Origin of the sequence: Pseudomonas sp. CP4, from assembly GCF_047758505.1 — a bacterium.
GTDB classification, from domain to species: Bacteria; Pseudomonadota; Gammaproteobacteria; order Pseudomonadales; family Pseudomonadaceae; genus Aquipseudomonas; species Aquipseudomonas fluorescens_AO.
In genome coordinates, this window is the sequence record NZ_CP180489.1 from 3459166 (window position 1) to 3571048 (window position 111883).

Genomic DNA, 111883 nt, shown 5'->3' on the forward strand with positions numbered 1-111883 from the left:
GTCGCTTCGGAATGATTTGGCTGCAGCGCTTGCTATTCGTGGTGGGAGCGTTCGCCTGCATGCTCTATTTTTCTGCGCACGCGCTTTCCAACGCTTTGATGTTGCTGATGGACCGCGAAAATTTTATCCCTGCGCAGTCGTCCATCTGGACATTCGAACCTTACGAAATCAATCAAGGTTCTTCGTCTTACTGGCTCTACGGTGAGGACAGGGACAACTATTACTTTTTTGCGTACGTCCCTGAACATTCATATCGCGTGATCGCAAAAGACAATGGGTGCGCAGGCTTCGACAAGCGCGATGTCCGCACATGGTGCATGGATCACGCTGTGGAGGTTCGCAGATGACCGACTCATCAAGCGAGATGCTTATGCTCAGTCGCGCGCAACTCAGCTTCTTCATGGCTGCGTTGTGGCTGCCACTGCTGGCGGTGTTGGCGATTACTTCCTATGACCTGTGGAATGGCGAGTATTTAACATCCGAGTCATCCGGAATTTATTGGCAGTACCTGTTGTGGTGGGGCGTTCCCGGGCTTCTGGGTTTCTCGCTGTGGATGTCCCGATCGGCGCAGCGCCGGAACGAGCAACAGGCATTGCGGATGGTTTGGTGGGCGCCAGTGAAGTTCATCCCGTTCTATGCCGTGCCCTGGATGCTGTATGGCTTGTTCAGTCTGATCGTCCGTCCGCTGAGTGATGCTTACATGGCGTACGGCTGGATCTCGGTTGTGCCGTTCCTGCTGATTGGCGGCTATGTCTGTGCCGGCGTGACCGTCGCGCTCTACAGGATATTTTTTTGATGAGTTCCACTACCAGGCAGGTAACCCGTGTCCTTTAACCACTACTACCAAAGCGAACTCACCGCACTGCGCCAGCTCGGTCGCCGTTTCGCCGAGCGTAGTCCGGCGTTGGCGCCGTATCTGGGCCAGGCCGGGCGGGATCCGGATGTGGAGCGGTTGCTCGAAGGCTTTGCGTTTCTGACCGGGCGCCTGCGGCAGAAGCTTGATGACGAGCTGCCGGAGCTCAGCCATTCGCTGATGCAACTGTTGTGGCCGAACTACATGCGCCCGCTGCCGGCGTTCAGCATTTTGCAGTTCGATCCGCTCAAGCGCTCCGGTCCGGCGCTGCTGGTTGAGCGCGATACGCCGATCGAGAGCAAGCCGATCGAAGACGTGCGCTGCCGTTTCCGCACCTGCTACCCGACCGAGGTGTTGCCGCTGGATCTGGCCGCGCTGAATTACTCGGTGAAGGGCGATGGCTCGCTGCTCAGCCTGCGCCTGGAAATGAGCGCTGACGGCCACCTCGGCGAACTGGAGCTGAGCAAATTGCGCCTGCACTTTGCCGGCGAGCGCTACATCAGCCAGATGCTGTATCTGAGCCTGCTGCGCAATCTTGATGGCATCGAACTGATCCCGCTCGACGGCGCCGGCAAGCCGATCGATGGCGTCAGCGGCAAGCCGATGGCGTTCAAGATTCCCGGCGACCGGGTGAAACCGGTGGGCTTTGCCGAAGAAGAGGCGCTGATCCCCTATCCGCTGAACACCTTCCGTGGCTATCGCTATTTGCAGGAATACTTCGCCTTCCAGGACAAATTCCTCTTCGTCGACGTCAACGGTCTGGACATTCTCAAGGCGCTGCCGGAAGACACCCTCAAGCAGATGCGCGGCCTCGAATTGCGTTTTGACATTCGCAAGAGCGGCATCATGCGCATGCGCCCGACGCTCGATAACGTGAAGCTGTTCTGCACGCCGATCGTCAATCTGTTCGAGCACGACGCGCTGCCGATTCGTCTCGATGGCAAGCAGGATGAGTACCTCCTGCTGCCGGCGGAATACGACCTGGAAAACTGCGGTGTGTTCTCGGTGGAAACCGTGACCGGCTGGAAACCCGGCGGCCTCGGTTATCAGGAGTACGTGCCGTTCGAGTCCTTCGAGCACGACCCGAGTTTCGATGTGCCCAACAGCCGTCCGCATTACAGCATCCGCCAGCGTTCGTCGCTGTTGCATGACGGCCTCGACACTTACCTGAGCTTCGGCATTCGCCACACCGAAGCCCACGAAACCCTGTCGATCGAGCTGATGTGCACCAACCAGAACCTGCCGAAAAAGCTCAAGCTCGGCGACATCTGCATGGCCAGCGAGCAGACCCCGGAATTCCTCAGTTTCCGCAACATCACCCCGGCCACGTCGAGCTTCGCGCCGCCGCTGAACCGTGACTTCCTGTGGAAGCTGATCAGCAACATGTCGCTTAACTATCTGTCGCTGGCCGACGTCAATGCGTTGAAGGTGATTCTGGAAACCTACGACTTGCCTCGCTACTACGACCAGCACGCGGAAAAGGTCAGCAAACGCCTGCTCGGCGGCCTGAAGCACATCAAGCATCACCACGTCGACCGCCTGCATCGCGGTCTGCCGGTACGCGGTCTGCGCACCGAACTGACCATCGACCCGGAAGGCTATATCGGCGAAGGCGACCTGTTCGTCTTCGCTTCGGTTCTCAACGAGTTTTTCGCGCTTTACGCCAGTCTCAATTCATTCCATGAGCTGCGGGTAAAAAGCACACAGGGAGAGGTGTACCAATGGACACCACGTATGGGCCTGCAGCCTCTGCTTTAAGCGGGCTGACCAAGGTAATACGCGAGTACTCGCTGTTTCAGGCCGTGCTGCTGGTGATCGACCGGCTGCGCGAGGCACACCCGCATCTGAGCGAAGACGATCTGTACGATCAGGTCGAGTTTCAGGCCAACCCGAGCCTGGGCTTTCCGCGCAGCGACGTCGATCGCGTGGAGTTTTTCGAAGAGCACGGCAAGATGCGCGCGCGCATGCGTTTCAACCTGATCGGTCTGGTCGGCTCCGGTTCGCCGCTGCCAGCGTTTTACGGCGAACAGGCTCTGGGCGACAGCGAAGACGGCAACCCGACACGCAATTTCCTCGACCTGTTCCACCATCGCCTGCAACGGCTGATGCTGCCGATCTGGCGCAAGTACCGTTACCGCGCGAGCTTCCAGAGCGGCGCGATCGACCCGTTCTCGGCGCAGCTGTTTGCGTTGATCGGCCTGGGCGGCGACGAGATCCGCAAGGCCAAGGAACTCAACTGGAAACGCCTGCTGCCGTACCTCGGCCTGCTCAGTTTGCGAGCGCACTCGGCGGCGTTGATCGAAGCCGTGCTGCGTTACTACTTCAAGCACGAAGACCTGGTCATCGAGCAGTGCATCGAGCGCCGCGTGGAAATTCTCGACGAGCAGCGCAATCGTTTGGGCCGCGCCAACAGCGTACTCGGCGAAGACCTGGTGCTGGGCGAACACGTGCGCGATCGCAGCGGCAAATTCCGCATTCACATCACCGAACTCGACTGGCAGCGATTCCATGAATTCCTGCCGATCGGTTTCGGCTACCAGCCGCTCTGCGCGCTGGTGCGGTTCACCTTGCGTGACCCGCTCGATTACGACATTCGCCTGGTCCTGCGCCAGGAAGAAATCCGCGAGCTGCGCATCGGTGAGCAGAACGCCTGTCGCCTCGGTTGGACCAGTTGGCTGGGCCGCGAAAAAGCGGACGGCGTGGTGACCCTGGGCAGCAAAATTCATTAAGGACGTGAGCCATGATCAACGTAGACCTGCAACAACTCATCCAGGCGCTGGACGCCGAAACCCGTCGTGATCTGGAGCGTTCGGCGGAGCGTTGCGTCGCCCGTGGCGGCAGCAAGATTCTGGTCGAAGACTTGCTGCTGGGCTTGCTCGAACGCCCGAACGGCTTGCTGTCGCGCGCGTTGCAAGATGCTGACGTCGACGCCGGTGAACTGACCGCTGCATTGCAATCGCGGGTCGAGCACAGCGCTTCGCGCAACCCGGTGTTCGCCCCGGAACTGGTGCAGTGGCTGCAAGACGCACTGCTGGTGGCCAACCTCGAACTGGGCCAGACCCAGGTTGAAGATGCGGCGCTGATCCTTGCGCTGCTGCGCAATCCGATGCGTTATGCCGGCAGCCGTTATCAGCCGCTGCTCGCCAAGCTGAACATCGATCGCCTGAAAGAATTTGCCCTGTCGCAACAAGAGCAACCGGCGGCTAACGGCAAACCGGCGGCGCAAGGCGAGTCGCTGTTGCAGCGCTTCACCCACAACCTGACCCAACAGGCCCGCGACGGCAAACTCGACCCGGTACTTTGCCGTGACGGCGCGATTCGGCAGATGGTCGACATCCTCGCCCGTCGCCGCAAGAACAACCCGATTGTCGTCGGTGAGGCCGGTGTCGGTAAGACCGCCATCGTCGAAGGTCTGGCTTCGCGCATCGCTGCCGGTGAAGTGCCGCAGGTGCTCAAAGGCGTTGAATTGCTGTCGCTGGACATGGGCCTGTTGCAGGCCGGCGCCAGCGTCAAAGGTGAATTCGAGCGTCGTTTGAAAGGCGTGATCGACGAGGTCAAAGCCTCGCCGAAACCGATCATCCTGTTTATCGACGAAGCCCACACGCTGATCGGCGCGGGCGGCAATGCCGGCGGTTCCGACGCGGCCAACCTGCTGAAACCGGCGCTGGCCCGTGGCGAACTGCGCACCATCGCCGCGACCACCTGGGCCGAGTACAAGAAATACTTCGAGAAAGACCCGGCGCTGGCCCGTCGCTTCCAGCCCGTGCAACTGCACGAACCGACTGTCAGCGAAGCGGTGACCATTCTGCGTGGTCTGGCTCAGGTCTACGAGAAGAGCCACGGCATCTACCTGCGCGATGACGCGGTGGTGTCCGCTGCTGAATTGTCCGCGCGTTACCTGGCCGGTCGGCAATTGCCGGACAAGGCTGTCGACGTCCTCGACACTGCGTGCGCCCGCGTGCGCATCAGCCTCGCTGCGGCCCCGGAAAGTCTCGAGCGCCTGCGTGGCGAACTGGCGGAAGGTGGCCGTCAGCGTCAGGCGCTGCGCCGCGATGCCGAAGCTGGCCTGCTGATCGACCACGAAGCGCTGGAAGCACTGGAAGCGCGTCTGGACGAAGCCGAAAGCGAGATGGTTGCGCTCGAGACCTTGTGGAATGAGCAAAAAGCACTGGCCGAGCGCCTGCTGGAACTGCGTCAGCAACTGGCCAAGGCCCGCGAAGCCGCAGCCGTCGAGCCGACCGTCAGCGTGGAAGAAGACGCCGAAGGCACCGTGATTGAAACCGTGGTCGCCGAAGTCGAAGAAGGCCAGAGCGTCGAAGCGCTGGAAGCTCAGCTGCATGAAACCCACGCCGCGTTGACCGCTGCGCAAGTCAAAGAACGTCTGGTCAGCTTCGAAGTCTGCCCGCGTCTGGTTGCCGAAGTGATCAGCGCCTGGACCGGCGTGCCGTTGGCGCAGCTGGCCCGCGAGCACAACGCCAAGGTCGCCAGTTTTGCCACCGATTTGCGCACACGCATCCGTGGTCAGGAGCAAGCCGTGCACGCGCTGGATCGCTCGATGCGCGCCACCGCTGCCGGTCTGAACAAGCCTGACGCACCGGTCGGTGTGTTCCTGCTGGTCGGCCCGAGCGGCGTCGGCAAAACCGAAACCGCGCTGGCACTGGCGGACCTGCTGTATGGCGGCGATCGCTTCATCACCACGATCAACATGTCCGAATTCCAGGAGAAGCACACCGTCTCGCGCCTGATCGGTGCGCCACCGGGCTACGTCGGTTACGGCGAGGGCGGCATGCTCACCGAAGCCGTGCGTCAAAAGCCGTATTCGGTGGTGTTGCTCGATGAAGTCGAGAAGGCTGATCCGGACGTGCTCAACCTGTTCTACCAAATCTTCGACAAAGGCGTGGCCAACGATGGCGAAGGTCGCGAGATCGACTTCCGCAATACGTTGATCCTGATGACCTCCAACCTTGGCAGCGACAAGATCAGCGAACTCTGCGAAGACGGCGCGCGGCCGACCGCCGAAGTGCTCGAAGAAACCATTCGCCCGGTGCTCAGCAAACACTTCAAACCGGCGCTGCTGGCGCGGATGGAAGTGGTGCCGTACTACCCGGTGGGCGGCCCGGTGCTGCGCGAGCTGATCGAGATCAAACTCGGCCGTCTCGGCGAGCGCCTGAACCGTCGTCAGCTGGAGTTCAGCTGGTGCCAGAACCTCGTCGATCACCTGTCCGAGCGCTGCACGCAAAGCGAAAGCGGCGCGCGCCTGATCGATCATCTGCTCGATCAACACGTACTGCCGCTGGTGGCCGACCGTCTGCTCGACGCGATGGCGACCGGCGAAAGCCTCAAGCGTGTGCATGCCACGCTCGACGGCAACTCCAGCGTGACGTGCGAGTTCGTCTGAGGTGGGCGTGATGTTCACTCAGGTGCCGCAGCCACTGGTCTACGCCGAAGCGTTGCTGGCGCAGTTCGCCAGTCTGTCGCGCGCGGCGGACAGTGCTGCGCTGCTGGGTGAATTCGTCCGTGGGTTGGCCGAGCTGAGCGGCTGCGAACTGACGCAGCTGTACCTGCTCGACGCCACCCACACCTGCCTGGGGATGAACGCCGAGTGCCTCGACGGCGCGCTGCAACCGCGTCAGGCGGCGAGCCTGCCAGCCGATTACAACGGTGAACAACTGCTGCAATTCGCCCTGTGCCAGAACCGCGTGGTGTGCCTCGACGACCTGACCGGCAGCCTGCACGAAACCAGTTTTCTGCCGGCGGCGAGCACGCCGTGGCAGTCGCTGTTGTGCGTGCCGCTGGTCAATCAGCACAAGTCGGTCGAGGGCTTGCTGCTCTGCGCCAGCCGCCGGCGTACTAACCTGCAAGGTTTCGCCGATTCCCTCGGCCAACTCGGCTCGTTCGTGCTCGGCCAACTGCATCTGCTGCAACGCCTGCGTCAGCCAACCGCCGAATTGATCACGGCTACACGCAGCGTGCCGAGCATCAGCGGCTACGGCCTGATCGGCAAAAGCGCGGCGATGCGCCAGACCTACTCGCTGATCAGCAAGATCCTCCACAGCCCGTACACCGTGCTGTTGCGTGGCGAGACCGGCACCGGCAAGGAAGTGGTGGCGCGGGCGATTCACGATTGCGGCCCGCGTCGCTCCCAGGCGTTCATCGTGCAGAACTGCGCAGCGTTCCCGGAAAACCTGCTGGAAAGCGAGCTGTTCGGCTACCGCAAAGGCGCCTTCACCGGTGCCGATCGCGACCGTGCCGGGCTGTTCGATGCGGCCAATGGCGGCACGTTGCTGCTCGACGAAATCGGTGACATGCCGTTGTCGCTGCAAGCGAAGATTCTGCGTGTGTTGCAGGAAGGCGAGATTCGTCCGCTGGGTTCCAACGACACCCACAAGATCGACGTGCGCATCATCGCCGCGACGCACCGTGATCTGGCGGCGCTGGTCAGCGAAGGCAAGTTCCGCGAGGACTTGTATTACCGCCTCAAGCAATTCCCGATCGAACTGCCGGCCCTGCGTCAGCGCGAAGGCGACATCCTCGACCTGGCCCGGCATTTCGCCGAGAAGACCTGCACGTTTCTGCAGCGTGATCCGGTGCGCTGGTCGGACTCGGCGCTGGAGCATCTATGCGGTTACACCTTTCCCGGCAACGTTCGCGAACTCAAGGCACTGGTCGAGCGTGCGGTGTTGCTCTGCGAGGGCGGCGAATTGCTCGCCGAGCATTTTTCCCTTCGCCTGGAAGCGATGCCGGAAGACAACAGCGGCCTGAATCTGCGCGAACGGCTGGAGCAGGTCGAGCGCACCTTGCTGCTCGATTGCCTGCGCAAGAACGATGGCAACCAGACCCTCGCGGCCCGCGAACTGGGCCTGCCACGGCGCACGCTGCTGTACCGCCTCGGGCGCCTGAATATCAATTTGGGTGACTTTGATGGTTGAGCTACAGCACTTCTTCGAACCCAACACATACCCTGTGGCGAGGGGATTTATCCCCGTCCGGCTGCGCAGCAGTCGCAGTCCGGTACATACGGTTTCACTGAGAAATCGCGCTGGCAGGTTTTGGGGGCGCTGCGCACCCCAACGGGGACAAGTCCCCTCGCCACGGGAGGTCGCCGTACCTCCAGGCTATGGCTCAAGGCCCCGATCTAGAGGCTTCGAGCCCACCTCAAAAACTTATTTCAGCGCCGCCCGCAAGGGTCGGCGCTTTGTGCTTTGTCTACACCTGGAGACCCTCTGATGTCTGTTCGTCACTGGCACGCTGTCCTGCTGACCCTCGTCGTTCTATGCGGCCTTGGCGGCTGTAGCGGCAATTACAAATTCAACGACAACGACTATCGCCCGTTGGGTGATCCGCAAGCGGTCAATCGCGGCAAGTGACCGCAAGGAGCATCAAACATGGAATTGGTTTTCGAAATGCTGAACACCAAGCAGTTCGTGCCCACCGAGCTGTGCCAGCGGACCTTCAAGCAGGCCGGTGGCGTGATCGGGCGCGGCGAGGACTGCGACTGGATCATCCCTGACCGCAAGCGTCACCTGTCCAATCACCACGCGATTGTCAGCTACCGCGAGGGCTCGTTCTTCCTTACCGACACCAGCAGCAACGGTGTCCAGGACGGCAGCAGCGGCGCGCGCCTGCACAAGGGCGAGCCGGTGCGCATCGAGCACGGCAGCACCTACATTCTCGGCGACTTCGAGATCCGCGCGCGGCTGGTTCGTGACCCGGCGACCTTCGACGGCGAAGTCGGCCGCCCGCGCGCGGCTGGCAGCATCATTCCGGACGACGCGTTCCTCGATCTCGACCCGCTCAATGCCCTCGAACAGCAAGAGCGCGTGTACTCGGAAATCGACGAACTACTGTCGCCTACCGCTAAGCCGGAAGACTCCCGTCAGCGTGCCGACTACGCGCGCATCGACATGGAAAGCCTGATGGTCCCGGAGCTGATTGCTGCCCCGGTCGAGCCCGAGCCGGCGCCTGCGCCGAAAGCCGTTGAGCGTCAGAGCGAAGGTTTCTGGGAGCACTTCGGCGCGGCGCTGGGCGTCGACGTCAAAGGCCTCAGCCACGACGAGCGCGAAGCGCTGGCGCTGAACGCTGCGCGCTTGCTGCGCCAGAGCATCGGCGGTTTGCAGCAGAGCCTGCGGACCCGCTCCGAACTGAAAAACGAATTGCGTCTGGCCCAGACCACTGTGCAAGGCACCAACAAGAACCCGCTGAAATTTGCCGTCGATCCGAGCGAAGCACTGCAGATTCTGTTGCAGCCAAGCAAGCCCGGACACCTGCCGGCCGAGCAGGCGATCTCCCGCGCATTCCGTGATCTGCAGGCGCACCAAGTGGCTTTGCTCACCGCCAGTCGCGCCGCCGTGCGTGGCACGCTGGAGCACTTCTCGCCAGAACAATTGACCCTGCGGTTCGAGCGTGACAACAAGCCATTGATCGCCACTTCGGGCGGGCGCTGGAGAGCATTCGGCCGCTACCACCAGGCACTGCGTCAGGACGATGACTGGAGCGAGCGTCTGCTGGCCCGCGACTTTGCCCAGGCTTACGAAGAACAGATCCGCCTGATCTCCACCCTCCACACCGACCACCAAGGATGATGCGCATGTCTCGCCGCTCGACCGCTTTTTTCAAGACGCTGACTGCGCTCACCGTGCTGGTGCTGCTTGCCGGTTGCTCGTCGCTGTCGCCGTACTCGAAAGTGACCAAGATCAACCTCAAACTGACCGGCAGCGACCAGCTCAACCCGGACCTCAACGGGCGGCCGTCGCCGATCGTCGTGCGCCTGTTCGAACTCAAGCACCCGGTGACCTTCGAGAACGCTGATTTCTTCAGCCTCTACGAGCGCGCCAAGGAATCCCTCAACCCGGACCTGGTGGCCAGCGAAGAACTCGAACTGCGCCCCGGTGAAACCGTGGAACTGAAACTCAGCGTGGAGGAGGGCAGCCGTTACGTGGGCATCCTCGCTGCCTATCGCGACCTGCCGGATACGCAATGGCGCCACACCGTGCAGATCACTCCGCTGGAACTCACCGAGGCTGATCTGACCCTCGATCAGGCCGGTATCCGCAATACCCAACAAGTGCTCGCCAAGGCGGATGACTGATCATGAACACCCATAAAGTCATTTGGCAGGAAGGCATGCTGCTGCGACCGCAGCACTTCCAGCACAACGATCGTTACTACGATCACCAGATGAAAACCCGCACGCAATTGCTCGGTGGCTACACCTGGGGTTTTCTCAATCTGGAAATCGACTTGCAGTTCCTCAACATGGGCAAACTGGTGATCAGTGAAGCCTCGGGGATTCTGCCGGACGGCAGCCTGTTCGAACTCGGTGGCAACACCGAGCCGCTGGCGCTGGACGTGCCGCCGAACACCGGCAACACGCCGATCTATCTGGCGCTGCCGCTGGTCACCGGCAACCACATCGAGGCCCGGCGCCCGGAGCAATCCGACGTGCTCGCGCGCTACACCGCGTATGACGCCGAAGTCGCCGATTCCAACGCCGGCGACGATTCTGCCAGCCAGGTCAGCTGCGGTCGTCCGGACTTCAAACTGTTGCTCGGCGAGCAGCAGAGCGATCAGGCCTACGTGAAGCTGAAAATCTGCGACGTGCTCGACACCACGCCCGACGGCGTGATCAGCCTCGACCCGGATTTCGTCCCGACCTACATTCAGGCCCACGCCTCCAGCTACCTGCTGTCGTGCCTGAAAGAAGTCATCAGCATGCTCAGCCACCGTGGCGACACCATCGCCGAGCGAATTCGCTCCAATGGCAAGGTCGGCGGCGCTGAAGTCGGCGACTTCATGATGCTGCAACTGATTAACCGTACCGAACTGCTGCTGCGCCATTACCTCGGTCTGGAACAAGTGCATCCGGAAGAGTTGTATCGCACGCTGCTGACCATGCTCGGCGATCTGGCGACCTTCTCCGGCGAGAGCAAACGCCCGCGTCTGGACAGCCGCTATTCCCACGCCGATCAGGGCGCGAGCTTCCGCAAACTGATGGAAGCGATCCGTCAGGTGCTGTCGATGGTGCTCGAACAGCACGCCATCGAACTGATCCTGCAGGCGCGTCAGTACGGCATCATCGTCTCGCCGTTGCACGACCACAAACTGCTCGGCTCGGCCTCGTTCGTGCTGGCAGCCAGTGCCAACTGCGACTCCGAAGAACTGCGTCAGCGCTTGCCGCAGCACCTCAAGGTCGGCCCGGTGGAACGCATCCGCCAACTGGTCAACCTGCACTTGCCGGGGATCAAGGTCAAACCGTTGCCGGTGGCCCCACGGCAGATCGCGTTCCACTCGAACAAAACCTATTTCATCCTCGAACTCAGTTCCGAAGACCTGGCACAACTCGAGCGCTCCGGCGGTTTCGCGTTCCACGTGTCCGGCGAATTCGCCGAGCTTGAACTGAAATTCTGGGCCATCAGGAACTGACCGACATGATCAAGGAAACGGATTACAACCAGGACGACAAAACCGTCCTGCTCGACCGTCAGGGCCACGGACCGGCATCGAGTCCGCTGACCGACTTCGCCGCGCCGCCGCGTTTCGAGCAACTGGAAGAACGCATGATCTACGCCGCGCGCCTGCGTCCGGCGGAGGCGTTCAACATCAGCCTCAACTCGCTGGTCGCGGCCTCGTCCGACCTGCTTTCGGAAGTGGTGCGTCTCAAGCACAGCGAAACACGCGAAGACCTGTATGCGCTGAATGAGCGGCTGACCGCCGGGCTGAAATTGTTTGAAGTACGCGCCCTGCACAACGGCGCCGAAAGCAGCCAGGTGATGGCCGCGCGTTACGTGCTCTGCACCGTGGTCGACGAAGCCGTCGTGACCACACCGTGGGGCAACGAAAGCGAGTGGTCGCAGATGAGCCTGCTGAGCAGCTTCCACAACGAAACCTTCGGCGGCGAGAAGTTTTTCCAGCTGCTCGATCGGCTGTCGAAAAACCCGGTCAAGCACCTGCCGATGCTCGAACTGATGTACCTGTGCCTGTCCCTCGGTTTCGAGGGCAAGTACCGCGTTCAGGCGCGCGGCATGCTCGAACTCGAAGGCATCCGCGACGCCTTGTACCGGCAGATCCGTCAGTTGCGCGGCGACGTGCCGCGCGAGTTGTCGCCGCACTGGGAAGGCCTCAACGACCAGCGCCGCAATCTGGTGCGCATCGTGCCGGCGTGGATGGTGGTGCTCTTTACTCTGGTCTGCCTGGTGGTGATGTATTCGGGCTTCGCTTGGGTCCTGAGCGAACAACGCGACACCGTTCTGCATCCTTATCAGCCGCTTGATCCAGCCGCGGTGCAACCGCAGGCGCAGCCGTAAAACAGGGACGTGTGATGAAAAAGTTTTTCAAGAAAGTCGGCGCCTTCCTGCGCCAGACCTGGGTCTGGACTCTGCTGCTGGTGCTGTTTGTGGCGCTGCTGGTGTGGTTCGTCGGCCCGTTGTTGGCGGTCGATGATTACAAGTTCTGGGAAAGCGCGACCTCGCGCCTGCTGACCATCAGCGTGCTGTTCCTGATCTGGGGCCTGACCATGGTCTTCGTCAGCTGGCGCGCGGGTATCCGCAAGAAAGCCGAGGAAGAAAGCGAGGACGGCCAGGACCGCATTCGTCGCGAAGAGCTGATCGACGAGGAACAGAAAGAGTTGAAGGCGCGTTTTAAAGACGCGCTGAAAACCCTGAAGACCTCGAGCCTGTATCGCGGTCGCAGCGAGCGCTGGCGCAGTGACTTGCCGTGGTACCTGCTGATCGGTCCGCAGGCCTCGGGCAAGACCAGCCTGCTGGACTTCTCCGGTCTGGAATTTCCGATCAACAAGATCGACCGCAAGCTGACCCGCGATACCCTCGGCACCCGTCATTGCGACTGGTATTTCGCCGATCACGGTGTACTGATCGACACCGCCGGGCGCTACACCACTCAACCGGACGCGGAAGTCGACGGCAACGCCTGGACCACCCTGCTGGAGCTGCTGCGCAAGCGTCGTCGCGGCCGTCCGTTGAACGGCGTGCTGGTGACCATTCCGGTGGAAACCCTCACCGGTGGCAGCGAGCAGGACATCGACACCCTCGCGCGCCAAGTGCGCAGCCGTCTGCAGGACGTGCACCAGAAACTGCACGTCGACGTGCCGGTGTATCTGGTCCTGAGCAAGGCTGACAAGCTGCTCGGCTTCGACGAGTTCTTCGATCAACTGACCCGCGAAGAAAGCGATCAAGTGCTCGGCACCAGTTTCCGCAAGGATCAGGTCGGCACCGACGTCGCGGTCCTGCGCAACGAGTTCGAAGAGCTGCTGCGCCGCCTGAACAGCCAAGTGATCATGCGCATGCACTCCGAGCGCGACACTCAGCGCCGAGGCCGCATCCTCGACTTCCCGCATCAGTTGGGGCAGATCGGCGAGCGCCTATGCCTGTTCGTCGACATGGCGTTCACCGGCAACCGCTATCAGCGCGCCACGCAACTGCGCGGTTTCTATCTGACCAGCGCACCGCACCTGACCCAGGAAATGGATTCGACCACCGCCGGCATCGGCGCCAGCCTGGGCATGAACGCCGGCGTGCTGCCGACTCTGCGCAGCGGTCGTTCGCGGTTCATCCACCACTTGCTCAGCCAGGTGATTTTCCCCGAGGCCGATCTGGCCGGTCTGGACAAGCGCGAGCGCAGCCGCATTCATTGGGGCCAGCGTGCGCTGTACGTCGGTGCACTGGCGGCACTGGCACTGTTCGGCATGCTCTGGGCCGGTGGTTTCTCGGCCAACTACGAGCGCTTGGAAAACCTGCGCACGCTGGCGCAGAACTGGACCCAGCAACGCTCGGCCGTGACGCCGCGCGATGACGCCATGGGCGTGCTGAAAGTTCTCGACACCAGCTACGCTGCGACCCAGGTGTTCCCGAGCAAGGGCGACGTCTCGTACCACGAGCGTGGCGGCCTGTATCAGGGCGAAGAGATCAACCCGGTGGTGAAAACCGCCTACGAGCGTGAGCTGGAAGCGCAGTTGCTGCCACGGGTCGCGACCATGCTCGAAGGGCAGATCCGCGCCAACATGAAGGACCGCGATCGCCTGCTCAACAGTCTGCGTGCGTACCTGATGCTGAACATGAAGGATCGTCGCGACGCGGCGTGGCTCAAGGACTGGGTCGCCACTGACTGGTCGCAGCGCTACACCGGCAACACCGCGGTGCAGAATGGTCTGAACACGCACCTTGAGCGTTTGCTCAAGCAGCCGTTCATCTATCCGCTGAACGATCAACTGGTGACCCAAGCGCGTCAGGTTCTGCGCAGCGAATCGCTGGCCAACGTGGTTTACCGCATGCTCCGCGAGCAGGCGCGCAACCTGCCGGATTACCGCTTCAGCCAACACCTCGGCCCGCAAGGCTCGTTGTTCATCGGCACGGAATACGTGATCCCGGGTTTCTACACCCAACAGGGTTATCAGCAGTATTTCTCGGTGCAGGGCGCGGCGCTGGTCACCGATATCCTGCGTGACAACTGGGTGCTGGGCGAAGGCGCGGGCATCAGCGACATGGACTTGCGTCGCCTGATGGTCGAGCTCGAGCAGCTGTACTTCCGCGACTACGCCAACTACTGGAGCGAAGCCGTTGGCCAGGTCGCATTGCCACCGATCAGCGACGCCGGCGAAGGCGCCGAGCAACTGGCGGGCCTGACGTCGGCCAACTCGCCGGTTCTCGCATTGCTCACCGAAGTACGTGAAAACACCCGCTTCGAAGCCGCTGCTGATCCGGTCGATGAAGCCGGTGAAGCCGCCGATGCGCTGGCCGGGCAGAAGGGCAAGCTGGGCAAGGTCGGCAAACTCGCCGCGGCTGCCGCCGACAAGGCTTCGGCGCTGAACGTGGCGAAGAACCTGCCGGATACCGCGAAGAAATCCCTGCAACGGCGCTTCGAACCGCTGCATCGTCTGCTTGATGACAACAACGGCCCGGGCGCTGACCTCACGCCAGCGTTCAGCGCGCTCAACGACCTGCAACTGCAACTGGCCGGTCTGGCCCGTTCCAGCACGCCGGAGCAAGCCGCGTTCGAGATGGCCAAGACGCGCATGAGCGGCCAGCGTGATGCGCTGACCAACCTGCGCAATGCCTCCGGTCGTCTGCCGCGCCCGCTGAGCGTGTGGTTCAACGTGCTGGCCGAAGACTCGTGGCGCCTGGTGCTCAACGATGCCTATCAATACCTGAACGGTCGTTATCAGAACGAGCTGTACAGCGTGTATGGCAAAACCATCAGCAAGCGTTACCCGTTCAGCGCCAGCAGCACCAGCGATGTGGCGATCAGCGACTTCCGCGAGTTCTTCCGTGCTCAAGGTACCGTCGACCGCTTCTTCGACAGCTACATGCGTCCGTTCGTCAGCGGCGATCCGGGCAACTACCGCATGCGCAGCGTCGACGGTCACAGCCTGCCGGTATCGAAGGTCTACCTCGATCAGATGGCGGCGGCGCAGACCATTCGCCAGAGCTTCTTCTCGATCAACCCGGCCGAGCCGACCGTGCAGTTCAAACTGGAGCCGTACACCCTCGATCCGGCGGTCAGCCGTTCCGAATTCAAATTCGGCGACAAGACCATGGAATACCGTCACGGCCCGATCCTGCCTATGACCTTCAAGTGGCCGACCGATGCTGAAGACGGGCGCACCAGCCTGGTCATGGACAAGATGGCCGGGCGCCCGATCGGGATCGAGAAGAACTCCGGCCCATGGTCGCTGTTCCGTCTCTTCGACCTGATGCAGACCGAGTACCTGAACGGTCGCGACGTGCTGGTACTGAAAGCCGACGTGGGCGGCCTGCGCGCCAACTACCTGCTGACCAGCCAGCGCACGCCGAACCCGTTTGACATGGGCGTACTGCGTACCTTCCGTATGCCGGTGCAGCTCTGATGCTGGTGGCCAGTCCCTGGCGCAGCGCGGCGCGTACCGACCCGGGCAAGGTGCGGGCGCGCAACGAAGATGCCTTCCTCGACTCGCCGCAGCATGGGCTGTGGGTGGTCGCGGACGGCATGGGCGGTCATCAGGGTGGCGACATCGCCAGCCAGTTGATCGTCGCCAGCCTGGCTGAGTTGCCGCAACACGAGGACTTCGACGAACGCCTCAAAGCCATCCGCCAGTGCCTGCACTGGCTGAACCGGCGTTTGGGGCAGGAGTTGACCGTCACCGCCGGGCGTCACGACAGCATCATGGGCAGCACCGTCGTCGCGCTGTTGGTGGAAGGCAATCGCGCGGCCTGTATCTGGGCCGGCGACAGCCGTTGCTACCTGTGGCGCGGGCAGCGTTTGTATCAGCTGTCCAAGGACCATTCGCTGCAACAGCAACTGATCGACGAGCAGCAAATGAGCGTCGAACAGGCGGCAGCACACCCGGCGGCTCAGGCACTCACCCGAGCCGTCGGTGCCGCTGACACACTGACCCTGGATGTGCTTGAACTCGAGGTCTATCCGGGCGATGTGTTTTTGCTTTGCAGCGATGGTTTGTATCAGGGCCTGAGCAGCGACGCCCTCGGCAACGCCCTCAGCCTCAGCGCGCCGCATGTCGCGCTGGAACGTTTGTTCGACGGCGCTCTGCGTGGCGCCGCGCGCGACAACCTGACTGCCGTGGTGATCCGCCAATGAGTGAACTCGAATCGCCCATCGATGACCTGCTGATCAGCGAAGAACAGGCCAGCAACCTGACCTACTTCGCCTTCGCCAAGGGCAACAAGGCCGAACCGCTGCTGACGCCGACCAAGGCCAGCATCGGTGCGCTGCCGGATGTACTCGCCGGTCGCTACCACCTCGAGCGTCTGCTCGGGGCGGGTGGCATGGGCGCCGTTTACCGGGCGCGGGATCTGCTGCATGAGCAGTTCGGCGATCCCGACCCCTACATTGCGCTGAAAATCCTCAGCGAAGAATTTGCCGAATCGCCGGATGCCAGTGCCTTGCTCTACAGCGAGTTCGCCCTGACCCGACGCCTGCGCCACGACAACGTTGTGCGTGCACACACCTTTGAAGTCGACACCGATTGCCAGCGGGCCTTCATCACCATGGAATACATGCGTGGCCTGACCCTGGACAAATTGCTCTGCGAGCGGCCCCTCGGCCTGCCGTGGCAAGAATTGCGCGACATCGTCCTGCCGCTGCTCGACACGCTGGCCTATGCCCACCGTCGCGGCGTGCTGCACGGTGACCTGAAACCGAGCAACGTCATGCTCAGCGAAGACGGCCTGCGCCTGTTCGACTTTGGTCTGGGGCAGGCAGAAGAGGGCACCTTGCCCGGCCTGCCGCACCTGAGCCGCGAGCGCTTCAACGCCTGGACCCCGGGCTACGCCGCCCCCGAACTGCTTGAGGGCCAACCGTTGTCGGCCAGCGCGGACGTGTACGGCGTGGCCTGCGTGATCTATGAACTGGCGGGCGGCAAACACCCGTTCCGCCGCTTGCCCTCGACCCAGGCCCGCGACGAGCACCTGGAGCGCGAGCTGCGCGCCCCAGCGAATCTACCCCAACAAGGCTGGCAAGCGCTGCGAACCGCACTGAGCTTCAACCCGGCAGAACGCACCATCACTGCCCAACAACTGCGTGACGCCTTGGGCGCCACTTCGTCCTGGCTGCAACGTCTGCGACTTCGGGCGTAACGGATGACATTCGAACAGGGAGCACACGATGTTCAACTCAGCTAACGAAACCCACTTCAGCCTCAAGGTCGAAGACTACGTCGGCGACCTGCAAGTGCTGTCGTTCACCGGCACCGAAGGCATCAGCCAGCCGTATCGCTTCGACCTCGAACTGGTCAGCGAAAACCCGGATCTGGACCTTGAGCAACTGCTGCACAAGCAGGCGTTTCTCGCCTTCGATCCACAGGGCTCGGGCATCCACGGGCAGATCTACCGCGTAGCCCAGGGCGATGCCGGCAAGCGCCTGACCCGCTACAAAGTCTCGATCGTGCCGCAACTGCAATACCTGCATCACCGCACCAACCAGCGCATCTACCAGCAGATGTCGGCGCCGAAAATCATCGCGCTGATCCTCGAAGAGCACGGCATCAAGAGCAACGCCTACAGCTTCCAGCTCAGCCAGCCGTGCCCGGATCGCGACTACTGCGTGCAGTACGACGAAACCGACCTGCACTTTGTCCAGCGCCTGTGCGAAGAGGAAGGCATTCACTACCACTTCCAGCACAGCGAAAAAGCGCACCTGCTGGTGTTCGGTGACGACCAGACCGTGTTCCCCGACCTCGGCCAGCCGACTGCGTACGTACAGGGCAGCGGCATGGTTGCCGACGAGCCGGTGATCAAAGCCTTCAAGCTGCGCCTGGAAACCCGCACCACCCGCACCACGCGCCGTGATTACGATTTCGAAAAACCGCGCCTGCAAATGGAAGCTGCGTTTAAACCAGAGAGCAGACCAGACAGCGACAGCACCGAACCGGATCTGGAAGACTACGACTACCCGGGCCGCTTCATCGACCGTGCGCGCGGCAAGTTCCTCAGCCAGCGCGCCCTCGAACGCCACCGCGCCGACTACCGTCAGGCCGAAGGTCGCGGCGACCAGACCAAACTGGTCAGCGGCCACTTCATGGCCCTGTCCGACCACCCGCGCAGCGAGTGGAACGACCTCTGGCTGCTCACCGAAATCTTCCACGAGGGCAAACAACCGCAAGTCCTCGAAGAAGGCGTGACCAGCGACACCACCGACAACAAAGACGACTTCCACCAGGGCTACCGCAACACCTTCCTCGCCACCCCGTGGGAAGTGTTCTACCGCCCGGCCCTCGAACACCCGAAACCCCGCGTGCTCGGCAGCCAGACCGCCATGGTCACCGGCCCCAAAGGCGAAGAAATCCACTGCGACCAATACGGCCGCATCAAAGTCCAGTTCCACTGGGACCGCGAAGGCCTCGCCGACGACAAAACCAGCTGCTGGCTGCGCGTCTCCAGCTCCTGGGCCGGCGACCGCTACGGCGCCATCAGCATTCCGCGCATCGGCATGGAAGTCCTCGTCACCTTCCTCGAAGGCGACCCCGACCAACCGCTGGTGACCGGTTGCCTGTACCACAAGGAAAACCCAGTGCCATACGCACTGCCGGCGAACAAAACCCGCAGCGTGTTCAAAACACTCAGCTCACCGGGTGGTGGCGGCTACAACGAACTGCGTATTGAAGACAAGAAAGGTGCAGAGCAGATCTACATTCATGCCCAGCGCGATTGGGATGAAAACGTTGAGCACGATCAGAAGATTCGCGTTGGCAATGAACGCCATGACACGGTGGTGAAGAACACTTACACCGAGTTGAAGGCTGAGGAACACCGCACCACGATCGCCGACCGCAAGGTTGAAGCGAAGCTGGATGATCACCTGACGGTGGGGCAGAACCAACACGTCAAACTCGGCACGGCGCAGCTGACCAGTGTGGGCAAAGAGATCCACCTCAAGGCTGGGGACAAGACTGTTATTGAGGCCGGGACAGAGCTGACCATTCTTGGGGGTGGGAGCTTTATCAAGCTCGATGGCGGTGGTGTGACGGTGGTTGGGCCGGTGATCAAGATCAATGCGGGTGGTTCTGCGGGCTCGGGGACTGGCATCGGGATTAAACCGCCGGTGCTGCCGGGGGCGGCGGATAAGGATAAGGCGGGGAGTTTGATGGATCAGGCGTTGTTGAATGCACCGCCTGAGAAGGTTAAGCCGAAGGTTTTTTTTGTGTTTTCTGAGTGATGAGTGTCGTGATGACAACAAACAGGTACGTAAGGCAGATGAAGTGGTTTTCGATTGTTTTGTTGAGCTGGGGGATGACTTCGGGGGCCTTTGCCTCTTCGTCCAGCACCGCCCAATGCCCAAGCGGCAATTTTGCTGATTTCGTAAAAGTTTTTGCATCTGAGCCAGAGACACAGAAAGCGTTTATTGCGTCTCCTCTGAAGCATATTCACGTGATAGCTGATGGGAAAATACCGAAGGTTGTCGAACTGAGCTTGGGCTCGATTTCCGCCGATGAGTTGAAGGTGCTGCTTCCGGAAAATGCTGCCAAATCAGGTCTCACTATTGAAACCCAGGAGCCTGACAGGGTGGTCGTCCGTGATGAGGCGGGCCATTTTTTGAAGATTTTCGTTTTTAAACATAGTGATTGCTGGGCTCTGACTCGAGTGGAGGACTGGGCAATCGATGCGGTGATGGAAGAGATCACTCAGTCTGAGAAACTAACGCCCGGTGAGGTAGAACTCAAAAAAGGCGTCATATTTGACAGGCTGGTCAATAAAGCGTCTCCCGAATCAGGAATCTATTTATACGCCGGGGCATTGGATAGCTATTTAGAGGGTGCCCGGAAGGGTTCGGCGCAAGCAGCATTTGCTGCTGCGGGAATCAGCCTTTCTGGGCAAGCGCCACGCTTGGAGAATTCCAGAATCCTGGCGTTGTTGATTCAAGCTTCAGAACAAGTGCCGGATGCCGGCTTGACTCTCGCAGATTTTTATTGCGATGAAGGTGAATACGACGAAAGTCACGGTTGTATTAATCCCAGAGAATCAATAGCGACATTGGAGCGTGCCGCCCGCCTAGGTTCGACTAACGCACTGATTCGATTAGGTGAAGTGTACGAAGCGGGAGCCCTCGTAGCGGCTGACTTGCCACGCGCGATGGCGTGTTACCGCAATATTCAGAAAACCGATCCTAAGACGGCTGTCGCTTTGGTTGAGCGCTTGGCAGCCCGAGGCGTCGTCAGCGATAACTCTATTCAATGTTTTGAAGCAGGAAGCTTTTGATGAGCACAGGACTACTTGAACAAAGGCAGCAATATCGCACTGGTTACGAGTACGGCCCTTTCAAGGGCGAGACTGACCATGATAACGATGGCAAGAAGGAAATCGACTGCTCCGGGCTTCTGTATCGAATGCTGAAGGATGCGGGGTATACGATCCCTTACCTCACAACATCAGGGTTGAATACCGACACTACTTATTTTGATGTGATCCCGCTTGCGGAAGTACAGCCTGGCGATATTGCGCTGTGGATTAACTTTCATGGACACACGGGGGTCATCGAAGACATCTCCGGGTCGCCTGTTCGAGATAGGGGAAATTTCTTCGGTTCACAGTCTTCAAACGGACCGAAATCTGCCAAATATGGGGCGGGTAGTGGTTACTGGCCAATGCCTGAAAAGTTTTTACGCCCGAAGCCCCAATTCAGAGGTGCTCAACCAGCCCCCGCACCTACTCCTGCGCCGACCCCCGCGCCGGCAGGCCCAGCTCCGCTGATGAGCTTCCAATATCCATTCAGAAAAGCTGACGGTAAGCAGTTTTCTGACGCGGATGAGATTTATAAGGCTCTCGAAAACGAGAGTGCCGGGCATTATTTGCTGGGCAGCAACAAGTTCTGGCACGGTGGCATTCACATCAGCAATGCCAGCGCTCCCCAATGCATTTTGAATGAACCGATTCGCTGCATGGCCGATGGCGAGGTGGTGGCCTACCGCCTCAATGAGGATTATCTAAAGTCGACGTTTGGTACAGGAGAAACGGCGAAAAACCTGGATTATTCTAGTTCCTTCTGTTTGGTGCGACATGAATACAAATCGGCGCTAAACCCAGAAGATGGACCTAATAAAGGAAAGCAGAACGGTCTGATTTTTTATAGCCTATATATGCATCTTTTGCCTTATAAGCACTACCCGTTAGCGGAGAATGAAAAGCCGAACCCGATAGTGACGATGACTGTAAAAGATTTCAAGGCGTATGATGACTTTCCTGCGTCGAATAACTTTCCATATCCAGGAAAATTGGCGAAGCACACCAAGCTTGAAATTCTGGAAAAAAGATCAGTTGAGGATGTTACTTATGCTAAGGGGAAAATCCTTTCCGGTAGCGTAAAACATGGATCAACTAAAGTCCGCGACGTAGGGCAAGAAGTTTGGTTTGCATATTTAAAGAATGATGAACCATATCAAAACTCCAGCCACAAGGCTATTTGGGTTGCAGATGCGATACCCGAGCGTGCTAGGCCAAAATATTGGCAAGGCAAGGTAAAAGCTAAAACTACCCAGCGTTTAGCTATGTACGGCGCGCCAACGAACCTTGCTAACGGACAACCTGCAGGTGCACGCATCGAAAACAATCGAGAGATTACAGTAGGTAGTGTCATTGAGTTCGATAGCAAAGATGTAGTGAATTTGGTGGTTGGTAACAAGCTGCGGCGTATGGCGCCTTGCGTTCCAGTAGTTGCCAGCATCTGGAACGATAATGGAACTGTCCCAAGTAATTTTTGGGCGATTGTCGAAAGTGAGAAAGATAGTCAGTACACGCAATGGGAATCGCTCACTCCTACAATTTTTGATGTTGTGACGACCAGTGTCGGAATCAAGGCTGGTGACCCTATTGGCTATTTGGGTAAAACTGAAAATCTAGTAAATGAAAACGGCCTTACCGATAGTAAATTTCAAGTTCATATCGAGATATTTACAACTCAGGCTGAGGTGAAAGATTTTCTAGATAATGTAGCTGCATTAAAAGTCGGACGTCAGTATTTGCATCTGCCGAAAGGTGCTCAACTTAAGAAAAAAATGCCTGCTACTGGAACAAGTGAACCTTTAAAAGAAGAACACGCTATTGACCTAGGTAAGGTGCCGGTTGTCAAGGAAGGCAATGAGGATTGGTATGAGATATCCGTAAATGATGAAGATCAGCCGGTCTCTGGATTGGTCAAAAAATCTGATGCAAAAGTTATCACTCCACACGATTGGACGAAAATGGGTTTTCAGCTTGTAGAGGAAAGCAACTCAGCCTCCGACGGTTTCCTCGATCCTGATGATATGCCCCAGTTTTTTAAAGACCTCTTGAAGAAAATAGACAAAAACCATGACGGAAAGGTTGAACCATCTGAACTCGCTGACGCATTGAAAAGTACGGAGACAAGGCAGCACTGGTCAAAATTAGTGGCACACCATCCTACGGAGTGGAAGGATGATACAAAATCCGAGAAATGGAAGAGATTAGACACTCTTCTAGAAGGTTCTGAAAAATTACTAAAACATGAAAAAGAAAGAATAGATTCATACGTTTTTTGGGATAAGTTGGCTGATAAGACCCCAGCAGGAACGGGGTTGATTTATCATTTTCACCCTATAGGTTTCGTTTCAAACTTCCTCGCGATGGAGGATGATAATGATCTGAAGTGGCTAAAGGTTGAGAAGGGACAACTTACTTTTGATGTGGAAGGAAATGACATAGAGGATTCGTCGAATTCTTTACACATGTATTTTAGTAGAAAAGCACATTGGCCAGGCGGAGCATCCGGAATTACGATTGGGAGAGGATATGACCTTGGTCAAAAATCGGATCCAATGAGCGATCTCACTGCCGTAGGTGTTCCAGAACCATTATTGAGTTGGTTGGTTGGAGCAAAAGGTCTAAGCGGTAATGCCGCAAGAGATTATCTTAATAATGCTAGCCCTGAAATTCGGAAGGCATTCATTACGCGAAAGCAACAATATAAGCTGTTTGTTTCTGTCTATGAAATAATGAAAAATAAAGTTGTGACGATTTCTCAACAGCCTTTCAATGTCGGTCACTATGGCACGCTGAATTGGGATGCTGTTGATGTTAAGATCCAAGACATGATTGTTGACTTGATTTATCGTGGCGATTATAAGCCGACGACAAGAGAGATTGTTCAGCGGCCGTTTGTTGAGAATAATAAAGCAGAGTTGAAGACTGTTATGTCTCTCGAAAGCAATTGGCCAGGAGTGCCTGCTGCCCGATTCGCTGCACGTAAAAACTATTTATGAGGTGGAAATTGAAAAACATTTTTCTATTGATGGCTTTGGCTTTCTCCTGCTGTGTATTTGCTACAGATGAGAAAAAAACAGCTGTAGATGTATACAAGGCAGATACAGCTATGGTCGCAGGCAAGTTGGTTCGTTACTATCAAACTTTATCTAGCCCATGCATTATGGTACAGATTCTCGTTCCGGGTGGAGGAGGTGCTGCAAGTAATTCAAAAAAATTCTGTAATGTCTCAGGAAAAAGTTTTAGTGATGACTTTTCTGAAGTTATTTTGGACCGTGGGGAATTTTCAAATGAAGGTCTTTCGCTCACTTTGAAGCTTATGCCTCTGACTGAAGGTCCAGATGTCGTTGAAGTATGCAGCTTTAAGATTGAAGGTGAGGCGCTAAGTGGCCCGAAGTGTAGTGTTAAGTAGCGAAAAATTAAAGACCGCGGATTAAAGCGGAAATGGGGGCCAGACCACGATTTTCGGAAAAACGTGGTCTGTCCCCTTTTTTTCGTTTCTGAGGCCAGCCGGATGATTCGATTAATTATATTGCTTTTGTTTGTTTATAGTGGCGCCGCTTATTCTGGCTCAGCTGAGCATAGTCTAGTATGCAAAGAACCTGGTCAGAGTTCTGATTCGGCTAGATTGACTCTTTCTTTTGAAGAGGAAATCTTTTTTGTTAACAGTACTGATCGCGGATGTCGGTCAGATTATGTCGTTAGACAAGCGCAAGGAACGGAAAATGAATCGATCATATTTTCTTATCCGACGAGTGACGATATGGGCTTAAATGCTCAAATAATGGTTTTTGCTGCTCCAGCTAATGGCGGAGAAGCCCACTATATCGGAGATATTCCAGCTGGTGCTTCAGAAATAAAGGATGGAAATTATCAAGATATTCAGCAGGCTGGTGATTCAATCTACGAGAATATCTACCGTGTTGATGGTTCTAAAGTTATTACTTTGATGCCAGGGAAGGAGTTAATCATTTCCGGCGAACAGTGTGTTTATAAGAAAGCAGGTGACGCTGTTTGTCAGAAAATGCGAGGTGGCTTTGAAAAACCTGTGTGTGTCCTTAATGATGGTACGCGTAAAGTCCTCGCCGTTGCGAGTGACTGCACAAAGCTGAAAGAAAACCTTTAAGTACTCAAGAATAATATTGGGAGGACCACTCCTCAGTAACGGACGAGAAGTGGTCTGCCGCAATTTTCCACTACAGTTTTTTGCTTAAAACCGGAAATGAAAAAACAGTTAAACCGAACGTAAGTGGAAGTAGGACCGTACATGCCAGTCAAAACTCTAGCGGTATCACTGCTCGCTCTGATGTGGACCTTCCCTGTGTTAGCCGAAACCACCACATTCAGTCCCACCGACGGGTCATCCGCGCCATTGAGATGGGTTCAACGGACGCTATGGTTTATCTGGCTTCTACGTTCGAGGCTGGAGAGTTGGGAACAAAAGATCTGTCACGCGCACTGGCTTGTTATCAGATGGCGGCGGATAAAGATGAGCCCCGCGCGATTGAGCAGTTAAAGCGTCTGGACTTGCATGGCCCGGAGCCAATCAAGGCTAGTCACTGTATTTGAAACCGGATCATGCTTGATGCTTTTTCGCACGCATAGAGCCTGAATGGGACAGGGTAAAACGTTTAATTTTCGAGCATCAGACACATCCGGTTTTCATTTAAACTCCCCACCCCCAAGGAACGCGCTCAGGACACGGAATGCCAGCCCCTACTTCCTCGCTTCGCCCAGCGTTGGTGCTTTGGCTATATGCCGCTGCGATCACGCACATCCTCGCCGGTCTTACCCTGACCTGGGCCGGTGACTCCGGCTTGCTCGTTGGCTACCTGCAAGTCCTCGAACTGTCGTTCTGGGGCGCCGATGCGGTGCCCGCGGCCGGACACGATCAACAGGTCTGGTGGCTCGCGCTGTTCGGCGCGACGTTGCAAAGTTATTCGCTGTACATGCTCGCGCTGGTGCATCTGGGCCATCGCTTGAAAGTCCCGGCAGTCTGGGGCTGGTTGATCGCTGGCATCCTGTTATGGGCCCCGCAGGACATGTGGCTCTCGGCGCAACAGCAGGTCTGGTCGCACGTGTGGCTTGATGGTTTTGCGTTGTTGGTGTTGTTGCCGCCGCTGTTTTGGCTGTACAGACATGACCGTCAAAGGAAGGAGTGACAGCGTGAAAGGATTTTCGATTCTTTTCGGCTGCTTGATCTCTGCTGCTTCCTCCGCGTTGTTTGCTGGAGAAACGTGCAACCCAGACAGCTTTTCCAATCCGGACTTGATCATTTGCGGCCAGCAAACCTTCAAGAAAGTCGATGGTGTCTTGAACGAGCAATACAAAAAAGCGCTGTCGACTTTGGCTCCAGCGGAACAAAGCCGTCTGAGAGATGTGCAAAAGAACTGGGTGCGCTTCAAAGAGTCGTTTTGCGAAGAGCTTTATCAAGCCGCGTTGCCGGGCGCTGAGGCGCCAATCGAGAGGCTTGGGTGTCTGGTGCAGACGACCAATGCTCGGCTGGGAGAGTTGATTGCTCTACAGACGGGTTTACCGCTGGATGGTTTTTACAAAGCGGCATCCGCGATTGCCGGGAAGGATCGTGAGAGAGATGTAACGAACTCAATTGAGCTGCTGGGAGGGGAAGAGCTCGATGATTCGCTTTGGAGGCAATACGCGGAGGGGCACTGCAAAATGAGCGAGCGTTTGTTTCGTGAGGATTTTGCGAATTGCAGGGTGCGGATGCGCTTTCAGTTGCCTATGAATCGTTGAATGAATTTCCGATTTGAAGTTTTCGCGTGCGTTTATCTCTGCTCTGCTGCTATTACCACTGACTGCCCATAGTGAAGTTTCTACACAGCTAAAGCGGTTGCCATGTTTGGTACTTCAGCGTGGTCAAGCGTTCCTTCAATAGCCTTTTACGTCCTGCCGATGAGCCCTGCGTCGGCGGTTGAGGCTTGAAGGCTGCGGAATGCTCGGACCAAGTAATCAGTGTCAGGTTATTTCTGTTTATGTTCAGAAGCTTGGGTTGAGCGGTAATACTATCCAGTCAAATTCGAGACCCGAGAGGTTCCATGAAAAAGTCCAAACATGAACCAAAGCCTTTGATGGCTGCCCGGTTCCAGGCTGAAGCTCGTGAAGTCTTGGCCAAACGCTCCGGTAAGCGCAGCCGCTTTCTGGATGCTGCTCTGTCCAATGGCAGTGACTTCGAGCCAGTGGGTCGACTGGCCGGCTGACGGTTTCGGATTCTCAAAAAAAGCTGCCGTGATTGGCAGCTTTTTTGTGTCTGGGTTTTTACAGGTAGTTGCAGAAAGGGGACTCAACGTCCCCTTTTTTCAACCATCAATCCCGCTACAGCTTCGCCGCCGCGCTCTTCACCTCAATATAATCAAGCGTCCCTTCCACCATCAATCTCACCCCGTCCGCCATCCTGCTCAGGGCCAGTGCCACCGAGCGGCGGGAGCCGTGGAGGTCGTCGGCCAGGTCGCAGGCGATGACGCTGATGGACAGGAGGTCTTCGGAGGCGTTGGCCATGAGGGCTTCGGCGTCGGTGCCGGGGGAGAGTTTGAAGAGGCCGGTTTCGCGCTTGGGGTGTGGTTCGGTGGGCGGTTTGAAGTGGTGGTCGAGGGCGCGCTCGGCGGCTTCGTGGAATTTCTTCGATTCCAGAGATTCGTAGGGCGATATGTCCGGGGTTTCCGGGGGATTGGGTGTTGGTTTCTTCATTCGGTCTTACTCCAGTTTCAGGAGCTGGCACCGTTTCGCTCGCACTTCGAAAGGGGTGGCAGCTGTGCATAGGTGTGCAAGACCGGTGGAGTCACCCGGCAGACCCGTAGGCCTCCCATACACAGCAGCCATAACGATCCGCGAGCATAGGAAAACGCTCGGCGAATTGCCATAACCAATGTGCACTCCCGCCGGACTTGCACGTCCGTATCGCCGATTTAGCGGCGACACACAAAGCCTATCCCTCAGGACCAATCCCGCCTAGTTCACGGACAGCCCGGCATTTCGCAGGAAATTTCCCATAAATTCGCGGGCCGGAAGATCAAAAGATCGCAGGCTTCGCCGGCTCCTACAGGAATGTGTTTCAACAGGTGTAGGAAAGGTGAGTGGTGAGACGCGGAGCGTCTCGGGATGCATTCCTACGCGGAGCGGGGGAACGATCAGTGGGCGAGCGCTGAATCGTGACTTGGTGGTCATCGTGCAGGAAATAGTCTGCATCCTCTTCCAACAGCGGCAGATACTGGCGTTATCGTCCGAATCCCTTACACTGCCCCGGCCGTTCATTTTCCTTTTGAGGCTGTGCGCATGAAATTTCGTTTTCTCCTGTGGATGATGGGTTTGTTGATGGCTAAGGCCAGCCGGACCAATCCTGCGTTTCAGCAGCAGTTGGGTGACAAGGATCTGGTGTTCCAGCTGCAGACGCTGGACGGCAAAGTGGCGCGGCATTTCGTGGTCAAGGATCAGCGCATCACCAGCAAGTCTGGCGTGGTGGCGGAGCCTGCGTTTGCGATTGCGTTTAAAGATGCCGGTTATGGCTTTGCCACGATGCAGGCGAAGAACAAGCAGTTGGCGTTTATGCAGGGCATTCAGGACAAGTCGATCCAGCTCAAGGGTAATCCGGCGCTGGTGATGTGGTTTCAGGGGTTGATGAAGTATTTAGTGCCGAGGAAGGCTAAGTCGAAAGCTTGATGCGGTCAGTTGGACCGTGGTGGATTCATCGCGGGCAAGCCCGCTCCCACAGGGGTCGTGTTGATCTTGTGGGAGTGTGGCTTGCTCGCGATTGCGTTTAGCCTTGGCTGAACTGCGAAGCCAGTTCCCGCAGCAGCACTTCAGCCTCAAGCACTTTGCTGACCACATCATTGGCTTTTTCGCGGCTCAAACCGACGCGGTCGAGCAAGGCGTCAGGGATATCTTCATCCGGGCCGGAGCCGATGCCGCGGCTGCGCAGCAGGCGTACAGCCAGGCAAACGAGGTTCGGGTATTCGGCGTAGGCGCCGTCGTAGCTTGGGTCGTGCTGGAAGCGCAGGGCGGTGGCCAGTTCATCCGGCATGTCCCAGTAGCGCATCAGCCACGAGCCGATCTGTTCGCGGCTGATACCCAGCAGGTGTTGCTCGATGTAGCTGTGGCACAGGTGCGGGTTGACCTCCAGGTGACGGCAGATCAGCGAGAAGTGCGGCGGGAACACGTGGGCCAGCAGCAGATAACCGAAGTTGTGCAGCAGGCCGGCCAGATAGGTCAGGCCGGCTTCCGGGCGCTGGGCGCGCGGCATGGCGCGGGTCAGGCCTTCGATGACGGCGGCGGTGTAGATCGACTGCTGCCAGTACGGCGTGGTGTGTTGCGGGTGGTCTTTCGGCAGACTCAGGGTCTTGCCGAGGGCCAGGCCCAGCGCCAGGTTGATCACCAGGTCGAAGCCGAGCACGCGAACGATCGCGTCTTCCACCGAACGGATCTTGCCCGGCGAGGCGTAGTACGGCGAGGCCGCCCAGCTCACCACTTGCGCTGCCAGCGCCGGATCGGTTTCAACGACGCCGGTGATGTCGTCGATGGTGGCGTTGGGGTCCACGCGTAGCTTGATGATTTTTTGCGCGGTTTCGGCCAGCGGCGGAATCTCGATGGTCGCTTCCAGACGCTGCTGAATGCGCCGCGCGGTGAACGCTTGCACGGCCTGGGTGATTTCCTCGCGGTCATCGTCCGGGCGGTCGAGGTTGGGGCGGATACTGCTCAGGGCTTCGCCGAAGTTGGCGGCGCTGGCTTTGGTCAGCATCGATTTGAAGTCTTCGCTGCTGATTTCCAGCAGCAGGCCCGGTTCGCCGGAGTTGATCAGCAGCTTCGGCTCGCGCAGCAGGCTTTCTTCGTAGAGGCACGGCGAACTGGTCAGCGCCGGCAGGCCCGGCAGCAGACTCAGATTGTGTTTGCCGAGCATCTTTTCCAGGCGCTCGGTGGACACGGCTGTGAGTCGGCGACCAGTGAGTTCGGCGAGGCGATTGAGATCCAGCAACTGGCTCTGTGGAAACAGCACCATCAACGCGCCCACGGCGTCGTCCAGCAACACGGCCTGCACTTTGCGCGAGGCATTGAGGCCGTGGTGGTCGAGCACTTCTTCGTAGGCAACGCCCAGCTTGTTGAGCAGCAGCCGAATAACAGACGGAGCTTGCGGAGATTCGGGGACGAGAGCAGCTTCGGTCATGGTCTGTATCCGTTTTTGAAACAATGGCAGGAGTATAACCAGCTCTGTAGGAACGATCCTGCACAAACTGCGACGGTGCTCACACTTGGCCGTATTGCTGCCCATGCCGCAGCCAACGGTCGAGCAATGGGCTGACGTGAGTCGGCCAGCGTTCCAGCAAGGCTTGCGCGGCGTCACGGACGGCGGGCAGCAGGTCGGCGTCGCGCATCAGGTCGGCGACCTTGAATTGCAGCAGGCCGGTCTGGCGGGTGCCGAGCATTTCCCCGGGACCGCGCAGTTCGAGGTCCTTTTCGGCGATGACGAAACCGTCGTTGGTCTCGCGCATGATGCCCAGGCGCTGGCGGCCGATCTGCGACAGCGGCGGATGGTAGAGCAGCACGCAATGGCTGGCGGCGCTGCCCCGGCCGACGCGACCGCGCAACTGGTGCAGCTGCGCGAGGCCGAGGCGCTCGGGGTTTTCGATGATCATCAGGCTGGCGTTGGGCACGTCGACGCCGACTTCGATCACCGTGGTCGCGACCAGCAGTTGCAGGTTGCCGGCCTTGAACTCAGCCATCACCGCAGCCTTTTCGACCGGCTTCATGCGCCCATGGATCAGCCCGACTTTCAATTCGCCGAGGGCCGCGGTGAGGTCTTCGAAAGTGGTTTCGGCGGCCTGGCAGGTCAGCTCTTCGGATTCTTCAATCAAGGTGCAGACCCAATAGGCCTGACGCCCTTCGGCGCAAGCGCTGCGTACTCGTTCTATGACTTCGACGCGGCGGGTGTCAGTGACCAGCACGGTGTTGACCGGGGTTCGGCCGGGCGGCAGTTCGTCGAGGATCGAGGTGTCGAGGTCGGCGTAGGCGCTCATCGCCAGCGTGCGTGGAATCGGTGTGGCGGTCATGATCAGTTGATGCGGGCACATGCGCCCGCCGACGCCTTTCTGCCGCAGGGCCAGACGCTGCTGCACGCCGAAGCGGTGTTGTTCGTCAATGATCACCAGCGCGAGGTTCTTGAACTGCACTTCGTCCTGAAACAGCGCGTGAGTGCCGACCACCATCGGTGTGCCGCTGGCGATCTGTTCCAACGCGGCGACGCGATTCTTGCCCTTGAGCTTGCCGGCCAGCCACGCGACCTCAATGCCCAGCGGCTCGAGCCAGCGCTTGAAGGTGATGAAGTGTTGTTCGGCGAGAATCTCGGTCGGCGCCATCAGCGCGACCTGGTAACCGGCCTCCAGCGCTTGCAGTGCGGCGAGGGCGGCAACCACGGTTTTGCCCGCGCCAACGTCACCCTGAATCAGCCGCAGCATCGGTTCGTGCTGGCTGAGGTCGTAGGCGATTTCGTTGCCGACGCGCTGTTGCGCACCGGTCGGGTTGAAGCCGAGGTTTTTCAGGTATTTCGGTGGCAGTTTCGTGGCTTTCGGCATTGCCGGCGCGCGCAGTGAACGCATGCTTTCGCGCAGACGCTGTTGCGACAGTTGATGGGTGAGCAGTTCTTCGAACGCCAGGCGATGCTGCGCCCAGTGATGGCCGAGGGCGAGTTCGTCGACGTCGGCATCGGCGGGCGGGTTGTGCAGGTAGCGGATCGCATCGGCCAGCGGCGCCAGTTGATAGTCGCGGGCGAGTTCGGTCGGCAGCCAGTCGGGCAGGGTGCTCGGCTTGAGCAGCGTCAGGGTCTGCATGCACAACTGGCGCAGGCGCTGCTGGGTCAGGCCTTCGGTGAGCGGGTACACCGGGGTCAGGGTTTCATCCACTGGCGGCGGTTCATCGCCGGTGATCGCGCGGTATTCCGGGTGATAGATTTCCAGGCCTGAGGCGCCGGGTCGGGCTTCACCGTAGCAGCGAACCCGCGTGCCACGCTTGAGACCTTCTTTCTGCGCGTTGCTGAAATGGTAGAAGCGCAGACTCAGTCCGCCCGTACCGTCCTGCAAGCGCACGACGAGGCTGCGACGCCGACCCATGACCACGTCGGCACCGCTGACGGTGCCTTCGACCACGGCGTCCTGCCCCGGCCGCAACGCACCGATCGGCACCACGCGGGTGCGGTCCTGATAACGCAGCGGCAGGTGGAACAGCACGTCCTGCAGATTCTCCAGACCGACCTTGGCCAGTTTCTCGGCCATGGCCTCGCCGACACCCTTGAGTGCCGTCACCGACACTTGCGACAGCTCCGTCATGACGCTCGCTTAACCGGCCGTAACCGGCGCGGCAGGCTTGGCTACCGAGCACAGGCGAATGGAGTCGGCGAGAATCTCGATGGCTTTCGGCCGTGGGAAGCTGGCGCGCCAGGCGATCGCCACGGTGCGGAACGGCACTGGCGCGGTCAGTGGACGCACTTCGATCACGCCCGGGGCGTAGTGATGGCTGTCCACTGCCGACAGTGGCAGGATCGAAATACCCAGGCCGGACGCGACCATGTGGCGAATGGTTTCCAGCGAGCTGGACTCGACCGTGGTGTGCTTGGCGCCGTCGTTGCCCTTGGTCAGGGTCGGGCAAGCTTCGAGCACCTGATCGCGGAAGCAGTGGCCTTCACCGAGCAGCAGGAGGCTCTTGTCGTTGAGCAGGCCGGCGTCGATGGATTCTTTCTTGGTCCACGGGTGCTGGGCCGGCATCAGGACGTAGAACGGCTCGTCGTACAGCGGCAGGGTCAGCACGTCGGCTTCGTTGAACGGCAGGGCGATGATGATCGCGTCCAGTTCGCCATTGCGCAGTTTGTCGCGCAGCACGTGGGTGAAGTTTTCTTCGATGTACAACGGCATCTGCGGGGCGACCCGGTGCAGTTGTGGAATCAGGTGCGGGAACAGGTACGGGCCGACGGTGTAGATGGCGCCGACTTTCAGCGGTGCGGTCAGTTGGTTCTTGCCGGCCTGCGCCAGTTCGCGGATGCCCTGAGCCTGTTCCAGCACCTTTTGCGCCTGGGCGACGATGCCTTCGCCGACCGGGGTCAGGCGCACGGCGCTTTTGCTGCGCTCGAAAATCAGCACACCGAGTTCGTCTTCAAGTTTTTTCACGCCCACCGACAGCGTCGGCTGACTGACGTGGCAACGCTCGGCGGCATGGCCGAAATGCTGCTCTTGGGCGAGGGTAACGATGTAGCGTAATTCTGTGAGGGTCATAGCGAGCGTCCATGAAGATGCGCCAAGCATACCGGCTGCAATCGATAGACGCACGTTATCAGACTGCGGGCTGAGTGCGACACCGGTCGAAGTCGGTTTGCCGCTGGCAGATACGCGAAAGGCACCTTTCGGTGCCTTTTTTGATTGGTTCTCTCGGCTGGCGAAGAACCTTGTGGGAGCTGGCTTGCCAGCGATTGCGGTGGGTCAGTTGATAAATCCTTCTCTGACACACAGCTATCGCTGGCAAGCCAGCTCCCACAGGTATTGCGATGTTGCTTAACGGCGGCGTTCGAGGGAGTAAACAAACGGCGCAACAATTTCGATCGAGCCATTGTTGAGCATGTCGGCCGGCGGCTTGGGCAGCGGTTGGGCGCGGCGGATCATGTCCAGGGTGGCGCGGTCCAGATCGGCGTTGCCCGAGCGGCCCACCAGTTCGAACGACAGCACATTACCTTCGCCATCAACCACGAAGCGCAGACGGTTCAAACCTTCCTTGCCCCGTGCCTGAGCGCTTTGCGGGTACTTCTTGTACTTCTGCAAGTGCGCGAGCAGGGTGCCTTGCCAACTGGCCTTGGCCGCCAACTGAGCCGGCGACGGACCCGGCGCAGGCTGGGCGGATTTCTCCGTTGGCGCCTGAGTCGGTTGAGTATCGGCCGGTTTCTCCTCGGAAGGTTTTTCCTTCGGCGGCTCGGGCAGCTTCTTCTCGACCGGCTTCGGCGGTTTTGGCTTGGGCTTCGGCTTGGGTTTCGGTACCGCAATTTCCGCTTTTGGTGCTTCAGCCAGTTTCGGAATCGGCAATTCTTCCACCGGAGCCGGTGGCTGCGGCGGTGTGACGACTTTCGGCGGAGCCGGCGGTGGCGGGGCAGGCAATGGAGCCAGCTCGACCATCATTGCCTGCGGCGGCAATTCGATGGGCGGGCGGGCAGTCCAGTTCAGCGCCAGCGCGATGGCCAGCGCATGCACGCCCAGCACCACGGCCAGGCTACCGCTGTAACGCGTCAGCTTATGGCGCGTGTTGATCATTTCTTGGCTGCCGTCTCGAGACCGACCAGACCGACCTTCAGGTAACCGGCGGCGCGCAGGTTGTCCATCACGCCCATCAGGTCGCCGTAATCCACGCCTTTGTCGGCCTGGAAGAAGATGGTGGTGTCTTTCTTGCCCTGGGTCTTGGCGTCGAGGGTAGCACCGAGGGTTTCGGCTTTCACTTCGTCGTCACCGAGGAACAGGCGCTGGTCAGCTTTGACACTGAGGAACACCGGTTTCTCTGGCCGCGGCGCCGGTTTGGCGGTCGAGGCGGGCAGGTCGACTTTGATGTCCACAGTGGCCAGCGGCGCGGCCACCATGAAGATGATCAACAGCACCAGCATCACGTCGATGAACGGCGTGACGTTGATTTCGTGATTCTCGGCCAGATCGTCGTCTGCGCCTTCTTTTAAATGCAGGCCCATGGCCGATTACCCCACTTTAACCATGTGCGGCTGCGAGCTGCGCTCAGGCTGGTGGTCGAGATCGCGGCTGACCAGCAGCAGGACTTCTGCCGAGGCATCGGAGACCTGCGCCTTGTAACCGGCGATGGAGCGGGCGAAGACGTTGTAGATCACTACCGCTGGAATCGCCGCAACCAGACCCAGTGCAGTGGCCAGCAGCGCTTCAGCGATACCTGGCGCGACAACGGCAAGGTTGGTGGTCTGGGTTTTGGCGATGCCGATGAACGAGTTCATGATGCCCCACACGGTACCGAACAGACCGACGAACGGCGCGGTGGAACCGATGGTGGCGAGCACGCCGGTGCCGCTGCTCATGTTGCGGCCGCAGGCCGCGACGAGGCGCTCGAGGCGGAAGCTGACGCGTTCCTTGATGCCTTCTTTCTCGCGGCTGTTGACCGACAGGCGCATCTCTTCGAGCGCGTCATGCACCAGCAGGTTGGCGAGGGTGCCTTCCTTGCCGGCCGTGGCGCTGGCTTCCTTGAGAGTGGTGGCTTTCTTCAGTGCGGCGATCTCGCCACGCAGACGACGCTTGGCGCCCATCAGCTCGAAGCCTTTGGCGATCCAGATAGTCCAGGTGATGATCGAAGCGATGGCCAGGCCGATCATCACGATTTTCACGATGATGTCGGCGTTCTGGTACATGCCCCATGGCGACAGGTCGTGGGCCATGCCCAGGGTGTTGTCGGCTTCGAGAACTTCAGGTGCCTCGGCGGCGTCGACAGCCTGCACCGGATCGGTGGCGGCCGGTGCAGCCGGAGCGGCAGCGGGTGCGCTCTGTTCGGTGGCGGCAGGGGTGGCTGGCGCTTGAGCGTCGGCGAAGGCCGCAGTCGGTGCCAGCATCAGGCTGAGCAACAGAGCCGCGACGGCGCTCCAGGCGCGAGGTCGAGTGGTTGGCGAAGCGGGAGTTTGATTACGTGTCATGCTGGCCGGACCTGAGATAGAAAAACGTTGTTGCTCTTCCAGGCCTCGTGAGGCCGAGAACAAAAGTGGCGTGCATTATTGCAAGTAATTCTTGTTAACAAAAGTAATAGAGTATCTTTTTTTCCTTCATTGCTAGCCGTTCGTCCTCTGCCAGCGCTAGTCTGTGCCTTTCCGATGGGAGTTTTCTGATGTCCGCGCCTTCTGTTTTGATTGCCGGTTGTGGTGATGTCGGCAGTCGTCTGGCCACGCAATTGCTGGCGGCTGGCTGGCAAGTCCATGGCCTGCGCCGCGACGTTTCCAAGCTGCCGAACGGCGTCATCGGCGTCGCTGGCGATCTGTTCAACGAAGAATGCCCGGCGACCTGGCCGGTAGGCGCTGTCGATTATCTGGTGTATTGCGCGGCGGCCACCGACCACGACGAAGAGGGCTATCGCAAGGCCTACGTGCAAGGCTTGCAGAATGTTCTGAGTTGGCTGGGCGACTATGGACAGGTGCCCGAGCGGCTGATTTTTGTGTCGAGCAGCAGCGTGTATGGCCAGCAGGATGGAGCATGGGTCGATGAGACCTCCGAGACGGTCGCGGCCGGATATTCAGGTCGCTTGATGCTCGAAGCCGAGCAGGTCGTGCTCAATAGCGGCATCCCTGCCAGCGTGCTGCGCCTGACCGGGATTTACGGCCCGGGCCGCGAGTGGCTGTTGACCCAGGTGCGTCGTGGCTATCGCGTGGCAGTCGAGCCGCCGCTTTATGGCAACCGGATTCATGCCGATGATGCAGCGGGGCTGCTGGCGTTCTTGCTGGAAAAAGACCGTGAGGGCGTCAAGCTGGACCAGCTCTATATCGGTGTGGATGACGCGCCGGCGCCGTTGGCTGAGGTGGTGGGCTGGTTGCGCGAGTATCTGGGGGTGACTGAATGGGCGGAAGACGCCAGCGTGCGCCGCACAGGCAGCAAGCGTTGCAGCAATGCGCGGGCGAAAGCGTTGGGGTGGGTGCCGAAGTATTCGAGTTATCGCGAAGGCTATGCAGCGATCCTGGAAGGTCGCTAAAAGCAAAAGATCGCAGCCTTCGGCAGCTCCTACAGGAAAATGCATTCCAAAGCAGGAGCTGCCGAAGGCTGCGATCTTTTCAAAGGGTTACTGCTTTTCCAGCAACCACTTGCGCTCACCCGCGGCAAACTGCGGTTGCTCATCCGCCAGCGCAGCATTCACTGCCTGCAGAATCTCCAGCTCTTTGCCCTTGCGCACAAAGATCCAGTTGTTGCCTTGACCGTTGAGTTGCAGCCACATGCTGTCGTTGCCATTGCTCATCGATGCGCAATCACCAGCCAGACACAAGGCATAACGATCAACGCCCGGCAGGCCGGTTACTTGGCCGTCGGCCTGAAACTGTACAGTGCCGCCTTCACCCTGGCCGCTGGCGATGGTCCAGTTGCCGCCCAGATACGCTGAATACAGCGCGCGTTCGAAGCTCGCACCGATTGGCGCGCCTTCGGGCACGGGGATCTGTGCGCGATCGAAGAGTTGTTCGGGTTCGTTGTCGCTGGCAGCTTGCCGCAGGCGTCCGCCATCGCGTTTCAGTTCGCTGGCGGAGCTGCCGTAGAAATCGACTTTCCAGGCGCCGGACTCTTCGCCCAGCAGCCGTCCTTCGACGTTCTCAAAACCGTTGGTGTAGCGGGCCTGACCGGCCTTGGTGTTGACGTCCCATTCCAGGTTCGGGCCGTAGGCCTGCAGCGCTTCACGCAGGGGACCGCCCTTGGCGGCGGCATCGATCGCCACCTGGTTGATCCAGGTGCCGCTGATGTCACGGTCGGCAGGGTCGCTGGCGCAGCCGCCGAGAAACAGGGCGAGCAGCGAGAGAGCTAGCGCTTTGCGCATGGTGGAATCCTTTCAAAACCTTTTCTTGCGGCAGTCGGCGCGGCGTGAAAGCCGCGCCGTGCACATCACTCGATGACCAGAATGGCATCCATTTCAACCTGCGCACCCTTCGGCAGGGCGGCCACGCCAATGGCGGCGCGAGCAGGGTAAGGCTGGTCGAAGTACTTGCCCATGATCTCGTTGACCTTGGCGAAGTGGCTCAGGTCGGTGAGGAAGATGTTCAGTTTGACGATGTCCTTGAACGAACCACCGGCGGCTTCGGCTACGGCTTTGAGGTTCTCGAAGACCTGGACGGTCTGGGCTTCGAAGCCTTCAACCAGTTCCATGGTTTTCGGGTCCAGCGGGATCTGGCCCGACATGTAAACAGTATTGCCTGCCTTGATCGCCTGGGAGTAAGTGCCGATGGCGGCCGGGGCCTTGTCGCTGGTGATGACGGTTTTGGTCATGTAGGACTCCTTGTAATAGGCAGGTTATGCGCGCATGCGGGTGATGCGGATCACCCCGGTCAAGGCGCGCAGTTTCTTGATCACGCGGGCCAGGTGCACACGGTCGTGGACGCTGACCACCAACTGCACGACGCTGATGCGACCATCGCGTTCGTCCATGCTGATTTTCTCGATGTTGCCGTCGGCCGCGTTGACGCTGCTGGCCAGCAGGGCGATCAGGCCGCGCTGATGTTCCAGCTCGACCCGCAGCTCGACGTTGAATTCGCCGGTGACATCCTTGGCCCATGAGAGCTGGATGCACTTTTCCGGGTTGTGCCTGATTTCGCTGATGTTGCGGCAGTTGTCCAGGTGCACGACCATGCCTTTGCCCGCCGACAGGTGCCCGACGATCGGGTCGCCCGGGATCGGCGTGCAGCACTTGGCGTAGCTGAGCACCAGACCTTCGGTGCCGCGAATCGCCAGCGGGCCTTCCGGGCTCGGCAGCTGCTCGCCTTCGCCAAGCAGACGGCGGGCGACCACATAGGCCATGCGGTTGCCCAGGCCGATGTCTTCGAGCAGGTCTTCGATCAGTTCGAGGCGGTATTCGGTGAGCATCGCCTTGACCCGCTCGGCCGGGATCTTTTCCAGCGAGCTGTCGAAACCGTTGAGGACCTTGTTCAGCAGGCGTTCGCCGAGGCTGATGGATTCGGAGCGGCGCTGCAGTTTCAGCGCATGACGAATGTGCGTGCGGGCCTTGCCGGTAACGACGAAGTTGAGCCACGCCGGATTTGGCCGTGCGCCGGGAGCGCTGACAATCTCGACCGTGGAGCCGCTTTGCAGCGGTTCGGACAGTGGCGCGAGACGACGGTTGATACGGCAGGCGATGCAGCTGTTGCCGACGTCGGTGTGTACCGCGTAGGCAAAGTCGACTGCCGTGGAGCCTTTTGGCAGCTCCATGATCCGGCCTTTGGGCGTGAACACGTAGACCTCGTCCGGGAACAGGTCGATCTTCACGCTTTCGATGAATTCCAGCGAGTTGCCGGCGCGCTGCTGCATTTCCAGCACGCCTTTGACCCATTGGCGAGCGCGTGCGTGCGTGCCTTTGGGCTGCTCGTCGCCGCTGGATTTGTACAGCCAATGAGCGGCAATGCCGTTGTTGGCCATCTCTTCCATTTCGCGGGTACGGATCTGGATCTCGATCGGTACACCGTGCATGCCGAACAACGTGGTGTGCAGCGACTGATAGCCGTTGGCCTTGGGGATCGCGATGTAATCCTTGAAGCGCCCTGGCAACGGTTTGTACAAATTATGCACAGCACCCAGTACGCGGTAGCAGGTATCGACCTTGTCGACGATGATCCGGAACGCGTAGACGTCCATGATCTCGTTGAAGGCCCGACGCTTGCCGCGCATTTTCTTGTAGATGCCGTAGAGGTGTTTCTGCCGACCGCTGACTTCGCCCTGGATGCCGTCGATGGCGAGGCAGTGGCCGAGGGACTCTTCGATCTTGTTGACGATTTCCTTGCGGTTGCCCCGGGCGCGTTTGACCGCCTGGTAGATCCGCGCGGAACGCATCGGGTGCATGGCCTTGAAACCGAGGTCTTCGAATTCGATGCGGATCGCGTGCATGCCCAGGCGGTTGGCAATGGGCGCGTAGATTTCGAGGGTTTCCTTGGCGATGCGCCGGCGTTTTTCGCCGGACAGCACTTCCAGCGTGCGCATGTTGTGCAGGCGGTCGGCGAGCTTGACCAGGATCACCCGGATGTCGCGCGCCATGGCCATGGCCATCTTCTGGAAGTTTTCGGCTTGGGCTTCGGCCTTGGTCTCGAAATTCATCTGGGTCAGTTTGCTGACCCCGTCGACCAGTTCGGCCACAGTTTCACCGAACTGCGCCTGCAGTGCTTCCTTGGCGATACCGGTGTCTTCAATCACGTCATGCAGCATTGCGGCCATCAGGCTCTGATGGTCCATGTGCATGTCGGCAAGAATATTTGCCACGGCAAGAGGATGCGTGACGTACGCCTCGCCACTGCGACGGCGTTGACCGTCATGGGCTTGTTCGGCGTAGAAATACGCTCGGCGGACCAGGTTGACCTGGTCATTGCCGAGGTAGGTCGATAAGCGGTCGGCGAGGGCGTCTATGCTCGGCATGATGAATCCTGCCGAAAGCTCTGACCCCGCGCCGTGCTACGTCGACCAGTCATAGGCTTAGACGGCCTCGTTCGACTCGTCCTCGAACGCTGCGAACAGCGGTTCATCCTGGACGATTTCCTGCTCGGCGATGTACTCGTAGCTCATCACGCCTTCAGCAATTTCACGCAGCGCGACAACAGTCGGCTTGTCGTTTTCCCACTGAACCAGTGGCTCTTTGCCGCCGGTGGCCAGTTGACGGGCACGCTTGGTAGAGAGCATGACCAGCTCAAAGCGGTTTTCCACGTGTTCTAGGCAGTCTTCAACGGTTACGCGGGCCATGGTATTCCTCGGAGCGAATGCAATATGCGCGCTGCCCGGTTGGGCGAGCGGACTGAGCAGTTTAAAAAATCACCAGCGATTAGGGAAGCGCTGATTTTTTGACCAGACCCTTCAACGCGCTGCAAGCACCAATGTAAAGCGCCTGCGGGCATTTTGGGAAGTGTTGATTTAACCGAGCAATTCAGCCAGCAATTTGCCGAAACGTACTTGCTGACGTTTCTGTTGCAGCTGATTGGCGCGGAAAATTGCCTTGAGATCGTCCAGCGCGTGGGCGAAATCGTCGTTGATGATCAGGTAGTCGTAATCGACGTAGTGGCTCATCTCGCTGACTGCTTCACGCATGCGGCCGTCGATGATTTCGTCGCTGTCCTGGCCGCGGTTGGTCAGGCGCTGGTGCAAGGCTTGCAGCGACGGCGGCAGGATGAAGATCGAGCGCGCCTGCGGCATCAGCTTGCGCACTTGCTCGGCGCCTTGCCAGTCGATTTCCAGAATCAGGTCGTGACCTTCGTCCAGGGTCTGCTGCAAGCGGCTTTGCGAGGTGCCGTAGAAGTTGCCGAAGACTTCGGCGCGCTCAAGAAAGTCGCCATGCTCGCCCATCTTCACGAACTCTTCGCGGCTCACGAAGTGGTAGTTCACGCCGTCCACTTCACCCGGGCGCATGGCGCGGGTGGTGTGCGAAACGGAAACGCGGATCTCCGGATCGGCGTCGGTCAACGCCTTGACCAGACTGCTCTTGCCCGCGCCCGACGGCGCAGAAATGATGTACAGGGTGCCGGTGTGTTGGGTCATGTCAGGGTAGCCTTACTCAATATTCTGCACTTGTTCGCGCATCTGCTCGATCAACACTTTGAGGTTGACGGCGGCCTGGGTGCTGCGCGGGTCGAAGGCTTTGGAGCCCAGTGTGTTGGCTTCGCGGTTGAGCTCCTGCATCAGGAAGTCCAGGCGCCGCCCGGCGGCACCACCGGACTTGAGCACCCGGCGAACTTCGATGATGTGCGTGCTCAGGCGATCCAGTTCTTCGGCCACGTCGCTTTTTTGCGCGAGGATGACCATTTCCTGTTCCAGACGCTGCGGGTCGAGCTCGGCCTTCATGTCGGCGAAGCGATCGAGGACTTTCTGGCGCTGGGTGGCGAGCATCTGCGGGACCAGTTCACGCAGGGTCACGACGTCTTCTTCGATGGAAGTCAGACGATCATTGATCAAGCGAGCCAGCTCCGCACCTTCGCGCTCGCGGCCAGCCTTCAAGTCCTTCAAGCCCTGATTGAACAGCGCCAGCGCTTCGGCGTTCAGCGCTTGCGGGTCGGACGCATCGGCTACCAGCACGCCGGGCCAGGCCAGCACTTCCAGTGGGTTCAGCGCAGCGGGATTCTTGATCAGCCCGGCTACGGTTTCCGCAGCGGCAACCAGTTGCGCGGCGCGTTCGCGATCGACTTGCAGCGGCTTGCCGGTGCTTTCCTCGGTGAAGCGTAGCGTGCACTCCAGTTTGCCTCGCGACAGGCCCTGACGCAGCGCTTCACGCACGGCACCTTCGAGGTCGCGAAACGATTCGGGCAAGCGCAGGTGCGGCTCCAGATAGCGGCTGTTGACCGAGCGCAGTTCCCAGCTCAGGGTGCCCTGAACGCCGGCTTTCTCGACGCGGGCGAAGGCGGTCATGCTATGCACCATGGCGGTGACCTCGTAATGCAGATCGGCGCGAAACGCTGTTTCGCAGGCGCGATTCCAATGAATATAAGCCGACTGGCAGCAAAGGCGCAGGATTGTAGCGCAGTGCGGCGAATGCGCCCAAACACACGGTGTGACAAAGCGCTGCAGCCCGTCGGTTATGCGCGTTTGAGGGGTTTCGGTCGTCGGCCGGCGGTTTTAACCAGTGCCCACTCGCGGTGCAGCGCTCTATAATGCTCGGCAGTTTTCCGTCCTCAGTACAGGTATCCCTATGAAACGTCCAAGTGGTCGCGCTGCCGATCAGCTCCGCTCGATCCGCATCACCCGCAACTACACCAAACACGCCGAGGGATCCGTACTGGTCGAATTCGGTGATACCAAAGTCATCTGCACCGTCAGCGTCGAGAATGGCGTACCGCGCTTCCTCAAAGGCCAGGGACAAGGCTGGCTGACTGCCGAATACGGCATGCTGCCGCGCGCCACCGGCGAGCGTAACCAGCGTGAAGCCAGCCGTGGCAAGCAGGGCGGTCGTACGCTGGAAATCCAGCGTCTGATCGGCCGCTCCCTGCGCGCAGCGCTGGACATGTCCAAACTTGGCGACGTGACCCTGTACGTCGATTGCGACGTGATCCAGGCCGATGGCGGCACCCGCACCGCGTCCATCACCGGCGCCATGGTTGCGCTGGTCGATGCACTGAAAGTGATCAAGAAGCGCGGCGGCCTGAAAGGCGGTGACCCGCTCAAGCAGATGATCGGCGCGGTCTCGGTGGGCATGTACCAGGGCGAGCCGGTGCTGGATCTGGACTATCTTGAAGATTCCGCAGCCGAAACCGACCTGAACGTGGTGATGACCAGCACCGGCGGTTTCATCGAAGTGCAGGGCACCGCTGAAGGTGCGCCGTTCCAGCCTGACGAGCTCAATGCCATGCTGGAGCTGGCCAAGCAGGGTATGAACGAAATCTTCGAATTGCAGAAGGCCGCACTGGCCGACTGAGGTTCTTGACCACAAGGAGAGCGTGATGAGTGAAGAGCAAGAATTGCTGCCCAAGCCGAGCCAGGAGGTTCGCCAGTGGGCGATGTTCTGTCACTTGTCCGCCTTGCTGGGGATCTGGATTCCGTTCGGCAATCTGATTGGGCCGCTGATCCTTTGGCAGATGAAGCGCGAAAAAGACCCTTTCATCGATGCGCAGGGCAAAGAGGCGCTGAATTTTCAGATCACGGTGGCGATAGCCTCAATGATCTGCTTCTTGCTCATGCTGCTGATCATCGGTTTCTTCCTGTTTGGTTTGCTGGCGATCGCCGCACTGGTCCTGACGATCATTGCAGGGGTCAAAGCCAACGAAGGTTTCCCGTACAGATATCCGTTCACTTGGCGACTGATCAAGTGAAAGTTTGTTGTATCGCAATATGAAAATGCCCCGACTTATCGGGGTATTTTTATTTGTGCAACTTAATAATTGGTTTTTGTTGTAGGACTAGTCTGTTAGCGATGTGCGGTTTGGCATTTATTTGCTGATATTTCTCTATTACATCTTTGGTCACAACTAAGTGGGCAAGTGTATATCCCTGTCCTTGTTATTCGCGCGAGCTGGTTGTTAAAGTTGCCCGATGCAATGTTTCGATTGAAACATTTCGATATGTTCAAGGCATCGATGGCACTTGAATTCCCCAGTAATCAGTGTTGAGAAAATCAGCCGGTTCACTAGTCGGGCTCAGGTAAATGCTCGCCTCGTGAATACTTAGCCAAGAATAATCCACATGATTGAGCTCGATTTCTACGGCACGCTCGTGGCCGCTTCTTTAGTACTACTGCTCGGGCGCGGACTTGTTGCGCGTGTTGGCTTTCTGCGAAGTTACAATATTCCTGAACCGGTAGCGGGCGGCCTGGTGGTTGCCATGCTCCTGTTGATATTGCGTACTTTCGATATTGAAGTCCGCTTCGATACATCATTGCAAACACCCTTGATGTTGGCTTTCTTTGCCACGATTGGCTTGAGTGCCGACCTTGCCAGTCTGAAAAAGGGCGGCCGCATAGTCGGTATCTTCCTGCTGGCGGTCATTGGCTTGCTCGTGGTGCAGAACGCCATGGGCATCGGATTGGCGACCCTGCTCGGTCTCGATCCTTTGATGGGCTTGCTGACGGGTTCGATCACATTGGCCGGCGGCCACGGTACTGGCGCCGCATGGGGCGCGGTATTCAGCGAGAAATATGGCCTGGCCTCGGCTTCGGAGCTGGCGCTGGCCTCAGCGACGTTCGGTCTGGTGCTCGGTGGGCTGATCGGTGGGCCCGTCGCCCGGTTGCTGATCAAGCGCGTGCAAGTGCCGGGCTGCACACCCCAGCAAGCGCCGCGACTGCCAAGAGGTTTTGAACAGCCGAACAAGGAACGTTCGATCACGCCGTTTTCGTTCGTCGAGACGCTGGCGCTGATTGCCGTCAGCCTGCTCGCTGGCAATCTCTTGAATGGCTTGCTGCATGGCACTGCGTTCGAACTGCCGACGTTTGTTTGCGTGCTGTTTGTGGGTGTGGTGTTGCGCAACAGTCTGTCAGCGCTTGGCTTGTATCAGGTATTCGAGCGTGAAGTGTCTGTGCTCGGCAATGTCAGCCTCTCGCTGTTTCTGGCAATCGCGCTGATGTCGCTGAAGTTGTGGGATCTGGCGGCGCTGGCATTGCCGATCTTCATCATTCTGGCCGTGCAGGCGCTGGTCATGGCGCTGTTCGCGATTTTCGTGACGTTCCGGGTGATGGGCAGCAACTACGATGCCGCAGTGCTGGCTGCAGGACATTGCGGCTTCGGTCTGGGTGCCACGCCGACGGCGATTGCCAACATGCAAGCGGTGACGCAGCGCTATGGGCCATCGCAAATCGCGTTTCTGGTAGTGCCGATGGTAGGAGCGTTCTTCATCGATATCGTCAACGTCATTGTGATCAAGCTGTACCTGACCCTGCCGTTCTTCGCTGCGATCTAGAAAAGGACAGCACATAAAAAATGCCCGCATCTCACGATGCGGGCATTTTCTTTGGCTGCGATACGACGCTTAGATGGTCAGCGTCCAGTCGTAGTCGACGATCAACGGCGCGTGCTGTGAAAACCGTGGCTGACGCGGCAGGCGCGCACTGCGCACCGAGCGACGCAGGCCCGGGGTCAGGATCTGATAATCGAAACGCCAGCCCAGATTGAGCATCTCGGCCTGTTCGTTATCCGGCCACCAGCTGTACTGATCGCCTTCGCGACTGACTTCGCGCAGCGCATCGACATAGCCCATGTTGCCGACAATCTCATCCATCCAGGCGCGTTCCGGCGCCAGGAAGCCTGGAGATTGCTGGCTGTCGCGCCAGTTCTTGATGTCGAGTTTCTGCTGCGCAACGTACAGCGAGCCACAATAAATGTACTCGCGACGTTTGCGTCGCTGTTTGTCCAGGTACTTGCCGAAATCGTCCATGAGCTTGAACTTCTGGTTCAAGTCCTCATCGCCGTTCATCCCCGAAGGAAACAGCAAGGTGGCAATACTGACTTTGTCGAAATCTGCTTGCAGGTAGCGCCCGTAGCGGTCGGCCGTCTCGAAACCGAGACCGCTGATGACAGCCTTCGGTTGCAACCGCGAGTACAAAGCCACGCCGCCTTGGGCAGGGACTTCAGCATCGCAGGCATAAAGGAAGTAGCCATCCAGTTGGAAGGCTGGGTCATCCAGTTCAAAGGCGGAGGCACGGGTGTCCTGCAGGCAGATGACGTCGGCATTCTGGGCTTGCAGCCAACTGAGCAAACCGCGCTCGACTGCCGCCTGAATACCATTGACGTTCACACTGATGATCCGCATAAATGGCCCCAAAAATCGCGTGCGTGTATGATACACGGCGTCAAGCTAATTAGCTAAATCCGTGGTATTTGGGGTTTTTTTCATGCAAGCGTATCAGCGCGATTTCATTCGTTTTGCCATCGATCGCGGCGTTTTGCGCTTCGGTGAGTTCACCCTGAAGTCCGGGCGCACCAGTCCCTACTTCTTCAATGCCGGCCTGTTCAACTCGGGTTCGGCCCTGGCGCAGCTGGGGCGTTTCTACGCCGCCGCCATCGCCGAGAGCGGCATTTCTTTCGACGTTCTGTTTGGCCCGGCTTATAAAGGCATTCCGCTGGCGGCCACGACCGCCGTTGCGCTGGCCGAACATCACGGCCGTGACCTGCCATGGTGCTTCAACCGCAAGGAAGCCAAGGCCCACGGCGAGGGCGGCAGCCTGGTCGGCGCACCGCTGACTGGCGAAGTCTTGATCATCGACGACGTGATCACCGCTGGCACTGCCATTCGCGAAGTGATGCAGATCATCGCTTCCCAGGACGGCGCCAAGGCCGCCGGTGTGCTGATCGCATTGAACCGTCAGGAGCGTGGCAACGGCGAACTGTCGGCGATCCAGGAAGTCGAGCGCGACTTCGGTATTCCGGTGATCAGCATCGTCTCGCTGAATCAGGTGCTGGAGTTCCTCGCCGATGATCCGCAGCTCAAGCAGCATCTGCCAGCCGTGGAAGCGTATCGCGCCCAATTTGGCGTTTGACCAATGTGGGAGCGAGCCTGCTCGCGAATGGCCGTCACCTATCAGCGGTGAGGCAAATTACGCTTTCGCGAGCAGGCTCGCTCCCACAGTAAAAAGACCCGGTTCAGTCAGGCTGAACCGGGTCTTTTTTGTTGGCGATCAACGCAGACTTCGCCATTTCATGAGCAGCCTCAGCGCCAATCCGATATTGACCAGCGCAAACACCAGCAGCGCAACTACCACCATGACGTACAGCGTGCGATCCACATCGAAATCCCACAGATCCAGCGTGCTGCTGCGCACGATTCCGACTGCCGCCGGCAAGTTAACGTAAAACAGCGCCACAAAAGCACACGTCAACGGCAATGCTCGCCAGTAGACAGTGGCCAGAATCCTGTCTCGACTACGTTTTCGAGCCTGCGAACCCTTTTGATATTCATCCTCAGCCAACGCTTCGTTGAGCGCTGGCCACGCCAGATTGAACATGAACGTGGTCAGGGTCAGCAGCAAGCCACTGACCGCGACAATGTCACTGAACGGCATTCAGCCCCAGCGTTGCGCAGAGCAATGCGTGGGAATCTTCGCTGATTTCGAACTGTCCGGCGCTGCCCTTGCGTTTGGTGATGGGTTTGAAGGTCGGCTCGTTTTGGGTAATGAGCATGTTCAGTTCGTCGCGAATCACGTCCGAGCTGATCACCACCAGATACACATTTTGCGCATGTTCGGCGGACTCGATCACCGCGCGCATACTGTGCTGCAAGATGTCGTCGAGTTGGTTGCGAAAGCGCGAAACGGTGTTCTTCAGCAGGGTTTTGCTTTGGCTCTGGGTCAGTTGAAAGATCGTCGATATCTGCGATTCGGTCGGCAGGGTTTGCCCGAAGTAACTCTGGATCAGATACAGCAGGCGATCCTGTTTGGCTTCATCAGCCCGGCTGGGCATGCCGCCCTCGACCAGCATTTTCAGGTACTCGGTCAGGCTGGCCTTGGCGATGCGCTCCAGCGCATGGGCGATTTCAGCGTCACCGATGCGCAAGGTCTTTTTCACCGGTTCTTTCTGTTCCTGCTCGAAAGCGTCGGCGTCGATCGTGAACGAGATCTGCATGGCTCAGGCGCTCCGGGATTATTTTTTGCTGGCGGCTGGTGTTTCGGATTCCTCCGGGTACGGGTCCTGTGGCGCGTCACCTTGGCCGGTGAGGGTTTTCCAGCCGTTCAGGACATGCGCCGATTTGCGAAACTGCGGGCAGGGCGGCATTGAAGTCTTGGCTTGATTGGAATAACGATGGCCGCAGTCCACGCATTCGTAGGTGCCTGCTGAAACATCGCTGCCGTAAGGAACGTAATCTTTCTGCATGAGTGAATCTCCGTTGGATGAGAGGAAGATCCTATGGAGATTTGTTCTGGAGGGATGTCGGACGTTTCGCTGTGTCGAGTCAGGCTTTTCCTGCGCGCACAAAAAAGATCGCAGCCTTCGTCAGTTCCTACAAAAGCGGATTCTCGCGTGTGCGAAATCCCTGTAGGAGCTGTTGAAGGCTGCGATCTTTTGCTTCAGCGATTGGCGATCAAGGACGCTTGCGATTACTGATCAGTGTGCCCACACCGGTATCGGTAAAGATTTCCAGCAGGATCGCATTCGGCACACGACCATCGATGATCAACGAACTGCCAACCCCACCCTGAACCGCTTCCAGTGCACAACGGATCTTCGGCAGCATGCCGCCGTAGATCGTGCCGTCAGCGATCAGATCGTCGACCTGCTGCGTGCTCAGGCCGGTCAGCACGGTGCCCGACTTGTCCATCAGGCCGGCAATGTTGGTCAGCAGCATCAGCTTTTCAGCTTTCAGTGCTTCGGCAACCTTGCCCGCCACCAGGTCGGCATTGATGTTGTACGACTCGCCGTTCTCACCCACGCCAATCGGCGCGATGACCGGGATGAAGTTGCCTTTGACCAGCAGGTTCAGCAGTTCGGTGTTGATGCCGACGACTTCGCCGACGTGGCCGATGTCGATGATTTCCGGCTGAGTCATCTCCGGGGTCTGACGGGAGACGGTGAGCTTCTTCGCCCGGATCAGCCCGGCATCTTTACCGGTCAGGCCGATGGCGCTGCCGCCATGGCGGTTGATCAGGTTGACGATGCTCTTGTTGACCTGACCGCCGAGAACCATTTCCACCACGTCCATGGTCGCGGCGTCGGTGACGCGCATGCCGTCGACAAAATGGCTTTCGATCGACAGACGCTTGAGCAGATCACCGATCTGCGGGCCGCCACCGTGCACGACTACCGGGTTGATGCCCACGGCTTTCATCAGCACGATGTCGCGGGCGAAGCCGGTTTTCAGCTCCTCGCTTTCCATCGCGTTGCCGCCGTATTTGATCACCAGGGTCTTGCCGACGTAGCGTCGGATGTAAGGCAGCGCTTCGGACAGGACCTTGGCAGTGTTGGCGGCGGCTTCGCGTTCGAGGGTCATTCAGGGCTCCGGGTGGATCAGAACGGTAGTTGGAGATCAGGTGCAACGCGTTTCAGTTGGGCGTGGAACACATCCTTGATGCGCTGCAATTCAGCCTCGTCATCGGCCTCGAAGCGCAGCACCAGCACCGGTGTGGTGTTGGATGCGCGCACCAGGCCCCAGCCTTTGGCGTAATCGACCCGCACGCCGTCGATGGTGGTCAGGTCGGCGCCTTCGCCCCACTGAGCATCGTGCAGTGCATCAATGATGCTGAATTTGCTCTCTTCGGTCACATGGATATTGATTTCCGGCGTGGAAATATCGTTCGGGAAGGTCGCAAACAGCTCTTCCGCAGTGGATTTTTCCTTGCTGAGGATCTCCAGCAGACGTGCGGCGCTGTAGATGCCGTCGTCGAAACCGAACCAGCGCTCCTTGAAGAAGATGTGCCCGCTCATTTCGCCGGCCAACAGCGCGCCGGATTGTTTCATTTTCTTTTTGATCAACGAGTGACCGGTCTTCCACATTAGCGGCCGACCGCCGTATTCCTTGATCAGCGGCACCAAACGGCGGGTGCATTTAACGTCGAAGATGATTTCCGCGTCCGGGTTGCGTGCCACCACGTCGCGGGCGAACAGCATCAGCAGACGGTCCGGGTAGACGATGCTGCCGGTGTTGGTCACCACACCGACGCGGTCGCCGTCACCGTCGAAGGCCAGGCCGATATCGGCGTTGGTTTCCTTGACCTTGGCGATAAGGTCGACGAGGTTTTCCGGTTTGCCCGGATCCGGGTGATGGTTCGGAAAGTTGCCGTCGACTTCGCAGAACAGCGGGATGACTTCGCAGTTCAGCGCTTCGATCAATTGCGGAGCGATCACACCGGCAGCGCCGTTGCCGCAGTCGACCACGACTTTCAGGCGACGAGCGAGTTTGATGTCCTGGACGATTTCGGTGTTGTAGCGGTCGAGGATTTCGACTTGGGTGACGCTGCCCTGGCCAGTGCTCAGGTCGTTGTTCTTGATGCGTCCGTGCAGCACCTGAATCTGTTCGTTGGCGAGAGTGTCGCCGGCGATGACGATTTTGAAGCCGTTGTAGTTCGACGGATTGTGGCTGCCGGTGAGCATCACCCCGGATTTGCCGGCCAGCACATTGGCGGCGTAGTACAGCGCCGGCGTTGGCACCAGACCGACATCGCTGACGTGGCAACCGCTCTCGGCGATGCCGCGAATGAGTTCCGCGACCAGCTCCGGGCCGGACAGGCGACCGTCGCGACCGACCGACACATTCGGTTCGCCCTGGGCCAGGCTCTGCGAGCCGATGGCACGGCCGATCCAGTAGGCGGTTTCACCGTTGAGGTATTCCGGCACGGTGCCGCGAATGTCGTAGGCGCGGAAAATGCTGTCAGGCAGCTTCGGGGCGATCTTGGCGGGGGTATTCATCTGCGGAAATGCTCCATCTCGAAAAGGGCGGGACAGACCGGCGAAATCTTCGACGGCAGGCTCAAACTGAAGGGTATGACGGCGTTTTCCACAGAGAGTTCGTGCTATGAAAGGGCCATGACGCCTCGCCTGGCCGGGCTCGCGGCCGGCAAAACCTTGATTTTCCGCGCTTAACCGTTCTGGTGAATCTGCACAAATTTCCGTGTAAGAGCTGCCGCAGGCTCGGGCCGCGATCGGACGATCTTTTGATTTTGCTTTTTAAGATCAAGATCAAAAGATCGCAGCCTTCGGCAGCTCCTACAGGGCGGTGCCAATCATTTGGTGCCAGTGTGGCCAAAGCCGCCGGTGCCGCGCTCGGTCTCGACGAACTCTTCAACCATTTCGAAATGCGCCTGCACCACCGGCACCAGCACCAATTGCGCCAGACGTTCGCCGACGGTCATGGTGAAGTCGCTCTGGCCGCGGTTCCAGCAGGACACCATCAGCGGACCCTGATAATCGGAGTCGATCAGTCCGACAAGGTTGCCCAGTACGATGCCATGTTTGTGGCCCATGCCCGAGCGCGGCAGGATCAGCGCGGCGAGGTTCGGGTCACCGATGTAGACCGACAGCCCGGTGGGGATCAGCACGGTTTCACCCGGTTTGATCACGATGTCCTGTTCCAGCATGGCGCGCAGATCGAGGCCGGCGGAGCCCGGTGTGGCGTATTGTGGCAGCGGGAAATCGGTGCCGATGCGTGGGTCGAGGATCTTGGCTTGCAAAGCGTGCATGTAAATTAAACCTGGTTCAGACGTTCGGCGATAAAAGTGACCAGTTGGCGAGCGATCTTGCTCTTGCTGGTCTGGGCGAAAACCGTGGCGTGCAGCTCACGGTCGATGACGCTGCAAGCGTTTTCCTCACTGTTGAAACCGATGCTCGGATTGGCGACGTCGTTAGCGACGATCAGATCGAGATTCTTGTCCTTCAGCTTGCGTGCAGCGTAGTCGAGCAGGTGTTCGGTTTCGGCGGCGAAGCCGACACTGAACGGACGGTCGGGACGGGTCGCGATGGTGGCGAGAATGTCCGGATTGCGCACCATTTGCAGGACGAAGCCGTCGCCGCTCGTAGGATCTTTCTTGAGTTTATGCGGGGCGACGACTTCGGGGCGGTAGTCCGCCACCGCTGCCGACGAAATGAACACATCGCAAGGCATGGCCGATTCGCAGGCAGCGAGCATGTCGCGGGCGCTGACCACGTCAATCCGCGTCACGCGATCAGGCGTCGGCAGGTGCACCGGGCCGCTGATCAACGTCACACGGGCGCCGGCTTCCACGGCTGCTTCGGCGAGGGCAAAGCCCATTTTTCCCGAGCTATGGTTGGTGATGTAGCGCACCGGGTCGATGTTTTCCTGAGTCGGGCCGGCGGTGATCACCACATGCTTGCCGGTGAGGGCCAGGCGCTGGAAGCAATCGGCGGCGAGCAGCGCCAGATCGGTGGCTTCCATCATGCGGCCCATGCCGACGTCGCCGCAGGCCTGACTGCCCGAGGCCGGGCCGAAAGTCTTCAAGCCACGGCTTTCCAGCAGTTGCAGGTTGGCCTGGGTCGCCGGATCGCGCCACATCGCCTGATTCATCGCCGGCGCGACAGCAACCACAGCGTCGGTGGCCAGCACCAGTGTGGTCAGCAGATCATTGGCAATGCCTTGGGCCAGACGAGCAATCAGGTCGGCGGTGGCGGGGGCGATCAGTACCAGATCGGCCCATTTCGCCAGCTCGATATGGCCCATGGCGGCTTCGGCGGCAGGGTCGAGCAAGTCGAGGTGAACCGGGTGCCCCGAGAGGGCCTGCATGGTCAGCGGGGTAATGAATTCGGCGCCGCCATGGGTCATGACCACGCGCACTTCCGCACCCTGATCGATCAGGCGGCGAACCAGATCGGCGCTCTTATAGGCCGCAATGCCGCCGCCGACGCCCAGAACGATGCGTTTCCGATACAGCCGCTGCATAGGTCTGCCTTTCATTTCGTTGATGACGGCGGCGCGATACCCCTCCCCAGGGTTGAATCGACCGCCAAAAAGATGGGCTACGATATCACAGCGACCGCTACGGAACAGCGGCGCCCACAGACAAGGAGGTGCTATGAGTATTCGCGATTGGCCGGCGGCGGAACGGCCGCGGGAAAGGCTGTTGGAGCATGGGGCAGGGAGTCTTTCGGATGCTGAGCTGTTGGCGATTTTTCTGCGCACCGGATTGCCCGGAAAAAGCGCTGTTGACCTCGCAAGACATCTGCTGACGCAATTCGGTGGCCTGCGTTTGTTGCTCGAGGCCGATCAGGACGCATTCAGCAAACAAATGGGCCTCGGCCCGGCCAAGTTCGCCCAGTTGCAAGCCGCTCAGGAAATGAGCAAGCGCCATCTGGCCGAGCGTTCACGACAGAAACCGGCCCTGGAGAACCCTCAGGTCGTCCGCGATTACCTCAAGGCAATGCTGCGGCACGAGCCGCACGAGGTGTTCGGCTGCCTGTTTCTCGATTCAAAGCACCAGGTGCTGAATTTCGAGGCGCTGTTTCGCGGCTCTATCGACAACACCAGCGTGCATCCTCGGGAGGTGGTGAAGCGCGCGCTGGCCAATAACGCCGCAGCGGTGATCCTCTGTCACAACCACCCGTCCGGCAATACCGATCCAAGTCAGGCCGATCGGCTGCTGACCAAGCGCCTGCAGAAAGCGCTGGAGCTGATTGACGTGCGAGTGCTCGATCACTTCATCATCGGAGACGGCGAACCGCTGTCGATGGCCGAGTGTGGCTGGATGTAAAAGAGCAGCGGCAAGCCTCTAGCTGCAAGCGGCAAGCTGGAGCCGTGCGCGGAGTGCTCTAGCTTGCCGCTTGCCGCTTAGGGCTTGAGGCTGATTTTTGAATAATCCTGCCGGCCAAACGGGCTGACGGAGTAACCCTGAACATCCTTGCGCGTCAAAGCGTAGGCCGTCGGGTGCGCCAGTGGCAGCCACAACGCCTGCTGCTGGATCTGCGCCTGTGCCTGTTCATACAGCTTGGTCCGTACGCCTTGCTCGCTGGTGGTCTTGCCGGCGCTGATCAGCTTGTCCAGATCGGCGTTGCAGTACCGCGCGAAGTTGGTGCCGGACTTCACCGCCGCGCAGGAAAACTGTGGGGTGAGGAAGTTGTCCGGGTCGCCGTTATCGCCGGCCCAGCCCATGAACAGCAGGTCATGTTCGCCGGCCTTGGCGCGTCGAATCAGTTCGCCCCATTCGATCACACGGATCTCAGCCTGAATGCCGATCTCGGCCAGATCCGACTGCAGCATCTGCGCGCCGAGGCTCGGGTTCGGGTTGAGCAGGCTGCCCGATGGCCGCGTCCAGATCGTCGTCTGGAAACCCTCCTTCAAGCCGGCCTTGGCGAGCAGCGCCTTGGCTTTGGCCACGTCGTGCGGATAGCCCGGCAGGTTCTTCGCGTAGCTCCAGGTGTTCGGCGGGTACGGGCCGTTGGCCGCCTCGGCGGTGTCTTCGAACACGGCTTTGATGTAGTTGGCCTTGTCGAAAGCGAGGTTGATCGCCTGGCGCACTTCCGGTTTGTCCAGTGGCGGATGCTGGCTGTTGATGCCCACGAAAGCGGTCATGAAAGCCTCAGTCTTCTCGACTTTCAGCGTCGGCTCCTTCAGAGCAGCCTGTACGTCCAGTGGTTTTGGCGACAGGGCGATCTGGCATTCATTGCGCCGCAGCTTTTGCAGGCGCACGTTGGCGTCCGGCGTGATAGCGAAGATCAACGGGTCGACGGCAGGCTTGCCACGGAAATATTCCGGGTTTGCCTTGTAGCGGATCGCTGCGTCTTTCTGAAAGCGGTTGAACACGAACGGGCCGGTGCCGATCGGCTGGCTGTTGAGTTTGTCGGTGGCGCCGGCCTTCATCAGTTTGTCGGCGTATTCGGCGGAATAAATCGAGGCGAAGCCCATGCTCAGGGTCGCGAGGAAAGTCGAATCCGGATGGTCGAGAGTAAAACGCACGGTGAGCGGGTCGAGGGCGTCGATCTTCTTGATCAGGGTCGGCAGTTGCATCGACTGCGCATGGGGGAAGCCGCTCTGGGCGACTTTGTGCCACGGGTTGGCCGGGTCGAGCATGCGGTCAAAGCTGAACTTGACGTCTTCAGCGCTCAGCTCGCGGCTCGGCTTGAAATAATCGGTTGTATGAAATTTCACCTGCGGGTGCAGCTTGAACACGTAGGTCAGGCCGTCGGTGCTGACTTCCCAGCTATCGGCGAGGCTCGGGATGACCTTGCCACTGGCGGTGTCGAAATCCACCAAGCGGTTCATCAGTACGTCAGCCGAAGCATTGGTGGTGGTCAGCGAGTTGTACTGCACCGCGTCGAACCCTTCGGGACTGGCCTCGGTACAAACGCTCAACGCGGCGGCCTGGGCGAGGGGGCTCAGCAACAGCGGAGCGAGTAACAGGGGTAGGGCAGCGAGGCGCATGGTCGGTTTCCTTTACAGATCGAAGGCCCATCTGCAAGTGCAGTCTGGAAAAGTCCTACCCTAGAGCTCTGAATTGCAAATGACTATCCCCTTTTTGCATTTTCAGGCGCACTCTTGCGCGGTTTCGAGCATGGGCAGCGAAATGAAAAGTCCGAATTGCCTGTAGGAGCGGATTTCTGCGACGAGTGGTCAAAACCGGTCGCGGCCTTTGTTCAAAGCGTTCGCAGGCCGAAAAAGCGGCATTTTATTGATTCATTGCACAGCGATTGTTGTTGCACCCCGGTCTTTCTGGTATAAAGCAGCGCTCTTTTCTAGGGGCCCGGTTCCTTCACTGTAGGTGTAGCCGGTAAGACCTCTAAAGAAACGCGGCGCCTGGCGCCAAATGACTGAGAGATTAAGCGGCCAACCCATGCCGGGTTGGGCATGTGGTTTTAGAGGGCTGAGGCATGTCGAGAGTATGTCAAGTTACCGGTAAGGGTCCGGTGACTGGGAATAACATTTCCCACGCAAACAACAAAACCCGTCGTCGTTTCCTGCCGAACCTGCAGCATCACCGCTTCTGGGTTGAAGAAGAGAAACGTTTTGTGCGTCTGCGCGTATCTGCCAAAGGCATGCGTATCATCGACAAGCGTGGCATCACTGTCGTGCTCGCCGAACTTCGCCGCGATGGCAAGATTTAAGGGAGCTAATCATGCGTGAATTGATTCGTTTGATCTCGAGCGCCGGTACTGGTCACTTCTACACTACCGACAAGAACAAGCGTACTACCCCGGACAAAATCGAGATCAAGAAATATGATCCGGTTGTTCGCAAGCACGTGATGTACAAGGAAGGCAAAATCAAGTAATTGATTTTTCCTGACTGCGAAAAAGGCCCGTATCGTGAGATACGGGCCTTTTTTGTTTGCCCTGGAGTTATGCGGTGACCGGTTGGGCCTCATCGCTGGCAAGCCAGCTCCCACATTGATTGCCGGTCCTCACAGAACCTGTGTCATGCACAAAATCTGTGGGAGCTGGCTTGCCAGCGATGAGGGCCGATCAGTCAGCAAACATCTCAAGCCTTCTGTTCAAAGATCACATAAACCTTGCGGCAAGCCTCCAGCACTTCCCAGGTTCCGCGAAACCCCGCCGGAATCACGAAGCGATCGCCAACGCGCAAGGTCTTGGCATTGCCATCGCTGTCACGCAATACCGAAACCCCCTGCAAAATCTCGCAGTACTCATGCTCGGTGTAATTCACCGTCCACTGACCCACCGCGCCTTCCCACACACCCACGCCCATTTGCCCACAAGGGCTGTCGTATTGATGAAACACCGCCTGCTCAGGATCGCCCTTGAGCACCTTCGCCGGGTCCGGGCGATAGCGCTCGGCTTCGCTGCCGGCGAGGCTGATATCGACGACGTTCTGGATGTTCATTGTTGTTTTCTCCGCTAGTGACGGCGCGTTGGCTGGAATGGGCCAAAGTCTATGTTTATTAAAATGAACACCGCAAGGCCGTATGACCGGCTTGTGTCAAATATATTGAAACAAACCCGGCCGCTGGTTTAGGGTGGCGGGTGCCTCGGGCCGAAAGTGCAGGCTGGCCGGGCAGAATTCTTGAACAGCGCCGCAGCGCTTGCGGTGCTCGTATTCAATAAGAGGAGGACACCCGAATGACCACCCTGACTCGTGCCGACTGGGAACAACGCGCCCGCGATCTGAAAATCGAACGCCGCGCCTTCCTGAATGGCGAATACACCGACGCCGTCTCCGGCGAAACCTTCGAGTGCATCAGCCCGGTCGATGGCCGCCTGCTCGGCAAGATCGCCAGTTGTGATGCCGCCGATGCTGACCGTGCTGTAGAAAACGCCCGCGCTACTTTCAATTCCGGCGTCTGGTCGCGCCTGGCGCCGACCAAACGCAAAGCCACCATGATTCGCTTCGCCAGCCTGCTGAAACAGCACGCCGAAGAACTGGCGCTGCTGGAAACCCTCGACATGGGCAAGCCGATCAGCGATTCGCTGTACATCGACGTACCGGGCGCGGCCCAGGCGTTGAGCTGGAGCGGCGAAGCGATCGACAAGATCTACGACGAAGTCGCCGCGACTCCACATGATCAACTGGGTCTGGTGACTCGCGAGCCAGTGGGCGTAGTCGGCGCTATCGTGCCGTGGAACTTCCCGCTGATGATGGCCTGCTGGAAGCTCGGCCCGGCGCTGTCGACCGGTAACTCGGTGATCCTCAAGCCGTCGGAAAAGTCGCCGCTGACTGCCATCCGCATCGCTGCGCTGGCCATTGAGGCGGGTATTCCCAAAGGCGTTCTCAACGTGCTGCCGGGCTATGGCCACACCGTCGGCAAGGCGCTGGGTCTGCACAATGATGTCGACACGCTGGTGTTCACCGGCTCGACCAAGATTGCCAAGCAACTGATGGTCTACGCCGGCGAATCGAACATGAAGCGTGTCTGGCTGGAAGCCGGTGGCAAGAGCCCGAACATCGTCTTCGCCGATGCGCCGGACCTGCAGGCCGCCGCTGAATCCGCTGCCAGCGCCATCGCTTTCAACCAGGGCGAGGTGTGCACCGCCGGTTCGCGTCTGCTGGTCGAGCGTTCGATCAAGGACAAATTCCTGCCGATGGTGATCGAAGCGCTGAAAACCTGGAAGCCCGGCAATCCGCTCGACCCGGCGACCAACGTCGGCGCTCTGGTCGATACCCAGCAGATGAACACCGTGCTGTCGTACATCGAGTCCGGCCATAGCGATGGTGCCAAACTGGTCGCCGGCGGCAAGCGCATCCTCCAGGAAACCGGCGGCACCTACGTCGAGCCAACCATTTTTGATGGTGTGAGCAATGCGATGAAGATTGCCCAGGAAGAGATTTTCGGCCCGGTGTTGTCGGTGATCGCTTTCGATAGCGCCGAAGAAGCCATCCAGATCGCCAACGACACGCCATACGGTCTGGCTGCAGCGGTGTGGACCCAGGACATCTCCAAGGCCCACCTGACCGCCAAGGCCCTGCGCGCCGGTAGCGTGTGGGTCAACCAGTACGACGGCGGCGACATGACCGCGCCGTTCGGTGGCTTCAAACAGTCGGGCAACGGTCGCGACAAATCGCTGCACGCCTTTGACAAGTACACCGAGCTGAAAGCGACGTGGATCAAGCTGTAAGCCGTTAACGGCAGCCCGGCCGCTCCGGGCTGCCTGAGCAAACAGAGATCCCCTGTGGGAGCGAGCCTCTGTGGTGAGGGGATTTATCCCCGTTCGGCTGCGAAGCAGTCGCTAAACCATTGCACGCGGTGTACCTGGTACATCGTGGTTGCAGGTTTTGGGGCCGCTGCGCGACCCAACGGGGATAAATCCCCTCGCCACAGGGGCTCGCTCCCACAGTGTTTTGGATGAACACAAAAAGAATTATCCACAGGAGCGTGGAACATGCGGTGGGCGACGTATTTCGCCGTGTTGGCGTCTGTCTTGAGTGTCGGCCTGGCCCTGGGGGTCAGCATGCCGCTGGTGTCGTTGCGTCTGGAGGGCTGGGGCTACGGCTCGTTCGCCATCGGTGTGATGGCAGCCATGCCGGCAATCGGTGTGCTGCTGGGGGCGAAGATTTCCAGCCATCTCGCCGCGTATTTCGGCACGGCGAACCTGATGCGTCTGTGCCTGTGGGCCGGGGCACTGTCGATCGGCCTGTTGGCGCTGCTGCCGAGTTATCCGATCTGGTTGCTGCTGCGCCTGCTGATCGGGGTGATCCTGACCATCGTGTTCATCCTCGGCGAGAGCTGGATCAATCAACTGGTGGTCGAGCAGTGGCGCGGACGTCTGGTAGCGCTGTATGGCAGCAGCTATGCGCTGAGCCAACTGTCCGGTCCGCTGCTGTTGGGCGCGCTGGGCACCGAGCATGATTACGGTTTCTGGGTCGGGGTCGGTCTGCTGACGCTCTCGCCTTTTCTGCTGCTGGGTTGCAGTGGCGCCCCGAGTAGCGAGGCCAACAGCGTCACGTTTGGCGCTCTGTGGGGTTTTGCCCGAGAGCTGCCGGCGATTGCCTGGGCGGTGTCGTTGTTCGCCGCGTTCGAGGCGATGATTCTGACGCTGCTGCCGGTGTATTGCCTGCAACAAGGGTTCACCGCCGAAATCGCGCTGGCAATGGTCAGCACCGTGGTGGTCGGCGATGCGCTGCTGCAATTGCCGATCGGCGCATTGGCCGATTATCTGTCGCGACGCACGCTGTTCGCTGGATGCGCGGTGGTGTTGATGCTGTCGAGTCTGGCCATTCCAATGTTGCTCGACACGCTGCTGATCTGGCCGCTGTGGGTGCTGTTCGGCGCCAGTGCTGGCGGCTTGTTTACCTTGTCACTGATTCTGATTGGCGAGCGCTACCGTGACGATGCGCTGGTCCGCGCCAATGCGCATATTGCCCAGTTGTGGGGTGTCGGTTGTCTGGTCGGGCCGTTGACGGCAGGGGCGGGCAGTCAGTGGATCAACGGGCATGCGTTGCCGCTGTTGATGGCGGCGGGGGCGTTTGGCCTGGTGCTTTTGTTGTTGCGCCAAGGAGCCTTTGGCACAACGGCAGAAGCTGCCTGAGCGCATTCCTGTGGGAGCGAGCCTGCTCGCGAAAGCGGTGCATCAGTCAGCTCATTTGCTGGATGTGAAACCGTTTTCGCGAGCAGGCTCGCTCCCACAAGGGATCACCAACTTACAGCATCCGCTCGAGGCCAACGCTGGTGCTGAACCATGCGTTGAAGCGCCGCCACCAGCTCCCCGGTTCCTTGGTCAGGGTATGCATCTGGCCGTTGTCCTCGGTGACCCAGACGACCTTACCGTCCTCGAGTTTCGCCTGATAACTCAGGGTCGGCGCCATGCCTTGCAACGCCAGTGCGCGCACGTGCTCGGCCAGTTCCGGGCTGTCGACGAGCACGCCGACTTCGGTGTTCCACAGCACCGAGCGCGGGTCGAAGTTGAACGAGCCGATAAACGATTTGCGCCGGTCGAAGATCATCGCCTTGCTGTGCAGGCTGGAATCCGAGCCGCGAAACGACTTGCTGTAGAACACCCGCGGACCGCTGCCATAGTTATCCCCAGGCTGGCGGCGCAATTCATAGAGTTTCACCCCGTGTTCAAGCAACGCCTTGCGATAGGGTGCGTAACCGCCATGCACCGCCGGCACGTCGGTGGCCTCCAGTGAATTGGTCAGCAGGTTCACGGAGACCCCGGCATCGGCGCGCCCGGTCAGGTAGACCAGCCCCGGCTGGCCGGGCACGAAGTACGCGGAAATCATGATCAGCTCTTTGCTGACACCGGTCAGTTCCGGCGCCAGTTGTGTGGTCAGCAACAGATGCGGATCGGGTTCGCCCTTGGACAGCACCTTGCTCGGCGCATCCCACAACGCCTGGTTCCAGGCCCAGATCAGTTCTTTGCGCCAGATATCCATGCGCGGGTCGGTGGTGAATTTCATCAACTGTTGATACAGCGCGTGGTTCTGCTTGCGGGTTTCTTCCAGTGATTCTTCCAGGCGCGTGCGGGTGTTTTGCAGGTCGGCGGCGGTCGGTTGGCTGGAGAGGAATTCGTCGATCGGCTTGCTCAGCGCGCTGTTCCAGTACTGGTCGAAACTGTGCCCGAGCTGCTCGGCGACCGGGCCGATGCTGAGCATGTCGATGTCGGTGAAATTCAGGTTGGGTTCGGCGTCGAAATATTCATCGCCCAGATTGCGCCCGCCGACGATGGCCGCGCTGTTGTCCGCCAGCCACAGCTTGTTGTGCATGCGCCGGTGCTGCACGGACAGATTGAACAGTCGCCCGGCCGCACGCGTGACGCCGGTGCTGCGACCCAGGTGCAGGGGATTGAACAAACGAATCTGGATCTGCGGATGCGCCGCCAGGGTCGCGATGATCTGGTCGAGGCCGTCGCTGGTGGTGTCGTCGAGCAGGATGCGCACGCGCACACCACGGTCGGCCGCCTTGAGCACTTCCTCCACCAACATCCGCGTGCTGATGCCGTCGTGGACGATGTAGTACTGCAAATCGAGGCTGACCTGGGCATGGCGAATCAGTTCGGCCCGCGCGGTAAACGCCTCGCCACTGTCGGAGAGCAGGCGAAACCCCGACTGCCCTTTGTAGGGCGCGGCCTGAGCCTGAATCGAACGGCCGAAGCTGGAGTCCGACGCTGGCAGTGCCTGGCTTGGTTCGCGCGGCACATCGAGGCTGGCGCAGCCGCTGAGGAACGAGGCGAGTATCAGTAAAGCGAGTAGGGGCTGTCTGAAGCTCACGTAGGATCGTTCCGGTTGGCGGTTGAGGTCGGCATTTTGGACGCCAGGGTCGCAAAAAAGGTCAGTCGGTCTCAGCGAGTAATTTGATCGCCGCGGCGCCGACCTTGCGCACCGCTTCTTCGATCTGTGCTGTTGGTTTGGCAGCGTAGTTCATGCGCAGACAATTGCGGTATTTGCCCGAGGCGGAAAAGATGCTGCCGACGGCAATCTGTACGCCTTGATCGTGCAGCGCGCGATTCAGTTTCAGGGTGTCGAAACCCTCAGGCAGTTCTACCCAGAGCATGAAGCTGCCCTGCGGGCGACTGGCGCGAGTGCCGGCGGGAAAGTAGCGCGTCACCCAGTCGATCATCGCGTCACGATTGCGCTGGTACTGCATGCGCATGCGCCGCAAGTGCGGCTCGAAATGGCCGGCCTTGATGAATTCGGCAATCGCGATCTGCGGCTGCGGCGCGGTGGATCCGGTGCTGATGTATTTCATGTGCAACACCCGCTCGAGATATCGGCCCGGCGCCACCCAGCCGATGCGCAGCCCCGGCGCCAGGGTCTTGGAGAACGAGCTGCAGAGCAGCACGCGGCCGTCTTCGTCGAAGGATTTGATCGTTCGCGGACGCGGATAGGTGTAGGCCAGTTCGCCGTACACATCGTCTTCGATGATCGCCACGTCGAAACGCTGGGCCAACGTCAACAGCGCGCGTTTGCGCGATTCGGGCATGACGTAGCCGAGCGGGTTGTTGCAGTTCGGCGTGAGCTGAATGGCCTTGATCGGCCACTGTTCCAGCGCCAGTTCAAGGGCGTCGAGGCTGATCCCGGTGAGCGGGTCGGTGGGGATTTCCAGAGCTTTCATGCCCAGGCCTTTGAGGGTCTGCATGGCGCCGTGGAAACTTGGCGAGTCCACCGCGACGATGTCGCCCGGCTCGCAGATCGCGTGGATGCTGGTGGACAGCGCTTCGTGGCAGCCGGTTGTGATGACCAGTTCGCTGGCGCTCAACTGGCAGCCGGAATCGAGCATCAGCCGTGCGATCTGTTCGCGCAGTTCGAGGTTGCCGTGGATGTTGTCGTAATACAGACCGGGCATGTCCTGTCGGCGACTGATACGCGCCAGCCCGCGCAGCAGCGGTTTCATGGTCGGCGAGCCGACATCGGGCATGCCACGGCCCAATTGCACGACATCCTTGCGTGGCACCGCGCGAATGAGTTCCAGCACCTGATCCCATTGCGAAATCTCCACTGGCCGTTGCGCCGGGCGGCCTATTGCGGGTAGCTCCGGCAATTCGCGGCCGACTGGCACAAAGTAGCCAGACTTGGGTTTCGGCGTGGCCAGACCGCTGTCTTCAAGCACGCGATACGCCTGCTGCACCGTGCTCAGACTGACACCGTGCTCGACACTCAAGGCACGCACTGACGGCAAGCGATCACCGGGCCGATAGAAACCTTGTTCGATGCGAGTGCCGAGCAATTCGGCGAGATTTACATACAGAGTCATGGTGGCCTCGGTGCGTCTTGGTGGAAACCAGTACAGATGCGGCAAAAATCGATCATTCAGTCGGCGAATCGGCCAATCTGTATGGAGTTAATACAGGTTCTTTGAGTCTGTAATGGTTTTGCTCGCCCGCGCATCATGGAATCTCTGGCTACCCAAGTAAACAGGAGCAACGAAAATGAACGGCTTGAGCGATGTGCGGCTGACGTTACACAGTCAGGAACTGGCGGCAGGGCAGAAGGACAGCGCGCGCAATCTGCTGCGTAACGCACCGTCCGGCCTCAGTCGCTGGGGCCTGTTCTGGCATCGTCTGCACACGCGCAAGGCGTTGTTGGGGCTGACGCCGGAGCAGCTCAAGGATGTCGGGCTGACGCGGGAGCAGGCGTTGGAGGAGGGGTTGAAGCCGTTCTGGCGGATCTGAGCACCATGATCGTTCCCACGCTCTGCGTGGGAACGCTGCCCCGGACGCTCTGCGTCCGCTGTGACGCAGAGCGTCACTGGATGCATTCCCACGCGGAGCGTGGGAACGATCCTGATTCGTCAGACCAACTCTCTCAGCCGATGCCACAGCATCCCCAACGCCAACAACGGCGAGCGCAAGTGCTTGCCGCCGGGAAAGGTGATGTGCGGCACCCTGGCGAACAGATCAAAGCCGCCGCCATGCTGCCCGCTGATCGCCTCGGCCAGCAGCTTGCCGGCCAGGTGGGTGGCATTCACTCCATGCCCGGAATACGCCTGGGCGTAATACACGTTCGGCTGCTCGGCGAGCCGGCCAATCTGCGGCAGGCGGTTGGCGCCGATGCCGATCATCCCGCCCCACTGATAATCGATTTTCACCCCGGCCAGTTGCGGGAACACTTCAAGCATCTTCGGCTGCATATAGGCGCCGATATCCTTCGGATCGCGTCCCGAGTAATGACACGCGCCGCCGAACAGCAAACGTCGATCCGCCGAGAGCCGGTAGTAATCCAGCGCTACCCGCTGGTCGCAGACCGCCATGTTCTGCGGCAGCAGGTTGTGCGCCTGCTCTTCGCTGAGCGGTTCGGTGGCGATGATGTAGCTGCCGGCGGGCAGGACCTTGCCGCTCAGTTGCGGGTTGAGGTCATTGAGATAGGCATTGCAGCCCAACACCAGCGTCTTCGCTCGCACCGAGCCTTGCGCGGTGTGTACCTTCACTTCGGGGCCGTAATCGATGCGCGTCACGGCCGAACGCTCGAACAACTGCACGCCCAGTTGCTGCGCCGCTGCCGCTTCGCCCAGCGCCAGATTCAGCGGATGCAGATGTCCGGAGCCCATGTCGATCAAGCCGCCGACATAGCGCTTGGAACCGACCACCGTGTGCATTTCACTGGCTTGCAACAGGCGGGTTTCGTAGCGATAACCGAGGCTGCGCAACTCTTCGGCATCTTCGGCAAAACCGTCGAGATCGGAAGGCTTGTTGGCGAGGTCGCAGTAGCCCCAGGTCAGGTCGCAGGCAATGCCGAAACGCTCGACGCGCCGGCGGACAATCTCCACCGCTTCCAGGCCCATGAGTTTCATCTCGCGCACGCCTTCGGCACCGATGACATTGGCGAACTGATCCAGGCCATGGCCGACACCGCGAATCAACTGCCCGCCGTTGCGACCGCTGGCGCCCCAGCCGATCCGGTGCGCTTCCAGTAAAACCACGCTGAAACCGCGTTCGGCGAGTTCCAGCGCGGTATTCAGCCCGGAAAAGCCGCCGCCGACCACGCACACATCCGCCACCACCTCGCCTTGCAGCATGGGATGGTCAGGCTGCGGCAGGCTGCTGGCGGCGTAATAAGAGGCAACGTGGGGTTGGCTCGCGGTGGTCGGGGCGCGGGCGGTCATGGGCATCATCCAACGGCTGAGTGTCGAGAAAATTTGACGGAGCATAAGCCGCACGCCCGAACGTGGGCAACATCGGTCGGCCTGCGGTGTCTGGATCCGGGCTTTTGCGGCACAATCATCAGCCCGCCACTTTGGTCACCGTTTCAATGAGCTGCAACAGCCAGAAAATCCGCACCCTGCGTCAGCAGATTCCCACGTTCGACTGCGTGCCGGGCTGCCACGACTGCTGCGGGCCGGTGACGACCTCGCCCGAGGAGATGGCCCGGCTGCCGCGCAAGACCCGCGCCGAGCAGGATGCCGCGCTGGATGAACTCAACTGTGTGCATCTGGGGCCGAATGGTTGCACTGTGTATGAAGAGCGGCCGCTGATCTGTCGACTGTTTGGTACGACCAATACCCTGCCATGCCCGAACGAGCGGCGGCCGGTGGAGTTGATTCATCCACGGGCGGAGAAGCAGATATTTGAGTACATGGCGGCGAATCGGCAGGTGTTGGTGTAAGCGATCGTTCCCACGCTCTGCGTGGGAATGCAGCCCGGGACGCTCTGTGTCCCAAAGGCCGAACGCGGAGCGTCCGAAGAGGCGTTCCCACGCAGAGCGTGGGAACGATCATTGCGGTGATCAATCCGGAATCGGCAGGCACAGGCTCTCTTTCACTTCTTCCATGACGATATAACTCTTCGATTCACGTACATGTGGCAGCTTCAAGAGAATGTCGCCGAGCAGTTTGCGGTACGAGGCCATCTCGGAAATCCGCGCCTTCACCAGATAGTCGAAATCCCCCGACACCAAATGGCACTCCAGCACATGCGGCAGCTTCAGCACCGCGCGTCTGAATTCTTCGAATGTGTCGCCGGATTTGTAGTCGAGGCTGATCTCGACAAACACCAGCAGGCTACCCTTCAAATGCTGCGGATTGAGCCGGGCGTTGTAGCCCATGATGATCCCCTCGCGCTCCAGACGCCGCACGCGCTCGGTGCACGGCGTGGTCGAGAGGCCGACCTTTTCCCCCAGTTCGGTGAAGGAAATCCGCCCGTCCGCCTGGAGGATCCGCAGGATATTGCGGTCGATCTTGTCCAGCTCACGTTTGGTCTGAGTGTTGGTACGCATAGGGGATGCGCCTCCGTGAAAAGGGTTTTTACCGAGAATTGTCGCCAAATATAGGCGCTTATATAGTGAAAAGCACTGGCATTTCTTTTTTACACTGCGCCCATCATTGCTCTAACAAACAGTTCGGCGAAAAGCCGCGATGAGGGATTGAAAATGCGCGTCATGGTCTTGGGTAGCGGCGTCATCGGTACCGCCAGTGCTTACTATCTGGCCCGTGCCGGGTTTGAAGTGGTGGTGGTCGACCGGCAGCCTGCTGCGGCCATGGAGACCAGTTTCGCCAACGCCGGCCAGGTCTCGCCGGGTTACGCCTCGCCGTGGGCCGCGCCGGGCGTGCCGCTCAAGGCCATCAAGTGGCTGCTGCAACGCCATGCGCCATTGGCGATCAAGGCCACCGCCGATATCGACCAATACCTGTGGATGGCGCAAATGCTGCGCAACTGCACCGCCAGCCGTTACGCGGTGAACAAGGAGCGCATGGTGCGTCTGTCCGAGTACAGCCGTGACTGCCTCGATGAATTGCGCGCCGAAACCGGTATCGCCTACGAAGGCCGCAGCCTCGGCACGACGCAGTTGTTCCGTACTCAGGCGCAACTGGATAACGCCGCCAAAGACATCGCCGTGCTGAAAGAGTCCGGCGTGCCGTTTGAAGTCCTCGACCGCGCCGGCATCGCCCGCGTCGAGCCGGCTCTGGCCGGGGTGACCGATATTCTCGCTGGCGCGCTGCGTCTGCCCAACGACCAGACCGGCGACTGCCAGATCTTCACCACCCGTCTCGCCGAAATGGCGCGCAAGCTCGGTGTGGAATTCCGTTTCGGCCAGGACATCCAGAAACTCGACTACGCCGGTGATCGCATCAACGGTGTGTGGATTGACGGCAAGCTGGAAACCGCTGACCGCTACGTGCTGGCGCTCGGCAGCTACTCGCCGCAGTTGCTCAAGCCGTTGGGCATCAAGGCTCCGGTGTATCCGCTCAAGGGCTATTCGCTGACCGTGCCGATCACCGATCCTGCCATGGCGCCGACGTCGACCATTCTCGACGAGACCTACAAGGTTGCGATCACCCGTTTCGACAACCGCATCCGCGTCGGCGGCATGGCCGAGATCGCCGGTTTTGACCTGTCGCTGAACCCGCGTCGGCGCGAAACCCTGGAGATGATAGTCAACGACCTTTATCCTCAGGGCGGCAATCTGGCCGAAGCGAGTTTCTGGACCGGCCTGCGCCCGACCACGCCGGACGGTACGCCGATCGTTGGCGCCACGCCGTTCAAGAATCTGTTCCTCAACACCGGTCACGGTACGCTCGGCTGGACCATGGCCTGTGGTTCCGGCCGTTTGCTCGCCGACCTGATGGCGAAGAAAAAGCCGCAGATCAGCGCCGAAGGCCTCGATATTTCCCGTTACGGCAACCAGACCCAGGAGTCCGCAAAACATGTCAATCCAGCGCCAGCTCACCAATGAGCGCATGAGTCAGATCGTCAGCCACAACGGCACCGTGTATCTGGCCGGGCAGGTCGGCGACGACTTCGACGCCGGAATTGAACAGCAGACCCGCGACGTGCTCGCCAATATCGAGCGCTTGCTCGATCTGGCCGGGACCGACAAGCAGCATCTGTTGTCGGCGACAATCTATTTGAACGACATCGAAGCGCACTTCGCCGGGATGAACGCGGTGTGGGACCAGTGGTTGCCAAAAGGCGCTGCTCCGGCCCGCGCCACCGTCGAAGCGAAGATGGCCAAGCCGAGCATTCTGGTGGAGATCTCCATCGTCGCCGCGCTGCCATAACGGTTCCAAGATCCCTCTCCCGGTGCTGTTGGCGGTTCACGCCGTCAGTCAGCGCCGGTTTTTCTTCCCATGACCGCCCAGAAGTCTGCCGCCATGCGTCCTGCCCGTGCCCTGATCGACCTTCAAGCCCTGCGTCACAACTACCGAATTGCCCGTGAAGTCACCGGCGCCAAGGCGCTCGCGGTGATCAAGGCGGACGCCTATGGCCATGGCGCGGTGCGTTGCGCCCAGGCGCTGGAAGCCGAGGCTGACGGATTTGCGGTGGCCTGCATTGAAGAAGCACTGGAGCTGCGTTCCGCTGGGATTCTCGCGCCGGTATTGCTGCTGGAAGGCTTCTTCGAAGCCGACGAGCTGGCGTTGATCGTCGAGCATGATTTCTGGTGCGTGGTGCATTCGCTGTGGCAGCTCGAAGCGATCGAACAGGCAGCGCTGAGCAAGCCGATTACTGTTTGGCTGAAGCTAGATTCCGGCATGCACCGCGTCGGTCTGCATCCGAAAGACTACCCTGCGGCATATCAACGTCTGCTGGCCAGCGGCAAGGTGGCGAAAATCGTGTTGATGAGCCACTTCGCCCGCGCCGATGAATTGCACGCGCAAAGCAGCGCCGAGCAGGTCGCGGTGTTCGAAGCGGCGCGTCAGGGTCTGGCGGCGGAAGTCAGCCTGCGCAACTCGCCAGCCGTGCTCGGTTGGCCAGAAATCCAAAGCGATTGGGTCCGCCCGGGCATCATGCTCTACGGCGCGACCCCGTTCGAAGAAGCCAACGCCGTCGCTGAACGCCTGCAACCGGTGATGACTCTCGAATCGAAAGTCATCAGTGTGCGTGAATTGCCGGCCGGCGAACCAATCGGCTATGGCGCCAGATTCATCACCGACAAGCCGATGCGCATCGGTGTGGTCGCCATGGGGTACGCCGACGGCTACCCGCGCCAGGCGCCGACCGGCACGCCGGTGCTGGTGGCCGGCAAATCCAGTCGCCTGCTGGGGCGCGTGTCGATGGACATGCTCTGCATCGATCTAACCGACGTAGCGGAAGCGGGGCTTGGTTCAACTGTCGAGCTGTGGGGTAAAAACATCCTCGCCAGCGACGTGGCAAAGTGGGCCGATACCATCCCGTATCAGATCTTCTGCAACCTGAAACGGGTGCCAAGGCTCTATTCCGAGGGCTGACGCCGCTGCGGGGGCCAAGTGTTGTAAATACTGAACGCTGTCGCCATGATAACGCTCAATATTCTTACAACATCAGGAGGCTCCCGCCTTGGACGTCGGTGAACGACTGCAATCGATCCGCAAGCTCAAAGGGCTTTCCCAGCGTGAACTCGCCAAACGCGCGGGCGTCACCAACAGCACCATTTCGATGATCGAAAAGAACAGCGTCAGCCCTTCGATCAGTTCGCTGAGAAAGGTGCTCGGCGGCATTCCCATGTCGATGGTCGAGTTCTTTTCCGAAGAGATCCTGCAGGACCAACCGACCCAGATCGTCTACAAGGCCAACGAGCTGATCGACATCTCCGACGGCGCCGTGACCATGAAACTGGTCGGCCGGGCCCATCCGAGCCGCGCCATCGCCTTCCTCAACGAAATCTACCCGCCGGGCGCCGACACCGGCGAAGAAATGCTCACCCACGAGGGCGAGGAAACCGGGATTCTGGTGGAAGGTCGCCTCGAGCTGGTGGTAGGGCTGGAAACTTTTATCCTCGAAGCTGGCGACAGCTACTATTTTGAAAGTACTAAGCCGCATCGTTTCCGTAACCCGTTCGACGTACCGGCGCGACTAATCAGCGCAGCCACGCCTGCGAATTTCTAAGCAGAAGGCGCCGGGCCAATACGGCAGAGGCCCCAAAGCGATTTACCGATGTGCTACAAGACCCCTCTAACCATGGGGTTGTTTCAGTACAGCGGCCTACCCGCTATACTTGCGCCCGCCTGCGAACCATGGCCGCAGGCGTGAATAGCCACCATTGAGGGTGAACGCGTGAACCTAATTATGAAAATGCTGGCCGCACCAGCAACCGTACTGGCCCTCTGGGCTGTCAGCGCTCAAGCTGCGACAAATGACGACATCGCCAAACGCCTAGAGCCCGTCGGCCAGGTGTGTGTTCAAGGGCAGGAATGCAAGGGTATGGAAGTGGCCGCGACGGCTGGCGGCGGTGGCGGGGCGAAGGCACCTAAAGACGTGATTGCCAAGCACTGCAACGCTTGCCACGGCACGGGCCTGCTTGGCGCGCCGAAGATCGGCGACAAGGCAGCCTGGAAGGAGCGGGCCGATCATCAGGGTGGTCTGGACGGCATCCTCGCCAAGGCCATCACCGGCATCAACGCCATGCCGCCGAAAGGCACCTGCGCCGATTGCTCCGATGAAGAGCTCAAGGGCGCGATCAAAGAGATGTCCGGTCTGTAATCAGCGCCGGCTTTGAAAAAAACCGTCTTCGGACGGTTTTTTTGTGCCTGTGGTTTCTGGTTTCCGATTCATTCAGGCCCTGATCCCTCCAAACCAAATGCTGTCCTTTGCAGCAAACTCAAGGCAATCTCGGTCTACCCCTATCAACGGAACGGGCGGGAGGCTTCAGATGGTGCAGTTGTGTTCAATCGAACAGGCGGTGGACGATGTGCTGGCGCGTTTGCCGGCGCACATCCACATGGGCCTGCCGCTGGGGCTGGGCAAGCCGAATCACTTCGTCAACGCGCTGTACCGGCGGATCAAGGAGCTGCCCGAACGGCAGCTAACGATCTATACCGCGTTGTGCCTCGGTCGGCCGAATCTGGGCGATGGCTTGCAGAAGCGTTTTATCGAGCCCTTCGTCGAGCGCGTGTTTGGTGACTATCCTGAGTTCGATTTCCTCGCTGATCTGCAGCGCGACAGCCTGCCCGCCAACATCCGTATCCAGCAGTTTTTCATGCAGCCTGGCAGTCTGCTCAACAGCGCGCCGGCGCAGCAGGATTACGTCAGCAGCAATTACAGCCATGCCGCCCGCGACATCAACGCCGCGGGCCTGAACCTGGTGGCGCAATTACTGGCCAGCAGCAGCGAACACCCTGATCGCTTGAGCCTGAGCTGCAACCCGGACATCACCCTCGACCTGTTGCCGATGATCGCCAAGCGCCGTGAGGCGGGGGAGACCATCGTGCTGGTCGGCCAAGTGCATACGGATCTGCCGTACATGCCCGGCGATGCGGAAGTCGACATCGACACGTTTGATCTGCTGATCGACGAGAAGGACAGCAGCACGCTGTTTTCAACGCCGAACATGCCGGTGGGGTTTCAGGATCATTTCATTGGCTTGCATGCGAGCACGCTGGTGCGCGATGGCGGCACGTTGCAGATCGGCATCGGTTCGATGGGCGATGCGTTGACCGCCGCGTTACTCGCGCGGCAGGCCGATAACGCCGGCTATCAGGCGTTGCTCGATGACATCAACCTCAGCCAATGGGCGCAATTGATCCAGCGCGAGGGTGGCACCGCGCCATTTGCCAAAGGCCTTTACGGCTGCAGCGAAATGTTCGTCAACGGCCTGCTGGTGCTAGCGGATGCCGGGATCATTCGGCGCAAGGTCTATCCGGATGTGCCGACCCAGGAGCAGGCCAACGCCGGTACCCTCGACGAAGCCGCGCAGCCCGACGGTATCTCGGTGCACGGCGGCTTCTTCCTTGGCCCGCGCAGTTTTTATGAACGGCTGCGCGAGTTGCCGCAAAGCAAGCTGCTGGAATTCAACATGACCCGCATCAGCTATATCAACGAGCTGTACGGCCAGGAAGAGCTCAAGCGCTTGCAGCGCATCGATGCGCGCTTCATCAACACCGTGTTCACCATGACTCTGCTCGGCGCCGGCGTGGCTGATCAATTGGCAGACGGACGCGTGCTCAGCGGTGTCGGTGGGCAGTACAACTTCGTTGCCCAAGGCCACGCGCTGGAGGGCGCGCGATCGATGTTGATCCTGCGCAGCTGGCGCGAGTCCGGCGGCGAGGTCAGCTCCAACATCGTCTGGGATTACGGCCACTGCACGATTCCGCGGCATCTGCGTGACATCGTCGTTACCGAGTACGGCATCGCCGACCTGCGCGGCAAATCCGACGCAGCGGTGATCGAAGCGCTGCTTAATATCAGCGATTCACGCTTCCAGCCGGGACTGATCGAACAGGCGCAAAAAGTTGGTAAGCTGCCGAAGGATTTTCGCCTCGATCCACGTTTCGCCGACAACACACCGCAGCGCTTGCAGGCGATTGCCGCACGGCATCCGAACCTGTTTCCGGAGTATCCGCTGGGCTGTGATTTCACCGCGATCGAACGGGATCTGCTGCGGGCGCTGAACTGGCTGAAGAGCAAATTCAAGCTGACCGAGATTCTGGAATTGGGCAAGGCAGCGCTGGATGCGCCGGAGGCGTCGGCGTTCCCCGAACACCTTGAGCGGATGCAGCTGACGAACCCGGAAGGCTTGAAGGAGGACCTGTTTCAGCGCCTGCTGCTCACCGGCCTCAAAGCCACCGCGCAGTAACTGCCGCCACAAAACCGAATGTGGGAGCGGGCTTGCTCGCGAAAGCGGTGTGTCATTCACTCAACAGGGTGACTGAGACAATGCCTTCGCGAGCAAGCCCGCTCCCACAAGGATATTGCATGGTTACTCGATGAAGGTAACGACGCCATCCTTCAGCGATTGCACGCGAGCCAGCGATTCAACGCGGTAGCCCTGCGAGTCCAGCTCGGCGCGGCCGCCCTGGAACGACTTCTCGATGACAATGCCCAGACCGGCCACGGTGGCGCCGGCCTGTTTGATGATCGAAATCAGCGCTTGCGAGGCCTTACCGTTGGCCAGGAAGTCGTCGATGATCAGCACGCGGTCGCTGCTGGTCAGGTGGCGCGGGGAGATGGCCACGGTGCTTTCGGTCTTCTTGGTGAACGAGTAGACGGTCGCCGAGAGCAGGTTTTCAGTCAGGGTCAGGGACTGTTGCTTGCGGGCGAAGATCACCGGCACGCCGAGGTTCAGCCCGGTCATGATCGCCGGGGCGATGCCCGAGGCTTCGATGGTGACGATCTTGGTGATCCCCGAATCCTTGAACAGCGCGGCGAATTCGTCACCGATCAGCTTCATCAGGGCCGGGTCGATCTGGTGGTTCAGGAAAGCGTCGACTTTCAGGACTTGATCGGAAAGCACGATGCCTTCTTCGCGGATTTTTTTGTGCAGTGCTTCCACAACAGCTTCCTCTGTTGGCGCGATGGGCGCCGAAGGTAGATTAAAAAGTAGTCGATTCTAGCGCTTTAACATCGCGCGTATATCGGCCAATGCGCTATTGCCACGCACGGCTTTGACTTCAGTCGGGGTGTCGTCGTTGCCTTCCCAGGCCAGATCGTCCGGCGGCAGCTCATCCAGAAAGCGGCTCGGCGCGCAGTCGATGATTTCACCGTACTGCTTGCGCTTGGCAGCGAAGGTGAAGGCCAGGGTCTGGCGGGCGCGCGTGATGCCCACGTAGGCCAGGCGGCGCTCTTCTTCGATGGTGTCGGCTTCGATGCTGGAGCGGTGCGGGAGGATTTCCTCTTCCATGCCCATGATGAACACGTAGGGGAATTCCAGGCCTTTGGAGGCGTGCAGCGTCATCATTTGCACGCCTTCGGCGCCGTCCTCTTCTTCCTGCTGGCGCTCGAGCATGTCACGCAGCACCAGTTTGCCGATGGCGTCTTCGACGGTCATTTCGCCGTCTTCGTCTTTCTCGAGGGTGTTTTTCAACGCCTCGATCAGGAACCAGACGTTGCCCATGCGGTAGTCCGCCGCCTTGTCGCTGGAGCTGTTGGTACGCAGCCAGTTCTCGTAGTCGATGTCCATGACCATGCTGCGCAGCGCCGAGATCGGATCTTCGCCGGCGCACTGCTCGCGAACCTTGTCCATGAAGCGCTTGAAGCGCGCCAGGCGATCAGTAAAGCGGCTGTCGAGATGTTCGCCGAGGCCAATTTCGTCGGTGGCGGCGTACATCGAGATCTTGCGCTCGGTCGCGTAGTTGCCGAGCTTTTCCAGGGTGGTCGAGCCGATCTCGCGGCGCGGCACGTTGATCACGCGCAGGAAGGCGTTGTCGTCATCCGGGTTGACGATCAGGCGGAAGTAGGCCATCAGGTCCTTCACTTCCTGGCGACCGAAGAAGCTGTTGCCGCCGCTCAGGCGATACGGCACCTGATGGTGCTGCAGCTTCAATTCGATCAGCTTGGCCTGATAGTTGCCGCGATAGAGAATCGCAAAATCGCTGTACGGACGATCGGTGCGCAAGTGCAGGCTGAGGATTTCCATGGCCACGCGCTCGGCTTCGGCGTCCTCGTTGCGGCAGCGAATCACGCGGATCTCGTCGCCGTGGCCCATCTCGCTCCACAGCTGCTTTTCGAATTCGTGCGGGTTGTTCGAAATCAGCACGTTGGCGCAACGCAGGATGCGGCTGGTGGAGCGGTAGTTCTGCTCGAGCATCACCACTTTCAACGACGGATAGTCGTCTTTGAGCAGCATCAGGTTTTCCGGGCGCGCGCCACGCCAGGCGTAGATCGACTGGTCGTCGTCACCCACCACGGTGAACTGGTTGCGCTTGCCGATCAGCATCTTCACCAACAGGTACTGGCTGGCGTTGGTGTCCTGGTATTCGTCGACGAGCAGGTAGCGCACCTTGTTCTGCCACTTTTCGAGAATGTCGGCGTGTTCCTCGAAGAGCTTTACCGGCAGCAGGATCAGGTCGTCGAAGTCCACCGCGTTGAACGCCTTGAGCGTGCGCTGATAGTGGGTGTAGACGATGGCGGCAGTCTGTTCCTTGGGATTGCGCGCATTCTCCAGGGCCTGAGCGGGCAGGATCAGGTCATTTTTCCAGGCGCCGATCATGTTCTTGATTTCGTCGACGCCGTCGTCGCCTGCGTATTCCTTCTGCATGATGTCGGTCATCAGGGCTTTGACGTCGGTCTCGTCGAAGATCGAGAAACCGGGTTTGTAGCCCAGCCGCGCATGCTCCTTGCGGATAATGTTCAAGCCCAGGTTGTGGAAGGTGCAGACGGTCAGGCCGCGTCCTTCGCCGGCACGCAACAGGGTGCCGACCCGCTCTTTCATTTCGCGCGCGGCCTTGTTGGTAAAGGTCATGGCGACGATGTACTGGGCGCGGATGCCGCAGTTCTGGATCAGGTGCGCGATCTTGCGCGTGATCACGCTGGTCTTGCCGGAGCCAGCACCGGCGAGCACCAATAGAGGGCCGCCGACGTAGTTCACGGCTTCTTGCTGCCGGGGATTGAGTCGGGACATACGAAAATTCGGGAGTCGTTGACGAAATGGGCCGGCATTTTAACAGGCTCAGCGATTTCTGCTGCTCTGTCCGACTTGTGACGCAGCACGCGATTCAGATTTGCCGGTTTTGTTACTTTCACGCAGGATGCGCGGGCATTTTGCGGCTAATGTTCTCCTTCTGACGCAAAATAACGTTTTGATGCCGTTGTCATCAGACAACACATTGGTCATTGTTCAGCACAACGGCATAATGCCCCGCCTACATCATTGCAGAGTCTAGGGAGTCAGCTTGTCTACGCCTGTCGAACCCTTGCGTTTGCTGCTACTGGCCGAAGAGCCAGCGTGGACAGCGTTGTTGCGTGAGTGTCTGGCTCCGATGGGGAGCGCGGCGGTGCTGATCAGCGCGCCGAACTGGGATTCGGTCAGCCGCCTGTTCGAGGACAACCGTCACGCGGTGTTGCTGACCCTGCCGGCGTTGCAACCGCCGCCCGGGCGCTGCAGCCTGCCGACCGTTCTGCTGCTGGAGCACGAACCGGCCACCGCGCCGATCAGTGTCAGCGACTGGCTGGTGTTCGACGCCCTCGATGCCGGCATGCTCCAGCGTTGCCTGCGCCATGTGCGCGAACGCGGCGTGCTGGAAAACACTTTGCAGCGCCTGGCCGAACAGGACCCGTTGACCGGCATCGCCAACCGTCAGGGCTTTCAAACCCTGCTCACCGCGCGTCTTGCCGAAGGCGACGGTCGCGGTCTCGCTCTCGGCCACCTCGATCTCGACAATTTCCGCCATGCCAACGACGCCCTTGGTCATCAGGCTGGCGATCGCTTGATCCTGCAAGTTGTTGCGCGGCTGAAAAGTCAGCTGGAGGCCGGCGATCAACTGGCGCGGCTGGGCAGTGATGAATTCGCTTTGCTGATCGACACCCGCCGAGCGCCGCAACGCGCCGAGTGGATGGCTGAACGCATTACCGAGGCCTTGGCCGAACCTTATTGGGTCGACGGCGAGAGTCTGCTGATCGGTTCCAGCCTCGGCATCGCCCATGCCCGCGCCAATGGCGGCGCCGATCCGCTGATGTGGCACGCGCACATCGCCATGCAGCAGGCCAAGAGCACACAGGGCTGCACTTTTCATATCTTCAACGAACGCATCAACCGCAACGCGCGCAGCATGGCCGACCTCGAAAGTGAACTGCGCCGGGCCTTGCGCCGCGATGAACTGGAACTGCATTACCAGCCACGCCTGAATCTTGGGGACGGCCAGATTGTCGGCCTTGAAGCGCTGGTGCGCTGGCGTCATGGCGAACGCGGTCTGTTGCCACCGAGCGAATTCGTGCCACTGGCCGAACAGAGCGGTCTGATCGTGCCGCTGGGTTACTGGGTGATCGCTCGCGCGCTGCGTGACATGCAGGCATTGCGCGAACAGGGTCTGGCGCCGCTGCACATGGCGATCAACCTGTCGTTCCGGCAGTTTCAGGACAGCCAGTTGCTGCCGACGCTCAGCCGTCTGATTGCCGAACGCGGCGTCGAGGCGCAGTGGCTGGAATTCGAACTGACCGAAACCGCGGTGATGCGGCGCAGCGATCTGGTCAAACAGACCATGGACGCGCTCGGCCGCCTTGGCGTGCGCTTCTCGCTGGATGATTTCGGCACCGGATTTTCGTCGTTCGTGCACCTCAACAGCCTGCCGATCACCTTGCTGAAGATCGACAAAAGTTTCGTCGGCGGCATGGAACAGCGCGAAGAGAACCGCAAACTGGTACACGCGATGATCAACCTCGCGCACAACCTGCATCTGGAAGTGGTTGCCGAAGGGGTCGAGACGCCAGAGCAGCTGGATTTGTTGCGCGGGTTCGGTTGCGATCAGGTGCAGGGCTATCTGATCAGCCGGCCGTTGCCGTTGGAGGATCTGGTGGAATATCTGATCTTTGGAGCCAGTCAGCAGGCTTCGGTGGAAGCCATTTAAAAGATCGCAGCCTTCGGCAGTTCCTACCTTGGAATGTGTTCCCTTGTCGGAGCCGCCGAAGGCTGCGATCTTTTGATCTTAATCCGCGCCGATGGCCTCGAACCTCTCTGCAACTGGCTCGCGCCGAATCATCCGCTGCATCTTCCATTCAAACGCCAGCGTCAGGCTCACCGCCGCGCATGCCAGCCCCAGCGCCAGGCCCCACCACACGCCCGTCGGCCCCCAATTGAGGTGGAACGCCATCCACCACGCCGCCGGTGCGCCAATCAGCCAATAGCAAGCGAGCCCCACGAGAAATGTGGTTTTGGCATCCTTGAGTCCACGAATGCAGCCCATGGCAATCGTCTGCGTGCCGTCGAACAACTCGAACCACGCCGCCACCGCCAACAGGCTCACCGCCAGACGGATCACCTCGGCAAACGCCGGGTCGTTGTGGTCGAGGAACAGGCCGACCAACTGATTCGGCCACAGCCAGAACACCAGGGCGAAGCCGAGCATTACTACTGCTCCGAAGGCGATGCCGACACGCCCGGACATGCGTGCGTCGATCAGTTGCCCGGCGCCGTAGTGTTGGCCGACGCGCATGGTGATGGCATAGGACATGCCGGCCGGGACCATGAACGCCACCGAAACGATCTGCAGGGCGATCTGATGCGCACCCATTTGCGTACTGCCCATGGTGCCCATGCACAACGCGGCAAAGGCAAACAGCCCGACTTCCACCGCATAGGTGCCGCCAATCGGCAGGCCCAGGCGCCAGAGTTCTTTCAGGTATTGTCGGTTCGGCCGCGACAGGCCGGCGCGCAACGGATAAGCGTCATAGGCCGGATGCCGGCGAATGTGCCAGGCCAGCGTCAGTGCCATGCAGTTGGCGACAATCGCCGTGACTAGACCAATACCGGTCAGACCCAGTTGCGGCAGGCCGAACATGCCGGTAATCAAGGCGTAGTTGAGCAGGAAGTTGGCCACGGTGCCGGCGAGGCTGATGACCATCACCGGCGTCGCCCGGCCGATTGCACTGGTAAAACCGCGCAGGGCCATGAAGCTCAAGTAACCGGGCAGGGCGAAGGGCAGGGCGATGAGGAACTGCCCGGCGGCGTTGACGTTGGTTTCGGTCTGGCCGAACAGCAGCAACACCGGGTTCAGATTCCACAACAGCAGCCCGGCGCCGAGGGCCATCAGCCAGGCCAGCCACAACCCGGCCTGGGTCAGGCGCGCGGCGCCGAGGATGTCACCGGCACCCTGACGGATCGCCACCAATGTGCCGACCGCTGCAATCACGCCGATGCAGAAAATCGACACGAACGAGTAACTCGCCGCACCGAGGCCACCTCCGGCCAGCGCTTCCGGACTCAGGCGCGCCATCATCAGGGTGTCGGTCAGCACCATCAGCATGTGCGCCAACTGCGAAGCAATCAGCGGCCCCGCCAGCCGCAGGATGGCCCAGAGTTCGGTACGCACAGGATGCCGCATGGTCATCACCACCTGATTTCAGAGGGAACAGAAGAGCGTCGATTCTCGGCGCTTGGCAGGCGTTGCACAAAGGGATAAAAAGGATGGGTGGCATGATTAATACTCATCCTGAAACGTACCCGCCGGATTGGCTATATCCCCGCTACTGGAGCTTTGTGTATGTCCCGACGCCTTCCGCCGTTGTATGCCCTGCGCGCATTCGAAGCGGCAGCCCGGCACAGCTCGTTCACTCGCGCGGCGGAAGAATTGTCGATTACCCAGAGCGCGGTCAGTCGGCACATGCGCACACTCGAAGAACATTTCGCCTGCCGGCTGTTTCATCGCAGCGGGCGCAATCTGCAACTGACCGAGTCGGCGCGGCTGCTGTTGCCCGGTATCCGCGAAGGCTTCGCCGCCCTTGAGCGCGCCTGCAATACCTTGCGCGCCGAAGACGACATCCTGCGCATGAAGGCGCCGTCGACCCTGACCATGCGTTGGTTGCTGGCGCGGCTAAGTCGCTTCCGCCATTTGCAACCGGGCAATGAGGTGCAACTGACCAGCGCGTGGATGGACATCGATTCGGTGGACTTCAACAACGAGCCGTTCGATTGCGCGGTGTTGCTCAGCGACGGGCATTTCCCGCCGGACTGGGAAGCGAGCCTGCTGTTTCCCGAGGAACTGATTCCGGTCGGCGCGCCGAACCTTCTCAACGATCAGCCTTGGGACGTGGCGCGCCTGGCGACCACCGAACTGCTGCACCCGACCCCGGACCGCCGCGACTGGCGCAGTTGGCTGGAGCGTATGGGTCTGTCCGATCAGGTCTCGCTCAAGGGCGGACAAGTGTTCGATACGCTTGAGCTGGGCATGATTGCGGCGGCGCGTGGTTACGGTGTCTCCATGGGCGATTTGCTGATGGTTGCCGAAGATGTCGCGCAAGGGCGCCTGAGTCTGCCGTGGCCGACCGCCGTCGCCAGTGGCCTGAATTATTACCTGGTATGGCCAAAGCCACGCCCGGGAGGTGAACGTTTGCGCCGCCTCAGCGACTTTCTGCAGGGCGAGGTCCGTGCCATGCAACTGCCGACGGTAGAGCGCTTGAGCTGAAACGTTCGAGCCGGCACAATGCCACTACTGCGCCATACCCACGCAAAGTGCTCAAGTATTCGGTTTTACCGCCGACTACGAGCATGTGGAACCGTCGTGCCGGTTCTGCGCTACCCCCATTATTAGAATATTTTCCGGGCAATTACCGCGATCAAGGAGGATTCGGTGGCTCGGCCAGGAGCTGTTCATGTCTCAACCTCGTGCTCGGATCGCCTCGCAGTTGGGCCTCGCCCTTGCTGTGATACTGGCGATAGTCATCAGCGGCAGTACGGTGTTCGCCTTGCGTTCGCTGGATTCCGCCAACCTCGCCACCCGTGAAGAGCATCTGGCCAGTGAGGCCCGGCTGCTGGCCGATCAGCTGAGTACCTTCCACGGTACGCTGCGCGAAAGCACCCTGCGCTTGAGCGGTCTGTTCGAAAAGCGCTTCGGCAGTGGTTTGAGTGTGCACCCGGATCAGCCAGTGACCGTGGCCGGCGTGCAGACCCCGGGCCTGCACCTGGGCAACGAGGTGCTGAACAACAACTTCAAGGAAGTTGACGAGTTCAAGCAGATGACCGCCGGTGTGGCCACGGTATTCGTGCGCAGCGGCGAAGACTTCATTCGTGTCAGCACCAACGTCAGCAAGCAGGACGGCACCCGTGCCATTGGCACCGTGCTCGATCATGCCAACCCGGCGTACGCAAAGCTGATGGCGGGGCAGAGTTATGTCGGCCGCTCGCTGCTGTTCGAGCGTTACTACATGTCGCAGTACACCCCGGTACGCGATGCAGGCGGCAAGATTATCGCGGTGCTGTACGTCGGCTTCGACTACACCGACGCGCAGAACGCGCAGTTCGCCAATCTCAAGCGCTTCCGCATCGGCCAGACCGGCTCGCTGGCGCTCCTCGACGAGCAGAACAAATGGCTGGTGCCGATTGCCGGCGTCGAAGCTCTGGACCAAGCAGTACCGACCATCAACAACCTGGTGAAAACCCCGGGCAAAGGTGAGTTCTGGAGCGACAAGGGCGAAGACTTCTATAGCATCGCCGTGCCGTTCGAAGGTGGCCCGTGGTCGGTGGTGGCGAGCATGCCGAAAGCCGAGATCCGCGCGGTGACCTGGAGCGTCGGTACGCAACTGGCGATCGGCAGCCTGCTGGCGATGTTGCTCGCGGTCGGTTCCGTGGTCTGGCTGCTGCGCAGCAAACTTGCCCCGCTGGGCGATCTGGTGCGTCAGGCCGAGGCGTTGGGCGCGGGCGATCTGAGTGTGCGGCTGAACGTATCGAGCCACGATGAAATCGGTCAGCTGTCCCGTGCGTTCAACCAGATGAGCCAGGCGCTGTCGACCATGGTCGAGCATATCCGCCGCGCTTCGGAAGAGGTCAACAGCCGTGCGCAGGCGCTGTCCGGTTTGTCCGGCGGTGCTTACGAAGGCATGGAGCAACAGTCGGGCGAAATCACCAGCATGGCCGGCGCCGTGGAAGAGTTCAGCGCGACGTCGCTGAACATTGCCGACAACATGGGTGCGACGCAGCGCCTGGCGCAGGAAAACGCTCAGCAAACGCAGATTGGCCGCAGCTCGATGGAAGAAGCATCGTCGTCGCTGGAGCAGATCGCCGGTGCGCTGAACAGCACCGCCACGGTGATCAACACCCTCGGCCAACGCTCGCAGGAAATCGGCGGCATCGTCGGCGTGATCACCTCGATCGCCGAACAAACCAACCTGCTGGCGCTCAACGCCGCGATCGAAGCCGCTCGTGCCGGTGAGCAAGGTCGCGGTTTCGCCGTGGTCGCGGACGAAGTGCGCAGCCTCGCCTCGCGTACCCGTCAGGCCACCGATGAAATCTCCAGCATGATCCACAGCATCCAGCAGGAAACCGGCAACGCGATCAGCACCATGGAGCAGGGCAACGTGCTGATGCAGGAAGGCCTGTCGCGCAACGCCAATGTCGCCTCGGCGCTGGCGCGGATCGACGAGCAGAGTCGTTCGGCGGGGCAGCAGTTTGCCGCGATCACCACTGCCACTCAGGAACAAAGCAGCACGGCGACGTTGCTGAGCAGCAACTTGCAGAGCATTGCCATGGCCAACAGCGAGCAGCGTGAGGTTGTGTCTAACCTGGCTGTCACCGCTAAAGAGCTGGAGAAGCTGGCGGCGGATCTGCGTTCCGAGGTTGACCGCTTCCGTTGATGCATTCTTGAAACAGCTATCGCGAGCAGGCTCGCTCCCACAGTAGTCGGCGTAATTCACAAATATTGTGAAGGCCCGATGTCACTGTGGGAGCGAGCCTGCCTCGCGAATGCTTTTCTCCCACCGCTTTTTAGGACTTGCTGAAACGTTTCCGCAGCGCTATAAAAATGGCACAACTCCAATAAAGGCTGCTGCCATGACCCCGCTCAAACTCCTCGTCGCCTTCGGCGCATTCTCTGCCGCTTCCCACGCCATGGCCTGGGACTATGTCCTGCTCGACGCCAATACTCCGGCAAAGAACTGGACGATCACCAGTGAGCAACTTGGCGTAAAAACCGCCAAAGCGTTTTCCGTGACCCTGCGTACTCTGCATGGCGGTCGTCAGGAGGGCGTCAGCATTGTCGATATCGATAACGGCACGATGAAGCTGTCGGTAGTGCCGACCCGTGGCATGAACGTGTTGCAGGCTTCGGTGGGCGACGTTCGGATGGGCTGGGATTCGCCGGTCAAGGACGTGGTCAACCCGGCGTTCATCGAACTCAACGGTCGCGGTGGCCTGGGTTGGCTGGAAGGCTTCAATGAACTGGTCACCCGTTGCGGCTACGAGTGGGTTGGCCATCCCGGCATGGACAACGGTGAACTGCTGACTCTGCATGGTCGTGCCGCCAACATACCGGCCAGCACCGTTACTCTGCACATCGACGAGAAGCCGCCCTATGCCATTACGCTGCGTGGCGAGCTGAAAGAGCAGGCATTCAAGAAAGTCGATTTCTCGGTAGCGACCGAGCTGGTCACCGAACCGGGCAGCGCAAGCTTCGCCCTCAACGACACCCTGACCAACAACGGCGACTATGCGAAGGAATATCAGGCGCTGTATCACAGCAATTTCAGCACGCCGTTTCTCGAGCAGGGCGCGAAATTCGCTGCGCCGGTGAAGCAGGTGTCGCCGTTCAACGACAAGGCCAAGGGCGATCTGCCCGACTGGCAGACCTATCGCGCTCCGACCAAGGACTACGACGAAACGGTCTATAACGTCGTGCCGTATGCGGACGCCAAGGGCGACACCTTGACCGTGCTGCATAACAAGGCCGGTAGCCTCGGCGTAGCGGTTGGCTTCAATACCCAGCAATTACCAGTGTTTTCGCTGTGGAAGAACACCGACACCCAAGGACAGGGCTATGTCACCGGCCTCGAGCCGGGGACCAGTTTTTCCTACAACCGTCGCTATCAGCGGCCATTGAATCTAGTGCCCACCATTGCTCCGAAGGAGCACAAACAGTTCCAGATCAACTACAGCTTGCTGGCCGACAAAGGGGCGGTGGATAAGGCTCTCAAGCGGGTGACCGAGATTCAGGCCGGGCGTGACACCGAAGTGCGCCAGGCACCGCTGGTTGATCTGACCGAGCATTAAGGTGTCGCCGGCCGGTATTGCAGTGCCTCGGCCAGATGCTCGCGGGTAATCGCATCGGCCTGCTCGAGATCCGCCAGCGTGCGCGCGACCTTGAGCAGGCGATGCGCCGAGCGCAGCGACAGGATCAATCGCTCGCAGGCCGCCTCCAGCCATTTCTCGTCGGCTGTGGATAACTTGCAGTGACGCTTGAGCCCCGGCAGATCGAGAAACGCATTGGCACAGCGCTGACGTTTCTGCTGGCGCTCCCGCGCTTCGGCCACAAGTGCTGCGGCGCTGGCGCTGTCCTCGCCGGGCTTGGCTGCCGGATTCAATGCGGTCGCTTCACGCGCCACAGTCAGGTGCAGATCGATCCGGTCCAGCAGCGGTCCTGACAGTTTGTTGCGATAGCGCTGGACCATGTCCGGCGTGCACGAGCATTTGCCGCTGGGCTCGCCGAGATATCCACAGGGGCACGGATTCATTGCTGCCACCAGCTGAAACCGCGCGGGGAAACGCACGCGGTCCTTGGCCCGGGCGATGACGATATGCCCGGACTCCAGTGGCTCGCGCAACACCTCGAGAACCTTGCGATCAAACTCCGGCAATTCATCAAGAAACAGCACGCCGTGATGGGCGAGGGTGATTTCACCGGGTTGCGGCTTCGAACTGCCACCGACCAATGCCGGCCCTGAAGCCGAATGGTGCGGCTGGCGGAAGGGCCGTTGCGGCCAGTGAGTCAGAGGCACCCCGCTGGCGACCGACTGAATCGCTGCCACTTCCAGCGCCTCGCATTCGGAAAGCGGTGGCAGCAACCCCGGCAAACGACTGGCCAGCAATGTCTTGCCAGTGCCCGGCGGCCCGCTGAACAACAGGTTATGCGCCCCCGCAGCGGCAATCAGCAGTGCGCGCTTGGCGGCTGTCTGACCCTGCACCTCGTTGAGGTCGGGATAGGGTTTGGCAGCGTGCATCAAACCATCGGAAACGTAAGGCTCGACCGGCGTGTGCCCATTGAAATGCGCCACCGCTTCCAGCAAATGATCGACCGCAAATACCTTGAGGCCCGAGGCCAGGCACGCCTCTTCCGCATTTGCCCGAGGCACCACCAACGCCCTCCCGGCCTTGCGCGCCGCCAATGCTGCCGGCAGCACGCCACGCACCGGCCGCACGGCACCCGACAGCGCCAACTCACCCAGACATTCCACTTCATCCAGGGTCAGACAGGGCACCTGCACACTGGCCGACAGAATCCCCAAAGCAATCGCCAGATCGAAGCGCCCGCCATCCTTGGGCAGATCCGCCGGCGCCAGATTCAAGGTGATCCGCCGCGCCGGAAATTGCAGCCCGGAATTGATGATCGCGCTGCGTACCCGATCCTTGCTCTCCTTCACCGCCGCTTCGGGCAGGCCGACCATGGTCAGCGACGGCAGACCGTTGGCCAGATGGACTTCGACGGTAACAGCGGGGGCTTCCACGCCAATCTGGGCGCGACTGTGGACAATGGAGAGGGACATGGTCGTTCCTTGAGCTGAATCGGGGAGCCGCTTCCTGCGGGTTTTTGAAGGGTAGTAGGGCGAAGCCATTTTAGTGGGGTGAGTGGAGCGCAAAAATTTCGCAGGATGTTGCCGCAAGAAATGCCAGGAACTTGCCAGGCCATGGCAAACGGGAATAGGGGAGAGTTTGTGTAGGAGATAGCAACGGGTTCAGTAAGAACCAGCAAGCATGCGTAGTCCGTTTCTGAAAGTCCTGAGAGAACGCCCAAATCGCAAGATCATCTGTTTGCGCTAATGATTTTCACGAATAAACTCAGCGTTAATGCATAACGTTAAGCTTTAAACTATGATCGTTAGCTTCAGATGTCCTGAAACCGAATACCTGTTCCGAAGTGGTAAAACCCGTTTCTGGTCAGCCATATTGAGTGTCGCGGAACGTAAGCTGACGATGCTTGATGCGGCAGCTGCGTTGGCTGATCTCCGATCTCCTCCCGGAAATCGGCTCGAGTCTCTGGGAGGCGATCGGAAGGGGCAATACAGTATTCGTATCAACGCCCAATGGCGAATTTGCTTCGTCTGGGGCCTGAATGGGCCCGAGGATGTTGAAATCGTCGATTATCACTGAGGTGAGTATGACCAAGAATGGTATGCGTCCGGTCCATCCCGGCGAGATCCTCAAAGAGGAGTATCTGGAGCCTTTGAGCCTCACAGCCGCTGCGTTGGCGAGAGCATTGAGCGTGTCTACTCCGACGGTGAACGATATCGTTCTACAGCGCCGGGGCATCAGCGCTGACATGGCTTTAAGACTTTCAATCTGTCTGGACACCACTCCTGAGTTTTGGCTGAACCTCCAATCGACCTACGATCTGCGAAAAGCCGAAATTGAAAGAGGAGCTGCAATCCGTGATCAGGTCGAGCGGCTGGCACATTGCGCTTGATAGTGAATCTAGGCAGTGGAGCTGAAGGCTGCTTGAAGGAAAACGTTTGAAGGTGTTTTTTCGACGCCTTTAAAGCTGAAGAGCGTGCCCAACCTTCACTGTCAGTAGTGGTGCTATTCAGCCGGCGGATTCAGTTTCGCCTCCATCTCCGCCACCTTCGCTTCAAGACTCTCAAGCCGTGCCCGCGTGCGCGCCAACACCACCATCTGACTATCGAACTCTTCCCGGCTGACCAGATCGAGTTTGCTGAAGGCACTTTGCAGCAGCATTTTGAACTGGCTTTCGATTTCGGCTTTCGGCAGCGGGGTATCGCCGCTAAAGAGGCGGGAGGCGGTGCCGCTCAGGGCGTCGAAGAAGTCTTTGGGCGCGAGCATGGGAAATGTCCTGGAAACAATGGCCGGCAGTGTATCACGCAGTGTCTATAGTCAATCCCGTTGCACGGATGCACGCTTTTCGCGCAGGGGGACGGACGGTGGCGCACCGTTGTTGTGCGTATCGGCAAACGCTGTTCTGCCCGAGCGCGTGCAACAGGCGCCAAGAGATTGAAATGCAGGGTTTTTGCCGAGCTGGCAAGGTTTCTGCTTAGTCACCCTCGACCCATGCACTGATGCAGTCGCTGTGACGAATGCAGTGCGGCAGACGAAGCGGGGAGTTTCGTCTGATGCGGTTAGCTGGCGTCAACGATGCGTTACAAAGCCAGGCACTGCGCTTAGACTTGAGACGGGTTTGTTTTCCTGGGGCAAGTCCACCAATTCGGGAGAGAGTTTCATGAAGCTAGTCACTGCCATCATCAAGCCGTTCAAGTTGGACGACGTGCGCGAGTCGCTGTCCGAAATCGGCGTGCAGGGCATTACCGTCACTGAAGTCAAAGGCTTCGGCCGGCAGAAGGGTCACACCGAGCTGTATCGAGGCGCGGAATATGTGGTCGATTTTCTGCCCAAGGTGAAAATCGACGTGGCCATCGACGACAAGGATCTGGATCGGGTTATCGAGGCGATAACCAAAGCGGCCAACACCGGCAAGATCGGTGACGGCAAGATCTTCGTGGTCAATCTGGAACAGGCGATCCGCATCCGTACCGGCGAAACCGATACCGACGCGATCTAAGCGCCGCCACAAACCCAACGCCCCAGGAGAAAACAATATGACTCTGCGTAAATTCGCAGGGCTAGGCGCCCTGTTGTCCATCGTAATGCCCGGCATCGCCATGGCGGCAGACGAAGTGGCAGCGCCAGTCCTCAATTCCGGCGACACCGCCTGGATGCTCACCTCGACAGCGCTCGTGCTGTTCATGACCATTCCCGGCCTGGCGCTGTTCTACGGCGGTATGGTTCGCTCGAAAAACATTCTTTCCGTGCTGATGCAGTGCTTCGCCATTACCGGTCTGATCAGCATCCTGTGGGTCATTTATGGCTACAGCATTGCCTTCGACACTACCGGCATGGAGCAGGGCGTCGTCAACTTCAATTCATTCTTCGGCGGCATGGGCAAGGCGTTCCTCGCCGGTGTCACGCCTTCGAGCATCACCGGCCCGGCGGCGCTGTTCCCTGAGGCGGTATTCATCACCTTCCAGATGACCTTCGCGATCATTACTCCAGCGCTGATCGTCGGCGCGTTCGCCGAGCGCATGAAGTTCTCCGCGATGCTGATCTTCATGGGCGTCTGGTTCACTCTGGTTTATGCACCGATCGCGCACATGGTCTGGTCCGGTAACGGCGGCCTGATGTGGGACTGGGGCGTGCTCGACTTCGCTGGCGGCACCGTGGTGCACATCAACGCCGGTATCGCCGGCCTGGTCGCGTGCCTGGTATTGGGCAAGCGCAAAGGCTTCCCGACCACACCAATGGCTCCGCATAACCTCGGCTACACGCTGATGGGCGCGGCGATGCTGTGGGTCGGCTGGTTCGGCTTCAACGCCGGTTCCGCTGCTGCTGCCAACGGCACTGCCGGTATGGCGATGCTGGTTACCCAGATCGCCACTGCCGCTGCCGCACTGGGCTGGATGTTTGCCGAGTGGGTCACCCACGGCAAGCCAAGTGCACTGGGCATCGCTTCGGGCGTGGTCGCCGGTCTGGTCGCGATCACTCCGGCCGCTGGCACCGTAGGCCCGATGGGTGCACTGGTGATCGGTCTGGCCGCAGGCGTGGTGTGCTTCTTCTGCGCCACCACCCTGAAGCGCAAACTCGGCTATGACGATTCTCTGGATGCCTTCGGCGTGCACGGCATCGGCGGTATTCTCGGCGCGATCCTCACCGGTGTATTCGCAGCCCCGGCACTGGGCGGCTTCGGCACCGTGACCGACATCGGCGCGCAGGTCTGGATTCAGATCAAAGGCGTCGGCTTCACGGTGATCTACACCGCGATCGTCACCTTCATCATCCTCAAGGTGCTGGACGCCGTCATGGGGCTGCGTGTCACCGAGGAAGAAGAGTCGGTCGGCCTCGATCTGGCACAACACAACGAACGCGGCTACAACCTGTAAGTACGCGCGATAAAAAATTGCCCGGTTCGCCGGGCATTTTTTTGTCCGGGATTTGTCATCCAAGAAGCGGCTGAAAGGATTTTTCTTACGGCTTTGGTCGTCTTTACGACGAGGCTTTTTCTGCGGGCAATCGCTTACATCGCTGCAGGAATATTAGGGCCTTTGTTTTTTTTCAGAGCACGCTAGAATGCGCCCCGAACGAGCGGAGAACTGTATGTGGCAACAGACTCTGATAACCCTGCGGGCACGGCCCCGGGGCTTTCATCTGGTAACCGACGAGTTGCTCGCAGGCTTGCCTGAACTCAAGACCTGTCGGGTCGGTCTGTTGCATTTGTGGCTGCAGCACACATCGGCGTCGTTGACCATCAACGAGAACGCCGATCCGGCAGTTCGCCGCGACTTCGAACGATTTTTCAATCGTCTGATCCCACAAGGAACGGACGGCTACGAGCACAACGATGAAGGCCCGGACGATCTCCCGGCGCACTTCAAGGCCAGCGTGCTGGGTTGCCAGATCAGCCTGCCGGTTTCGGCAGGGCGGCTGGCACTGGGTACCTGGCAAGGGATTTATCTGGGCGAGCACCGTGATCACGGCGGTGCCCGTAAAGTCCTCGCCACCTTGCACGGTGAACAGGCATGAGCCGCTGCCGGGCAGCGGTGGAAGATTTTTCAACGGCGGCTTCGACAGCCGCCAAAGCTGGTCTATAACTAATCTGCTTTTGGCAAGTCATGAGGTAGAACATGAGCGACGATGATCTGGAAAACGACGACCTCGAAGTAGGCGACGAAGACGAGGCCGAGGAAGGCCTGGAAGCGGCAGCGGAAGACGTTGCCGAAGACGATGGCGGTGACGACACGCCGGCCCCGGCTGCCAAAGGCAAAGCCAAGGCTGCGGTATCGGTCGACGAGTTGCCGAGCATCGAAGCCAAGAACAAGGAGCGTGATGCCCTGGCCAAGGCCATGGAAGAATTCCTTGCGCGCGGCGGCAAGGTGCAGGAAGTGGAGGCCAACGTGGTCGCCGATCCGCCCAAAAAGCCGGACAACAAGTACGGCAGCCGCCCTATCTGAGGCGCGTCGCTCGCTTGCTGAAAAAGCCCGCCGTCGCTGCGGGCTTTTTCATGCCTGGAATCAATCCGTTGAAAACAAATGCAGTTCCCTGTGGGAGCGAGCCTGCTCGCGAAGAGGGCATGTCAGCCGACACACATGTTGAATGACACACCGCATTCGCGAGCAGGCTCGCTCCCACAGGGCTATAGATCAGTTCGAGGAAGCATTCCAGCGTGCGAGCACCGCTGGCAAATCGGTCAGGCTGCGAATCTCCGCATCCGGCAAGCGCTCCGCCTCCCAGACCTTGCCCGTCGGGTTGAACCACACCGCGCGCAAGCCTGCCTGCTGCGCCCCGGCGATGTCATCACCGGGATGATCGCCGACATGCACCGCCGCTTCAGCACTTACGCCGCCCCGTTGCAAGGCTTCCTGGAACAGCCGCGCATCTGGTTTGGCGATGCCGATGTCTTCGGCGCACAAGGCAAACTTGAAGTAATCCGCCAGCCCCAGCCGACGCACGTCGGCATTGCCATTGGTGACCACGCCGAGGGCGTAGTGATTGGCGAGCAGCTCCAGCAGTGGCTCGACTTCGGGGAACACTTCGATCTGATGCCGCGCATGCAAAAACACTTCGAAAGCCTTGTCAGCCAGATCCGACGCTTCGCCGTGGGCATATCCGGCTTCTTCCAGCGCATGGAACAGCACACGTCGGCGCAACGCGCTGATGCGGTGCTTGAGCCCCGGTTCGCCCGCCAGCACGCGCTCGCGGATCGACCACAAATGCTCCACCGGCACTGCGCCCAGATTCGACGCATGTTCGCTCAGCCATTCGCGCAACACGGTTTCGGCGCTGGCAATCACCGGCGCGGTATCCCACAAAGTGTCGTCGAGGTCGAAGGTGATCAACTGAATGCTCATGAATCATCGCCTTTCATGCGTTTGGCCCGGGGGTGGGCGCTGTCGTAGACCGCCGCCAGATGCTGGAAGTCGAGGTGGGTATAGATCTGTGTGGTTTTGATGTCGGAGTGGCCGAGCAATTCCTGCACCGCGCGCAGATCCTGCGAGGACTCGAGCAAATGGCTGGCGAACGAGTGCCGGAGCATGTGCGGATGCAGGTTCTGCCCCAGTTCGCGCTCGCCCGCGAGTTTGACCCGCACCTGAATCGCGCGCGGGCCAAGGCGCCGACCTTGTTGGCTGACGAATACGGCATCGTCCGCCGGGTTGGTCATGGCGCGCAGCGGCAACCACTGTTCCAGTGCTTCGCGGGCCTTTTTACCCACCGGCAACAGCCGGGTCTTGCTGCCCTTGCCAAGCACCTGAACCATGCCGTCGGCGAGGTCGAGTTGATCTAGATTGAGCCCGGTCAGCTCGGACAGGCGCAGGCCGGAGGAATAGAACAGCTCAAGAATCGCCTGATCGCGTCGGGCGAGAAAATCGTCCTCGACTGCACCTTCCAGCAATTGCAGTGCGCGGTCGGTATCGAGGGTTTTCGGCAGGCGTCGTTCGCCTTTTGGTGGGGCCAGGCCGGTGGCCGGGTCGTGGTCGCACAGACCTTCGCGATTCAAGTAGTGATAGAGCCCGCGCACCGCTGAGAGCAGGCGGGCGAGGCTGCGCGAGGACTGGCCTTGCGCATGCAACCGGGCGATCAGGCTGCGCAGGCGCTGGATGTCCAGCGCGGCCCAGCTGCCGATGTTCTGCTTGATGCACCAGCCAAGGACTTTATCGAGGTCGCGGCGATAAGCCGACAGGGTGTGCGGCGACACCTGTCGCTCACTGCGCAGATGTTCGCAGTAAGCGTCCAGTTGTCGTTCCATGGTCAGCGTACCGAGCGCAGCGAGCTGTTGACCCGTGGCAGCACACGGCCCATGACCTCGGCGATGTAGCTGAGGAACAGGGTGCCGACCGAACTCTTGTAGTGCTGCGGGTCGCGGCTGGCGATGGCCAGAATGCCGTGAATGCCCTGATGGCTGACAGCAACCACGGCGGTCGAGCCGATCTGCTGGCGCTGTTCTTCGCCGAAGAGGAAATCCAGCTCATGTTCACGCAGGCTGCCGCTGACGCTTTTGCCTTCGGTGAGCAGGCCGCCGATCGCGGTTTGCGCGTCGGCGTGAGTCACCCAGCGGCCAACCGGTGCCGGGTTGTCGCCGAGCAGGATGAGGCTGACGAAGGGCACCTGGAAATCCTGACGCAGGCTGTCTTCAACGCTGATGACCACGTCTTCCAGAGTCGATGCATCCATCAGCGCGAGGATCAGGCGGCGGGTTTTTTCAAAGAGGCGATCGTTGTCGCGGGCCACGTCCATCAGATGCGAAAGGCGATGGCGCATCTCGATATTGCGGTCGCGCAGGATGGTCATCTGCCGCTCGACCAGCGACACGGTGTCGCCACGTCGGTGCGGGATGCGCAACGATGGCAGCAGCTCTTCGTGCTCGACGAAGAAGTCCGGATGAGCCTCCAGGTAGGCGGCAACCGCGGCTGCCTCAAGGCTCTCGGAAGCTGATTCGTCGACTGGTCGGGCGGGTACCTGTGGCTTGTCGGTCATGATTTCTGCTCGCTCAAAGACGCACTTGTCCTTCGTATACACGCACTGCCGGACCGGTCATCAACACCGGTTCGCCCGGGCCGGCCCACTCGATGGACAGACGCCCGCCGGGCAGGTCGATCAACAGCGGCGAATCCATCCACCCCTGACTGATGGCCGCCACCGCCGCCGCACAGGCGCCGGTGCCGCAGGCCTGGGTTTCCCCGGCGCCGCGTTCCCATACGCGCAGTTGCGCGCGGTGACGATCGATGACCTGAAGGAAGCCGACATTGACCCGCGCCGGGAAGCGTGGATGGTGTTCGATCTTCGGTCCCAGCTCATGCACCGGTGCGCTGTTGATGTCGTCCACGCGGATCACGGCATGGGGATTGCCCATCGACACGGCGGCCAGTTCGACCGTGGTGCCGTCGACGTCCAGCTGATAGCTGCTGGCCTGGGCTGGCGCCTGGAATGGAATGTCTGCCGGCACCAGGCGCGGCGCGCCCATGTTCACGCCGATCTGGCCGTCGTTACGCACGTCCAGCTCGATGATGCCGCCCTTGGTCTCGACGCGGATCTGCCGCTTGGCAGTCAGACGCTTGTCGAGCACGAAGCGGGCGAAGCAGCGCGCACCGTTGCCGCACTGTTCCACTTCCGAACCGTCGGAATTGAAGATCCGGTAGCGGAAATCCACGTCCGGGTTGCTCGGCGCTTCGACGATCAGCAACTGGTCGAAACCGATCCCGGTGTGGCGATCTCCCCATTGCTTGGCGTGTTTGGGCTGAATGTGCGCGTGCTGGCTGACCAGGTCGAGGACCATGAAGTCGTTGCCCAGGCCGTGCATTTTGGTAAAACGCAGCAGCATGGGTTACTCCGGCAGCAGGCTTTCGCCGGCAAACAGCTCGGCCACGGTTTCGCGGCGACGCACTTCAAAAACCTGATCCCCGTCCACCAGCACTTCAGCGGCACGGCCGCGGGTGTTGTAGTTGGAGCTCATGACGAAACCGTAGGCACCGGCCGAATGCACTGCCAGCAAGTCGCCTTCTTCCAGCGCCAGCTCGCGGTCCTTGGCGAGGAAATCGCCGGTTTCGCAGATCGGGCCGACGATGTCGTACTTGCGTGTAGCGCTGTCGCGCGGTTTCACGGCCGTGACGTCCATCCACGCCTGATACAGCGCCGGACGGATCAGGTCGTTCATCGCCGCGTCGACGATGGCGAAATCTTTGTGCTCGGTGTGCTTGAGGTATTCGACCTGGGTCAGCAACACGCCGCCATTGGCAACGATGAAGCGGCCCGGCTCGAACACCAGCGCCAGATCACGCCCGTCGAGGCGCTCGCGCACGGCTTTGATGTAGTCGGCAGCCAGCGGCGGCTCTTCATCGCGATAACGCACGCCCAGGCCGCCACCAAGATCGATGTGGCGCAGGTGAATGCCGCAGTCGCCGAGGCGATCGACCAGATCGAGCAGGCGATCCAGTGCATCGATGAACGGCGGCAGCGTGGTCAGTTGCGAACCGATGTGGCAGTCGACACCGACCACTTCCAGGTTCGGCAGATGCGCGGCGCGTACGTACACGTCTTCGGCGTTGGCAATGGCGATGCCGAACTTGTTCTCTTTGAGACCGGTAGAAATGTACGGGTGGGTGCCGGCATCGACGTCCGGGTTCACGCGCAACGAAACCGGGGCGCGAACACCCAGCTCGGCGGCGACCACTTGCAGGCGTTCGAGCTCGTCGGTGGATTCGACGTTGAAGCAGTGCACGCCGACTTCGAGGGCGCGACGCATGTCGTCACGGGTCTTGCCGACGCCGGAGAAAACGATCTTGTCGGCGCTGCCACCAGCGGCCAGTACGCGTTCCAGCTCGCCACGGGAAACGATGTCGAAACCGGCGCCGAGACGGGCCAGGACATTCAGTACACCGAGGTTGGAGTTGGCCTTGACCGCGAAGCAGACCAGATGCGGCATGCCGGCCAGCGCATCGGCGTAGGCCAGATATTGTGCTTCGATGTGCGCGCGCGAGTAGACATAGGTGGGTGTGCCGAAGCGGTCGGCGATGGCGGACAGCGCCACACCTTCCGCGAACAGCTCCCCGCCACGGTAGTTAAAAGCGTCCATGGCGATCCCTTATTGGTAGACGTCGTGCTTGTGAGCCTTGGATGGCTGCTTTTGCGAGGACTGGGCTTGTTCGGCCGGGTCCTGGTCGTCATCGGGCAGGTACAGCGGGCCTTTTTGGCCACAGGCCGAGACCAGGCAAGCAACCGCGACGAGCGCAGCAAGGGAAGAGATCAGGCGCTTCATGGCGAAATCCTTGAAAATGCGTTAATTGCGCCGGAGTATACCGGCCACCCGGCAGCTTGCCTATGCGAGGGGGTTCCCGTCCGGCGGGGCTCCTGAGAAGCGCATCATCCCTGTGGGAGCGAGCCTGCTCGCGAAGGCGTCGGCAAATTCAACAGGCTCGTTGCCTGACACACCGCTTTCGCGAGCAGGCTCGCTCCCACGGGGGCGGTGCTGGATGGGCCGACAGGTGCTTGGTCGTTAATCTTTGCAATCGGCCGGCAGCGTCCGTATCTTTCGGCGCTTGAGCCTGATCAGACATTTTTGAGGTTGCCGCAATGAGTTTGTCCGAAGCCCGTTTCCACGATCTGGTCGATGAAACCCAGGAAAAACTGGAAGACATATTTGACGAAAGCGATCTGGACATCGATCTGGAAAGCTCGGCCGGCGTGCTGACGGTCAAATTCGGAAACGGCAGCCAATTGATCTTCAGCCGCCAGGAACCCTTGCGTCAGCTGTGGCTGGCGGCCGTGTCCGGTGGTTTCCACTTCGATTACGACCAAGAAAGCGAGCGCTGGATGTGCGACAAGAGTGAAGAGCAACTCGGCGAAATGCTTCAGCGCCTCGTCAAGCAACAGGCTGGCGCTGAATTCGATTTCGAAGGTCTGTGATTCGTGACTGATGCCGCGCCTGTTCGCCCGCCGAAACCGCTCTACAGCAATGTCAGCCCGGCGGTGCCTTCGCCCTGCACGGGCATCTGTCGACTGGACGAACAGAAAATCTGCCTCGGCTGCGCGCGCCACGTCGAAGACATTCGCGAATGGCGCTCGGCCGATGACCAGCGGCGCCGGGTGATTTGCCAGCAGGCTGCCGCACGAAAATTTCAAGGCTGTTGATATCGTGGCGAGGGGATTTATCCCCGTTGGGTCGCGTAGCGGCCCCAAAATCTATACGGCTGCTGCGCAGCCGAACGGGGATAAATCCCCTCGCCACAAGGGTTTCACCCAGGCAAAAAAGGGCGTGACTTGTATATTTTTTGAGCTGTGATAGTGTCCGCGAACGCCTCAAACCACCGAGGCACGGTGAAAACCCCGTCTTTTTGGCGGGGTTTTGCTTTTTTTGTGCAGAAGAAAGGAGTCTGCCTGGATCATGACCGCACCTTCCATCACCCTTACCCGTCTGGACGTGCAACGTCTGGAGCGCCTGATCGACAGCCTGAGCGAGAAAGACCAGGCTGCGCCGGGCGTGATTGCGCTGCAAACCGAGCTGGATCGCGCCGACACCGTGGTTGGCCACGATGAAGTGCCCGCCGATGTCGTGACCATGAATTCCCGTGTGCATTGCCGCGAAGAAGGCAGTGGCAAGGATTATCACCTGACCCTGGTCTACCCGAAGGACGCCAACGCCGACGAAGGCAAGATTTCCATTCTGGCGCCGGTCGGCAGCGCGCTGTTGGGTCTTAAGGTCGGTCAGCACATCGACTGGCCGGCTCCGGGTGGCAAGTCGCTGAAGCTGACCCTACTGGAAGTGGAATCGCAACCGGTCAACGGCGGCGCCTTCCCCGAGTAAATCCTCGCCTCAAACCTGTTCGAGCGCTTCATTCAACGAGCGCTCCAGGTCCGCCTTGTAGCGCAGATACAGATTGCTTGAACTGTGCCCGTCACCGAGCAGACCCGAGAGGTCGAGGTCGGTGATGTAGCAGCGATAGCGCTCGGTCTCGCGGCGCTGCTCGACGATCTCCCGGGCGACCACGCTGAACAGCTGGTCGCCATGCTCCAGCTCGCTGAATTCCCGCTGATTGCAGTACAAGGTGACCTGCACTTCGCCGGGCGCGGCTTTGCCGATGATCGCCTGCACGTCATAGAACGGTTTGTTCACCGGCGTCTGCGGTGCCAGTCGGGTTTCGACTCGGCGCGAGCGGCCCGGACCTGACGGCAACAGTTGGTAATACAAAATCTCGGGGCTGCCCGCCGGGCCAGCGTCCATCGGCAATTGCGCCTCACGGCGGTACTGGATCGATTGCAGAAAACGCTGCAGCGGTACCAGCAGGCTTTGCTCGTCGTGGTACGGCAGTTGCTGTTGCCACAAGGCATTGAATTCATCCAGCACGTACAGCTCGGCCTGCTGCTCGCTGATGCGATAGAACACCTGAACGCATTCAGGCTGGCCCATCGGCAGGATCAGCGCGAGGTCGTGATCCTCCAGTGCCATCGGATCGAGGTGCAGTGGGCTGTAGCGCGGTTGTTCTTCGCCCAGATAGTCGAGCAGCGCCGGCAGGGTGGCGAGGGCAACATGGTTGACCTGACCCGGCACCAGCTCCAGCACGTGATAGTGCTGCTGCACCTGGATCAAATAGCGATGATTCAAATCACTGAGCAACAGTGTCTGCGCGGTATCGATGATTTCCTCGACGCGGCGGGCAATGAATTGCGCGCGGTTGTGGCAGAAGCAGCGCACTTTCAGCGACGGCTGCACCGGGCCGCGCGGCAGGTTGTTGAGGTAATCGCGCAGGCAATCGAGCAGCGCATGGGCGCCGTCGAAACGATTGACCAGCACTTCGTTCCAGCTGTTGAGCGTGACCTGATCGAGGGTCAGCACCAGGTTTTCGCGCACGCCGGCATAGCTCAGCGAGTCGGTGCGCTCGGTGGTCATCAGGATATTCAGATCGCGATGATGCTTGAGCGGGTCGACGCCTACGTTGATCAGCAGCAGCACTTCGCTGGGCACAGCGGCACGCAGCAATGGCTCTTCGGCAACGGTGGGCAAGGGCAGGGCGATGCACTGCTGCAGGCTGCCGAGCAGGTTGAACAGCTCGAACTCGCTCAAGTCGCTGGTGCCTGGATGCAGGGCCAGGCGCGTGCTGCTGTCGATCACGCCGTTGCGGTGGCACCAGGTCAGCAGTTCAAGCAGCTCGCGACTGCGCTTGATCGGCGCGAAATGTTCCCACTCCAGCGCCGTCAGGCTGCCGTTGTACAGGCCCCACTGGGTCTGCCCCGGCTCCTTTTTGTTCGGCGACTGCACCAGGGTCAGGGTGTCTTCGGCCAGATCCGGGGCGATGCCCGGATTGATGAACTCGACCTTGTCGGCCTTGCGCTCGAACGCTGCATACAGGCGCCGACCAAGCACATTGAGGTCGCGCTTGTTGATCAGACTGACGGTCTGTTCGCTGCGGGCGAACTGCGTCAGAAAGCGATAGCTGTAATTGAGTTCGTTGACCAGCGCGCGGCGCTCGGCGCTGACCTGGCGCACTTTCCACTGACTGCGGCTGTCGAGCAGCGCCAGTTGCCGCTGATCCCAATGCCACTCGCCAGCCAGGCGTTCGAGCAGTGCGCGCTGCCAACCCTGGCTGCGGCTGTTGCCGGTGAGCTTGCGGTTGACCTTCAGATACAGCGCGCGGCGCACCAGCTCAAGGCGTTCCGGCTCGTTGCGGGCGAGCAGGTATTCCTCGATACGCCGGTACACGACCATGTACGGGTCGAGTTCATCCAGATCGAGCTGATTGGCGAACACGGCTTTCTTGAAGCGCAGGCTCAGGCACTGCACCTGCGGATGTTCGCTGGCGTACACCTCGGTCAGCAGCAGTTTGAGCACCGACTTGTAGGGCGACTCGATGCCTTTGAACAATTGCCACAACCCGGCGCCGATGAACTCGCCGGGCGGAATGGTCGCCATCGGCCCGAGATCGAGGGTTTCGTCGGCGCGAATAAAGCGCTTCGACAGTAGGGTGTGGGTGTAAGCGTCGTAGGCGGTTTCTTCATAGACCGGCACCAGCCACCAGATCGGTGTGCGCCCGGCCAGCCAGATTGCCGTGCGGTAAAACTCGTCGAGGAGCAGATAGTGCTGGGTGCTGCCGCAGTTTTCCGAGCTGAGCTGGGAATCACGTTCGCCTTTGACGAAGCGCGCCGGGTCGATCAGGAAGAAGTGCGCCTCGGCGCCCTGACTCGCGGCCCAGGTTTCCAGCAACTGGCATTTCTTGCGCAGCTCGGCGAGTTCGCTTTCGCTCAGATCAGGGGCGTGGCAGACCCACACGTCCATGTCGCTTTGGTCGGCCTGGGCCAGCGTGCCGAGGCTGCCCATCAGGAACAGACCGTGAATCGGTCGCGGCGGGTTACTGCCATGGCGCGGTTTGTAGGAGAACGAGCGAGTCAGGCGCTGCGCCTCGGTCAGCGCGCTGGCGTCCGGCTCATAATTGGACAAGCCGGCCGGCGTACTGCCCGATACGTAGCCGGGAAGCAGCGGATGATTGACGTGGAAGAACAGCGGCAACAGCGTCAACACGCTTTGCTGGCGCGTCGACAATCCTTCGAGTGCACGGCCGAGGCGGCCTTCATTGAGTTTGAGAAAACGTGCGCGCAGCTGGCTGAGTACCTTGCGGTCAATGCCTTCGTCGAGGTCGGGGCGGATTTCGTGGGTGCGCGTCATGTCAGCTCAAACCGGCTTGCAGGCTCGGACGTAGAGGGTCTCGGAATGGCCGCAGTTTAGCCGCTGCGCGGCAGGACGTTTAAGCTGAATTTATTTTTTGACGTCGGTTTTTTATCGGCAGCGATCGGGCGGGCCCGCGGAAATCCCGTGGCAGGAGTTCCCGTGGGCAAAGTCAGGGGAAAATCAGGCGGTTTCCTGCTCTCTCAGAATCGTCAGTACGGTCTGCACGTTTTGCGCGGCATCGCGACCGAGGCTGGTCAGATATCCGCCGTCGGGCTGATCGGTGAGTTCTTTTTCAAAGAGACGCTGGGCAGCAGCGATGTGTTTCGGGGCAGCGGTCTGATGAATTTTCAGACCTTCCTGGGAACTGTCCAGGTTGAAGAGTGCAAGGACTTCCAGTTCGGCAACCAACTCAGGGGTAAGCGACATAAGGACTCCAGACTTTCTAGGAATTGGACGACAGCGCCTCTAAGGTGAACCTGCTGGTGCGGCATGTCCAGTGCTCGGATCAACGGGATTTTGTCTTGAGGCGAATTCCAGTGTAGTCCGCATAAAAAAGATCGCAGCCTTGGGCAGCTCTTACAGGAGATCGGTGCAGGAGCTGCCGAAGGCTGCGATCTTTTGATCTTAATGCTTTTCCGGTGGCAGCTCTGGCAAAGCGCGCAGTGCCGCTTCGTACCACTGGGTGTCGAACGGGCGATCTTCATCGAGCATCGCGTCAATCTCGTAGGCCAGCACGTGAGCCATCAGGTTGAGGATATCTTCGCGCTCCATGCCGACCAGTGTCAGCTTGTTCAACGTCGCCTTGGCCGCCGGCGGGTTGTCGCTTTCGATCTGGTTCTCGATGGCTTCGATCAGGGTCGCTTCGGTGAATGCTTCTTCGTCGTCATCGTTGACGATATCTGTCGGCTCGCTCATGGCAGGCTCCTCAGGGAAAGGCGCCAGTTTACCCGCATTCAGCGGCGTGATGCTGCTGGCGGGAAACGTCGCGGCGATCTATAAACAGGCACTGCCCACCCCGCACGGCCTGGAGGCTCTGTAATGTTCAAGCTCTACGGATTCGCTGTCAGCAACTACTACAACATGGTCAAACTGGCACTGCTGGAAAAAGGCCTGCCCTTCGAAGAAGTGACTTTCTATCCGACGCAAACCCCGGACTCGCTGGCCATCAGCCCGCGTGGCAAGGTCCCGGTGCTGGGCGTGGACGCCGGTTACATCAACGAAACCGCGATCATCCTCGAATACCTCGAACAATCACAAAAGGCCACGCCGCTTTTGCCGAGCGATCCGTTTGAGCGTGCGCAGGTGCTCGCGATTGCCAAGGAGATCGAGTTGTACATCGAGTTGCCGGGGCGCGCCTGTTATGGCGAGGCGTTTTTCGGTGTGACGTTGCCGGAGGCGATCAAGGAGAAAACCCGGGCCGAGCTGCTGCTGGGCTTCGCGGCGCTGGGCCGTCACGGCAGGTTCGCCCCGTATGTGGCCGGTGACAGCCTGAGCATTGCCGATCTGTATTTCCTCTACAGCGTGCCGCTGGCCTGTGCGGTCGGGCAGAAGCTGTTCGGCATTGATCTGCTGGCTGAGATGCCACAGGCGAAAGCGCTGCTGGAGCGGCTTGAGCAGAATCCGCACGTGCAGAAGATTGCGGCAGACAAGGACGCGGCGATGCCCGCATTCCTGGCGATGATTGCTGCCAAGAAGTGAATTTTGTAGCGCTCTGAAGGAAGCCTTCGCGAGCAGGCTCGCTCCCACATTGAATCGGTGGTGAACACAAATTTTGTGAACATCCTGATTCCCTGTGGGAGCGAGCCTGCTCGCGAAGCTCTTGGCTTTTAGCGGCTGGCGATCAGGGCCTGACCGCGCGCCACCGCAGCCTTGACCTGCGCCGGTGCAGTCCCGCCGATATGGTCGCGGGCATTCACCGAGCCTTCCAGGGTCAGCACGGCAAACACGTCCTGCTCGATCTGATCACTGAACTGACGCAGTTCTTCCAGGCTCATCTCGGCCAGATCCTTGCCGGTGTCGACGCCATACTTCACCGCGTGGCCAACGATTTCATGGCAATCACGGAACGGCAGGCCACGGCGCACCAGATAATCCGCCAGGTCGGTGGCGGTGGAGAAACCGCGCAGTGCCGCTTCCCGCATGATCGCGTGTTTCGGCTTGATCGCCGGGATCATGTCGGCAAACGCGCGCAGCGAATCGCGCAGGGTGTCGGCGGCGTCGAACAGCGGTTCCTTGTCTTCCTGATTGTCCTTGTTGTAGGCCAGTGGCTGGCCCTTCATCAGGGTCAGCAGGCCCATCAGCGCGCCGAACACACGGCCGGTCTTGCCGCGTACCAGCTCGGGCACGTCGGGGTTTTTCTTTTGCGGCATGATCGAGCTGCCGGTGCAGAAACGGTCCGGCAGATCGATGAACTGGAACTGCGCGCTGGTCCACAGCACCAGCTCTTCGGAGAAACGCGACAGGTGCATCATCGCGATGCTCGCGGCCGAGCAGAATTCAATGGCGAAGTCGCGATCGGAAACGTTGTCCAGCGAGTTGCCGCCGACGGCGTCGAAGCCCAGCAGTTGCGCGGTGTATTCGCGGTCGATCGGGTAAGTGGTGCCGGCCAGCGCGGCGCTGCCCAATGGCATGCGGTTGGTGCGCTTGCGGCAGTCGACCAGGCGCTCGTAGTCGCGGCTGAGCATTTCGAACCAGGCCAGCATGTGATGCCCGAAAGTCACTGGCTGCGCGGTCTGCAAGTGGGTGAAGCCCGGCATGATGCTCGCAGCCTCACGTTCGGCTTGCTCCAGCAGGCCTTTTTGCAAGCGGGTGATCTCGGCGAGGATCAGGTCGAGTTCATCGCGCAGCCACAGGCGGATATCAGTGGCGACCTGGTCGTTGCGGCTGCGCCCGGTGTGCAGCTTTTTACCGGTGACGCCGATGCGGTCGGTCAGGCGCGCTTCGATGTTCATGTGCACGTCTTCGAGGTCGACGCGCCAGTCGAACTGGCCGGCCTCGATTTCGCCCTGAATGGTCTTCAGGCCATCGATGATGCTGTCGCGCTCGGCATCGGTCAGCACGCCGACCTTGGCCAGCATGGTGGCGTGGGCGATCGAGCCCATGATGTCGTGGCGATACAGGCGCTGGTCGAAAGTGACGGAGGCGGTGAAGCGGGCGACGAAGGCGTCGACGGGTTCACTGAAGCGGCCGCCCCAGGACTGATTGGTCTTGTCAGTGCTCATGAATTCGCTCGTATCGGCTTGAAGAAATGGCGTGAAACGCTGGCGCGGATAATAACAGGGTTGCCAATCCTGTCGCTGACCCCGGTCGACAGGTTTTTTCGCGGATGTGTCAGGCATATCCGGCGCGGTCTGCAGGGAATTTACAAAAGGATATTTTTTGATTGAGCAATATCGTTCCGACGAACGTCTACAGTGGACATAAGGGTCGGTGCGAATGCGGATCATGCAAAGGTCTGGCCACTGGCTATAAGAAGAGGGGGCGGGTGAGTTGTCCTTGAGTCAACCACCGAGAGAAACGCAGGAAACACTGGGCTCCGAGCAGTACCAGGCGGACGCTGGCAAATATTGCTGGCCGACGTACGGCACTTTTTGGCGCTCGGGCTAGTCTTAGCGTGGATCGCGGTGACGGAGGTCACTACACCTGTCTACGCTATCCTTGTGCGAGACTCACGCAGGAATCCAGCGCAATATGAATGTCCTGATCGTTGATGACGAACCCCTGGCTCGCGAGCGCCTAAGCCGTATGGTGAGCGAGCTCGAGGGTTACACAGTCCTGGAGCCCAGTGCCACGAATGGCGAGGAGGCGTTAGCGCTGATCGACAGCCACAAACCGGATATCGTGTTGCTCGATATCCGCATGCCGGGCCTCGATGGCCTGCAGGTTGCTGCCCGACTGTGCGAACGCGAGACGCCGCCGGCCGTGGTGTTTTGCACCAGTCCCGATGAATTTGCCGTGGAAGCCCTGCAGGCCAGCGCCGTGGGCTATGTGGTGAAACCTGTGCGAACCGAACACTTGAATGAGGCCCTGAAGCGGGCTGAACGTCCCAATCGGGCGCAACTTGCAGCCCTGACCCGTCCCGCTGCCGAAAGTGGCAACGGTCCACGCAGCCACATCAGCGCGCGCACCCGCAAAGGCATCGAGCTGATTCCGCTGGATCAGGTGGTCTACTTCATCGCCGACCACAAATACGTGACCCTGCGTCACGAAGCCGGCGAAGTGCTGCTCGACGAACCTCTCAAAGCCCTCGAAGACGAATTCGGCGAACGCTTTGTGCGTATCCACCGCAACGCGCTGGTCGCTCGCGACCGCATCGAGCGATTGCAACGCACACCACTGGGACATTTCCAGTTGTTCCTCAAAGGCCTCAATGGCGATGCACTGATTGTCAGTCGTCGGCATGTGGCCGGTGTCCGCAAGATGATGCAGGGACTTTGACCCGGTCTTTACCGGGCGTTCCAGATTCTTTCACCCGGCATGGCAGGCCAGGGAGGCCACGCCGTTTTCTGATTCAGGTCAAAGTGGAATTGACTGAGCTGTTATTATCCGCCGTATCTATTCAGTACGGATTGTTCCATGTCCCCTCGCGAAATCCGCATCGCCACCCGTAAAAGTGCGCTGGCCCTCTGGCAGGCCGAATACGTCAAAGCCCGTCTCGAGGCGGCCCACCCGGGCCTGCTGGTGACGCTGGTGCCCATGGTCAGTCGCGGCGACAAGCTGCTCGACTCACCACTGTCGAAGATCGGCGGCAAGGGCCTGTTCGTCAAGGAGCTGGAAACCGCGCTGCTGGAAAACCAGGCCGACATCGCCGTGCATTCGATGAAAGACGTGCCGATGGATTTCCCGCAAGGGTTGGGCCTGTTCTGTATCTGCGAGCGCGAAGATCCGCGCGATGCTTTCGTCTCCAATACCTACGCAAGCCTTGAAGCTTTACCGAGCGGAGCCATCGTCGGCACCTCGAGCCTGCGTCGGCAGACACAGCTGCTGGCGCGTCGCCCGGACCTGCAGATCCGCTTTCTCCGCGGCAACGTCAATACCCGTCTGGCCAAGCTCGACGCCGGCGAATACGACGCGATCATCCTCGCCGCTGCCGGTCTGATCCGCCTCGGCTTCGAAGATCGCATCACTTCGGCAATCAGTGTCGATGACAGTCTGCCGGCCGGTGGCCAGGGCGCGGTCGGCATCGAATGCCGCAGCGCCGACCACGAAATTCACGCCTTGCTCGCGCCTTTGCACCACGCCGATACCGCTTCGCGGGTGAACGCGGAACGCGCCCTCAACAAACATTTGAACGGCGGTTGCCAGGTGCCGATCGCCTGCTACGCCGTGCTCGAAGGCGAGCAGTTGTGGTTGCGCGGACTGGTCGGTGAGCCAAGCGGCGGCAAGTTGCTCAGCGCCGAAGCCCGGGCGCCGCGTGCTGACGCTGAAGCCTTGGGCGTACAGGTCGCTGAAGACCTGCTCAAGCAAGGCGCCGACGACATTCTCATAGCGGTGTACGGCGAGGCGGGTCACGAGTGACGGCCTGGCGCCTGCTGCTGACGCGCCCTGCGGATGACTGCGCGGCGCTGGCCGAACAGTTGGCCGGGCACGGGATTTTCAGCAGTTGCCTGCCGCTTTTGGACATTGTTCCGCTGCCGCTCTCTGACAGTATTCGTCAGGCGATGTCGCGATTGCCCGCTTGCAGCGCAGTGATCGTGGTCAGCAAGCCGGCGGCGCGGATCGCGGTGGATCTGCTCAAGTCCGCAGGCACGGCGCCATTGAGCATGCCGTGGTTCAGCGTCGGCGCGGCGACCGCAGAGATTCTTCGCGATCATGGTCTCGATGTGAGCTTCCCGGCTGACGGCGATGACAGTGAAGCCTTGCTGCAATTGCCACGTCTGCGCGAGGCGGTTAGCGAGCCCGGTGCGCAGGTGATGATCCTGCGCGGTGAGAGCGGTCGTGAACTGCTCGCCGAGCGCCTGCGCGCGCTAGGTGCTAGTGTCGAGTATCTGGAGTTGTATCGCCGCGACCTGCCGGCCTACCCGCCAAACGAGCTGCCGCGGCGGATCGAAGCGGAACGCTTGAACGGGCTGGTGGTCAGCAGTGGACAGGGTTTCGAGCACCTGCGGCAAATGGCCGGCGATGCCTGGCCGAAGATTGCGCAGTTGCCGTTGTTTGTACCAAGCCCGAGAGTCGCCGAGCTGGCACGTGCCGCCGGGGCTCAAACAGTTGTGGATTGCCGCGGCGCGAGTGCCGCGGCTTTGCTGACGGCGTTACGGGAATGTCCCGTGCCGTTTTCTAATGCAAAGGATGGATACGTGAGCGAAACAGCCTTGCCAAAAGATGACGTCCAGCCTGCGCTTGATGCCCAGGTTGAAACTCCACCACCGGCCAAAGAGCCGCGCCGAGGCAATGGACTGGCGATTGTCGCCTTGCTGCTCGGTGCCGCCGGTGTCGCCATCGGTGGCTGGGGTGTCTGGCAGGTGCGCCACCTGCAGAGCAACACGCAGCAACAGTCGAGTCAGGTGCAGGCGTTGAACGATCAGGCGCAGAGTCTGAAGCTCAACGAACAGCGTCTGACCGAGCGTCTGGCGCAGTTGCCCGGTGCTGACGAACTCGCCGAACGCCAGCGTCTGGTCACGCAATTGCAGGGCGATCAGCAGCGCCTCAATCAGCGTCTGGAAACCGTCCTCGGCGCCAGCCGCAAGGACTGGCGTCTGGCCGAGGCCGAGCACTTGCTGCGTCTGGCCAGCCTGCGCCTGTCGGCGTTGCAGGACATCAGCAGCGCCCAGGCACTGGTGCAGGGCGCCGACGAAATCCTCCGTGAACAGAACGATCCGGGTTCCTTCGCCGCGCGCGAGCAAGTGGCGAAAACCCTGGTTGCCTTGCGCAGCACCGAACAGCCGGATCGCACCGGGCTGTTCCTGCGCCTCGGCGCTTTGCGCGATCAGGTCATCGACCTCACCGAGCTGGCGCCGGAGTACAAGGATCGCGGCGAGTCGCTGCTGGGCCTGACTGCCGACGGCGACGGCGCCAGCCGCTGGGCGCAGTGGTGGGACAAGGTATCGCGCTATATCCGCATCGATTTCAACGCTGACAAGAACGTCAAGCCGCTGCTGGCCGGGCAGAGTCTGAGTCAGGTGCGCCTGGCCCTGAGCCTGGCGCTGGAGCAAGCGCAGTGGGCGGCGCTCAATGGTCAGGCGGCGGTCTATACCCAGGCGCTGGCCGAGGCGCGCGACGTGCTCAAGGGCAATTTCAACCCGGACAACCCGCAAAGCAAAGTCATGCTGGAGCAGGTCGCCGAGCTGAGCAAGGAACCGGTCACCGTCCAGACGCCGGATCTGGCCGGCACCTTGAGCGCCGTGCAAGGGTATCTGGAGCGACGTAACGTCAATGCCGAGGAATCGGTGAAACCGTTCGCCAAGCCTGCCGGCAACCAGGCGCAGGAGGCGACCCCATGAAGCGCCTTTATGTAATCGTGTTTCTGGTCATCGCCGCGACGGCAGCGCTGGGCCTGGCGATCGCCGAGCATTCCGGTTACGTGCTGGTGGCGTACAAGAGCTTCCGCTACGAGGCAAGTCTGTGGGCGACACTGGCAGTGATCGCGGTGCTGTGGCTGCTGTTCTGGGGCATCAAGGTGCTGGCCGAGCTGGTGATGACCTCCACCGGCGTGGTCAATCCGTGGTCGCGGCGCAATCGCAGTCGCCGGGTGCAAGTGGCGATCGAACACGGCCAACTGGATCTGGCTGAAGGTCGGTGGGCCAGTGCGCAGCGGCATCTGACCCGGGCAGCGGAAGCCGAGCGCCAGCCACTGCTTTACTACCTCGGCGCCGCCCGTGCGGCGAACGAGCTAGGTCAGTACGAAGAAAGCGATCGTTTGCTCGAACGCGCGCTGGAACGTCAACCGCAAGCCGAATTGGCGATCGCCCTGAGTCACGCGCAACTGCAGACCGATCGCGGCGACACCGACGGTGCGCTGGTGACCTTGCAGGCGATGCACGAGCGGCATCCGCGCAGCGCACAGACACTGCGTCAATTGCAGCGTCTGCATCAGCAACGTGGCGAATGGTCGGCGGTGATTCGTTTGCTGCCGGAGTTGCGCAAAGACAAAGTGCTGCCGCCAGCCGAACTGGCCGAACTCGAGCGTCGCGCCTGGGGTGAAAACCTGTCCCTGGCAGCCCATCGCGAAGAAGACGGTACGGTGGGTTTGCAGTCACTCAAGCGAGCCTGGGAGCAGCTGACTTCGGCGCAGCGTCAGGAGCCGCCGTTGGTGCTGGCCTATGCCGAGCAATTGCGCCAGTTGGGCGCTCAGGTCGAAGCCGAAGAAGTGCTGCGCACAGCGCTCAAGCGCAAGTACGACAGTCATCTGGCGCGGCTCTATGGTCTGGTTCGTGGCAGCGATCCTGCGCGTCAGCTGCAGACTGCCGAAGGCTGGCTCAAAGAGCACCCGGCCGATCCGAGCCTGTTGCTGACCCTCGGGCGTTTGTGTCTGCAAACCAGTCTGTGGGGCAAGGCGCGTGACTATCTGGAAAGCAGTCTGCGTGTGCAGCGCAATCCGGAGACCTGTGCGGAATTGGCCCGTCTGCTTGCACAGCTTGGCGATACCGAGCGCAGCAACCAGTTGTTCCAGGAAGGTCTGGGACTGCTCGATGAACGTCTGCTGGCGGCGCCTTTGCCGGTTGCGGCGAAGGTGTGAAAGGCGAGGGAGGTTGCTCCCTCGCGAACTTTTCATGCTGAAAATTCCGCTTCTTTGCGCGCTGGAGGCAATTTCCTACAGTTCGCTTCATCATTTCCTCTTGAGCCTGTCGGGTTTTCCCTACACCTGTGGTGAACTGTCGGCAGGCCCTCGCCTTGAAAGGCTGACACGCTTTCCTCTACCGTAACCGTCTGTCTCTACTGTTACGGAAAAGCCATGTCGTTGGCCTGCTCACGCTCCTTGTTCTTCATGGCTTTCATTGCGGGGGCCTTTGCTCTGGGAGCTTCCTATTACCTCGAATACGCAGTCGGTCTGACGCCTTGCAGTCTGTGCCTGGTGCAGCGGTTGTTCCTCACCCTGCTGTGCATTGGCTGCGGCGTTGCAGCGGTGCATGGCCCCCGGCGTGTTGGCTTATGGTGGTACTGGCTGTTTGCGCTGGGCGCCAGTCTGGGTGGAACCACCGCTGCGTGGCGGCAGGTGTTGATCCAGAGTGACTCCATGCTGCAACTGGTCAAATGCTCGCCCACCGTGGAGTCACTGTTCAGCGGTCTGCCGTGGATCTGTGCCTTGCAGCGGATGTTCAAGGGCGGTGCCGACTGTGCGGAAATCTCCTGGACGCTGTTCGACCTGAGCATTCCGGAATGGAGCCTGCTGTTTTTTGTCGGCGTGTCGATTCTTGCGGTTTATCAGTTGCTGCGACTGATCTGGAGCGCTCTGCAACGACCGGTCAGCGACGAAGCGTCGCACTACACGCTGGTCAAGGATTAAACACTTGTATGAACTTTATCTCCTGCGTACCTTGAAGCCATAGGCGTGCGGGCATAATCTGGCCGGCACGTGTCATTGGAATTATGTTGCTCGATGACGCTCTGCCCGATCGTCCACCCTGTCAAATCAGAACAGGGGCGCGGGTGTAGAGCAGCATGACCCACAAGGGAAGAGAGATCGCCATGCTCGAAAGTTGTCAGAATGCTCAGGAACGTTGGGGTGGGGTTCATCTGCTGATCGACCGCTGGTTGCAGGAGCGTGAAGAGCTGATCGGCGCCTACGACAAGCTCGGTGCGCAGCCTGAGTCGCTGTCCGAGAGCCGCAAGCCTTTGCAGGAATTCTGCGGCGTGCTGGTCGATTACGTATCGGCGGGGCACTTCGAAATCTATGAACAGTTGACTGGCGAAGCCAAGGCGTTCAACGACAAGCGCGGTCTGGAACTCGCCGAGACCATTTACCCACGCATTGACGTCATTACCGAGAAGCTGCTCGCGTTCAATGATCTGTGCGATGAAGGCAAATGCGTTGCGGAGAAATTCAAGGAATTGGGCGGGTTGCTGCATGAGCGCTTCGAACTTGAAGACTGCCTGATCGAAGTGCTGCACACGGCACACAAGGCAGAAGATCCGGTTCAGGCCTGATCCGACCTTGATGCAAAGAACGGTGCGCCCGAAAGCGCACCGTTTTTTTATGCCTGATCAGCTCGTCGCGCCACGCAATTCCACTTCAAATACCAGTGGTGTGAATGGCGCAATCAGGTCGCCGGCACCGTCGGCGCCATAAGCCTGATCCGACGGAATCACCAATCGCCATTTCGCCCCCACCGGCATGTTCTGCAAAGCGGTGCGCCAACCGGTGATCACGCTGTCGAGGTTGAACCATTGCGGCTGGGTGTTCTGATCGAACACGGTGCCGTCCGGCAGCTTGCCGACATACAACACCTGCACTTTGCCGTCCGGACCAGCCTTGGCGCCAGTGCCCGGAACCAGTTCAGTCAGGAGGATGCCATTGGCCAGTTCCTTCACCCCCGGTTTGGCTTTTTCCGCACTGAGAAAGCGTTGCTCGTTTTCCATCGCGGCATCGCTCGACTGCCGTGATGCCTGCTCGGCATTGCGCGATTCGTGGTCGGCCAGAATCTGTTCGATACGCGCTTCACTCAGCGCCAGCGGCTTGCCCTGATACGCCTGTTGCAGACCTTCGATCAGTGCCTGGATCTGCAATTGCGGCACCTCCTGACGCAGCCGTTCGCCGAGGCTGGCACCGAGGCTGTAAGCCAGGTCATGAGCATCGTTTGCCGTAGTTTTTTCATCGGCATACGCCGCCGAAAAAACCATGCAGAGGGACAACATAAAGTAGCGCGACATGGGCACTCTCCGACCTGAGATGCGGGGGATTATGCCAGTGCCGACGCCTGCATCGGTGAACTGCTTTTTTCCGCACGCAGAACATTTGGGCTTCGGTGCAACGCAACGGCAGAGATACTGTCAACATGCCCTAGCGGCGGTATCAGCAGAGGTCTAGTATGAGCCGCACTCACGTCAGCCAGGAGGTAAACCATGTCGGCCACCAAGAAGCCTGTAAATACTCCGTTGCACTTACTCCAACAGTTGTCGGGCAGCCTGCTCGAGCATTTGGAAAACGCTTGCTCGCAAGCCTTGGCTGATGCTGAAAAACTGCTCGCCAAGCTGGAAAAACAGCGTGGCAAAGCGCAGGAAAAACTGCACAAATCGCGCACCAAACTGCAGGACGCCGCCAGCGCCGGCAAAGCCAAGGCACAGAACAAAGCCAAGGCTTCGGTGAAAGAACTCGAAGACCTGCTCGACGCGTTGAAAGATCGTCAGTCCGAGACCCGCAGCTACATTCTGCAACTCAAGCGCGATGCTCAGGAAAGCCTGAAGCTGGCCCAGGGTGTTGGCCGCGTTCAAGAAGCAGTGGGCAAAGTTCTGTCGTCGCGTTCGGTCAAACCGGCAGCAGCACCAGCGAAGAAAGCCGCCGCCAAACCTGTTGCAAGCAAAGCCCCGGCGAAGACCGCAGCGGCCAAGCCTGCTGTTGCGAAAACCGCCGCCAAACCAGCGGCCAAGGCGCCAGTGAAAGCGGCTGCCAAACCAGCGGCGAAAACTGCAGCGAAGAAGCCAGCGGCGAGCGCGGCAAAACCGGCGGCTAAAACCACCGCAGCCAAACCTGCTGCAGCCAAGCCAGCAGTGAAAGCCACCCCTGCCAAAGCCGCTGCAAAACCGGCCGCGAGCAAAGCTGCACCGGCGAAAACCGCAGCCGCCAAACCTGCTGCCAAAGCAGCGGCAAAACCTGCAGCGAAACCTGCTGCCAAGACCGCCGCTGCGAAGCCTGCTGCCAAGACTGCGGCCAAGCCGGCCGCCGCCAAACCTGCTACGAAAGTGGCGGTAAAACCGGCTGCCAAACCAGCCGCCACATCGCCAGCAAAACCTGCGACAAAAACTGCTGCGAAACCGGCCACCAAGCCTGCTGCGAAACCCGCTGCTGCCAAGCCTGCGACCGCTGCTGCAAAACCGGCCGCCAAGCCAGCCGCAAAACCAGCGGTGAAAAAGCCTGCTGCTGCCAAGCCAACCGCGACCAAACCGGCTGCTGCTCCAGCCGCCAAGCCTGCGCCTACCCCGGCTGCTCCAGCTACCTCGACACCGTCGTCCGCTGCTCAATCGACCCCTTCGACTGCGCCAGCACCAGCCGCTTCGTCGAACGTCAGCAGCACCCCGACCAGCGCTTCCTAAGTGCCGGTTGCCGCGACGCGCAGCACTTGCAGCGCGTCGCGGTTCAGGCTGGCGGCAGTGCCGGCCAGATCTTCCAGCCAGGTCACCGAACCTGCATCGTTGCGCGCCCACTCCTGCGCCACACCTTCCAGCCGTGACAGCAAGGTTCGCTCAGCTTCAAGCTCAAGTGACTTGATCTGCTCGCGCATGCCCGCCACCACCGCATCATCGACGGCCCGCGCTTTCCATTGCATGCGCAAGGTTCGCAGCGGTTGCACCACCTCGATATCCCACGGCGCGGTCAAGGCCTTGAGCAAACGAACGCGCGACTCATCGCAGGTCACTGCGCGCTGCTCAAGCCACAAACCGCACAGCAACAGGCAGACATTGGCGCCCGCCGTTTGCAATTGCAGGCAGGCATCTTCCACACCCGGCCGGGCGTAGACATCAAGGGCAAAGCTCCACAGGTCAGAGGACATCGTGCTACTCGCGCCAGTTGTGAGCGAAGCTGGTAGACTCCGCCGCCATTATGATCCGACTTCAGAACCTGACTTTACAGCGTGGCCCGCAACGTCTGCTAGAAGACGCCGAGCTGACCCTGCACGCCGGCCACAAAGCCGGCCTCATCGGCGCCAACGGTGCCGGCAAATCCAGTCTGTTCGCCTTGCTGCGCGGCGAGTTGCACCCGGATTCGGGCGACTGCCTGCTGCCCGCCGACTGGCGCATTGCGCATATGCGCCAAGAGGTCGACACCCTCGAACGCCTGGCGGTCGATTATGTGCTCGATGGCGACCTGCGTCTGCGTGAGGTGCAACGCGAGCTTGCCGCCGCCGAGGAGGCCCACGACGGCACCGCGCTGGCGCGGCTGCACGCCGAACTCGACAGCGCCGACGGTTACACCGCCGATGCGCGGGCGCGCAAGCTGCTCGCCGGCCTGGGTTTCACCAATGAGCAGATGGATCGTCAGGTAGGCGATTTCTCCGGTGGCTGGCGGATGCGTCTGAATCTGGCGCAGGCGCTGATGTGCCCGTCTGATCTGCTGTTGCTCGACGAACCGACCAACCACTTGGACCTCGACGCGATCATCTGGCTCGAAGAGTGGCTGAAGAGCTATCCGGGCACTTTGCTGCTGATTTCCCACGACCGTGATTTCCTCGACGAAGTGGTCGATCACGTCGCCCATGTCGATCAGCGCAAACTGACGCTCTATCGCGGCGGCTACACCGCGTTCGAACGCGCTCGTGCCGAGCGTCTGGCCCAGCAGCAACAGGCCTACGAGAAGCAGCAGGCGCAGCGTGCGCACATGGAAAGCTACATCGCCCGCTTCAAGGCCCAAGCGACCAAGGCCCGTCAGGCGCAGAGCCGGATCAAGGCACTGGAGCGCATGGAAGAATTGTCGGCGGCCCACGTCGATTCGCCGTTCGATTTCGTCTTCCGCGAGTCGACCAAGATCTCCAGCCCACTGATCGACCTGTCCGATGCGCGCCTGGGTTATGGCGACAAGACCATCCTCGAGAAGGTCAAGCTGCAACTGACCCCCGGTGCACGGATCGGTCTGCTTGGGCCGAACGGTGCGGGTAAATCGACGCTGATCAAGAACCTCGCCGGCGAGCTCGAACCGCTGGCCGGGCGCCTGACCCGTGGCGAAAACACCGTGGTCGGCTACTTCGCCCAGCATCAGCTCGACTCGCTGGACTCCAAGGCCAGCCCGTTGCTGCACTTGCAGCGCCTGGCACCGAGCGAGCGTGAGCAGACCCTGCGTGACTTCCTCGGCGGTTTCGACTTCCGTGGCGCACGCATCGATGAGCCAGTGCTGAATTTCTCCGGTGGCGAGAAGGCCCGTCTGGCCCTCGCTTTGATCGCCTGGGAACGGCCGAACCTGCTGCTGCTCGACGAACCGACCAACCACCTCGACCTGGAAATGCGTCTGGCGCTGACCATGGCCCTGCAGGAATTCAGTGGTGCGGTGCTGGTGGTGTCTCACGATCGGCACTTGCTCAAGAGCACCACCGACAACTTCTATCTGGTTGCCGACGGCAAGGTCGAAGAGTTCGACGGTGATCTCGAAGACTACGCGCGTTGGCTGGTGGAATACCGTCAGCGCAATGCGCCCGTCAGCAACACACCGGTCAATCCGGACAAGACCGACAAGAAAGCGCAGCGCCAAGCGGCGGCAGCGTTGCGTCAGCAACTGGCGCCGCACAAGCGCGAGGCCGACAAGCTTGAAGCCGAGCTGGGCAAG

At 60.1% G+C, this 111883-nt stretch carries 106 protein-coding genes and 3 pseudogenes (2 of these 109 running past the window's edge); 65 read left to right on the top strand and 44 right to left on the bottom strand.

Features of this window, described 5'->3' with window-relative positions:
- From ACMYUN_RS15370 to ACMYUN_RS15475, 22 genes are all read left to right on the top strand, one after another.
- Window positions 1–347, top strand: partial view of a hypothetical protein gene (locus tag ACMYUN_RS15370; protein ID WP_415761056.1) — the 3' portion only. It extends 13 nt beyond the left edge of the window; 347 of the gene's 360 nt are visible here — the last part of the coding sequence; its start codon lies beyond the left edge, outside the window; its stop codon occupies window positions 345–347.
- A complete protein-coding gene (locus ACMYUN_RS15375; RefSeq protein WP_039757336.1) occupies window positions 344–796 on the top strand; it encodes a hypothetical protein in 453 nt (150 codons plus the stop codon). The genes ACMYUN_RS15370 and ACMYUN_RS15375 overlap by 4 nt, the downstream gene beginning before the upstream one ends.
- Before the next feature lie 27 nt (window positions 797–823).
- Window positions 824–2611 (top strand): type VI secretion system baseplate subunit TssF, encoded by a 1788-nt coding sequence (tssF, locus tag ACMYUN_RS15380; protein ID WP_039757337.1) that lies wholly within the window; start codon window positions 824–826, stop codon window positions 2609–2611.
- Window positions 2575–3582, top strand: coding sequence for a type VI secretion system baseplate subunit TssG (gene tssG / locus ACMYUN_RS15385; RefSeq protein ID WP_024014824.1), 1008 nt, complete (start codon window positions 2575–2577; stop codon window positions 3580–3582). Before tssF ends, tssG begins: the two co-directional genes overlap by 37 nt.
- A gap of 11 nt (window positions 3583–3593) precedes the next feature.
- Complete coding sequence (gene tssH, locus ACMYUN_RS15390; protein ID WP_415761057.1) at window positions 3594–6251, top strand: type VI secretion system ATPase TssH; 2658 nt, start codon at window positions 3594–3596, stop codon at window positions 6249–6251.
- Window positions 6252–6261: 10 nt separating this feature from the next.
- Entirely contained in the window at window positions 6262–7782 is a 1521-nt protein-coding gene (locus ACMYUN_RS15395; RefSeq protein WP_415761058.1) for a sigma-54 interaction domain-containing protein, read from the top strand.
- A gap of 297 nt (window positions 7783–8079) precedes the next feature.
- On the top strand, window positions 8080–8220 hold the full coding sequence (locus tag ACMYUN_RS15400) for a hypothetical protein (protein WP_003229566.1): 141 nt from the start codon (window positions 8080–8082) through the stop codon (window positions 8218–8220).
- 18 nt (window positions 8221–8238) lie between these two features.
- Window positions 8239–9435 carry a type VI secretion system-associated FHA domain protein TagH gene (tagH, locus tag ACMYUN_RS15405; RefSeq protein WP_056790868.1) on the top strand — a complete coding sequence of 399 codons (1197 nt, stop codon included), beginning with the start codon at window positions 8239–8241 and terminating at the stop codon, window positions 9433–9435.
- Between the two features lie 5 nt (window positions 9436–9440).
- The gene (tssJ, locus tag ACMYUN_RS15410; RefSeq protein WP_016772509.1) at window positions 9441–9941 is read left to right on the top strand and encodes a type VI secretion system lipoprotein TssJ; all 501 of its coding nucleotides are present in this window, start codon (window positions 9441–9443) and stop codon (window positions 9939–9941) included.
- A gap of 2 nt (window positions 9942–9943) precedes the next feature.
- Complete coding sequence (gene tssK / locus ACMYUN_RS15415; RefSeq protein ID WP_016772510.1) at window positions 9944–11275, top strand: type VI secretion system baseplate subunit TssK; 1332 nt, start codon at window positions 9944–9946, stop codon at window positions 11273–11275.
- 5 nt (window positions 11276–11280) lie between these two features.
- Window positions 11281–12156 (top strand): type IVB secretion system protein IcmH/DotU, encoded by an 876-nt coding sequence (icmH, locus tag ACMYUN_RS15420; protein ID WP_016772511.1) that lies wholly within the window; start codon window positions 11281–11283, stop codon window positions 12154–12156.
- Between the two features lie 14 nt (window positions 12157–12170).
- A complete protein-coding gene (gene tssM, locus ACMYUN_RS15425; protein ID WP_083353834.1) occupies window positions 12171–15710 on the top strand; it encodes a type VI secretion system membrane subunit TssM in 3540 nt (1179 codons plus the stop codon).
- Window positions 15710–16438: a PP2C family protein-serine/threonine phosphatase gene (locus ACMYUN_RS15430; RefSeq protein WP_016772513.1), complete on the top strand. Its 729-nt coding sequence runs from the start codon at window positions 15710–15712 to the stop codon at window positions 16436–16438. The genes tssM and ACMYUN_RS15430 overlap by 1 nt, the downstream gene beginning before the upstream one ends.
- Complete coding sequence (locus ACMYUN_RS15435) at window positions 16435–17436, top strand: serine/threonine-protein kinase (RefSeq protein ID WP_415761059.1); 1002 nt, start codon at window positions 16435–16437, stop codon at window positions 17434–17436. The genes ACMYUN_RS15430 and ACMYUN_RS15435 overlap by 4 nt, the downstream gene beginning before the upstream one ends.
- A gap of 28 nt (window positions 17437–17464) precedes the next feature.
- Window positions 17465–19513: a type VI secretion system tip protein VgrG gene (locus ACMYUN_RS15440; protein WP_415761060.1), complete on the top strand. Its 2049-nt coding sequence runs from the start codon at window positions 17465–17467 to the stop codon at window positions 19511–19513.
- Between the two features lie 38 nt (window positions 19514–19551).
- A complete protein-coding gene (locus ACMYUN_RS15445) occupies window positions 19552–20553 on the top strand; it encodes a sel1 repeat family protein (RefSeq protein ID WP_415761061.1) in 1002 nt (333 codons plus the stop codon).
- Window positions 20553–23570 carry a pesticin C-terminus-like muramidase gene (locus tag ACMYUN_RS15450; RefSeq protein ID WP_415761062.1) on the top strand — a complete coding sequence of 1006 codons (3018 nt, stop codon included), beginning with the start codon at window positions 20553–20555 and terminating at the stop codon, window positions 23568–23570. Before ACMYUN_RS15445 ends, ACMYUN_RS15450 begins: the two co-directional genes overlap by 1 nt.
- Window positions 23571–23578: 8 nt before the next feature.
- Complete coding sequence (locus tag ACMYUN_RS15455) at window positions 23579–23983, top strand: hypothetical protein (protein WP_415761063.1); 405 nt, start codon at window positions 23579–23581, stop codon at window positions 23981–23983.
- 102 nt (window positions 23984–24085) lie between these two features.
- Complete coding sequence (locus ACMYUN_RS15460; protein WP_415761064.1) at window positions 24086–24697, top strand: hypothetical protein; 612 nt, start codon at window positions 24086–24088, stop codon at window positions 24695–24697.
- Window positions 24698–25277: 580 nt separating this feature from the next.
- The gene (locus tag ACMYUN_RS15465; protein WP_415761065.1) at window positions 25278–25733 is read left to right on the top strand and encodes a cell division protein; all 456 of its coding nucleotides are present in this window, start codon (window positions 25278–25280) and stop codon (window positions 25731–25733) included.
- A 4-nt stretch (window positions 25734–25737) separates the two neighbouring features.
- Entirely contained in the window at window positions 25738–26325 is a 588-nt protein-coding gene (locus ACMYUN_RS15470) for a lysozyme inhibitor LprI family protein (protein ID WP_415761066.1), read from the top strand.
- A gap of 302 nt (window positions 26326–26627) precedes the next feature.
- Window positions 26628–26789, top strand: coding sequence for a hypothetical protein (locus tag ACMYUN_RS15475; RefSeq protein ID WP_415761067.1), 162 nt, complete (start codon window positions 26628–26630; stop codon window positions 26787–26789).
- A 115-nt stretch (window positions 26790–26904) separates the two neighbouring features.
- On the opposite strand, the gene ACMYUN_RS15480 is transcribed toward ACMYUN_RS15475, so the two are convergent.
- Window positions 26905–27276: a DUF6124 family protein gene (locus tag ACMYUN_RS15480; RefSeq protein ID WP_415761068.1), complete on the bottom strand. Its 372-nt coding sequence runs from the start codon at window positions 27274–27276 to the stop codon at window positions 26905–26907.
- Between the two features lie 585 nt (window positions 27277–27861).
- Between ACMYUN_RS15480 and ACMYUN_RS15485 the strand changes: the two genes are divergently transcribed.
- Window positions 27862–28245, top strand: coding sequence for a helicase (locus ACMYUN_RS15485; RefSeq protein ID WP_415761069.1), 384 nt, complete (start codon window positions 27862–27864; stop codon window positions 28243–28245).
- A 97-nt stretch (window positions 28246–28342) separates the two neighbouring features.
- Here the strand turns inward: ACMYUN_RS15485 and ACMYUN_RS15490 are convergent, their stop codons facing one another.
- The 6 genes from ACMYUN_RS15490 to exbB form a co-directional block, all read right to left on the bottom strand.
- On the bottom strand, window positions 28343–29743 hold the full coding sequence (locus ACMYUN_RS15490) for an aminoacyl-tRNA deacylase and HDOD domain-containing protein (RefSeq protein ID WP_415761070.1): 1401 nt from the start codon (window positions 29741–29743) through the stop codon (window positions 28343–28345).
- A 79-nt stretch (window positions 29744–29822) separates the two neighbouring features.
- On the bottom strand, window positions 29823–31898 hold the full coding sequence (recG, locus tag ACMYUN_RS15495; protein ID WP_041476627.1) for an ATP-dependent DNA helicase RecG: 2076 nt from the start codon (window positions 31896–31898) through the stop codon (window positions 29823–29825).
- A 9-nt stretch (window positions 31899–31907) separates the two neighbouring features.
- Window positions 31908–32837, bottom strand: coding sequence for a hydrogen peroxide-inducible genes activator (locus ACMYUN_RS15500; RefSeq protein ID WP_024014805.1), 930 nt, complete (start codon window positions 32835–32837; stop codon window positions 31908–31910).
- Window positions 32838–33113: 276 nt separating this feature from the next.
- Window positions 33114–33860: a TonB family protein gene (locus tag ACMYUN_RS15505; protein WP_415761071.1), complete on the bottom strand. Its 747-nt coding sequence runs from the start codon at window positions 33858–33860 to the stop codon at window positions 33114–33116.
- On the bottom strand, window positions 33857–34285 hold the full coding sequence (gene exbD / locus ACMYUN_RS15510; RefSeq protein WP_415761072.1) for a TonB system transport protein ExbD: 429 nt from the start codon (window positions 34283–34285) through the stop codon (window positions 33857–33859). Before exbD ends, ACMYUN_RS15505 begins: the two co-directional genes overlap by 4 nt.
- Before the next feature lie 6 nt (window positions 34286–34291).
- The gene (gene exbB, locus ACMYUN_RS15515; RefSeq protein ID WP_415761073.1) at window positions 34292–35245 is read right to left on the bottom strand and encodes a tonB-system energizer ExbB; all 954 of its coding nucleotides are present in this window, start codon (window positions 35243–35245) and stop codon (window positions 34292–34294) included.
- A 188-nt stretch (window positions 35246–35433) separates the two neighbouring features.
- Between exbB and ACMYUN_RS15520 the strand changes: the two genes are divergently transcribed.
- On the top strand, window positions 35434–36288 hold the full coding sequence (locus tag ACMYUN_RS15520; protein ID WP_415761074.1) for an SDR family oxidoreductase: 855 nt from the start codon (window positions 35434–35436) through the stop codon (window positions 36286–36288).
- Between the two features lie 87 nt (window positions 36289–36375).
- Here the strand turns inward: ACMYUN_RS15520 and ACMYUN_RS15525 are convergent, their stop codons facing one another.
- The 6 genes from ACMYUN_RS15525 to ACMYUN_RS15550 form a co-directional block, all read right to left on the bottom strand.
- Window positions 36376–37116: a hypothetical protein gene (locus ACMYUN_RS15525; protein ID WP_039757362.1), complete on the bottom strand. Its 741-nt coding sequence runs from the start codon at window positions 37114–37116 to the stop codon at window positions 36376–36378.
- Window positions 37117–37181: 65 nt separating this feature from the next.
- Window positions 37182–37562 carry a RidA family protein gene (locus tag ACMYUN_RS15530; protein WP_014340863.1) on the bottom strand — a complete coding sequence of 127 codons (381 nt, stop codon included), beginning with the start codon at window positions 37560–37562 and terminating at the stop codon, window positions 37182–37184.
- Between the two features lie 24 nt (window positions 37563–37586).
- Window positions 37587–39692, bottom strand: coding sequence for a bifunctional GTP diphosphokinase/guanosine-3',5'-bis pyrophosphate 3'-pyrophosphohydrolase (gene spoT / locus ACMYUN_RS15535; RefSeq protein ID WP_007920338.1), 2106 nt, complete (start codon window positions 39690–39692; stop codon window positions 37587–37589).
- A gap of 57 nt (window positions 39693–39749) precedes the next feature.
- Window positions 39750–40013, bottom strand: coding sequence for a DNA-directed RNA polymerase subunit omega (gene rpoZ / locus ACMYUN_RS15540; protein WP_039757363.1), 264 nt, complete (start codon window positions 40011–40013; stop codon window positions 39750–39752).
- A gap of 168 nt (window positions 40014–40181) precedes the next feature.
- Window positions 40182–40802, bottom strand: a complete 621-nt coding sequence (gene gmk / locus ACMYUN_RS15545; protein ID WP_129997939.1) for a guanylate kinase — start codon at window positions 40800–40802, stop codon at window positions 40182–40184.
- A gap of 12 nt (window positions 40803–40814) precedes the next feature.
- Window positions 40815–41678, bottom strand: coding sequence for a YicC/YloC family endoribonuclease (locus ACMYUN_RS15550; protein ID WP_039757365.1), 864 nt, complete (start codon window positions 41676–41678; stop codon window positions 40815–40817).
- Between the two features lie 268 nt (window positions 41679–41946).
- Between ACMYUN_RS15550 and rph the strand changes: the two genes are divergently transcribed.
- From rph to gltS, 3 genes are all read left to right on the top strand, one after another.
- Window positions 41947–42669, top strand: a complete 723-nt coding sequence (rph, locus tag ACMYUN_RS15555; protein ID WP_024014799.1) for a ribonuclease PH — start codon at window positions 41947–41949, stop codon at window positions 42667–42669.
- A 25-nt stretch (window positions 42670–42694) separates the two neighbouring features.
- Complete coding sequence (locus ACMYUN_RS15560; protein ID WP_039757366.1) at window positions 42695–43063, top strand: DUF4870 domain-containing protein; 369 nt, start codon at window positions 42695–42697, stop codon at window positions 43061–43063.
- Window positions 43064–43433: 370 nt separating this feature from the next.
- Window positions 43434–44642 carry a sodium/glutamate symporter gene (gene gltS, locus ACMYUN_RS15565; RefSeq protein ID WP_039757367.1) on the top strand — a complete coding sequence of 403 codons (1209 nt, stop codon included), beginning with the start codon at window positions 43434–43436 and terminating at the stop codon, window positions 44640–44642.
- 69 nt (window positions 44643–44711) lie between these two features.
- Here gltS and ACMYUN_RS15570 read toward each other — a convergent pair whose 3' ends face one another.
- Entirely contained in the window at window positions 44712–45491 is a 780-nt protein-coding gene (locus ACMYUN_RS15570) for an exodeoxyribonuclease III (RefSeq protein WP_016772543.1), read from the bottom strand.
- An 82-nt stretch (window positions 45492–45573) separates the two neighbouring features.
- On the opposite strand from ACMYUN_RS15570, the gene pyrE reads away from it, so the two are divergent.
- Window positions 45574–46218 carry an orotate phosphoribosyltransferase gene (gene pyrE / locus ACMYUN_RS15575; RefSeq protein WP_016772544.1) on the top strand — a complete coding sequence of 215 codons (645 nt, stop codon included), beginning with the start codon at window positions 45574–45576 and terminating at the stop codon, window positions 46216–46218.
- Window positions 46219–46356: 138 nt separating this feature from the next.
- Here the strand turns inward: pyrE and ACMYUN_RS15580 are convergent, their stop codons facing one another.
- From ACMYUN_RS15580 to coaBC, 7 genes and pseudogenes are all read right to left on the bottom strand, one after another.
- Window positions 46357–46740 (bottom strand): hypothetical protein, encoded by a 384-nt coding sequence (locus ACMYUN_RS15580; RefSeq protein ID WP_039757368.1) that lies wholly within the window; start codon window positions 46738–46740, stop codon window positions 46357–46359.
- Window positions 46727–47299, bottom strand: a complete 573-nt coding sequence (locus tag ACMYUN_RS15585) for a hypothetical protein (RefSeq protein WP_039757369.1) — start codon at window positions 47297–47299, stop codon at window positions 46727–46729. Before ACMYUN_RS15585 ends, ACMYUN_RS15580 begins: the two co-directional genes overlap by 14 nt.
- 18 nt (window positions 47300–47317) lie before the next feature.
- The gene (locus ACMYUN_RS15590; protein WP_415761075.1) at window positions 47318–47548 is read right to left on the bottom strand and encodes a hypothetical protein; all 231 of its coding nucleotides are present in this window, start codon (window positions 47546–47548) and stop codon (window positions 47318–47320) included.
- A gap of 208 nt (window positions 47549–47756) precedes the next feature.
- Window positions 47757–48662, bottom strand: a complete 906-nt coding sequence (argB, locus tag ACMYUN_RS15595) for an acetylglutamate kinase (protein WP_016772548.1) — start codon at window positions 48660–48662, stop codon at window positions 47757–47759.
- A gap of 17 nt (window positions 48663–48679) precedes the next feature.
- A pseudogene (locus ACMYUN_RS15600) lies at window positions 48680–50056 on the bottom strand (phosphomannomutase/phosphoglucomutase); the annotation flags it as partial.
- 335 nt (window positions 50057–50391) lie between these two features.
- Window positions 50392–50847, bottom strand: coding sequence for a dUTP diphosphatase (gene dut, locus ACMYUN_RS15605; RefSeq protein WP_008086463.1), 456 nt, complete (start codon window positions 50845–50847; stop codon window positions 50392–50394).
- 5 nt (window positions 50848–50852) lie between these two features.
- Window positions 50853–52061: a bifunctional phosphopantothenoylcysteine decarboxylase/phosphopantothenate--cysteine ligase CoaBC gene (gene coaBC / locus ACMYUN_RS15610; RefSeq protein ID WP_039757372.1), complete on the bottom strand. Its 1209-nt coding sequence runs from the start codon at window positions 52059–52061 to the stop codon at window positions 50853–50855.
- A 133-nt stretch (window positions 52062–52194) separates the two neighbouring features.
- Between coaBC and radC the strand changes: the two genes are divergently transcribed.
- Window positions 52195–52869, top strand: a complete 675-nt coding sequence (gene radC / locus ACMYUN_RS15615) for a RadC family protein (RefSeq protein ID WP_039757373.1) — start codon at window positions 52195–52197, stop codon at window positions 52867–52869.
- 77 nt (window positions 52870–52946) lie between these two features.
- Here the strand turns inward: radC and ACMYUN_RS15620 are convergent, their stop codons facing one another.
- On the bottom strand, window positions 52947–54536 hold the full coding sequence (locus ACMYUN_RS15620; protein WP_415761076.1) for an ABC transporter substrate-binding protein: 1590 nt from the start codon (window positions 54534–54536) through the stop codon (window positions 52947–52949).
- Window positions 54537–54982: 446 nt separating this feature from the next.
- Here ACMYUN_RS15620 and rpmB point away from each other — a divergent pair, with 446 nt between their 5' ends.
- Window positions 54983–55216, top strand: a complete 234-nt coding sequence (gene rpmB, locus ACMYUN_RS15625; protein ID WP_007920377.1) for a 50S ribosomal protein L28 — start codon at window positions 54983–54985, stop codon at window positions 55214–55216.
- A gap of 11 nt (window positions 55217–55227) precedes the next feature.
- Window positions 55228–55383, top strand: a complete 156-nt coding sequence (gene rpmG / locus ACMYUN_RS15630; RefSeq protein ID WP_016772554.1) for a 50S ribosomal protein L33 — start codon at window positions 55228–55230, stop codon at window positions 55381–55383.
- A 206-nt stretch (window positions 55384–55589) separates the two neighbouring features.
- Here rpmG and ACMYUN_RS15635 read toward each other — a convergent pair whose 3' ends face one another.
- On the bottom strand, window positions 55590–55952 hold the full coding sequence (locus tag ACMYUN_RS15635; protein WP_415761077.1) for a cupin domain-containing protein: 363 nt from the start codon (window positions 55950–55952) through the stop codon (window positions 55590–55592).
- Between the two features lie 236 nt (window positions 55953–56188).
- Here ACMYUN_RS15635 and ACMYUN_RS15640 point away from each other — a divergent pair, with 236 nt between their 5' ends.
- Together ACMYUN_RS15640 and ACMYUN_RS15645 are read left to right on the top strand one after the other, a co-directional pair.
- Window positions 56189–57682 carry an aldehyde dehydrogenase gene (locus ACMYUN_RS15640; protein ID WP_415761078.1) on the top strand — a complete coding sequence of 498 codons (1494 nt, stop codon included), beginning with the start codon at window positions 56189–56191 and terminating at the stop codon, window positions 57680–57682.
- 264 nt (window positions 57683–57946) lie between these two features.
- On the top strand, window positions 57947–59092 hold the full coding sequence (locus ACMYUN_RS15645) for an MFS transporter (RefSeq protein ID WP_415761080.1): 1146 nt from the start codon (window positions 57947–57949) through the stop codon (window positions 59090–59092).
- 112 nt (window positions 59093–59204) lie between these two features.
- Here the strand turns inward: ACMYUN_RS15645 and ACMYUN_RS15650 are convergent, their stop codons facing one another.
- Together ACMYUN_RS15650 and ACMYUN_RS15655 are read right to left on the bottom strand one after the other, a co-directional pair.
- Window positions 59205–60773: a phospholipase D family protein gene (locus ACMYUN_RS15650; protein ID WP_039757377.1), complete on the bottom strand. Its 1569-nt coding sequence runs from the start codon at window positions 60771–60773 to the stop codon at window positions 59205–59207.
- A 61-nt stretch (window positions 60774–60834) separates the two neighbouring features.
- Complete coding sequence (locus ACMYUN_RS15655; RefSeq protein WP_039757378.1) at window positions 60835–62256, bottom strand: PLP-dependent aminotransferase family protein; 1422 nt, start codon at window positions 62254–62256, stop codon at window positions 60835–60837.
- A gap of 175 nt (window positions 62257–62431) precedes the next feature.
- Here ACMYUN_RS15655 and ACMYUN_RS15660 point away from each other — a divergent pair, with 175 nt between their 5' ends.
- Window positions 62432–62674, top strand: a complete 243-nt coding sequence (locus ACMYUN_RS15660; RefSeq protein WP_415761081.1) for a DUF1127 domain-containing protein — start codon at window positions 62432–62434, stop codon at window positions 62672–62674.
- 119 nt (window positions 62675–62793) lie between these two features.
- Here ACMYUN_RS15660 and ACMYUN_RS15665 read toward each other — a convergent pair whose 3' ends face one another.
- On the bottom strand, window positions 62794–64104 hold the full coding sequence (locus ACMYUN_RS15665) for an NAD(P)/FAD-dependent oxidoreductase (protein WP_415761082.1): 1311 nt from the start codon (window positions 64102–64104) through the stop codon (window positions 62794–62796).
- Window positions 64105–64250: 146 nt separating this feature from the next.
- Here ACMYUN_RS15665 and ACMYUN_RS15670 point away from each other — a divergent pair, with 146 nt between their 5' ends.
- Window positions 64251–64604, top strand: a complete 354-nt coding sequence (locus ACMYUN_RS15670) for a YkgJ family cysteine cluster protein (RefSeq protein WP_415761083.1) — start codon at window positions 64251–64253, stop codon at window positions 64602–64604.
- Between the two features lie 120 nt (window positions 64605–64724).
- Here the strand turns inward: ACMYUN_RS15670 and ACMYUN_RS15675 are convergent, their stop codons facing one another.
- Window positions 64725–65213: an Lrp/AsnC ligand binding domain-containing protein gene (locus ACMYUN_RS15675; protein ID WP_010465173.1), complete on the bottom strand. Its 489-nt coding sequence runs from the start codon at window positions 65211–65213 to the stop codon at window positions 64725–64727.
- A gap of 153 nt (window positions 65214–65366) precedes the next feature.
- On the opposite strand from ACMYUN_RS15675, the gene dadA reads away from it, so the two are divergent.
- From dadA to ACMYUN_RS15705, 6 genes are all read left to right on the top strand, one after another.
- A complete protein-coding gene (gene dadA / locus ACMYUN_RS15680) occupies window positions 65367–66671 on the top strand; it encodes a D-amino acid dehydrogenase (RefSeq protein WP_039757381.1) in 1305 nt (434 codons plus the stop codon).
- Window positions 66643–66996, top strand: a complete 354-nt coding sequence (locus tag ACMYUN_RS15685; protein ID WP_016772564.1) for a RidA family protein — start codon at window positions 66643–66645, stop codon at window positions 66994–66996. Before dadA ends, ACMYUN_RS15685 begins: the two co-directional genes overlap by 29 nt.
- 93 nt (window positions 66997–67089) lie before the next feature.
- Entirely contained in the window at window positions 67090–68163 is a 1074-nt protein-coding gene (gene alr, locus ACMYUN_RS15690) for an alanine racemase (RefSeq protein WP_415763977.1), read from the top strand.
- Between the two features lie 88 nt (window positions 68164–68251).
- Window positions 68252–68800: a cupin domain-containing protein gene (locus ACMYUN_RS15695; RefSeq protein WP_016772566.1), complete on the top strand. Its 549-nt coding sequence runs from the start codon at window positions 68252–68254 to the stop codon at window positions 68798–68800.
- A gap of 180 nt (window positions 68801–68980) precedes the next feature.
- Complete coding sequence (locus ACMYUN_RS15700; protein ID WP_039757383.1) at window positions 68981–69394, top strand: c-type cytochrome; 414 nt, start codon at window positions 68981–68983, stop codon at window positions 69392–69394.
- 169 nt (window positions 69395–69563) lie between these two features.
- Window positions 69564–71486 carry an acetyl-CoA hydrolase/transferase C-terminal domain-containing protein gene (locus ACMYUN_RS15705; RefSeq protein WP_415761084.1) on the top strand — a complete coding sequence of 641 codons (1923 nt, stop codon included), beginning with the start codon at window positions 69564–69566 and terminating at the stop codon, window positions 71484–71486.
- Between the two features lie 123 nt (window positions 71487–71609).
- Here ACMYUN_RS15705 and ACMYUN_RS15710 read toward each other — a convergent pair whose 3' ends face one another.
- Window positions 71610–72182 carry a xanthine phosphoribosyltransferase gene (locus tag ACMYUN_RS15710; protein ID WP_016772573.1) on the bottom strand — a complete coding sequence of 191 codons (573 nt, stop codon included), beginning with the start codon at window positions 72180–72182 and terminating at the stop codon, window positions 71610–71612.
- Between the two features lie 57 nt (window positions 72183–72239).
- Window positions 72240–74249 (bottom strand): DNA helicase Rep, encoded by a 2010-nt coding sequence (rep, locus tag ACMYUN_RS15715; RefSeq protein WP_016772574.1) that lies wholly within the window; start codon window positions 74247–74249, stop codon window positions 72240–72242.
- A 271-nt stretch (window positions 74250–74520) separates the two neighbouring features.
- Between rep and ACMYUN_RS15720 the strand changes: the two genes are divergently transcribed.
- Window positions 74521–76191, top strand: coding sequence for a putative bifunctional diguanylate cyclase/phosphodiesterase (locus ACMYUN_RS15720; RefSeq protein ID WP_415761085.1), 1671 nt, complete (start codon window positions 74521–74523; stop codon window positions 76189–76191).
- Window positions 76192–76269: 78 nt separating this feature from the next.
- On the opposite strand, the gene ACMYUN_RS15725 is transcribed toward ACMYUN_RS15720, so the two are convergent.
- Entirely contained in the window at window positions 76270–77664 is a 1395-nt protein-coding gene (locus tag ACMYUN_RS15725) for a NorM family multidrug efflux MATE transporter (protein WP_415761086.1), read from the bottom strand.
- A gap of 159 nt (window positions 77665–77823) precedes the next feature.
- Between ACMYUN_RS15725 and ACMYUN_RS15730 the strand changes: the two genes are divergently transcribed.
- The 3 genes from ACMYUN_RS15730 to ACMYUN_RS15740 all read left to right on the top strand — a co-directional run bounded on the left by ACMYUN_RS15730 (window position 77824) and on the right by ACMYUN_RS15740 (window position 82319).
- Complete coding sequence (locus tag ACMYUN_RS15730; RefSeq protein ID WP_415761087.1) at window positions 77824–78744, top strand: LysR substrate-binding domain-containing protein; 921 nt, start codon at window positions 77824–77826, stop codon at window positions 78742–78744.
- A 187-nt stretch (window positions 78745–78931) separates the two neighbouring features.
- Window positions 78932–80908: a methyl-accepting chemotaxis protein gene (locus tag ACMYUN_RS15735; RefSeq protein ID WP_039757388.1), complete on the top strand. Its 1977-nt coding sequence runs from the start codon at window positions 78932–78934 to the stop codon at window positions 80906–80908.
- A gap of 196 nt (window positions 80909–81104) precedes the next feature.
- Window positions 81105–82319 (top strand): aldose 1-epimerase family protein, encoded by a 1215-nt coding sequence (locus tag ACMYUN_RS15740; protein ID WP_415761088.1) that lies wholly within the window; start codon window positions 81105–81107, stop codon window positions 82317–82319.
- On the opposite strand, the gene ACMYUN_RS15745 is transcribed toward ACMYUN_RS15740, so the two are convergent.
- Window positions 82316–83809 (bottom strand): YifB family Mg chelatase-like AAA ATPase, encoded by a 1494-nt coding sequence (locus ACMYUN_RS15745; protein ID WP_039757390.1) that lies wholly within the window; start codon window positions 83807–83809, stop codon window positions 82316–82318. The two genes, ACMYUN_RS15740 and ACMYUN_RS15745, sit on opposite strands and share 4 nt — an antisense overlap.
- 325 nt (window positions 83810–84134) lie before the next feature.
- Between ACMYUN_RS15745 and ACMYUN_RS15750 the strand changes: the two genes are divergently transcribed.
- Both ACMYUN_RS15750 and ACMYUN_RS15755 read left to right on the top strand, forming a co-directional pair.
- Window positions 84135–84413: a type II toxin-antitoxin system RelE/ParE family toxin gene (locus tag ACMYUN_RS15750; RefSeq protein WP_080769343.1), complete on the top strand. Its 279-nt coding sequence runs from the start codon at window positions 84135–84137 to the stop codon at window positions 84411–84413.
- 7 nt (window positions 84414–84420) lie between these two features.
- Window positions 84421–84726 carry a HigA family addiction module antitoxin gene (locus tag ACMYUN_RS15755; protein WP_039757791.1) on the top strand — a complete coding sequence of 102 codons (306 nt, stop codon included), beginning with the start codon at window positions 84421–84423 and terminating at the stop codon, window positions 84724–84726.
- 113 nt (window positions 84727–84839) lie between these two features.
- On the opposite strand, the gene ACMYUN_RS15760 is transcribed toward ACMYUN_RS15755, so the two are convergent.
- Window positions 84840–85100, bottom strand: a complete 261-nt coding sequence (locus ACMYUN_RS15760; RefSeq protein ID WP_415761089.1) for an accessory factor UbiK family protein — start codon at window positions 85098–85100, stop codon at window positions 84840–84842.
- Window positions 85101–85494: 394 nt separating this feature from the next.
- Here ACMYUN_RS15760 and glnK point away from each other — a divergent pair, with 394 nt between their 5' ends.
- The 4 genes from glnK to sutA all read left to right on the top strand — a co-directional run bounded on the left by glnK (window position 85495) and on the right by sutA (window position 88276).
- Entirely contained in the window at window positions 85495–85833 is a 339-nt protein-coding gene (glnK, locus tag ACMYUN_RS15765) for a P-II family nitrogen regulator (RefSeq protein WP_002555808.1), read from the top strand.
- Between the two features lie 37 nt (window positions 85834–85870).
- Complete coding sequence (locus ACMYUN_RS15770) at window positions 85871–87208, top strand: ammonium transporter (RefSeq protein ID WP_024014776.1); 1338 nt, start codon at window positions 85871–85873, stop codon at window positions 87206–87208.
- A gap of 214 nt (window positions 87209–87422) precedes the next feature.
- Entirely contained in the window at window positions 87423–87848 is a 426-nt protein-coding gene (locus tag ACMYUN_RS15775; RefSeq protein WP_039757391.1) for a secondary thiamine-phosphate synthase enzyme YjbQ, read from the top strand.
- Window positions 87849–87949: 101 nt separating this feature from the next.
- A complete protein-coding gene (gene sutA / locus ACMYUN_RS15780) occupies window positions 87950–88276 on the top strand; it encodes a transcriptional regulator SutA (protein ID WP_016772583.1) in 327 nt (108 codons plus the stop codon).
- A gap of 189 nt (window positions 88277–88465) precedes the next feature.
- Here sutA and ACMYUN_RS15785 read toward each other — a convergent pair whose 3' ends face one another.
- From ACMYUN_RS15785 to lptM, 6 genes are read right to left on the bottom strand one after another with little or no spacing between them, the layout of a single operon-like run.
- Window positions 88466–89173, bottom strand: a complete 708-nt coding sequence (locus ACMYUN_RS15785; RefSeq protein WP_415761090.1) for an HAD family hydrolase — start codon at window positions 89171–89173, stop codon at window positions 88466–88468.
- Window positions 89170–90069 (bottom strand): tyrosine recombinase XerC, encoded by a 900-nt coding sequence (gene xerC, locus ACMYUN_RS15790; protein WP_039757393.1) that lies wholly within the window; start codon window positions 90067–90069, stop codon window positions 89170–89172. The genes ACMYUN_RS15785 and xerC overlap by 4 nt, the downstream gene beginning before the upstream one ends.
- A gap of 2 nt (window positions 90070–90071) precedes the next feature.
- Window positions 90072–90797: a DUF484 family protein gene (locus tag ACMYUN_RS15795; RefSeq protein ID WP_024014772.1), complete on the bottom strand. Its 726-nt coding sequence runs from the start codon at window positions 90795–90797 to the stop codon at window positions 90072–90074.
- Between the two features lie 13 nt (window positions 90798–90810).
- Window positions 90811–91641, bottom strand: coding sequence for a diaminopimelate epimerase (dapF, locus tag ACMYUN_RS15800; protein ID WP_039757394.1), 831 nt, complete (start codon window positions 91639–91641; stop codon window positions 90811–90813).
- Between the two features lie 3 nt (window positions 91642–91644).
- A complete protein-coding gene (gene lysA / locus ACMYUN_RS15805; protein ID WP_415761092.1) occupies window positions 91645–92892 on the bottom strand; it encodes a diaminopimelate decarboxylase in 1248 nt (415 codons plus the stop codon).
- A gap of 9 nt (window positions 92893–92901) precedes the next feature.
- Window positions 92902–93075 carry an LPS translocon maturation chaperone LptM gene (lptM, locus tag ACMYUN_RS15810; protein ID WP_007911098.1) on the bottom strand — a complete coding sequence of 58 codons (174 nt, stop codon included), beginning with the start codon at window positions 93073–93075 and terminating at the stop codon, window positions 92902–92904.
- A gap of 314 nt (window positions 93076–93389) precedes the next feature.
- Between lptM and cyaY the strand changes: the two genes are divergently transcribed.
- From cyaY to rnk, 3 genes are all read left to right on the top strand, one after another.
- A complete protein-coding gene (gene cyaY, locus ACMYUN_RS15815; protein WP_415761093.1) occupies window positions 93390–93722 on the top strand; it encodes an iron donor protein CyaY in 333 nt (110 codons plus the stop codon).
- A 3-nt stretch (window positions 93723–93725) separates the two neighbouring features.
- Window positions 93726–93947, top strand: a complete 222-nt coding sequence (locus ACMYUN_RS15820; protein ID WP_415761094.1) for a DUF1289 domain-containing protein — start codon at window positions 93726–93728, stop codon at window positions 93945–93947.
- Window positions 93948–94200: 253 nt separating this feature from the next.
- Window positions 94201–94620: a nucleoside diphosphate kinase regulator gene (gene rnk, locus ACMYUN_RS15825; protein WP_039757397.1), complete on the top strand. Its 420-nt coding sequence runs from the start codon at window positions 94201–94203 to the stop codon at window positions 94618–94620.
- Window positions 94621–94629: 9 nt separating this feature from the next.
- On the opposite strand, the gene ACMYUN_RS15830 is transcribed toward rnk, so the two are convergent.
- The 3 genes from ACMYUN_RS15830 to ACMYUN_RS15840 form a co-directional block, all read right to left on the bottom strand.
- Window positions 94630–97473 carry a class I adenylate cyclase gene (locus tag ACMYUN_RS15830; protein WP_415761095.1) on the bottom strand — a complete coding sequence of 948 codons (2844 nt, stop codon included), beginning with the start codon at window positions 97471–97473 and terminating at the stop codon, window positions 94630–94632.
- A gap of 183 nt (window positions 97474–97656) precedes the next feature.
- Complete coding sequence (locus ACMYUN_RS15835; protein WP_039757399.1) at window positions 97657–97902, bottom strand: TIGR02647 family protein; 246 nt, start codon at window positions 97900–97902, stop codon at window positions 97657–97659.
- Window positions 97903–98100: 198 nt separating this feature from the next.
- On the bottom strand, window positions 98101–98391 hold the full coding sequence (locus ACMYUN_RS15840; RefSeq protein ID WP_415761096.1) for a hypothetical protein: 291 nt from the start codon (window positions 98389–98391) through the stop codon (window positions 98101–98103).
- 123 nt (window positions 98392–98514) lie between these two features.
- Between ACMYUN_RS15840 and ACMYUN_RS15845 the strand changes: the two genes are divergently transcribed.
- On the top strand, window positions 98515–99174 hold the full coding sequence (locus ACMYUN_RS15845) for a glutathione S-transferase (RefSeq protein WP_039757401.1): 660 nt from the start codon (window positions 98515–98517) through the stop codon (window positions 99172–99174).
- Between the two features lie 128 nt (window positions 99175–99302).
- Here ACMYUN_RS15845 and argH read toward each other — a convergent pair whose 3' ends face one another.
- On the bottom strand, window positions 99303–100697 hold the full coding sequence (gene argH / locus ACMYUN_RS15850) for an argininosuccinate lyase (RefSeq protein ID WP_415761097.1): 1395 nt from the start codon (window positions 100695–100697) through the stop codon (window positions 99303–99305).
- 332 nt (window positions 100698–101029) lie between these two features.
- On the opposite strand from argH, the pseudogene ACMYUN_RS15855 reads away from it, so the two are divergent.
- The 8 genes and pseudogenes from ACMYUN_RS15855 to ACMYUN_RS15890 all read left to right on the top strand — a co-directional run.
- Window positions 101030–101170, top strand: a pseudogene (locus ACMYUN_RS15855) (sensor histidine kinase); the annotation flags it as partial.
- Entirely contained in the window at window positions 101167–101913 is a 747-nt protein-coding gene (locus tag ACMYUN_RS15860; RefSeq protein WP_129997914.1) for a LytR/AlgR family response regulator transcription factor, read from the top strand. The pseudogene ACMYUN_RS15855 and the gene ACMYUN_RS15860, both read left to right, overlap by 4 nt.
- A 138-nt stretch (window positions 101914–102051) precedes the next feature.
- The gene (gene hemC / locus ACMYUN_RS15865) at window positions 102052–102993 is read left to right on the top strand and encodes a hydroxymethylbilane synthase (protein WP_415761098.1); all 942 of its coding nucleotides are present in this window, start codon (window positions 102052–102054) and stop codon (window positions 102991–102993) included.
- A pseudogene (locus ACMYUN_RS15870) lies at window positions 102990–103688 on the top strand (uroporphyrinogen-III synthase); the annotation flags it as partial. The gene hemC and the pseudogene ACMYUN_RS15870, both read left to right, overlap by 4 nt.
- Before the next feature lie 84 nt (window positions 103689–103772).
- Entirely contained in the window at window positions 103773–104915 is a 1143-nt protein-coding gene (locus ACMYUN_RS15875) for a uroporphyrinogen-III C-methyltransferase (RefSeq protein ID WP_039757793.1), read from the top strand.
- Window positions 104912–106150 (top strand): heme biosynthesis protein HemY, encoded by a 1239-nt coding sequence (locus ACMYUN_RS15880; RefSeq protein WP_415761099.1) that lies wholly within the window; start codon window positions 104912–104914, stop codon window positions 106148–106150. Before ACMYUN_RS15875 ends, ACMYUN_RS15880 begins: the two co-directional genes overlap by 4 nt.
- Before the next feature lie 216 nt (window positions 106151–106366).
- Window positions 106367–106918, top strand: a complete 552-nt coding sequence (locus tag ACMYUN_RS15885) for a disulfide bond formation protein B (RefSeq protein ID WP_039757406.1) — start codon at window positions 106367–106369, stop codon at window positions 106916–106918.
- 182 nt (window positions 106919–107100) lie between these two features.
- Entirely contained in the window at window positions 107101–107559 is a 459-nt protein-coding gene (locus tag ACMYUN_RS15890; RefSeq protein WP_016772602.1) for an Rsd/AlgQ family anti-sigma factor, read from the top strand.
- A 57-nt stretch (window positions 107560–107616) separates the two neighbouring features.
- Here the strand turns inward: ACMYUN_RS15890 and ACMYUN_RS15895 are convergent, their stop codons facing one another.
- Window positions 107617–108282: an FKBP-type peptidyl-prolyl cis-trans isomerase gene (locus ACMYUN_RS15895; RefSeq protein WP_415761100.1), complete on the bottom strand. Its 666-nt coding sequence runs from the start codon at window positions 108280–108282 to the stop codon at window positions 107617–107619.
- A 192-nt stretch (window positions 108283–108474) separates the two neighbouring features.
- Here ACMYUN_RS15895 and ACMYUN_RS15900 point away from each other — a divergent pair, with 192 nt between their 5' ends.
- The gene (locus tag ACMYUN_RS15900; protein WP_415761101.1) at window positions 108475–109662 is read left to right on the top strand and encodes an AlgP family protein; all 1188 of its coding nucleotides are present in this window, start codon (window positions 108475–108477) and stop codon (window positions 109660–109662) included.
- Here ACMYUN_RS15900 and ACMYUN_RS15905 read toward each other — a convergent pair.
- Complete coding sequence (locus ACMYUN_RS15905; RefSeq protein WP_039757411.1) at window positions 109659–110120, bottom strand: TIGR02444 family protein; 462 nt, start codon at window positions 110118–110120, stop codon at window positions 109659–109661. The genes ACMYUN_RS15900 and ACMYUN_RS15905 overlap by 4 nt on opposite strands.
- Window positions 110121–110170: 50 nt before the next feature.
- Between ACMYUN_RS15905 and ACMYUN_RS15910 the strand changes: the two genes are divergently transcribed.
- Window positions 110171–111883 carry the 5' portion of an ATP-binding cassette domain-containing protein gene (locus ACMYUN_RS15910; protein WP_415761102.1) on the top strand. The gene runs 198 nt beyond the window's last position, so 1713 of the gene's 1911 nt are visible here — the first part of the coding sequence; it begins with the start codon at window positions 110171–110173; its stop codon lies beyond the right edge, outside the window.

What these genes read in the sequence shown, in the direction of transcription:
- ACMYUN_RS15375 (WP_039757336.1), top strand. Translation starts at nt 344, where the DNA reads ATGACCGACTCATCAAGCGAGATGCTTATGCTCAGTCGCGCGCAACTC.
- tssG (WP_024014824.1), top strand. Translation starts at nt 2,575, where the DNA reads ATGGACACCACGTATGGGCCTGCAGCCTCTGCTTTAAGCGGGCTGACC.
- tssH (WP_415761057.1), top strand. Translation starts at nt 3,594, where the DNA reads ATGATCAACGTAGACCTGCAACAACTCATCCAGGCGCTGGACGCCGAA.
- ACMYUN_RS15395 (WP_415761058.1), top strand. Translation starts at nt 6,262, where the DNA reads ATGTTCACTCAGGTGCCGCAGCCACTGGTCTACGCCGAAGCGTTGCTG.
- ACMYUN_RS15400 (WP_003229566.1), top strand. Translation starts at nt 8,080, where the DNA reads ATGTCTGTTCGTCACTGGCACGCTGTCCTGCTGACCCTCGTCGTTCTA.
- tagH (WP_056790868.1), top strand. Translation starts at nt 8,239, where the DNA reads ATGGAATTGGTTTTCGAAATGCTGAACACCAAGCAGTTCGTGCCCACC.
- tssJ (WP_016772509.1), top strand. Translation starts at nt 9,441, where the DNA reads ATGTCTCGCCGCTCGACCGCTTTTTTCAAGACGCTGACTGCGCTCACC.
- tssK (WP_016772510.1), top strand. Translation starts at nt 9,944, where the DNA reads ATGAACACCCATAAAGTCATTTGGCAGGAAGGCATGCTGCTGCGACCG.
- icmH (WP_016772511.1), top strand. Translation starts at nt 11,281, where the DNA reads ATGATCAAGGAAACGGATTACAACCAGGACGACAAAACCGTCCTGCTC.
- tssM (WP_083353834.1), top strand. Translation starts at nt 12,171, where the DNA reads ATGAAAAAGTTTTTCAAGAAAGTCGGCGCCTTCCTGCGCCAGACCTGG.
- ACMYUN_RS15430 (WP_016772513.1), top strand. Translation starts at nt 15,710, where the DNA reads ATGCTGGTGGCCAGTCCCTGGCGCAGCGCGGCGCGTACCGACCCGGGC.
- ACMYUN_RS15435 (WP_415761059.1), top strand. Translation starts at nt 16,435, where the DNA reads ATGAGTGAACTCGAATCGCCCATCGATGACCTGCTGATCAGCGAAGAA.
- ACMYUN_RS15440 (WP_415761060.1), top strand. Translation starts at nt 17,465, where the DNA reads ATGTTCAACTCAGCTAACGAAACCCACTTCAGCCTCAAGGTCGAAGAC.
- ACMYUN_RS15445 (WP_415761061.1), top strand. Translation starts at nt 19,552, where the DNA reads ATGAAGTGGTTTTCGATTGTTTTGTTGAGCTGGGGGATGACTTCGGGG.
- ACMYUN_RS15450 (WP_415761062.1), top strand. Translation starts at nt 20,553, where the DNA reads ATGAGCACAGGACTACTTGAACAAAGGCAGCAATATCGCACTGGTTAC.
- ACMYUN_RS15460 (WP_415761064.1), top strand. Translation starts at nt 24,086, where the DNA reads ATGATTCGATTAATTATATTGCTTTTGTTTGTTTATAGTGGCGCCGCT.
- ACMYUN_RS15465 (WP_415761065.1), top strand. Translation starts at nt 25,278, where the DNA reads ATGCCAGCCCCTACTTCCTCGCTTCGCCCAGCGTTGGTGCTTTGGCTA.
- ACMYUN_RS15475 (WP_415761067.1), top strand. Translation starts at nt 26,628, where the DNA reads ATGAAAAAGTCCAAACATGAACCAAAGCCTTTGATGGCTGCCCGGTTC.
- ACMYUN_RS15480 (WP_415761068.1), bottom strand. Translation starts at nt 27,276, where the DNA reads ATGAAGAAACCAACACCCAATCCCCCGGAAACCCCGGACATATCGCCC.
- ACMYUN_RS15485 (WP_415761069.1), top strand. Translation starts at nt 27,862, where the DNA reads ATGAAATTTCGTTTTCTCCTGTGGATGATGGGTTTGTTGATGGCTAAG.
- ACMYUN_RS15490 (WP_415761070.1), bottom strand. Translation starts at nt 29,743, where the DNA reads ATGACCGAAGCTGCTCTCGTCCCCGAATCTCCGCAAGCTCCGTCTGTT.
- recG (WP_041476627.1), bottom strand. Translation starts at nt 31,898, where the DNA reads ATGACGGAGCTGTCGCAAGTGTCGGTGACGGCACTCAAGGGTGTCGGC.
- ACMYUN_RS15500 (WP_024014805.1), bottom strand. Translation starts at nt 32,837, where the DNA reads ATGACCCTCACAGAATTACGCTACATCGTTACCCTCGCCCAAGAGCAG.
- ACMYUN_RS15505 (WP_415761071.1), bottom strand. Translation starts at nt 33,860, where the DNA reads ATGATCAACACGCGCCATAAGCTGACGCGTTACAGCGGTAGCCTGGCC.
- exbD (WP_415761072.1), bottom strand. Translation starts at nt 34,285, where the DNA reads ATGGGCCTGCATTTAAAAGAAGGCGCAGACGACGATCTGGCCGAGAAT.
- exbB (WP_415761073.1), bottom strand. Translation starts at nt 35,245, where the DNA reads ATGACACGTAATCAAACTCCCGCTTCGCCAACCACTCGACCTCGCGCC.
- ACMYUN_RS15520 (WP_415761074.1), top strand. Translation starts at nt 35,434, where the DNA reads ATGTCCGCGCCTTCTGTTTTGATTGCCGGTTGTGGTGATGTCGGCAGT.
- ACMYUN_RS15525 (WP_039757362.1), bottom strand. Translation starts at nt 37,116, where the DNA reads ATGCGCAAAGCGCTAGCTCTCTCGCTGCTCGCCCTGTTTCTCGGCGGC.
- ACMYUN_RS15530 (WP_014340863.1), bottom strand. Translation starts at nt 37,562, where the DNA reads ATGACCAAAACCGTCATCACCAGCGACAAGGCCCCGGCCGCCATCGGC.
- spoT (WP_007920338.1), bottom strand. Translation starts at nt 39,692, where the DNA reads ATGCCGAGCATAGACGCCCTCGCCGACCGCTTATCGACCTACCTCGGC.
- rpoZ (WP_039757363.1), bottom strand. Translation starts at nt 40,013, where the DNA reads ATGGCCCGCGTAACCGTTGAAGACTGCCTAGAACACGTGGAAAACCGC.
- gmk (WP_129997939.1), bottom strand. Translation starts at nt 40,802, where the DNA reads ATGACCCAACACACCGGCACCCTGTACATCATTTCTGCGCCGTCGGGC.
- ACMYUN_RS15550 (WP_039757365.1), bottom strand. Translation starts at nt 41,678, where the DNA reads ATGGTGCATAGCATGACCGCCTTCGCCCGCGTCGAGAAAGCCGGCGTT.
- rph (WP_024014799.1), top strand. Translation starts at nt 41,947, where the DNA reads ATGAAACGTCCAAGTGGTCGCGCTGCCGATCAGCTCCGCTCGATCCGC.
- ACMYUN_RS15560 (WP_039757366.1), top strand. Translation starts at nt 42,695, where the DNA reads ATGAGTGAAGAGCAAGAATTGCTGCCCAAGCCGAGCCAGGAGGTTCGC.
- gltS (WP_039757367.1), top strand. Translation starts at nt 43,434, where the DNA reads ATGATTGAGCTCGATTTCTACGGCACGCTCGTGGCCGCTTCTTTAGTA.
- ACMYUN_RS15570 (WP_016772543.1), bottom strand. Translation starts at nt 45,491, where the DNA reads ATGCGGATCATCAGTGTGAACGTCAATGGTATTCAGGCGGCAGTCGAG.
- pyrE (WP_016772544.1), top strand. Translation starts at nt 45,574, where the DNA reads ATGCAAGCGTATCAGCGCGATTTCATTCGTTTTGCCATCGATCGCGGC.
- ACMYUN_RS15580 (WP_039757368.1), bottom strand. Translation starts at nt 46,740, where the DNA reads ATGCCGTTCAGTGACATTGTCGCGGTCAGTGGCTTGCTGCTGACCCTG.
- ACMYUN_RS15585 (WP_039757369.1), bottom strand. Translation starts at nt 47,299, where the DNA reads ATGCAGATCTCGTTCACGATCGACGCCGACGCTTTCGAGCAGGAACAG.
- ACMYUN_RS15590 (WP_415761075.1), bottom strand. Translation starts at nt 47,548, where the DNA reads ATGCAGAAAGATTACGTTCCTTACGGCAGCGATGTTTCAGCAGGCACC.
- argB (WP_016772548.1), bottom strand. Translation starts at nt 48,662, where the DNA reads ATGACCCTCGAACGCGAAGCCGCCGCCAACACTGCCAAGGTCCTGTCC.
- dut (WP_008086463.1), bottom strand. Translation starts at nt 50,847, where the DNA reads ATGCACGCTTTGCAAGCCAAGATCCTCGACCCACGCATCGGCACCGAT.
- coaBC (WP_039757372.1), bottom strand. Translation starts at nt 52,061, where the DNA reads ATGCAGCGGCTGTATCGGAAACGCATCGTTCTGGGCGTCGGCGGCGGC.
- radC (WP_039757373.1), top strand. Translation starts at nt 52,195, where the DNA reads ATGAGTATTCGCGATTGGCCGGCGGCGGAACGGCCGCGGGAAAGGCTG.
- ACMYUN_RS15620 (WP_415761076.1), bottom strand. Translation starts at nt 54,536, where the DNA reads ATGCGCCTCGCTGCCCTACCCCTGTTACTCGCTCCGCTGTTGCTGAGC.
- rpmB (WP_007920377.1), top strand. Translation starts at nt 54,983, where the DNA reads ATGTCGAGAGTATGTCAAGTTACCGGTAAGGGTCCGGTGACTGGGAAT.
- rpmG (WP_016772554.1), top strand. Translation starts at nt 55,228, where the DNA reads ATGCGTGAATTGATTCGTTTGATCTCGAGCGCCGGTACTGGTCACTTC.
- ACMYUN_RS15635 (WP_415761077.1), bottom strand. Translation starts at nt 55,952, where the DNA reads ATGAACATCCAGAACGTCGTCGATATCAGCCTCGCCGGCAGCGAAGCC.
- ACMYUN_RS15640 (WP_415761078.1), top strand. Translation starts at nt 56,189, where the DNA reads ATGACCACCCTGACTCGTGCCGACTGGGAACAACGCGCCCGCGATCTG.
- ACMYUN_RS15645 (WP_415761080.1), top strand. Translation starts at nt 57,947, where the DNA reads ATGCGGTGGGCGACGTATTTCGCCGTGTTGGCGTCTGTCTTGAGTGTC.
- ACMYUN_RS15655 (WP_039757378.1), bottom strand. Translation starts at nt 62,256, where the DNA reads ATGACTCTGTATGTAAATCTCGCCGAATTGCTCGGCACTCGCATCGAA.
- ACMYUN_RS15660 (WP_415761081.1), top strand. Translation starts at nt 62,432, where the DNA reads ATGAACGGCTTGAGCGATGTGCGGCTGACGTTACACAGTCAGGAACTG.
- ACMYUN_RS15665 (WP_415761082.1), bottom strand. Translation starts at nt 64,104, where the DNA reads ATGACCGCCCGCGCCCCGACCACCGCGAGCCAACCCCACGTTGCCTCT.
- ACMYUN_RS15670 (WP_415761083.1), top strand. Translation starts at nt 64,251, where the DNA reads ATGAGCTGCAACAGCCAGAAAATCCGCACCCTGCGTCAGCAGATTCCC.
- ACMYUN_RS15675 (WP_010465173.1), bottom strand. Translation starts at nt 65,213, where the DNA reads ATGCGTACCAACACTCAGACCAAACGTGAGCTGGACAAGATCGACCGC.
- dadA (WP_039757381.1), top strand. Translation starts at nt 65,367, where the DNA reads ATGCGCGTCATGGTCTTGGGTAGCGGCGTCATCGGTACCGCCAGTGCT.
- ACMYUN_RS15685 (WP_016772564.1), top strand. Translation starts at nt 66,643, where the DNA reads ATGTCAATCCAGCGCCAGCTCACCAATGAGCGCATGAGTCAGATCGTC.
- alr (WP_415763977.1), top strand. Translation starts at nt 67,090, where the DNA reads ATGCGTCCTGCCCGTGCCCTGATCGACCTTCAAGCCCTGCGTCACAAC.
- ACMYUN_RS15700 (WP_039757383.1), top strand. Translation starts at nt 68,981, where the DNA reads ATGAAAATGCTGGCCGCACCAGCAACCGTACTGGCCCTCTGGGCTGTC.
- ACMYUN_RS15705 (WP_415761084.1), top strand. Translation starts at nt 69,564, where the DNA reads ATGGTGCAGTTGTGTTCAATCGAACAGGCGGTGGACGATGTGCTGGCG.
- rep (WP_016772574.1), bottom strand. Translation starts at nt 74,249, where the DNA reads ATGTCCCGACTCAATCCCCGGCAGCAAGAAGCCGTGAACTACGTCGGC.
- ACMYUN_RS15725 (WP_415761086.1), bottom strand. Translation starts at nt 77,664, where the DNA reads ATGCGGCATCCTGTGCGTACCGAACTCTGGGCCATCCTGCGGCTGGCG.
- ACMYUN_RS15730 (WP_415761087.1), top strand. Translation starts at nt 77,824, where the DNA reads ATGTCCCGACGCCTTCCGCCGTTGTATGCCCTGCGCGCATTCGAAGCG.
- ACMYUN_RS15735 (WP_039757388.1), top strand. Translation starts at nt 78,932, where the DNA reads ATGTCTCAACCTCGTGCTCGGATCGCCTCGCAGTTGGGCCTCGCCCTT.
- ACMYUN_RS15740 (WP_415761088.1), top strand. Translation starts at nt 81,105, where the DNA reads ATGACCCCGCTCAAACTCCTCGTCGCCTTCGGCGCATTCTCTGCCGCT.
- ACMYUN_RS15745 (WP_039757390.1), bottom strand. Translation starts at nt 83,809, where the DNA reads ATGTCCCTCTCCATTGTCCACAGTCGCGCCCAGATTGGCGTGGAAGCC.
- ACMYUN_RS15750 (WP_080769343.1), top strand. Translation starts at nt 84,135, where the DNA reads ATGATCGTTAGCTTCAGATGTCCTGAAACCGAATACCTGTTCCGAAGT.
- ACMYUN_RS15755 (WP_039757791.1), top strand. Translation starts at nt 84,421, where the DNA reads ATGACCAAGAATGGTATGCGTCCGGTCCATCCCGGCGAGATCCTCAAA.
- ACMYUN_RS15760 (WP_415761089.1), bottom strand. Translation starts at nt 85,100, where the DNA reads ATGCTCGCGCCCAAAGACTTCTTCGACGCCCTGAGCGGCACCGCCTCC.
- glnK (WP_002555808.1), top strand. Translation starts at nt 85,495, where the DNA reads ATGAAGCTAGTCACTGCCATCATCAAGCCGTTCAAGTTGGACGACGTG.
- ACMYUN_RS15770 (WP_024014776.1), top strand. Translation starts at nt 85,871, where the DNA reads ATGACTCTGCGTAAATTCGCAGGGCTAGGCGCCCTGTTGTCCATCGTA.
- ACMYUN_RS15775 (WP_039757391.1), top strand. Translation starts at nt 87,423, where the DNA reads ATGTGGCAACAGACTCTGATAACCCTGCGGGCACGGCCCCGGGGCTTT.
- sutA (WP_016772583.1), top strand. Translation starts at nt 87,950, where the DNA reads ATGAGCGACGATGATCTGGAAAACGACGACCTCGAAGTAGGCGACGAA.
- ACMYUN_RS15785 (WP_415761090.1), bottom strand. Translation starts at nt 89,173, where the DNA reads ATGAGCATTCAGTTGATCACCTTCGACCTCGACGACACTTTGTGGGAT.
- xerC (WP_039757393.1), bottom strand. Translation starts at nt 90,069, where the DNA reads ATGGAACGACAACTGGACGCTTACTGCGAACATCTGCGCAGTGAGCGA.
- ACMYUN_RS15795 (WP_024014772.1), bottom strand. Translation starts at nt 90,797, where the DNA reads ATGACCGACAAGCCACAGGTACCCGCCCGACCAGTCGACGAATCAGCT.
- dapF (WP_039757394.1), bottom strand. Translation starts at nt 91,641, where the DNA reads ATGCTGCTGCGTTTTACCAAAATGCACGGCCTGGGCAACGACTTCATG.
- lysA (WP_415761092.1), bottom strand. Translation starts at nt 92,892, where the DNA reads ATGGACGCTTTTAACTACCGTGGCGGGGAGCTGTTCGCGGAAGGTGTG.
- lptM (WP_007911098.1), bottom strand. Translation starts at nt 93,075, where the DNA reads ATGAAGCGCCTGATCTCTTCCCTTGCTGCGCTCGTCGCGGTTGCTTGC.
- cyaY (WP_415761093.1), top strand. Translation starts at nt 93,390, where the DNA reads ATGAGTTTGTCCGAAGCCCGTTTCCACGATCTGGTCGATGAAACCCAG.
- rnk (WP_039757397.1), top strand. Translation starts at nt 94,201, where the DNA reads ATGACCGCACCTTCCATCACCCTTACCCGTCTGGACGTGCAACGTCTG.
- ACMYUN_RS15830 (WP_415761095.1), bottom strand. Translation starts at nt 97,473, where the DNA reads ATGACGCGCACCCACGAAATCCGCCCCGACCTCGACGAAGGCATTGAC.
- ACMYUN_RS15835 (WP_039757399.1), bottom strand. Translation starts at nt 97,902, where the DNA reads ATGTCGCTTACCCCTGAGTTGGTTGCCGAACTGGAAGTCCTTGCACTC.
- ACMYUN_RS15840 (WP_415761096.1), bottom strand. Translation starts at nt 98,391, where the DNA reads ATGAGCGAGCCGACAGATATCGTCAACGATGACGACGAAGAAGCATTC.
- ACMYUN_RS15845 (WP_039757401.1), top strand. Translation starts at nt 98,515, where the DNA reads ATGTTCAAGCTCTACGGATTCGCTGTCAGCAACTACTACAACATGGTC.
- argH (WP_415761097.1), bottom strand. Translation starts at nt 100,697, where the DNA reads ATGAGCACTGACAAGACCAATCAGTCCTGGGGCGGCCGCTTCAGTGAA.
- ACMYUN_RS15860 (WP_129997914.1), top strand. Translation starts at nt 101,167, where the DNA reads ATGAATGTCCTGATCGTTGATGACGAACCCCTGGCTCGCGAGCGCCTA.
- hemC (WP_415761098.1), top strand. Translation starts at nt 102,052, where the DNA reads ATGTCCCCTCGCGAAATCCGCATCGCCACCCGTAAAAGTGCGCTGGCC.
- ACMYUN_RS15880 (WP_415761099.1), top strand. Translation starts at nt 104,912, where the DNA reads ATGAAGCGCCTTTATGTAATCGTGTTTCTGGTCATCGCCGCGACGGCA.
- ACMYUN_RS15885 (WP_039757406.1), top strand. Translation starts at nt 106,367, where the DNA reads ATGTCGTTGGCCTGCTCACGCTCCTTGTTCTTCATGGCTTTCATTGCG.
- ACMYUN_RS15890 (WP_016772602.1), top strand. Translation starts at nt 107,101, where the DNA reads ATGCTCGAAAGTTGTCAGAATGCTCAGGAACGTTGGGGTGGGGTTCAT.
- ACMYUN_RS15895 (WP_415761100.1), bottom strand. Translation starts at nt 108,282, where the DNA reads ATGTCGCGCTACTTTATGTTGTCCCTCTGCATGGTTTTTTCGGCGGCG.
- ACMYUN_RS15900 (WP_415761101.1), top strand. Translation starts at nt 108,475, where the DNA reads ATGTCGGCCACCAAGAAGCCTGTAAATACTCCGTTGCACTTACTCCAA.
- ACMYUN_RS15905 (WP_039757411.1), bottom strand. Translation starts at nt 110,120, where the DNA reads ATGTCCTCTGACCTGTGGAGCTTTGCCCTTGATGTCTACGCCCGGCCG.